The following is a 94,282-nucleotide window of genomic DNA, read 5'->3' as shown; positions in this document are numbered from 1 at the left end:
GGGGGGACTCCGGACCCCCGCGGCCGCCCCGCGGGGCCGCGCCCGCCCCCCCCCCCCCCCCCCCCCCCCCCCCCCCCCCCCCCCCCCCCCCACCGCTCAGCTCCCGGCGCAGCGCCACCGCCCGGGCAGGGTGGTTGGTCGTCACCAGCCACGCCCGGCCGCCGGACACCCAGGCGCGCAGCTCGCCCGGGTCGTCGACGGTCCACACCAGCAGCGGCAGGCCGTGCCGCCGGGCCCAGCGGGCGCCCCACAGCCGGGCCAGGGTGCGGGGGCAGACGGCGAGGTTCGCGCCGGTCGCGCGCAGCCGCCGGCCGGGCAGCACCTGCGACCAGCGCCCGGTGAGCAGCCGCACCAGCCCGCGCAGACCGGCGTCCCGGTGCAGCGCGAGACCGACCAGCAGGTCCGGCTCCTCCTCGCGGGACCACGCACGCACCGCCGCCACCGCCGCGTCGTCCAGCCCGGTGACCACGACGTCGGCGGCGGACCCCACCGTCTGCACCACGTGCCGGACGAGGGCGACCTCGGCGCGCGGTGGCAGGCCCACCCCGTCGGCGGGGTCGGCGACCTCCTTGAGGTCCAGGTGCACCCGCGTGCGCCCGCGCAGCGCCGCGAGGGCGTCGTCCAGCAGCAGGTGGGGGCCGGCGGCGCGGGCGAACTCCGCGTAGGGCAGGGCGGCGACGGGCACCCGCCGGCCGGCGACCCGCACGGCCCGGTCGTGGTGCACGACGTGGACGCCGTCCGCGCAGCGCTGCACGTCGAACTCGACGAACTCGCAGTCGAGGGCCGCCGCCGCGCGCAGCGCCTCGGCGGTGTTCTCCCGCGCCCGGTCGCGCCCCACCCCGCCGCGGTGCGCCGACAGCAGCGCCGTCACCGCGACGGCGGCCGTGCCCGCCGTCGTGCCGTGCCCGGACCGGGCGCGGCGCGCGCGGCTCACGGGTTGAGGCCGAGGGTCCGCATCCGCTCGGTGTGCGCGGTGGTGATCCGCTCGATCAGCCGGCCGACGCCGGTCAGGTCGCCGGTGCCGGCCATGATCAGCTGGGCGAGCTCGTCGCGCTCGGCGATGACGGTCTGCGACTGGGTGATCGCCTCCCCCACCAGGCGGCGCCCCCACAGCGCGAGCCGGCCGGCGACCTTCTGGTCGGTGGCGATGGCGGACCGGACCTCGCGGACGGCGAAGTCCGCGTGCCCGGTGTCGGCCATGACGTCGAGGATGAGGCCGCGGTCGGGCTCGGGCAGGAACGTCGCGATCTCGCGGTAGAAGTCGGCCGCGAGGCCGTCGCCGACGTAGGCCTTGACCAGGCCCTCCAGCCACGTGCGCGGGCGGGTGCTGGCGTGGAAGGCGTCGAGCGCGGCGACGAACGGCGCCATCGCCGCGACCGGGTCGGCGCCGAGGGCCACCAGGCGGTCGGTGAGCTGACCGTGGTGGGTCAGCTCCGCGGCGGCCATCCGGGCCAGCGCCGCGTGGCCGGTCAGCGTCGGGGCCATCCGGGCGTCCTCGGCCAGCCGGTCGAAGGCGGTCAGCTCGGCGTAGGCGAGCGCGCCGAGCAGGTCGACGACGGCGCGGGTCTCGACCGTGGTCACGCGGTCTCCTCGGGTCGGGGGCGAGGTACCGGGGTGCCCCGGCAGGGGGATCCGACACGCTGCGGGAGGGAGGCTATCCGTCTCCCGCGCTAGCATGGGGGTCGGTGGGCCCTCGGCCCACCTGATCCACGTGCGCTGACACGTCTTGGACGACGCCCCGCGAGCCCGCCACCGGGCCGGGGAGGTCTCCCGGGCAGCCGTCGCAGGCGACCCGGTCCGCTGGCCGCGTCGGCGCTGGAGAGAGATCCGCGACCCCCGACCGCGGAGCGGACCGCAGCGACCACGTCGCCGGTGCCCGCTCCCCCAGCAGACCGAGGCGAGACCACTGACGTCCACCGACAGCACCCCCACCACCCCCGAGACCGAGCGCGCCGAGAGCGGCGCCCCCGCGCCCGAGCAGCTCGAGCAGGCCGTCGAGGAGCTCGGCGGCGCCCCCGTCGCCGCCGACAGCCCGCTGTTCAGCGACTTCGACGTGCACCCCGACATCGTCGCCTCGCTGGCCGACGTCGGGATCACCCGCACGTTCGCCATCCAGGAGCTGACCCTCCCCCTCGCGCTCACCGGCAACGACCTGATCGGCCAGGCGCGGACCGGCACCGGCAAGACCCTCGGCTTCGGCGTCCCGCTGCTGCAGCGCGTCGCCCCGCCCGCCGAGGGCGGCGACGGCGTCCCGCAGGCGCTGGTCGTCGTCCCCACCCGCGAGCTGTGCGTCCAGGTGGCGCGCGACCTCGGGGCCGCCGGCACCCGCCGCGGCATCCGCGTGCAGGCGATCTACGGCGGCCGCGCGTTCGAGCCGCAGATCGAGGCGCTGCAGGCCGGCGTCGAGGTCGTCGTGGGCACCCCGGGCCGCCTGCTGGACCTGGCCCAGCGCGGCGACCTGATCCTGGGCAAGGTCCGGGTCCTCGTGCTCGACGAGGCCGACGAGATGCTCGACCTGGGCTTCCTGCCCGACATCGAGCGGATCCTGGCGATGGTCCCCGACCAGCGGCAGACGATGCTGTTCTCGGCCACCATGCCCGGCCCCATCGTGACGCTGTCGCGGTCGTTCATGACGCAGCCGACGCACATCCGGGCGCACGGCAACGACGAGGGCAGCACCGTCCCGCAGACGACCCAGTTCGTCTACCGGGCGCACAACCTGGACAAGCCGGAGCTGCTGGCCCGGGTGCTGCAGGCCCGTGACCGCGGCCTGGCCATGGTGTTCTGCCGCACCAAGCGCACCGCGCAGAAGGTCGCCGACGAGCTGGTCGAGCGCGGGTTCGCCGCCGCCGCCGTGCACGGCGACCTCGGGCAGGGCGCCCGCGAGCAGGCGCTGCGCGCCTTCCGCAGCGGCAAGGTCGACGTCCTGGTCGCCACCGACGTCGCCGCCCGCGGGATCGACGTGACCGGTGTCAGCCACGTCGTGAACTACCAGTGCCCCGAGGACGAGAAGACCTACGTGCACCGCATCGGCCGGACCGGCCGCGCGGGCAGCACCGGCGTCGCCGTCACGCTCGTCGACTGGGACGACATCCCGCGCTGGCAGCTGATCGACAAGGCGCTGGACCTCGGCTTCACGGACCCGCCGGAGACCTACTCCACCTCGCCGTGGGTCCGCACCGACCTCGACGTGCCCGAGGGCGCCACGGGCCGGCTGCCCCGCTCGCAGCGCACCCGCGAGGGGCTGGACGCCGAGACCCTCGAGGACCTCGGCGAGACCGGCAAGCGCAACCGCCCCGCCGGCCGCGGTCCCGGTCGCGAGGGCGCCCCCGCCACGGGCGACACCGACGCCGAGCGTCCCGCCGGCGCCCGCAAGAGCCGGCCCCGCCGCCGCACCCGCGGCGCGGGTGCCGCCGCCGCGGGCGCGGCGGCCGCGATGGGCTCCCCCGACGCGGCGACCGCGACCGCCGAGGCCGGTGCCGAGGCCGGTCCGGGGAGCGCCGGCGGCGAGGGCCCGGCCAAGCCCCGCCGCCGTCGCCGTCGCCGCGGCGGTGCCGGCCGGGCCGGGTCGGGCGCCGCGGACGCCGGCCCCGCCGGCGACGCCGGGTCCGACTCCTAGACCGCCGGCTCCGAGCACCGCCGTCCGGCCGCCGATGCCCCGACTGCGCCGCCCGCCGCTGCGGGTGTGGGTGTGGACCGCGGCCACCGTCGCGCTGGTGGTGGTGGCCGCCCTGCTGTGGCGCGGGTCCGACGCGGCCGCGACCGAGAGCACGACCGCGGCCGCGGCCGACGTCCCCACCGGGAACCCGGCCGCGGCCCTCGCCCCGGCCTGGACCGCCGACGGGGACCCGGTGCCCGGGGCGCTCGTCCAGGCCGGCCGGGTGCTGCTCGGCGAGGAGCACGGGGTCCGGGCCCTCGACGTCGTCACCGGCGAGGAGGCCTGGCACTACACCCGCTCCAACGCGCGGCTGTGCGACGTCACCGCCGTCGACGGCCGCGCGGTCGCGGTGTTCGCCACCGCCGGGCGCTGCGACGAGGCCGTCGCCCTCGACGCGGGCACCGGCGTGCGGCAGTGGACGCGCAACCTCAGCCTGCGCCCCGACATCGCGCTGACCAGCTCCCCCGGCCTCGTGCTGGCCACCGCTCCCACCGGCGTCGTGGCGATCGACCCGGGCAGCGACACCGTCCGCTGGCGCGCCGACGCCGCCGAGGGGTGCCGCATCGAGGCCGGCACGCCGGGCAGCTCCGCGGTCGTGCTGCTGGAGTCCTGCGACGGGACGCCGCGGCTGCGGGCGCTGGACCGTGGCGCCGGCGGCGAGACCTGGACCCGGGACCTGACCGGGGGGACGCCCGTGGTCGCCGGGGTCGGCCGCCTCGTCGCGGTCGTCAGCGGCGACCAGCTGCAGCTGTTCGCCGGGGCCGACGGCACGCCGCGGCCCCCGGTCCCCCTCCCCGCGGCCGGGCCGGACGACGCCCCGCCCGCCGTCACCGAGAGCCCGGCCGGCCTGCTCGTGTGGGCCCGGGGCACCACGGTCGCGGTCGAGGGGTCCGGCGGGCGGCTGCTGTGGTCGGTGCCGTCGCGCGGCCTGCCCGCCGTCCCGGGCGACAAGGCGTTCCTCGTCGCGCCGTCCCCGGTGCTGGTGCCCGAGGACGGCGCGCTCGTCGGCCGGGACGTCCGCACGGGCGCCGAGACCGGACGCTGCACCCTCACCGGCGACGTGCCCGCCGGCGGGCGCGTGACGGTGGTCGGGCCGGTCGTCGTCTACGCGGTGGGCGACCGGGTGCTGGCCTTCCGCTGACCACCGGGTGCCCGCGAGGGGCCGGACCGGCAGCGGGGACCCCGGCGCGGTTCACTGGGGCCATGGTCCTGCCCGGCGGCTCCGCGGAGCACATCCCCCTCTCCATCGCCCCCGACGACCTGCGGCAGCTGGCCGACCACGACGCCGCGCCCCGGACGTTCGCCGGCGGAGCCGGCCCGCTGGCCGCCCTGGACACCGGGGGGACCGGCGAGCGCGGCACCGTGCTGATGGTCGCCGGCTACACCGGCAGCAAGGAGGACTTCGCCCCGCTGCTGTCCCCGCTGGCGGCCGCCGGCCTGCGGGTGGTCGCGATCGACCAGCGCGGGCAGTACGAGTCGCCCGGTCCCGACGACCCCGCCCGCTACTCCGTGGCCGAGCTCGGCGACGACCTGCTGGCCGTGGCCCGGGTGCTGGCCGACGAGACGGGTGTCCCGCACCTGCTGGGCCACAGCTTCGGCGGCCTGGTGGCGCGGGCCGCCGTCCTCGCCGACGCGTCCGCGTTCCGCTCGCTCACCCTGCTCGGCTCCGGACCGTCGCGGCTGGTCGGCCCGCGCGCGGAGCTGCTGACCCACCTCCGCCCGCTGCTGGCCGCCGGCGGGGTGCCGCTGGTCAACGAGACGCTCGAGCAGCTGGCGATGACCGATCCGAAGGCGCAGGCGGTGCCCGCGCCGACGCGGGCCTTCTACAGCCGCCGCTTCCTCGCCAACACCGCCGCCGGCCTGCGCGGGATGGCCGACGCGATGACCTCCGAGCCCGACCGCGTGGCGGAGCTGGCCGCCACGGGCGTGCCGGTGCTGGTCGCCCACGGCCTCGCCGACGACGCGTGGGCGCCGGCGGCGCAGGCGGACATGGCGGTGCGGCTGGGTGCCCGGCACGCGGTGATCCCCGGCGCGATCCACTCCCCCGCCGTGGAGAACCCGGCCGAGACGCTGGCGGTGCTGCAGGACTTCTGGGCCTCGGTGTCGGTGTCCGCGGCCGACGAGGACGCCTCGGGGTCCGACGCCGCCGCCGCGGGGCGTGCGTGACGGGCTACCGGACACCCCTGCCGGGGCCCGCCGACTGGACGCCGCAGGAGGACCGCGCCGGCTTCTTCGGCCCCGACAGCGTCACCTGGCGGGTGCACGCCGACCCGAGCTACTCCCCCGGCGGGCTGCGCGCGCTGATGCTGCAGGCGCTGCACCCGGTCGCGATGGACGTCGTCGCGCGCAACTCCGCGGCCTTCCGCCACGAGCCCTGGCAGCGGCTGGCGCGCACCGGCCAGTACGTGGAGACCCTCACCTTCGGCACCCGCACCGAGGCCCGCCGCGTCGTCGCCCGCGTCCGCGGCCTGCACCGCTCCCTGGGCGGCGTCGAGGAGGGCAGCGGCCGCGCCTACCGCGTCGACGACCCGGACCTGCTGCTGTGGGTGCACAACTGCGAGGTGGACTCGCTGCTGTCCACCGCCCGCCGCGCCGGCGTGCCGCTGACCGACCGCGAGGCGGACCGCTACGTCGCCGAGCAGGTCGTCGCCGCGACGCTGGTGGGCGTGCCGGAGGACGCCGTGCCGCGCTCGGTCGCCGCGCTGGCCGACTGGTTCGCCGACGTGCGGCCCGCGCTGGCGGCCACGCCCGCGGCGCGCGACGCCGTCCGCCGGCTGCTGCTGCCGCCGATGCCGGCCTGGGTCCAGCTGCTCACCCCGGCCCGGCCGGCGTGGGGCGGCCTGGCCGCGCTCGGGTTCGCGCTGCTGCCCGCGTGGGCGCGGCAGCTGTTCTCGATGCCGGGTCTCGGGCTGACCGACGCGGCGGCGACGGCGGCGCTGCGGGCGTTCCGGCAGGGCCTGCTCGCCCTGCCGGCCCGGGTCCGGCAGCCGCCGATCGTGCGGGCCGCGGTCGAGCGGACGGCGGTCCCGGTCAGCGCCTGACGGACCAGGATCAGCCCTGCGGGCTGGTGCCTGCCGGCTCCTCCTCGGCCAGGAACGCCCACGTGTCCGGCTGCGGCCCGGCCGCCCGCCCGGGGGCACAGCTGGAGCGGAAGTCGCACCAGCCGCACTGCCGGCCCGGGACCGCGGGGAACGCCGCGTCGGCGTCCTGCCCGGCGCGCAGCGCCTCGGTGGCGCGCTCGATGTCCTCGGCCGTGTCCTCCGCGCGCCGGACGTGGTTGGCCAGCGAGCGGTCGGTGTGCTCGAAGGCCGCCACCGTGCCCGAGGGCAGGTGGTGCAGCTCGACGCGGCTGCACGCCCGGCGCAGGGTGCGGCGGACGCCGAGGACGTAGGCGGCCAGCGCGGCCGAGCCGCGCGCCTCGTCGTCGCTGCTGGGCACGCGGCCGGTCTTGTAGTCGACGACCACGAGTTCGTCGCCGCGCTGGTCGATGCGGTCGACGCGGCCGGACAGCGCCAGCCGCCCGGTGGTGGCCGCGACCTGCCGCTCGGTGCCGACGGGCTCCTGCGCCGGGTCGAGACCGGTCACGTAGTCGGTGATCCACCCCGCGGCCCGCGACCGCCAGCGGGCGGACTGCTCGGCGTCGCGGAACCCGGCCGGGGACCAGACGCCGTACAGCAGCTGCCGGGCGGCCGCCGGCGTCCGCTCGCGCAGCGGCAGCTCCCACCACGACCGCAGGGCCGCGTGCACCGCCGAGCCGACGGAGTTGTGCGCCCACGCCGGCCCCTTCGGCGGGGTCGGCCGGTCCAGGTAGGCGTGCCGGTAGCGCCGCGGGCAGTCGGTGAAGGTGGCGAGCTTGCTCGGCGTCGCCGGGAAGAGGCGCCGGGGCATGCCGGGCATCTCCAGCTGGTCGCTCGCCATGCCCTCCACGCTAACCGGGGACGACGACGTCCCGGCGGCTCAGTCGGTGAACGGCGCGCTGCCCGTCCCGGCGGCCAGCAGCGCCTCGAACTGGTCCGGGGCGGTGGTGCAGGCCCCGAGCGGGGTCGTCTTGTTGCTGCCGTGGTGGTCGCTGGACCCGGTCACGATCAGACCGAGCTCGCCGGCCAGGCCCCGCAGGTGCGCCCGCTCCGCCGGGCCGTGGTCGGGGTGGTCGACCTCCAGGCCCAGCAGTCCCGCAGCGGCCATCGCCGCGATCGCCTCGTCGTCGACGACGCGACCGCGCCGGGTCGCCAGCCCGTGCGCGAACACCGGCACCCCACCGGCCTCGCGGACCAGCCGGATGCCGTCGAGGACCTCGGTGTCGGCCTTGGCCACGTGGAAGGGGCTGCGGTGGTGCAGGAGGTCGGCGAACGCCTCGTCGACGGAGCCGACCACGCCGGCGTCGACCAGCGCCCGCGCCACGTGCGGCCGGCCGACGACGCCGCCGGCCGAGGCCTCGACGACCCGCTCCCACTCGACCGGGTACCCGGCACCGGCCAGCGCCGCCACGATCCGCTCCCCGCGGGTGAGCCGCTCCGCCCGCAGCCGGGCGCGCTCGGCGGCCAGCGCCGGGGCGGCGGGGTCGAACAGGTAGGCCAGCAGGTGCAGGCTGATCGGGGCGCCCGGGCCGCGCGTCCAGCGGCAGGACAGCTCCATCCCCGGGACGACGGTCAGCCCCCGCGGGCGCGCCCGCCGGGCGGCCGCCCAGCCGTCGGTGGTGTCGTGGTCGGTGAGGGCGACGACGTCGAGACCGGCGTCGCGGGCGGCGGCCAGCAGCTCGGCCGGCGTCTGGGTGCCGTCGGACACCACGGAGTGGGTGTGCAGGTCGATCCGCATCGTGGGTCAGCCTGCCCCACGGCGGGAGGCGCGGCTCAGGAGGGCCGGGGTGTGCGCGGGATGGGCTGGGTGTCCCGCCGCCCGGTGCCCTGCTGCCCGGTGGTGGGCTGGTCGCCGGTCTCCGGCGGGGCGTCGTCCTGCTGGGCGACGGGCTCGACGCCGCCCTCCTCGTCGTCCTCCACGCCGTCCTGGCCGAACAGCAGCCGGCTGACCCGCCGGTACAGCACGTCGGCCTGCGGCAGGTAGGTGATCTCCGACAGCGCCTGCTGCTGACCGGCCGACTCGAAACGGAACGTGCCGTAGCCCAGCAGCTGACCGAGCAGGGTCTCCTTCCAGGTGAGGTCGGTGATCCGGCGCAGCGGCAGCAGCGCGACCGTGCGGACGACGATGCCGCTGGTCAGCAGCACCCGGCGGTTGGTGACGATGAAGTGGCGCATCCACCACTCGCCGGCCCGCAGGGCGAGGAACACCAGCGCGGCCAGGACGACCAGCAGACCGGCGGTGCTGGTGAACCGGTTCTCCGGGTCGAGCACCAGCAGCCAGCCGCCGGCGACCAGCACCGGCAGCGCCTTGAGCACCGGCACGATGAGCACCGCCCAGTGCCGCCGGGTGGCGACGACGGGCGGGTGCTCCTCGGGCAGGAGGTACTTGGCCGCGTCCTTGCGCCAGCGCTCGGGGCGGCCACCGGCGGACGGGTGGGGCACGCCGGCCTAGATGAGGGAGCCGACGAAGTCGGCCAGCGAGGACGCGGCGTCCCCCAGGGTCTCCCCCGCGTTCTTGACGATCTCCGCCGACTTCTCCGGTGCCTGGATCACGTAGAAGACGACGAAGGCGATGACCAACCAGGTGAGGACCTTCTTGAGGTTCACCGCACCTCCGCTCAGGGCACCGGCGACGGGGCGCCGCCGGGTGGCCCGGGCGGGCCGGGCACATGGGTAACACGCACCCCAGGCGCCTCCGGCGTGACACGCCGTCGCGGATCCGAGGCGGTGCGGTCCGCTACCGCCCCGGCAGCAGGTGCTCGCTGGGCGGCCCGAGCGGGAGGTCCGGGTAGACCCGCTCGCGGAGGTCGAGCAGCTCCATGCGCTCGGCGAGCAGCCACGCCGCCGACGCCGGCCACATGACCAGCCACAGCCACACGCCGTAGGCCTCGCCGACGAACGCGGCCCGGTCGTCGGTGGTCGGCACCGCCCACAGCGCCGCCCGCTGGCCGGCCGCCTCGACCGCGGCGGAGGAGGGACCGGTGATGACGTCGCCGGGGTCCAGCCCCGGCAGCCCGGCGTAGCCGCAGCCGACGCCGGTGCCCGGCTCCTCGGCGACCAGCACCAGCTCGGCCGACCCGCCCAGCGGGGCGGGGCCGGCGCAGTCCACGACGATCGCCCGGGCGCCCGGCTCGCCACCCCAGGCCATGCCGGTGACCGACCAGCCCGCGGGGACGGGATCGGGCACCCACGCGGGGACCCGGGCGTCGGCGGTGACGGCGGAGATCGCGTCGTGCGCGATGAGCGCCGTGTGGTGCAGCGGGGTCACCGCGCCGTGGACGTGGCACCAGGCCTGCGCGGAGTCCCCCGGGCGGACGGCGAGGCGCTCGCCGCAGCGGGGGCAGACCGGGGAGGCACTCATCGTCGTTACCGTCCTGTGGCCGTGGGGGTTCGTCAAGCGGAGCCCGGGGGCGTCCGCGGGCGTAGCGTCCGCGGCGTGCCTCCCGACGACCCGGCCGGCGGCGGGGACCCGGCCGGGGGTCGGCCCCCGGTGGCCTGCGTGGGTGCGGTGGTGCACGACGCCGCCGGGCGGCTGCTGCTGGTCCGCCGGGGCACCGAGCCCGGGCGGGGACGGTGGTCGGTGCCCGGTGGCCGGGTCGAGCGCGGGGAGTCGCCGACGGCGGCGGTGGAGCGCGAGGTGCTCGAGGAGACCGGGCTGGCGGTGCGGGCGGGCGCGGTGGTCGGGCGGGTGCGGGTCCCGGGGCCGGACGGCGTCGTGTTCGACGTCGTCGACCTGACCTGCACCCTGCTCGACCCGGGCGCGGTGCCGGTCGCGGGCGACGACGCCGACGAGGTGCTGTTCGCCGACGCCGCCGCGCTCGCGACCCTGCCCTGCACCGACGGGCTCCTGGAACACCTGGGCCGCTGGGGCGTGCTGCCCCGCTGAGGCCGGTGCCCGGTCCGGGAGCCCGGACCGCCGGTCAGCGGGCCTTGGGCTCCGGACGGCCCGGCTGCTCGCCGCCGCGGGCGTCGCCGTAGCTGCGCTTGGGCACCATCACCTTGCGCCGGAAGACGCAGACGACCGTCCCGTCCTGCTTGTAGCCGATGGTCTCGACGTGGACGACGCCACGGTCGTCCTTGGACCGGGACTCCGTCTTGTCCAGGACGGTCGTCTCGCCGTAGATGGTGTCGCCGTGGAAGGTCGGCGCGATGTGCCGCAGCGACTCGACCTCCAGGTTGGCGATCGCCTTGCCCGAGACGTCGGCGACGCTCATGCCCAGCAGCAGCGAGTAGACGTAGTTGCCGACGACGACGTTCTTGCCGAAGTCGGTCGTCTCGCCGGCGTAGTGCGCGTCCAGGTGCAGCGGGTGGTGGTTCATCGTGATGAGGCAGAACAGGTGGTCGTCGTACTCGGTGACCGTCTTGCCGGGCCAGTGCTTGTAGACGGCTCCGACCTCGAACTCCTCGTAGTACCGACCGAACTGCATGTGGGCGCTCCCGGCGTCGTTGCTGGAGGGGGCACCGGGATGCGCGGGACAGTCGCCGCGGGCGGTCCGGGCGCGCTGGGCCCACGCACGCGTCGGTGACCCGTCTGGACGGGCGCCGATCCTACGATGCTGGGGTGTCTCAGCTCCTCGCGGCCGAGAGCACCGACGGAACCGACGTCGTCCGCCTCTCCCGCGCCTCGCGGTGGTCCCGGCTGGCCGTCACCGTCGTCGTGCTCGCCGTGGTCATGACGGGGACCGTGTGGGGGAACGACTCGGACTTCCCCTTCGGCCCCTTCCGCATGTACTCCACCCGGGCCGACCCGAACGCGCCGGTCGTGTCCACGCGGGTCGTCGGCGTGACCGCCGCCGGCGAGGAGGTCCGTCTCTCCGGCGGTGAGGTGGGGCTGCGCCGCGCGGAGTTCGAGGGGCAGCTCCCGCGCATGCAGGCCCGTCCGGAGCTGCTCGGGCTCCTGGCCGAGACCTACGCCGAGCGGCACCCCGACGCCGAGCCGCTGGTCGAGGTGCACGTGGTCGCGCGTCGCTTCGACCTCGTCGACGGCCGGCGCACCGGCGGGTACACCGACACCGTCGTGGTCGACCACGACCTGGAGGGGGCACCGTGACGCAGCCCGGCGACACCTCCGCCGCGGCGTCCCCGGCGGCCGCGACGTCCCCGGCTGCCGCGGCGTCCCCGGCGGCTGCGGCGTCCCCGGCGGCCGCGACGGGGAACCCGACCCCCGCCCCGTCACGCCGGTCGCCGGCCGGCTGGTGGTTCCGGCCCGTCCCGCTGACCCGCATCGCGGTCATGCGGACCATCGCCTACCTGTTCATCTGGGTCGACGTCTGGCTCACCACCTCCTGGGTCAAGGCCCACGGGGACGTGCCCACGGAGTGGTACGCGCCGCTCGCCGTCGGCAAGCTGCTCCACCTGCCCACGCCGACGTCCACCGTCGTCACGGTCGTGCAGTGGGCGCTGCTGCTCACGTCGCTCGCGGCCGCGACCGGCCGGGCGCCGCGCCTGCTGGGCACCGCGGTGTTCCTCCTCTACTTCGAGTGGATGGTCATCGCGATGAGCTACGGGAAGGTGGACCACGACCGGATCGCCTTCCTCGTGCTGCTCGCGGTCCTGCCGACCGTGGGGGTCGCCCGCTGGGGCGATCGCCGGCGCTCGGAGGCCGCGGGCTTCGCGATGGCGGCCGTGCTCGTCACCGTCATGCTCACGTACTTCCTCGCCGCCTGGGCGAAGATCCGGTTCGGCGGCTGGGACTGGCCGAGCGGCGCCACCCTCGCCCGCGCCGTCATCCGCCGCGGAACTCCGCTGTCGAACTGGACGCTGGACTTCCCCTGGCTGCTCGTGGCCCTGCAGTGGGCGATGATCGCCGTCGAGGCCCTGGCGCCGCTCATGCTGCTGGTGTGGCGCGACCGCGCCCGGGTGGCCCTGGTCGTCTTCCTCCTCGGCTTCCACCTCATGGTGTTCGCGGGCGTGACCATCGTCTTCCTGCCGCACTGCGTCGCGATCCTGTCGATCCTGCCGTGGGAGCGGGCGCCGGAGCTGCGCGACCGCCTGCGTGCCCGGCGCCGGGCGGGCGGCCCCGCGGTGACCGCCGGCCCCTGAGCGCACGCCCGGGGACGGTCCCCGGGACGGCTGCCCCGGGAGGCGGTCACCGCGGCTGCTCCCGTCAGAGCAGCGCGCCGATCCTCGCCGCCATCTCGGCCTCGTGCTGCTGGTAGGAGTCGGCGACCCCCGACAGCAGCCCGCCCATGCCGGTCAGCGCGTCCGCGACGCCCTGCGCGGCCAGCCGCCACTGCTCGTAGAGCTCGCTGAAGCGCAGGGCAGCCTGGCTGTCGGTCCAGCCGTCCAGCACCGAGGTGTTGACGCTGCTGGAGAGGGTCGCCTGGCGTGCCGTCGTCTCCGCCGCCTCCGCCCTGCACTGCCCCGCCATCGACTGCAGCGTCGCGATGTCGACCTTCACGTGTTCCTCCTCCGCACCCGGGCCGGTCCCGGTGACGGCGGACGGTAGGCGCCTCCGCCCCACGGGCCCGGCCGCCGTCCACAGCCACGTGCTGCGTCCACAACCTCGGGCGGGACCGCCCCGGGTCGGTGCGACGACCGCACCCTCGGGGCGTGAGCGCACCACCGATCCCCGCCCCTGCCCGGACGCGCCGCTGGACCCTCGTGGGCGCGACCGGTGCGCTGGACGTCGAGGTCACCGCGCCCGAGGAGGCCCCGCTGGCCGCGGTCGCCGCGGAACTCGTCGCGGTCGCCGGCCCGGCGGCGCGCGAGCTGTGGGCCGGCCCGGCGCGGGTGGCCGGCGACGCCGAGCTCCGAGCCCCGGCGCTGGCGCACGGCGCCGTGCTGGGCCTCGGCCGACCCGGGCCGGCCCCGGCGGCGCCGGTCCCCGCGACCGCGCTCGCGCTGCACGTCGTCGGCGGCCCCGACGCGGGGCGCTCCGTGCCGCTGGCCGCGGGCCGGCACGTCCTCGGCCGCGGCACCGCGGCCGGTGTCCCCCTCGAGGACCCCGACGTCTCCCGCCGGCACGCGCTCGTGGAGATCGGTGCCGGCCGGGTGACGGTGGCGGACGCCGGGTCGGCCAACGGCAGCCGCGTCGACGACGACGTGCTCGGCACGGAGCCGGCCGAGTGGCCCGAGGACGCGGTGCTGCGCATCGGCTCGTCCGCCCTCGTGGTCCGCGGTCCCGACGGCACCCGGCTGCCGGCCGCCCCCGACCCGGGCGGCCGCACCCGCGTGCAGCCGGTCGGGAGCGCGCGGGCCGTGCCCGCCGAGACCGAGGTCCGCTTCCCCACCGCCCCGGCCGCACCGGTCCGGCGCCGGCTGCCGTGGATCGCCCTCGCCCTGCCCGCCGTCGCGGGCGTCACCGGCGCGTGGCTGCTCGACGCGCCGACCTTCCTGTTCTTCGCGCTGCTGAGCCCCATGGTGGCGGTCGGGTCCTGGCTGGGTGAGCGGTGGGGCGGCCGTGGTGCGCGCAGGCGGGACGCGCTCGCCCACGCCGAGGAGCTGGCGGCGGCGCAGGACCAGCTGGACCAGGCCGTGCTCGCCGACCGCCGGGCGGCGGAGAGCGCCGCGCCGGACCTGGCGCGGTTGGCCGTCGCCGCCCGGCGCCGGTCCACGCCGCTGTGGGGGCGGCGGTCGGACGACGCGGGCGCTCTCGCCGTCCGCCTCGGCCGGGGTCCGGGGACCACGTCCGTCGTCCGGGTGGACGGCGACGGCACCCGGACCCCGCAGAGCTGCGCGGACCTGCCCGTCACCGTGGACCTCGCCGCCGCCGGCGGCCTGGGCGTCGACGGCCCCCGCGCACGCTCGGTCGGCGTCCTGCGGTCGGTGCTGGTGCAGGCGTGCGCGCTGCTCCCACCCACCGATCTGGCGGTCTCGGTGCTCACCACCGGCGACCGGCTCGCCGACTGGCGCTGGACGCGGTGGCTGCCGCACGTCGAGGACTCCCGGGTCCGCGTGTCGGCGGCGGGCGAGGCCGAGCGCGCCGACCTGGCCTGGCTCGGCGCTGTCGTGGCCGCCCGGGCCGGCGCCGCGCCGGGGCGGCCCGGGCCGCAGGGGTCTCCAGCGGCCCGTCCGTGGCTGCTCGTCGTGCTGGACCGTCCCGCCGGCCGCCGCCTGGTCGATGCCCTGCGCGACGCGCGACCGGCGGGCGTGCTGGTCCTCGCCACGGCCGGAAAGGGGGCGGTCGAGACGGGGGCCCACGTCCGGGTCACCGGGGAGACCGGGCAGCGCGCCGTGCTGTCGCAGACCTCGGCCGCACCCCGGGAGTTCGTGGTCGACCACCTGTCGCGCACCGCGGCGGCTGCGGTCGCGCGCGATCTCGCCCCGCTGACGACGCCCGCGTCCGGGTCCGGGCAGCCGGCGACCCACGTCCGGCTGCGCGACGTGCTGGCCGCGGACCCCGTCGAGGACGGCGCGGGCGGCTGGTCGCGGCGGCGTGACACGCTGCATGCCGTGCTCGGCCGCACGGCCGAGGGCGTGGTCTCGGTGGACCTGTGCCGCGACGGGCCGCACGCGCTGGTCGCCGGGACGACCGGGTCGGGCAAGTCCGAGCTGCTGCAGTGCCTCGTCGCGTCGCTGGCGGCGGCCCACCCGCCCGACCGGTGCGCCTTCCTCCTGGTCGACTACAAGGGGGGCGCCGCCTTCGCCGAGGCCGCGGCGCTGCCGCACACCGTGGGCGTGGTGACCGACCTGGACGCGCGCGCCGCCGACCGCGCCCTGCGGTCGCTGGGAGCGGAGCTGACCCGCCGCGAGACGGTCCTCGCGGCAGCCGGGGTTGCCGACCTCGCCGACCTGCCCGAGCACGTGGCGCTCGCGCGGCTGGTCATCGTGGTGGACGAGTTCGCGGGGCTGGCCGAGGAGCAGCCCGACTTCCTGCCGGGACTGGTCGCGATCGCCCAGCGGGGTCGCTCGCTCGGGGTGCACCTCGTGCTCGCGACGCAACGCCCGGCGGGCGTGGTCTCCCCGGAGATCCGGGCCAACTGCAGTCTGCGGATCTGCCTGCGCACCACCGACGAGGCCGACAGCCGGGACGTCCTGGGCACTGCCGCGGCCGCGTTCCTGCCAGCCGCCCGGCCGGGGCGCGCCTATCTGCGCCGCGGACCGGGCACACCCGCGCTCCTGCAGGTCGCCCGCGTCGCCGGTCGCCCGCCGGCCGGGCCCGCGCGCCCCCGGGTCCGCCGCTGGACGTGGCCCGACGACGGCGAGGGCGTCGTGACCTCGCCGGGTACCGGCCCGACCGACCTCGAGCTGCTCGTCGCCGCGCTCACCGCCCGCGCCGGGCGCGAGGGGGTGCGCCGACCGCACCGGCCGTGGTGTCCACCCCTGCCCGACCGGCTGGCCGCCGCCGACCTCGACGCGCCCGGAAGGGCGCCGGCCACCTCCGGCGCCGGCCCCGGGCTCGCGATCGGGCTGCTGGACCGGCCCGACCTGCAGCGGCAGGACGCCCTCACCGTGGACCTCGCCGCCGGCGGCGGCTGGCTCGTCGTGGGCGGGCCGGCCAGCGGCCGCAGCACCGTCCTGCACACCGTGCTGTCGGAGGCCGTCACCGCCTACCGGCCCGACGAGCTGCACCTCCACGTGCTCGACCACGGCGGCGGCCTCCTCTCCCGGGTCGCGGCCGGCCTGCCGCACGCGGGCACCACCGTCGGCGCCGGCGACCCGCTGCGCACCATGCGCCTGGTCGACCGGCTGGCGGCAGAGGTGTCGGCGCGCCGCGCGGCGGGCCGGTCCTCACCGCGGCTGCTGCTGCTGGTCGACGGCGTCGAGTCGCTGTCCGCGCAGCTGGACGAGGCCGATCCGGCCCGCGGTTCGGCGGCGCTGCTGCGGCTGGTCCGCGAGGGCGGCGCCGCCGGGCTGACGTGCGTGCTGACCGCCGACCGCGCGGTGCCCGGGGGCCGCCTGGCCGCCGCGGTCGGCACCCGGCTGGTCCTGCCGCTGCCGGACCGCGCGGACTACGGCGTGGCCGGCGTCCCGGCGCGGGCGGTCCCGGCCCACCGCCCGCCCGGCCGGGCGCTGGTCGGCGAGGCGGCCCACGAGTGCCAGCTGGCCCTCCCCCGGCCGCTGCCGGCCTGCGAGGTCCCGGGTGACCCCGCCGCCCTGCGCATCCCCGAGCTGCCCGCCGACCCGGAGCTGCCCCTGCCGTCCCCGGAGGAGACGGACCCCCTCCCGCTCACCGTCCCGGTCGGTCCCGGCGGCGACGAGGGCCGGGTGCTGACCGTGGACCTGCGCCGCTCCGGCGGGCTCCTGCTGGCGGGGCCGCCGGGGAGCGGCCGGTCGGCCGCCCTCACCGCGTTCACCGCGCACCTCGTCGCGGCGGGTGTCCGGGTGTGCCGCGTCGTCCCGCCGGGTGCCGGGACCGATCCCCTGCCGCCGGGGACCACCGTCGTCGGAGCGGCAGACCTCCCGGCCTGGCAGGACTGGGTGGCCGGCCTCGCGGGCGCCACGGGCGTGGTGACCGTCGACGACCACGCCGGTGTCGCCGAGAGCCCGGTGCTCGCCGCCCTGGCGGCCGACGCACCGGGCGACGTGCTGGCCGTCGTCACCGGCTCCCCCTCGGACCTGGCGACGGTCTTCCGGGGGCCGGTCGCCGCACTGCGGCGGCGCCGCAGCGGGCTGCTGCTCGCGCCCGGTCCCGGCGACGCGGACCTGCTCGGGGTACGCCTGCCCCGTGCGCCGGTACCCGTCCGGCCGGGATCCGGCTGGCTGGTCGACGCCGGGGTGCCCTCCCGGGTCCAGGTGGCGCTGCGGCGCACCGCGACCGCACCGGCACCAGCACCGGCGTGACGCCCCGGCGCCGCAACCCGGCGCCGCGACCCTCAGAGGAGGTCGAGCAGCGGCCCGATCTCCTGCGACGCGTACCAGGCCAGCTCGTGCCCCTCGGCCTGGTCGACGACGAACTGGGCGTCGTCGCTGCCCAGGTCGGCCTCGAGCACCACGGCGACGGCCGCCCGGACGTCGTCCTCGGCCTCGGCGCCGTCGACGTGCACGCTGGCGACGTCGCGCACCGCGACGTCCGCGGCCACCCGGACGGCACCGGCCTCGATGTGCGGCTCGTCCAGCGGGGTCACGGCGTCGTCGGGCACGTCGGCGGCCACGACCGCCCGCCGGCGGGACGCCAGCGGGTCGTTGTCCAGCAGGCGCAAGCTCGCGCGGGCGGCGGCGAGCAGCGCGGCGTACTCGAGCTCCTCGACGTCGGCCTCGGCGTCACTGACCGCGTAGTGCCGGCGCAGCACCTCGGTCACGGCGAAGGCCGTCACCGGCCCCGGGACCCGGCCCTCGTCCACGAGCGTCCGCAGGACCGTCGTCGTCGCCGGCAGGTACACGCGCACCCGGGTCGCTCCCTCCATCGGTGGAGCGACGACGGTATCCCGGCCGCCCGGGTGCGCCGCCGGGCAGGCGCGCCGCCGGCGTCCTCAGCGGGAGTCCTCCACGAGCTGGGCGGTCTCCTGCTCGATCAGGTCGGCGAGCAGGTCCACGTCCCCGACCGTCTCCCGGTCGGCGTTCAGGCAGACGTAGACGCGACCGTCGTAGCTGGTCATGCCGATCGTCAGGCCCTGTCCCCGGACCAGCGGCACGACCGGGAATACCTCGAGCATCCTGGCTCCCGCAGCGAACAGCGGCACCTGCGGACCGGGCACGTTGGTGATGACCAGGTTGAACATCCGCCGGGACAGCCCCCGGGCGGCGCGGGCGCCGAGCGCGTGCAGCGTCGGCGGCGCGAACCCGGTGAGCGCGATCAGCGCGTCGGCGCCGACGGACCGTCCAGAGCTCGCCACCCCGCGCATCGCGTAACCGAGGCGGGCCAACCGCACCCGGGGGTTGGGCTCGCCGACCGGCAGGTCGACCAGGTAGCTGGCCACCCGGCTGCCCGGGGCCTCCTGCTCGTCACCCTGGACCGAGACGGGCACGAGCGCCCGCACGGACGTGGAGGCGACGACCGCCGCGCCGCGGGAGAGCATCCAGTCCCGCAGCGCGCCGGTGACCACGGCGAGCAGGACGTCGTTGACGGTGCCGCCGTACGCGCGCCGGACGGCCTTGAGGTCCTCGAGGTCCGCCCGGGCCACCGCCACGCGGCGCTGCCGGCTGCGCGTCCTGTTCAGCGGGCTGTGCGGCGCGGGGAACACCGCCGACCGGGCGGCCTCGAGGACGCCGGAGGCCGCGCCACCCAGCCGTGCCGCGGTCGCCCGCACGTCGCCGGCCGCCGCGACGAGGCTCTCCACGGCGACCGACGGCCGGCGGACGTACTCGCCCACGGCCGAGCGCAACAGCTGGACCCCGCTGGGGAGCCGCCGTGGCCGCCACGGCTCGGCCTCGGGGACGGGCGCGTCCGGGGAGGGGTCCAGCAGCACCTGCGCGATGTCGACCGCGCCCAGCCCGTCCACCAGCGCCGGATGCGTCTTGGTGATGACGGCGACCCGCCCGCCGGAGAGCCCCTCGACCAGGTACAGCTCCCACAGCGGCCGCTGCCGGTCCAGCGGCCGCGACGTCAGCCGGGAGACCAGGTCCAGCAGCTGCGCCTCCGTACCCGGGCGGGGCAGCGCTGACCGCCGCACGTGGTAGGCGACGTCGAAGTCCGGGTCGTCGGCCCACACGGGATCGGCCAGTCGCCCGGGGACCTCGAGCACCCGCTGGCGGTACCGGGGCACCAGCGGGAGCCGCGCCTCGACGAGCGCCGCGAGCGCCTCGAGCCCGCCCGCCAGGGGTTCCAGCAGGAGCACCCCGGCGACGTGCATCGGTGCGTCGGGTTCCTCGAGGTAGAGGAACGACGCGTCGATCGTGGTCAGGCGCTCCAGCATCCGTCCCCCTCCGTCGGGCCGCCCACGCTACGCAGACCGGCCGCCCCGGCGCGTCCCGTGCCGCGCCCGTGGTCCAGGGCACGCCGAGCGCCGGGCGGGTGGGCGGGGGCCCGCCGACCGCACCCGGCGCCGCGCAGGGCGCCGGGGGCGTCCGCCCGGGCTCACCCGGCCCAGCGCGCCCCCGGCCGGGTCCGGCCCCGCCGGGGCGCCGGCGTCGGCACCCCCGTGAGCCGGGACGCCAGCCCCCGCAGGCCCTCGCGCAGCGGCGACGAGGGCGCCACCTCGGCCAGGGTCCGCCCGGCCGCCAGCGCGGCGTCGGCGGCCCGGCGGTCCGCGGGCAGGAAGGAGTCCACCTCGCGGCCGCCGAAGCGCTGGAGGGCTTCGGCGATCTCCCGGCGCGGCTCGCCGGGCACCGGACCGCGGCGCACCTGGTTCACCACCAGCAGCGGCTCCACGCCCGGCAGCACCTCCCGCAGCTCGCCGAGTCCCCGGATGCAGCGCTGCAGCCCCACCGGGTCGGCACCGGCCACGCACAGCACGACGTCCGCGGACTCCAGCACGGCCAGCGTCGCCCCGTTGCGCCGCGGCGCCGCCGTGTCGAACGAGAGCTCCTCGTCCTCCTCGAGGTTGAACCCGCAGTCGACGACCGTCAGCGCCGCCGCGCGTCGCGCCTCCTCGAGCACCCGCACCACCGCCGACGGCCGCAGCTCCGGCCACCGGTCGGCGCGCGCCAGGCCGGTCAGCACCCCCAGCCCCGGCCGGACCTCCCAGGTCAGCCGGCGGAGCGCGGCCTCGTCCAGGCCGCCGGCAGCCGCGCGGCGGGCCGCGGCGGCCAGGCCCGGCGACTCGTCGAGCAGTCCGAGCAGCTGGGCGACGACCCCGCCGTACACGTCGGCGTCCACCAGCAGGGTGTCGACGCCGAGCCGGGACGCCTCGTCGGCCAGCCCGACCGCCACGGTGGTCCGGCCCGGGGCACCGGTCGGCCCCCACACCGCGACCACCGTGCCGTCGCCGTCGGCCGGCTCGACCTCCCCCGGCGCGACGGCGGGACCGGCCAGCGCGGACCGCGGGTCGGCCACGTCCCGGCCCGGTGCGGGGCTCCCCGCGACGGCCTCGCGCAGCGCCCGCGCGATCTGCTCCGGCGCGGCGTCGGCGGCCAGCACGTGCAGGACGCCCCATCCGTGCAGGCGCGCGGCGGCTCGCTCGTCCCCCGGCTCGACCAGCCCCACCGTGGCGACGCCGGCCGCGGTCAGCCGGGCGACCGCGTCCCCGTCGAGGCGCCGCAGGTCCGCCGACAGCAGCGCCGCGTGCCCGGTGCCGGTCGCCGCGGCGGCCAGCAGCTCGGCGACGTCCACGCAGCGGCGCACCACGGTCACGCCGTGGTCGGCCCGGTCGAGCGCCCCGACGAGCGCCGCCTCCCACGCCGCACCGGTGACCGCGGTGAAGACCTGCAGCGCCATCAGGACGTCGGCGCCGCGGAGCCGGCCGGCGGGACGGCCGGCGTCGCGGTGCCGGCCGGCGGGACGGCCGGCGGCGCGGTGGACGGCGCGGCCCCCGGCGACGGCACCCGCGGCGAGGGCACGACCGCCGACGGTGCCGCCGTGGCGTCGACCGACCCGCGGACGACGACGACCAGCGGGCGGCCGGCGACGGCGGCGAGGACCTCGTCCGCCGAGCCGGCCGCGACGGACACCACGACCTGCACGGTCGTGGCCGCGCTGGACAGCACGCCCTCCGTCCGGCCGGACACCGCCTGCACCGGCGCGGACCCGACGACGAGGGTGACGCTCCCGTCCGCGGTCCCGGTGGCGCCGGCGGCCGGGTCGGCGACGGCGTAGACGTCGACCACCTGGCCGCGGGCGAGCGCGGGCGGGGCGAAACCGGCCTGCACCGGGAGGGCGACCTGCACGAGGTCCGGGACGTCCTCCAGCGCGGACCGCGGGAGCAGCTCCCCGTCGCGCACCGCCCGCGCCAGCGTGCGGCCCTCGGGGCGGGTGCTGGAGGCCAGGTAGCGCCCGGCGGCGTCGTCCAGGCGGACGTCCACGGTGACCAGGTCGCCGGCGGACAGCACGGTGCCGGCCGCCAGGTCCCCGGACGCCGCCCACACCGGCACCGTCGTGTCGGCGGCACCGACCACCCGGGCGCCCAGCAGCACGGACACGAGGACCAGCAGGACGCCCAGCACCAGCCGCAGGTCCAGCCACCGCGGCGCCCGGACACGGCGCGGCACCGGCCCGCGCACCCGCCCGGTCGCCGTCCCCGGGCCGGCCGGCGCCGGTGGCGGGGCCGTCCGCACGTCGGTCACCGCGCCTCCTCCGTCGTCGTCGGCGGCCCTCGCGGCCTGCCGGGACCGGCCCGGACGAGGGCGGTCGGGGGCAGATGATGCGGGACCGTGTCGTTCGCGCGCACCGGTTGTCCACACGTTCGGGTGTGGACGGCCGGGCCGTTCCCTCCGGAGGGCTGACACACTGGCCCGCGACCCCGGATGAGAGACCGCCGATGCCCACACCGCGTTTCCTGACCCTCGCCGACGTGGCGGAGATCCTGAACGTCTCCTGGCGGCAGGTGTACGCGCTCGTGCGCCGCAAGGAGCTGATCGCCATCCAGATCGGCGGCCGCGGGCAGTGGCGCGTCGAGGTCGACGAGCTGGAGCGGTTCATCCAGCAGCGCTACGCCGAGGCCCGCTCCGGCGACGTCCCGGAGATCGAGCCCGACGCCGAGGAGACGCGGGCGGGAGCCGAGGGCTCCTAGTCCAGGCCCGGCGCCAGCCGGCGCACCGCGGCGACGGCGTCGAGCGCGATCGCGCGCACCGCCTGCACGGCCGCGCCCCGCCGCGGCTGGTCCGCCGCGTGCTCGGCGAGCTCCACGAAGTCCGCGCCCACCCGGTCGACGGTCCCGGTCAGCACCGCGGCGTCGTCGAGGAACACCTGCACGGGACTGCGGTCCCGGGCGACCCCGCGCAGCGCCCAGCGCAGGTCCAGCCGCGCGGCGACCGCGCCGCCGGGCGCCACGGCGGTCGACCGGTCCAGCCCCGCCACCGCGCGCACCGCGGGTTCGGCGACGAGCACCTCCCGGCCGGCGACGTCGGTCAGCAGCAGCCAGCCCCAGCCGACCTCCATCAGCCTCCCCCGCACCTCCCCCGCTCCCCGGCAGCGCAGGGCGACCTCGCGGCCGACCGCCCCGCCCAGCCGCTGGGCCAGGTGCACGGCACCGGTCTCCAGGCGTGCCCGTGAGGCGTCCTCCGCCCGCTCCGCCGCGACCTGCGCGGCCTCCCACTCCGCCTGCAGGTCGGCGAACAACCGCTGCCACCGCACGAGCCGGAGCGTACCTCCGTCCACATGGGTTGCATTTCTTGACGTTTGCTTGCTCTAGTGCACGTCGAGAGACGAGGAGGTCCCGATGTCACTGGTTCGACTGGCGGTCACGACCACGGCGATGGCGGTGGTCGTGGCGCTGCTGGCCCTGCTAACGCCGCCGTTCCCCGCCCCATCGGCGTTGGCCGACCCCCAGGCGCTCGTCGACGGCGCCGGTGCCGAGGCCCTCGTGCTGACCCTGGTGGCCGCGCTGGCCTGGCTCGCCTGGGGCTGGGGTGCGCTGGGGCTGCTGCTGGCCGCGCTGTCGGCCGCCCCGGGGCTGGTCGGAGCCGTCGCCCGCGGCCTGGCGCGCGTCCTGCTGCCCGCGAGTGCCCGCCGGGTCGCCGCCGTGGCGCTCGGGATCGGCCTGGGCGTGGGCGGGCCGGCCCTGTCCGCCTGCTCCGCGCCGGTCGATCCGGCCGGAGCCGTGCAGGCCCTCCCCGGCACCGCCCTGGTCCCCGACTGGCCGCCGGCGACAGCGGAGACCGCGGAGGAACCGGCCGCCCCGCCGGCCCCGGCCCCACCCCCGGCGCCACCGTCGTTCCCACCCCCGGCGCCGGCGCCGGCGGGAGGCGAGCACGTCGTCGTGCGCGGGGACACCCTGTGGGCCGTCGCCACCGCGGACCTACGGGCGCGGACCGGCACGGTGCCGGCCGGCGCGGACGTCGCCCGGGCCGTGGACGCGTGGTGGGCGGCGAACGCCGGGGTCATCGGGCCCGATCCCGACCTGCTGCTCCCCGGCCAGGTGCTGGCCGCCCCCACCACCCCCACCGCCCCGGCCAGCCCGACCGCCCCCGCCAGCCCCGCCCTCGCCGCAGGAAACGAGGCCCCGCGATGACCGCCCCGCCGTCCGTCGCCGCCGCACCGCAGACCCCGCGGACGTTCCGGCTGACCCTGGTCCCCACCCCGCAGCCGCCGGCGTGCGAGGAGCCGGTGCTGCCGCTCGTGCGGCACGGGGTCCTGCCGCCGCGGCCGGCGCACGTCCCGGGCCCCCGACCGCGCGAGGCCCACCGGCGGACGATGGACCTCGGTCCGGACTGGAGCTCCCGCACCGACCTGCCGGACCCCGCCGGCGCCGGGCGGCGGCTGTTCGTCACCGCGCTGGAGGGCCTGGCCGGGCTCCGCCCGCTCGCCCAGGTGCAGCGGCTGACGGCGCCCGGGCTGTACCTGGCGCTGACCCGGCGCCCCCGCCCCGGCTGGTGCTCCGGCGGCACCGCACCGGTGCTGCTCGGCAGGGTGCACGTGTGCGAGCCGGTGGACGGTGTCGCGGAGGTGAGCGCCGTGGCCCGCCGCGCGGGACGCGCGCACGCGGTCGCGGCGCGGCTCGAGGGCCTCGACGGCCGGTGGCGCTGCACTGCCCTGCAGATCGGTTGACCGGGGACAGGGCAGGGTCCCGGGCCCGCGAACGGCAGCGCCCCCGCCGGGACGGGGTCCGGCGGGGGCGCGTGTCGGGTGGTACGGCTACTTGGCCGCGCCGTGGCAGAACTTGTACTTCTTGCCCGAGCCGCAGGGGCACGGCGAGTTCCGGGACGGCTCCTTGGAGCCGGTGACCGTGGCGGTCTTCGCCGCCTTGGCCGCGCCGTTCTCCTTCGGGGAGGCGTCCAGGCTGGGGGCCGAGTAGGTCAGGTTCTCGGGCCGGCGCGGCTCGTCGAGGCCCTTGACCGCCAGCTGCGGGCCGGTCCCCGAGACGGGCGGCTCCTCGGCCTCCGCCGACGCGGTCGCCGCCGGAGCGGTCGTCGCCGGCCGGCCGGCGGGCTTCGCCGTCCTCTTGCCGGGGCCGGCACCCGCGCTCCGCCGCGCGGCCGGCGCCGCCTTGGCGGGCGTGGTCGCCGTCGACCTGCCCGGGGCGGTCCCGCCGGCGGGGGCCCCCGCCGGCGCGGTGCCGGCGCCCGACCCGTTGCCACCGGCTGCCGCGGCGGCCGCCTGCTGGCGGGCGAGCACCCGCGCCGTGCCCTCCTGGGCCGCGGCCAGGGCGCGCGCCTCGGCCTCGGCCTGCTTCGCGCGGGCCTCCTCGTCCTGCTGTTCCTTGGTCTTGACCTCGAGGTTGAACAGGAAGCCGACGGACTCCTCCTTGATGCCGTCGAGCATCGCGCTGAACATGTCGTAGCCCTCGCGCTGGTACTCCACGACCGGGTCGCGGTTGGCCATCGCGCGCAAGTGGATGCCGGCCCGCAGGTAGTCCATCTCGTAGAGGTGCTCGCGCCACTTGCGGTCCAGCACGCTGAGCAGCACCCGCCGCTCGAGCTCGCGCATGACCTCGGCACCGAGCGTGGACTCGCGCTCCTCGTAGGCGCGGTGCACGTCGGCGAGCAGCTCGTCCTTCAGCGTCTGGGCCGACAGCGCCGCCTGCTCGCCGTCGGCGACGCGGTCCAGCAGCTCCTGACGGTCCAGGCCCACCGGGTACAGCGCCTTGAGCCCGGTCCACAGCTGCTCGAGGTCCCAGTCCTCGGCGTAGCCGGTCTCCGTCGCGCCGTCGACGTAGGCGGCGATGACGTCGTCGACCATGGCGCGCACCTGCACGTGCAGGTCCTCGCCGTCGAGGACCTTGCGCCGCTCGTCGTAGATGACCGTGCGCTGCCGGTTGAGCACCTCGTCGTACTTGAGGACGTTCTTGCGGATCTCGAAGTTCTGCTGCTCGACCTGCGTCTGCGCCGACAGGATGGCCCGGCTGACCATCTTCGACTCGATCGGCTGGTCGTCGGGCACCCGCAGGGTGTTCATCATCGACTCGAGCATCGGTCCGTTGAACCGGCGCATCAGGTCGTCACCGAGGGAGAGGTAGAAGCGCGACTCCCCCGGGTCGCCCTGCCGGCCCGACCGGCCGCGCAGCTGGTTGTCGATGCGACGGCTCTCGTGCCGCTCGGTGCCCAGCACGTACAGCCCACCGGCCTCGGTGACCTGCTCGTGCTCCTCCTCGACCTGCTTCCGGGCTGCGGCCAGGGCGTCGTCCCAGGCGGCCTCGTACTCCTCCGGGGTCTCCGCCGGGCTCAGCCCCCGGGCGCGCAGGTCCTCGTCGGCGATGAAGTCGGGGCTGCCGCCGAGCTGGATGTCGGTGCCGCGGCCGGCCATGTTGGTGGCCACGGTGACCGCGCCCAGCCGCCCGGCCTGGGCGACGATCGTCGCCTCCCGGGCGTGGTTCTTGGCGTTGAGGACCTCGTGCGGGATGCCCTTGCGCAGCAGGTACTTCGCCAGCAGCTCGGACTTCTCGACGCTGGCCGTGCCGACGAGCACCGGCTGCCCGGCCTCGTGCCGCTCGGCGATGTCCTCCACGACGGCCTCGAGCTTGGCCTTCTCCGTCTTGTAGATGACGTCGGAGCGGTCCAGGCGGACCATCGGCCGGTTCGTCGGGATGGGGACGACGCCCAGGGAGTAGGTCTGGGAGAGCTCGGCCGCCTCGGTCTGGGCGGTGCCGGTCATCCCCGACAGCTTCTCGTAGAGGCGGAAGTAGTTCTGCAGCGTGATCGTGGCGAGGGTCTGGTTCTCGTCCTTGATCTGCACCTTCTCCTTGGCCTCGATGGCCTGGTGCATGCCCTCGTTGTAGCGCCGGCCCGACAGCACGCGGCCGGTGAACTCGTCGACGATGAGCACCTCGCCGTTGCTGACGATGTACTGCTGGTCGCGGTGGTAGAGCTCCTTGGCCTTCAGCGCGTTGTTCAGGTAGCTGATCAGCGGGGAGTTGACCGCCTCGTAGAGGTTCTCGATGCCCAGCTGGTCCTCGACGAACTCCACGCCCTCCTCGGTGACGGCGACCGTGCGCTTGGCCTCCTCCACCTCGTAGTGCTCGTCGCGCCGCATCATCGGCACGATGCGGGCGAACTCCTGGTACCACTTGCCGGCGCTCTCGGCCGGGCCGCTGATGATCAGCGGCGTGCGCGCCTCGTCGATGAGGATCGAGTCGACCTCGTCGACGATCGCGTAGTTGTGCCCGCGCTGGACCAGGTCGGCCTTGCTCCAGGCCATGTTGTCGCGCAGGTAGTCGAAGCCGAACTCGTTGTTCGTCCCGTACGTGATGTCGCAGGCGTACTGCTCGCGGCGGTGCGCCGGCCGCTCGCCGGAGAGGATCGTGCCCACCGACAGCCCGAGGAAGCGGTGCACCCGCCCCATCCACTCGGCGTCGCGCTTGGCCAGGTAGTCGTTGACCGTGATGACGTGCACGCCGTCGCCGGTCAGGGCGTTCAGGTAGGCGGGGAGGACGCCGGTCAGCGTCTTGCCCTCACCGGTGCGCATCTCGGCGATGTTGCCCAGGTGCAGCGCGGCGCCGCCCATGATCTGCACGCGGAAGTGGCGCTGGCCCAGCGTGCGGGTCGCGGCCTCCCGGACGACGGCGAACGCCTCGGGGAGCAGCTGGTCGAGGGTCTCCCCGTCGGCGTGGCGCTCCTTGAACTCGTCCGTCTTCGCGCGCAGCTCCGCGTCGGTGAGGTCGGCGACGTCATCGGCGAGGGACTCCACCGCGTCGGCGATCCGGTTCAGTCGCCGCAGGATCTTGCCCTCGCCGGCACGGAGGATTCGAGAGAACACCACGGGCCCAGGGTAGGCGGCCCGCCTGGATGGACGGGGACGAGCGCGCATACCCTCCGCCGGTGGCTTCCGACCCGCGCACCCTGGGCCCCGACACGCTCACCTTCCTCACCGAGCGGCACCTGGCGACCCTGACCACGCTGCGCGCGGACGGCACCCCGCACGTCGTCCCCGTCGGGGTCACCTTCGACCCGGGGACGGCGACCGCGCGGGTGATCACCTCCGGCGCGTCGGCCAAGGCCCGGCACGTGCGGGAGGGGCAGGCCCGGGTGGCGGTCTGCCAGGTGGACGGCCGGCGCTGGCTCACCCTGGAGGGGACGGCGGTCGTGCGGGACGACGCCGCCGCCGTCGCCGACGCGGTCGGGCGCTACGCGCGCCGGTACAAGCAGCCGCGGGAGAACCCGGCGCGGGTCGTCATCGAGATCTCGGTCGACCGGGTCCTCGGCAACGCCTGACCATGGCCGGGTGATCCCCGACGAGATGGACCTCAGCGGCGTCGACCTGACCACCGAGGTGGTCCGCACCGATCGCCTGGTGCTGCGGCCGCACCGGCCGGACGACGCGGACGCCGTGTTCGCCGCCTGCCAGGACCCCGACATCCAGCACTGGTGGAAGGACCCCCGTGCCCCCCGACCCTCGCAGGCTCGGGCCGGGCCCCTGCACGAGGGCCGGGCGCCCGCCGAGCGGGCCGAGGGCCGCGGGATGCCCGTCGCCGTCGAGACCGGCGGCGTCCTGGTCGGCTCGGCCGGCGTGCACTTCCGCGGCGGCCGGCTGGGCCCGGAGATCGGCTACTGGCTCGCGCCGCAGGCGCGGGGGAACGGCTACGCCGCCGAGGTGGCGCACGCGCTGGCCGAGTGGGCCCTCGGGCTGGGGGCGCCGCGGGTCCACCTGGTGGTCGACGTCGCCAACAGCGCCTCGCAGGTCACCGCGGAGCGGGCCGGGTTCCGGCGGGAGGGCGTGGTGCGCGCGTGCCTCGCGGGCCGCTCCGGTGTCCGGTCGGACGCCGTCCTGTTCGGGCGGGTCCCGGGCGACTGACGCGGGCGGGGTCGCGCCCACCGGCGCGAGCCCGACGACGGCGGGGCCGCCCGGGGACGGGTCACGTCCCCGGGCGACCCCGCCGTGGGATCAGACCGGGGCCGCCACCTTCTCGGCGGGTGCGGAGTCGCGCGCGGCGACACCGTCCAGGGGCACGTCGACCAGCCGGATGAGGCCGTAGTCGTAGGCGTGCCGGCGGTAGACGACCGTCGGCTGCCCGGTGTCGGCGCACTGGAACAGGAAGAAGTCGTGGCCGACCAGTTCCATCTCGTGGAGGGCCTGGTCGACGGTCATCGGCACGGCCGGGTGGTGTTTCTCCCGGACGACGTGCCCGGGCAGGTGCTCGGCGACGTCGGTGACGAGCGGCTCGCCGTCGAACCGAGCGTCCAGCTCCGAGGGGGCCGGCGACGGGCCGGCCAGGGGGGCGAGCGGCTCGCCGGCGCCGCCGGCGACCCGCACGCTGTCGGGGGTGCGCCGGCCGTGGTGCACGCGGCGGCGGTCGGCCGCCCGGCGCAGCCGGTTCTCCAGCTTGGTGCAGGCCAGGTCCAGCGCCCCGTAGAAGTCGGGCGCGCTCGCCTCGGCCCGCACGACGGGGCCCTTGCCGCGGAGGGTGATCTCCACCCGCTGGCAGTTGGCGGACTGGCGTGGGTTCTTCTCGTGGAACAGCTCCACGTCCATGCGGAGCATCTTGAGCTTGCCGTCGAAGCGGTCGAGCGACCCCACCTTGTCCTCGACGTGCTGGCGGTAGTGTTCCGGCACTTCGACGTTCCGGCCACGGACAACGATCTCCATGAGACCTCCCGGTAGTACGGGTGTGTGTCCGGTTGAACGCTAGTCGTCCGTCAGGTGTCCCGACAGTCGATCAGCACGTCCGCGAGGACCTCGCCGACCGGTACCGCGGGGTCCGCGCAGGTGGGCCCGCGACGCCGCCCGCGGGGGGACGTCGGGGCGTCGCGGCCACGACCGCGGCCAGCACCGGCGTGTCGTCCCCGCGTGTCGGCGCCAGCGCGGCAGCGGCCTCGGTGAGCGTGGCGCCGCTGGTCACGACGTCGTCGACCACGACCAGCAGCGTCCCCGCGGGCACCGCCGCCCCGGGCCGGGCGACCACCGTGCCGGCGAGGTTCGCGCGCCGCTGGGCGGCCGACAGGCCCGCCGAGTCCGCGACCCTGCCGGCGCGGCGCAGCAGCCGCCCGGCGGCCGCCGGCACACCGGCGGTCCGCAGCTCGGTGACGGCGGCGCGGGCCAGCTCGGCCACGTGGTCGCGGCCCCGCGCCCGCAGCGCCGCCCGGGACGCCGGCAGCGGCACCAGCAGCACGGGGGTGGCGGGGCCGGCCGCCGGGACACCGGCGCGGACCGCCGCGACCGCCAGCGCGAGCGCCGTCCCGAGCGGGCGGGCGAGCTCCGCGCGGCCGTGCTCCTTGAAGGCGTTCACAGCCGGGCGCACCGGGCCGGTGTAGGCCGCCGCGGCCACCGTCGGCGGGAACCCCGCGGGGAAGCGCCGCGGCTGCGCCAGGTGCGGCCGGGTGAAGCACGCGGCGCACCCCCGGCACAGCAGCACGCCGGGCACCCCGCAGCCCGCGCAGACCCGCGGCAGCACCAGGTCGGCCAGCGCGGCCACCGCGGCGCCGACGACCTCCCCGGTGGCGCGCACGACCCACCCTGCACGGCCGCGGCGCCCGCGGGGTCTCGGCGGGCCGGACTGTGGACGGCCCGGTCAGGCGGGGAAGAAGGGCTCGGTGCCCGGCAGCGGCTGCTGGCCGCGCAGCAGCGTCACCCACGTGCCGCCGGACAGCTGCCACATCGTGCCGCCCGCGCTGACCAGCGGCTGCTGGCCGGGCGCGGCGGCGACCGTGGTCGGCTGCCCCGGCAGCCCCGCCGTCGTCACCGGGTTCAGGCCCCAGCCGTCGACCCCGACCGTGTAGGGGGTGACGCCGTCCTCGGGGCCACCGGCAGCGAGCACCAGCAGCCGGTCCGCGGCGCTCCACGCCACGTCGCTGACGCCGGTCAGCGCCGGCGCGAGCAGACGCAGGTCGCGCAGGGTCACCGGGCTGTCGGGCTGGCGGACGACCGTGCCGACGTACAGCCGGGCCCCCTCGACGACCACCGCCGCGCGCACGCCGTCGGGCGACAGCTGCAGCGCCGACACCCGGCCGACGGTCGCCAGCGTCGGCGCGTTGACGATCTGCGGCGTGGCGTCGGCCGGGACCCGCACCACGGTGCTGCCGTCGCGGACGGTCCAGAACTCGCTGCGGGTGGCCGCCACCGTGGGCACGGTGAGCTGCTCGCCGGTGAGCACCGGGGCCAGGTCACCGCCGTAGCGGCCGGCGAGCAGGGTCGCGCGGGAGTCGCGGACGGCGACGCCGACCATGGAGGCGAGCTCCCCCGTGCGCGGGTCGGCGGAGATCGCGGCGGACTGCAGGCCCAGGGCGGGGTCCCCGGCCGGCCCGGGCGCCGCCGATCCGTCGGTGAGCCGCAGCCCCCCGCCGTCGAGGTAGTGCCCGACCGTGCCCACCGGCGCCGCCTCCGGGTCGAAGGCCGACCAGTCGTCGACGGACTGCCGCGCGGGCACTCCGTCGAGGACGAGGGGCTCGCCGTCGGACAGCAGCTCCACCGACGGCCCGCCGGGCAGCTGGCTCAGCGTCCAGACCAGCTGGGCGCACAGCGCGGACAGCTCGGGCGGGGCGAGGTCCCCGATGCCGGTGAGGTCGACCGTGACCGACTGCCCGGAGACGGTGACCGCCCGCACCAGGTCGGCCCCGGCGAGCAGGTTCCCCACGCCGTCGACCAGCCCCGGGGACGGGCCCGAGATGAGCCGGTCGACCAGCGCCGTCGGCTGGGCCTCGCCCTGGATGAGGTAGCGCGGGTCGGGCACCACGCGCTGCCGTGTCGGGTCGACGAAGTACACCGCCCGCGCGTCGTAGAGCCGGGTGAAGTCCTGCTGCGCCATGAGCAGGCCGTCGGGCGGGTTGGTGATCCGCCACTCGCCGCGGACCAGCTCGAGCGAGAAGTCGACGCCCACCCGCTGGCTGGCGTCGACGGTGAACACCCCGCGCGGGTCGACCGCACCCACCCGGTCGGCGGTGACGGTCACCCCGGCGCTGGTGGTGACGGTGGCGTAGTCGCCGCCGATGACGGTGATGCCGGTGTCGTCCTGCCACGACTCGGCGGCCGCGTCGGCCAGGTACAGGCGGGCAACCGGGTGGTTGCGGGCGGTGCTCGCCGCGGCGTCGATGAAGCCACGGACGACGTCCTCCGGCGTCGCCCCCTCCTCCGGCTCGAGGGGTTCGATGCCGACGATCTCGGGCGCGCGGGCCGGCTCCTGGGTGATCTGCACGGTCGGGGAGCTCGACGGCACCGTCGAGCAGCCGGCCACCGCGAGCAGAAGCGCCGCGGCCACCGCACCGGCGGCGCGGGTCACGGGATGCCCCCGGGGCGGCGGACGATCGCCGGGCGCAGCGGCAGCGGGGAGGCGGTCAGCTCCTCTCCCGCGGTGACCGGCAGGGTGAGGCGGAACTGCGCGCCCAGACCCGGTGACCCCCAGACCTGCAGCCAGCCGCCGTGCAGACGGGCGTCCTCCAGGCTGATGGACAGGCCCAGGCCGCTGCCGCCGACGGTCCGCACCCGCGAGGGGTCGGCCCGCCAGAAGCGGTCGAACACGTGCTGCGCCTCGGCGGGGGTGAGCCCGACGCCGTGGTCGCGGACGGTCAGCGCGACCGCGTGCCGGTTCGCCGCCCAGGTGATGTCGACCGGCCGGCCGCTGCCGTGCTCGACGGCGTTGCCGACGAGGTTGCGCAGGATGCGCTGCACCCGCCGCGCGTCGACCTCGGCGATCACCGGCTGCTGGGGCCCGCTGACCCGCAGCGCGCAGTCGTGCATGGCCGCGAGCGCGGACATGTCGGCCGCGACCCGGCCGATGAGCGCACCGATGTCGGTCGGCTCGCTCTCCAGCACCGCGGCACCGGCGTCGTACCGGCTGATCTCGAGCAGGTCGGTGAGCAGCGACTCGAACCGGTCGAGCTCGGCGTGCAGCAGCTCCGCGGACCTGGCCACGTGCGGCGGGAAGTCGCCGCGGGACTCGTGCAGCACCTCCGCGGCCATCTGCACCGTCGTCAACGGCGTGCGCAGCTCGTGGCTGACGTCGGAGGTGAACCGCTGCTGCAGCTGCGACAGCCCCTCCAGCTGGGTGATCTGCCGCTGCAGGCTGTCGGCCATCGCGTTGAAGCTGGTGGCCAGCCGGGCGAGGTCGTCCTCCCCCCGGACGGCCATGCGCTCCTCCAGCTGCCCCTCGGCCAGCCGCTGGGCGGTGCCCGCGGCCCGCCGCACGGGGTCGACCACGAGCCGGGTGACCAGCACGCCGATCCCCACGACGAAGAGGGTGAGCGCGATCCCGCTGATGACGACGGTGCTGCGGATCCGCGACAGGCTCTCCTCCTCCTGGTCGAGGGGGAACGCGTAGTAGAGCTCGATCCGCTCGTCCCCGGTCGGGTCGACGGATACGGGGGCGCCGATGAGCAGCGTCGGCTGCGGGTCGCCGTCCGGGCCGGGCACCGGTGCGTACTGGGAGAACTGGCCGCCGGAGTCCACCCCGGCCCGCAGCTGCCCGGGCAGCGCGGAGACGACGTCGCGGCGGCCGGCGGGCAGTTCCCGCCCGCCGCTGCGGTGGATCATGACGACGTCGAAGTCCCCCGCCGACCCGGCCCGGCTCTTGAGCCCCTGCACGGTGCGCTCCAGCGTGGCCCGCACGCTGGCCGCGTCACCGGTGGCGATGCCGGCCATCTCGTCGCGGGCGTAGGACACCCCCGCCTGCGCCTGGTCGACGGCGGCGTCGCGCTTGACCGACAGCAGCTGGTCGCGGATCTGGCTGAAGAGCACGAGGCTGACGATCACCACGACGGTGCCGGCCACGACCATCGTGATGGCGCCGATCCGGACGTGCAGCGACGAGCGCCAGGCGGAGGCGGCGGTGGTGGCCAGCCGGTGCGCGGTGCGCCGGGTGCCGGCGGCGCGAACCCGCACCCGGGCCGCCGCGTCCAGGCCGTGCCGGCCGGACGGGTCGGCGCCGCCGGGTGGGACGGCGCCGCCCGGCGGGACAGGACCACCCGGCGGGACAGGGCCGCCCGGCGGGACAGGGCCGCCCGGCGGGACGGACCCGTCGGGACGGGGCGGCTGCCCCGCGGACGGTGCGGGCGCGGCCGGAGCCGCCGCCGGCACGGGCCGCGCGGTCACCGGACCCCGGCCCCACCGGTGCCGTGAGCCGCGGACGGCCCGCCGGGGCCTCCGCCCGCCGGCTGCGCACCGCGGCGGCACCCGGTCACGGCGGGCCGGCCTTGTAGCCCACGCCGCGCACCGTCAGCACGATCTCGGGCCGCTCGGGGTCGCGCTCGATCTTGGCCCGCAGCCGCTGCACGTGGACGTTGACCAGGCGGGTGTCGGCGGCGTGCCGGTAGCCCCACACCTGCTCCAGCAGCAGCTCGCGGGTGAACACCTGCCGCGGCTTGCGGGCCAGCGCCACCAGGAGGTCGAACTCGAGGGGGGTGAGCGCGATCGGCACGCCGTCGCGGGTGACCTGGTGGGCGGGGACGTCGATCGAGATGTCCCCGATGGCGAGGCTCTCGGCCTGGCCGGTCTCCCCGCGGCGCAGCTGCGCCCGGACACGCGCGACGAGCTCCACCGGCTTGAACGGCTTGGTGACGTAGTCGTCGGCGCCGGCCTCCAGCCCCTGGACGACGTCGATCGTGTCGCCCTTGGCGGTCAGCATCACGATCGGGACGCTGGACTGGGTGCGGATGTCCTGGCAGATCTGCAGGCCGTTGCGGCCGGGCAGCATCAGGTCGAGCAGGACGATGTCGGGCCGGGTCTGCTGGAACGCGCCCACCGCCCGGTTCCCGTCGGAGACGAAGGCCGGCTCGTAGCCCTCGCGCCGCAGGACGATGCCGAGCATCTCGGCGAGGGCGGCGTCGTCGTCGACGACGAGGACGCGGCCACGGCTGGGCCCGGTCGAGGGTGCGGTGGATGCCACGGGCCCATTCTGCGCTGTTCACCGCCCCGAACGGCGACACCCGCCCGGGCGACCGCCCGGGCGGGTGTCGCAACGCGCGCCCCAGCCGGGTACGCGCCCAGCCGTCGGGTGTCGCAACGCATCACCCGACCGGGCGCGCACCCGGCCGTCGGCCCCCTCGCAGGGCCCCGCCGCGAGCTCGCGAGTGGCGGGGCCCTGCGAGGGTCCTTCCTCAGTAGCGGTAGTGGTCGCTCTTGTAGGGGCCCTCGACGGGGACGCCGATGTAGTCGGCCTGCACCTTGGTGAGCTCGGTGAGCTTCACGCCGAGCGCGTCCAGGTGCAGCCGGGCCACGTGCTCGTCGAGCTTCTTGGGCAGGACGGTGACGGTCGGCGCCTGGCCCTCGTACGCGGCGCGGTTGTCCCACAGCTCGATCTGGGCGAGCACCTGGTTGGAGAACGACGCGCTCATCACGAAGCTGGGGTGCCCGGTGGCGTTGCCCAGGTTCAGCAGCCGGCCCTCGGAGAGCACGATGATCGTGTGGCCGTCGGCGAACCGCCACTCGTCGACCTGCGGCTTGATCGTCGTCCGCACCACGCCCGGCGTGCGGGCGAGACCGGCCATGTCGATCTCGTTGTCGAAGTGCCCGATGTTACCGATGATCGCCTGGTGCTTGGTGGCGGCCAGCTGCTCGGCCGTGATGATGTCCTTGTTGCCGGTGGCCGTGATGATGATGTCGGCCTTGCCGATGACCTCGTCCAGCGTGGTCACCTCGTAGCCGTGCATCGCCGCCTGCAGGGCGTTGATCGGGTCGATCTCGGTGACGATCACGCGGGCGCCCTGGCCGCGCAGCGACTCCGCGCAGCCCTTGCCGACGTCGCCGTAGCCGCAGACGACGGCGACCTTGCCGCCGATCATCACGTCGGTGGCCCGGTTGATGCCGTCGATCAGCGAGTGCCGGCAGCCGTAGAGGTTGTCGAACTTGCTCTTGGTGACCGAGTCGTTGACGTTGATCGCCGGGAACAGCAGCCGGTCGTCGCGGGCCAGCTCGTAGAGCCGCATGACACCGGTGGTGGTCTCCTCGGTGACGCCCTTGATGCCCTGGCCGATGCGGGTCCAGTAGCCGCCGTCCTCGGCGATCGTGCCGCGCAGGACGTCGAGGATGACGCCGTACTCCTCGGAGTCGGCCCCGGTGGTGTCGGGGACGGCGCCGTCGGCCTCGAAGCGGGTGCCCAGGTGCACCAGCAGGGTGGCGTCGCCGCCGTCGTCGAGCAGCATGTTCGGGCCGACCACCGCGCCGGTCTCGTCGCGGAACTCGAACAGGCGCTGCGTGCACCACCAGTACTCGGGCAGCGTCTCGCCCTTCCAGGCGAAGACGGGCACGCCGGTGGGCGCCTCGGGGGTGCCGTCGCCGACCACGATGGCGGCGGCGGCGTGGTCCTGGGTGGAGAAGATGTTGCAGCTGACCCAGCGCACGTCGGCGCCGAGCGCGACCAGCGTCTCGATGAGGACGGCGGTCTGCACGGTCATGTGCAGCGAGCCGGCGATGCGCGCGCCGGCCAGCGGCTGGGCGTCGCCGTACTCGGCGCGCAGCGCCATCAGGCCGGGCATCTCGTGCTCGGCGAGGGAGATCTCCTTGCGGCCAAAGCCGGCGAGGGCGAGGTCGGCGACCTTGAAGTCACCGTCGGACAGGACAGCGGTGCCGGAAGGGGCAGTCATGTCGCTCCAGGGATGAGGCCCGCGGCGGCCTGCGCGGCGGGTCCAGGTGTGGGGAGAAGCGAGCATGCCGAGGCCTCGGCGGGGCTCGTACCTCGTCGGAGTCTACGCGAGATCCGCCGCCCGCCCGGGGTCCAGGACCCGGATCGCGACCTGCTCGTCCTCCTGGGTGTAGGCCAGGTACTCGGCGCGGGCACCGGTCCGGGCGAGCCACTCCTGCCAGGCGCGGTACTCGTGCTGCTGCCACCCGGGGAAGTTGAAGAACTCGTCGAAGACGACCACCGACCCCGGCCGCAGCCGGGGACCCACGAGGTCCAGGACCGTGACCGCCGAGGAGTAGAGGTCCCCGTCGACGTGCAGGAACGCGACCGGTCCGGGGTGCTCGGCGAGGAAACCGGGCAGCGTCTCGTCGAACCAGCCGACGACGAGCTCGGCGCCCGGGACGTCCGGCAGCCCGTCGACGGCGAACGTGCCCTGCCGCACGTGCGGCCGGTAGTCCTCGGGCAGGCCCGCGAAGGAGTCGAACCCGTACACCTCCTTGCCCGGCCGGCCGTCGGTGATCACCCGCAGGGACCGGCCCTGGAACACCCCGAACTCCAGCGCCATGCCCTCGTCCGGTGCGACCTCCAGGCCGTGGCGCAGGGTCGTCAGGGCGTCGTGGAAGACCCGGGCGGTGGGCATCTCCCGCAGCTGGAACTCGCATGACGACGCCGCCGCCGCCCGCTCCCCGGCGGCCAGGACGTCCCGCCGGGCCCGGAACTCCGCGCCGAGGACCTCGCCGATGACCCGGTCGGCCTCCGCGCGGACGACGTCGGCCATCCGTGCCTCCAGCCGGCTGACCACCGCCCGCGCCACGGGGCGGGCCAGCCGCTGCCACACCGGCAGGCGCGCCCCGGCGCCGGTCTGCTCGCTCATCTGCGCACGCCTCTCCCCGGGCCGCTGCCCGTGCCGGCTACCTGGTCATGAACAGCCGCGCCCAGTTCTCCCTGCTCGTCAGCTCCGGCAGGCGGCGCCGGTACTCCTCCCGGACGGCATGCCCCTCCCTGGCCAGCCGCAGCAGCACCGCGCCGCCGTGGCGAGCCAGCTGGAGCATGAGGTCGCGGTCGCGCCGCCGGACGCGCACGCCCGCCTGCGAGGGGTCGGTCACGACGGCCGTCTCGAACAGCGAGACGTGCCACCAGGCGGCGTCGGCGGTGGGGACGGCGGCCGCGCCGAGGTGCCGGCCACGCAGGTGCCACAGGACGCGCTTGGCGAGGACGGCCCGCGGCATCGACGGCGTCCCGCCCCGGGCCCGGCGCAGCCGGTCGCCGGTGGCCACCCCGGGCACGGCGACGGCCGGGTGGTTGACGGTCTCGGGGTGCTCGCTCCACTGGCGGCGCACGGCCGCCGCCACCTCGGCACCGCCGTCGCGCAGCACGTCGGGGCCCTGCAGGAAGTCCTCGACCGCGCGGATGAGGAGGGCCGCGAGCCCGTAGCGCATCGTCAGGAGGTAGGTCCCCAGCTCGCGGACGAGGTGGTCCAGGATGCGCCGCCGGTCGAACCCGGTGTGCAGGGCGCTGGTGATCAGCGCGTTCCGGAAGCTGAAGTACCGCGACCAGTCGTCCCAGTTCTTCCAGCTGAAGTCCGCGTGCCAGACCCCGGCCCCCGGGAGGGTCACGGTCGGGTACCCCGCCGCGCGGGCGCGCAGCCCGTACTCGATGTCGTCCCACTGGAAGAACAGCGGCAGCGGGTAGCCGACGGCCTCGACGACCTCGGAGGGGATCAGGCAGGTCCACCAGGCGTTGTAGTCGGCGTCGACCCGGATCTCCTGGCGTTCGCTGGTCACGTCGGCGTCGGTGAGCGCGTCCTCGACCGGCTGGCCGGCCCGCAGGATCCCCAGGTCGGCGGTCTCGGCGCCGACGTGCAGGCGGTCGGGGTGCAGCAGGGTCAGCATCTGACCGCCGACCACCACCGGCTCGTCGGCCCGGTCGGCCAGCGCCCGCAGCCGGACGACGGTGTCGGGCTCGAGCCGGATGTCGTCGTCCATCAGCAGCAGGTTGACCCGGTCGGCGGTCTCGTTGCGGATCGCCTCGTAGATGCCCCGCGTGAAGCCGCCGACGCCGCCGAGGTTGGGCTGGCGCACGTAGCGCAGCGCCGGTCCCAGGGAGTCGCGCAGCGGGCCGAAGCCGGGCCGGGAGGCCAGCGTGTCGCTGCCCTGGTCGACGACGTGGACGGCCGTCAGCTCCGACACCACCTCCGCGTCGGCGGCGAGCGTGCTCAACGTTGTGAGGCAGTCGTCGGCGCGGTTGTAGGTGCACAGGACGACCGCCGTGGCCCGCCGGGGGCGGGTGTGGGTCACCGACCAGCGCACCTGCTCCACGGTCAGCGTCCCGGCCCGCGTCTCCAGCTCCAGCCACATCGCCCCGCCGTCGACGAACCGGTCGAGGGGCAGGCCGAGCTCGACCGGCTCGGCGTGCCCGTCGTGCACGGCGTGGCCGGCCACGTGCCGGGTCTGGCCCCGGCTGTCCGAGGCCATCACCCGGACCAGCCCGGTCCCGCTGACGACGGCCCGCAGGTCCACCGTCCGGGCCGACGTCCACCGCTGCCAGTAGGACGCCGGGAACCGGCCGAAGTAGGTGTTGGTCGTCGCGAGGGAGTACGGCAGCACGGTGAGGCGCGGGCGCTCCTGGTCCAGGGCGCCACGCGTCACCTGGCAGTAGAGCTCGTCCGGGGCCTCTGGCGTGGGTCCGGCGAAGAAGGTCCGCTGGGCGAGGATGCGGCCCGGCCCGTCGACCGCCCGGGACACCGGCTCGACCCCGACGTCCGACCGGGTGTGCAGCACCATGAGCGGATCGATCCCCCAATCGCGCGTGTCCCCCACCGGCCGGAGTTGCCGGAACGCTAGTCCCGGCAGGCCCGGCGAACGGGACGGACGCCGTCCGGGGCGGAGATGACCTCGGGTCGCTACCGTGCGCGAGAACGGCGCGACCGCCTGTCGCCGTCCCGGGGCGGGACCGGCGCCTCAGCGCCTCGCCGGGGCGGCCACGGCGAACAGGCTCACCCCGGGCAGCGAGCCCAGCGGCAGCACCCGCTCCAGGGCGACCACCCCGCGGAGCCCCGCGTTGACCGGTCCCGGGAGCGCGGTCAGGTCGCTGCCGGTGCTGTGCCGGCGCCGGAGCACGGCGAGGGGGCGCAGCAGCACGTTCCACGACCACAGGCGCTGGACGTCGAGCCCGGCCCCGGTCAGGAGCGCGTCCAGGCTCTGGGGCGTGTACCGGCGCAGGTGGCCCACGGCGTCGTCGTGGGCGGACCACAGCCGCGGGTCGGCGGGCACCGCGACGACGAGGACCCCGTCCGGGCGCAGCACGCGGCGCAGCTCGGCGGCGGCCCGGGCGTCGTCGGCCAGGTGCTCCAGCACGTCGAGCGCGAGGACGGCCCCCAGCGACCCGGTCCGCACCGGGAGGTCGTGCGCGTCGGCCCGGCTGACCGGCAGGCCCCGCGACCGGGCCAGGTCCGCGCCCGTCCCGGAGTACTCGAGGGCGACCGCGCGCCAGCCGAGCGACTGCAGCACGTGGGTGTTGCCCCCGGCGGCCGCACCGATGTCGGCCGCCCAGCCGCCGGTGCGCCGGTGCCGCAGCACCCGCCGGAGGACGGTCCGCCGCTCCGCGTACCACCAGTGCCGGCGTTCCAGCCGGGCGAGCTTGCCGATCTCAGCCGGGTCCACGGCGGACCTCCTCGTCGTCCGGGCGGGCGTGGCCGGACCGGTGGTCGACCCGGTACAGCGGGCGGTGCTGCACCTCGACGTAGATGCGTCCGACGTAGGCACCGAGCACGCCCAGGCAGAGCAGCTGCACCGCGGCGAGGAACAGGACGGCGACGGAGACCGACGCCCAGCCGGGAACGGTCCGCCCGAGCAGGAAGGCGATGACGACGACGACCGCACCGGACAGCGCGACCACGGCCGCCGACGCGCCGATCGTCGTGGCCAGCTGCAGCGGTGAGGTCGAGAACGAGGACAGGCCGCTCCACGCGAGCCCGACCATCTTGCGCAGCGGGTACTTGGTGGCGCCCGCGGCCCGCGTCTCCCGCCGGTGCTCGACCACGGCGCTGGGGAACCCCAGCCACGGGATCAGCAGGCGGTAGACCCGGTGCCGCTCGGGCAGCATGCGCAGCGCCAGCACCACCCGCCGGGAGAGCAGCCGGAAGTCGCCCACGTTGTCGGGCAGCTCGACGCCGGCGCTGCGGCGCATGACGTCGTAGTAGGCCGCGGCCGTCCAGCGCTTGAAGCGGGAGTCCGTGGTCCGGTCCGAGCGCCGGGCGTAGACGACGTCGACGCCCTCGGACACCGCGCGCTCCAGCAGCACCGGGATGAGCTCGGGCGGGTCCTGCAGGTCGGCGTCCATCGTGACGACGTAGTCGCCGTGGGCGTGGTCCAGCCCGGCGGTGAGCGCCATCTGGTGACCGACGTTGGTCGCCAGCAGGACCGGGCGCAGCTGCGGCCAGGAGGCGGCCATCCGCTGCAGCGCCCGGCCGGTGCCGTCGCGCGAGCCGTCGTCGACCATGACGACCTCGTAGGACTCCCCGAGGCCGTCGAGCACCGGGTGCAGCCGCGCCTCCAGCAGCGGCAGGACCTCGGCCTCGTCGTAGCAGGGCACGACGACCGTGAGGCGCGGACGCGTGCGCGAGCGGGGGCGCGGATGCGGTCGGGGGCGCGGTCCGCCGGCGTCGGGCTGGCGGAGGTCCGACGCCATGCCCGGACTGTAACGCCGCGCAGCGCTCCCCGACCCGTCGTGCGCCGGCCCCGCGCCCGGCCGGCACGGGCGCGGTAGCGTCCGGGCTCGTCCGGTGGCGCTCGCCGGCACCACGACTGCGGGGGACGCATGCCCAGCCCTCCTCGCCCCGTGCGGGACGCCGGGGCGGTGCCGCCCGACGAGCAGGGCGAGCCGTCCGGAGCGCCCCGGGGCCGGAACTGGCCGGCGGTCGTGTGGTCCACGGTCCTGGTGGCCGGCGTCTTCACGCTCCTGTTCCTCCGCAACCACCGCTTCGCCTACATCGACGACCGGCAGGCCGACGGCGTGGCGAAGCTCGTCGACATGGGCCGCGTCCTGGAGTCCGGCGAGTGGCCCTGGCTCAGCACGCAGCTGGTCAACAGCGGCGGGTACGCCGTCGAGTACCAGAACGGCGTCTTCAACCCGGTGAACCTCGCCTTCGGCGTGCTGATGGGGCACCTCGACGACGCCGCGCTGGGCTCGTACCTGCAGCTGCTGTTCCACCTCGCGGTCCTGGCCGCGGCGGCGGCATGGCTGGGCCGGTCGCTCGGCCTGACCACGCCGTGGGCCGTGGCGTTCGCGGTCTCCGTCGGGCTGGGCCCCTACACGCTCTTCTGGAGCGGGGCCTGGTACCAGGTGGTCGTCTCCTTCTCCTGGCTGGTGCTCGCGGTCGCCGCCGCGGTCGCCTTCCACCTAGGCGGGCGGCGGCGGCACGGCTGGTCGCTGCTCGTGGCGACGTACCTGTGCAACCAGAGCGGGTGGCCGCTGGCCCTCGTCGCGCTCGGGCTCTTCGTCGTCGTGCTGGTGGCGGCCCGCCTGCTCACCCGGGCGGACCGGGGGCGGACCGCGTGGCTGGCCGCCTGGTACGGCGGCGGGGTCCTCACCTCGCTGATCGGGCTGTACCCCCTGCTGGTGTCGTTCCGGTTCGCGTCCCGCAGCTCGTCGGTCAGCAACGGCACCAACGCCAACGTGGCGCCGCTGGAGGGCCTGCTGCACGCCGCCGACCCGGCGTACCACGGCTGGTTCGTCAACTTCGACGGCTACGGCCTGCAGGACCTGCCGCACTTCTACGTGGCCTGGTTCGTGCTGCCGGTGCTGGTGTTCTGGCGCCCCGGTCCGGGGCTGCGGCAGCCGCACGTCCGCGCGCTGCTCGTGACCGCCGCGGGCATGCTGGCGGTCACGGCTCTGGCGGCGCTGGGGCCGGAGCGGGTCCTGGTCTTCCGCTTCCCCACCCGCTTCCTGCAGTACTCCGGCTTGTTCCTGCTGATGGTCGTGGCCCTGCTGGTCGGGCACGGCCGGTTCTCCCTCTCCCGCCGGCGGGTGGCCGTGCTCGCCGGGCTGATCGGCGTCCAGGTGCTGACCGCCGTGCAGGCCGACCCGGCGGGCGTGGTCCGCGTCGTCGGGCTGAACGCCGGGGTCGCCGCGCTGTGCCTGGCGATGCTCGTCCCGCTCGTCGCCGACCCGGCCCGCCGGCCCCGGCTCCCCCGCCGGCTCCCCGCGGCCCGGGCCTCGGGTTGCGCGGTGGCCGCGGGGACCGTGCTGGTCATGGTGGTGCTCGCCTGGCAGAACCCGATCGGGCGTGGCTCCGACTGGGGGTTCCCGCACGACCTGACGACGGTCGAGACGCTGAGCCAGCGCGACTACACGCTCTGGTTCGGCGGCTACGCCCCCGTCGCGGACGCCGACGAGCTGCCCTCGCCGGCCGACGCCGTCGCCGGCTACTACGCCGAGTACCACCCCTCCTCGACGGGCCTGCTGGTGGGCGACCGGCAGGTCAACGGCTACAGCCCCCTCGGCCACCGGTACCTGCGCGCCCACCTGCCCATCGACGACCACGGGAACTTCGACGCGGCCGACGGTGCGCGGCTGTTCACCGCGGTGGACCCGGCGACCGGACGGAGCTGGCTCGAGCTCCTGCGCGTCGACCAGGTCGTCGCCCCGCTCGGCGCGTACGACGAGGCCCTGCGGCGCGAGCTCGACGCCTCGTGGCGCCGCGCCGAGGTCGGTCGGTACACCGCCACCTACCGCCGCGTCGAGCCCTACCGGCTGCCCGGTCTCGTGTCGTCCCTGGCGCCGGGGGTGGCGGTGGACCCCGAGGAGAGCTGCCCCCGCCGGCACTCGCGGGAGTGCGTCCCGGTCCGCAACGGCGGGGACGACGCGGGCCGCGTGGTGTTCGCCCGGCTGTGGTTCCCGGGCTACTCGGCGACCCTCGACGGGGAGCCGCTCGACGTGGTGGCCCACGACGGGACGCTGGTCGCCGTCGACCTGCCCCCGGGCGCCGAGGGCGGGCTGGTGCTCTCCTACCGCTCGCCCGGCTTCGTCCCCCTCGCGGCGCTGGCCGTCGCCACGGTCGTCGGCCTGGCGGCCGTCCCCGCGGTGCAGCGCGTGCGCCGGCGCCGCGCCGGGCGCGCGGGGGCCGGCCCGGCGCTCCCGGCCTGAGCACGGGAGGACCCGTCAGCCCCCGGCGTCGGGGGCCCGCACGTGCGCGGTCAGCACCCAGCGGGACAGCAGGAAGGTGACCGGGAGGGCGGCCAGCGCGGCGAGCAGCGGGGCCACCCGGCGGTCGACCCCCGCCCACTCCACGAGGACGACGACGCCCAGCGTGGTCAGGAGGTAGCTGGTCGCGTTGGTGAGCGGGAAGAGCGCGAACTTGCGCCACGTCGGCCGCGTCCGGAAGGTCCAGTAGCAGCTCAGGAAGAACGAGCACACCATCGCGACGGCCAGCGCCAGCACCGTGGCGGCGACGTAGTGCAGGACGGACTGCAGCAGCAGGTAGACGCCGTAGTAGACGCCGGTGTTGACGGCTCCGACGACGACGAACCGTCCGATCGTGCGCCGCATCGGCCGCCGCGCACCCCCCTCGCTCCGACCGGCCGCGCACCGGCCGGCTGCCGCCCAGGGTGCCGCCTCGGGCGGTGGCGTGCAGCAGGCGCCGCTCCCGGCGGCGGTCAGGACTCGCAGCCCACCCCGTCGCCGTCCCCGTCGAACGCCGGGTCGTAGCCGGGCTCCCCGCGCCGGATCGGCGCCGCGCCGGCGGCCCGCACGGCCGCGCAGTCGGCGTAGGAGACGGGCGCGCCGGGCGACGGGGAGGGCGCGCCCGCCGCGGGCAGCGGCTCGTCGGGGCAGCCGGCCAGCACCCCGGTGGCGGCGTCGCGCTCGGCGGCGGTCACCCACAGGTCGTACTCGAGCTTCACCGCGACCTGGCGCGCCACGTAGGCGCAGCGGTAGGAGCGGTCGGGCGGCAGCCAGGTCGCGGCGTCGCCGTCGCCCTTCTGCTGGTTGAGCGGGCCGTCGACGGCGAGCAGGTTCAGCGGGTCGTTGGCGAAGGCGGTGCGGGTGGCGGCGTCCCAGCCCTGGGCGCCCTTCTGCCAGGCGTCCGACAGCGCGACGACGTGGTCGATCTGCACGTCGTCGCTGGTGTCCTGGCCGCGGCGGAAGGCGATGGTGCGTCCCGAGTAGGGGTCGGCGAGGGTGCCGGAGACCACGACGCAGTCGCGGGTGCCGGGCCGGAACGTCACGTCGGCGAGGTCGCGGGCGAGGACGTCGTCGCGGGTGTCGCAGCCGTTGCGGTCGGTGTCGACCCAGCCCGCGCCGAACCGGTCGCGGTCGTAGCCGGTGGTCGGTGCGCGACCGCGGACGTCGAGCTCGCCGAGCGCGGCCAGCGCGGTGTCCGGGCGCGCCCCGGAGATGGCGGCGTCCACGGACCCGGCGCCGTCGGAGGCCAGGGCGTCGCAGCCGGCGAGGACGGTGACCGCCAGCAGGGCGAGCGCGGGGCCCAGCGGCCCCAGGGTGCGCACGGCGCGGACCTCCTGGCGGTGCGGCGGTGCCGGACCGGTCGACGCTACGTCCGCGGGCGTCGCCTCCCGCGCAGACACGCGGGGGCCGGCCCGGGCGGGGTCAGCGGAGCGCGGTGGTGGTCCGGTAGAGGACGGCGGGGCCGCGCGCGGTGACCGGCTCGCCGGCCGGCACGAACGCGGACTGGCCGCGGCGCAGGGCCAGCTCGCCGTCCGCCCCGGCCAGCACGGCCTCGCCCTCGGTGCACAGCAGCACCTGCGGGCCGGCGGTGGTCAGGCTGCCGGCGTGCTCGTCGAGCTGGCAGCGGGTGAGGTCGAAGTCGTCGACCGGCACCGGGTAGCGCAGGCCGCCGGGGCCGAGCACCGGGTGGACCACCGGCACCTTGCCGTCGGTGAAGTCGAGCACCTCGATGAGCGCGGACAGGTCGACGTGCTTGGCGGTCAGGCCGCCGCGCAGCACGTTGTCCGAGCTCGCCATGACCTCCACGCCGGCGCCGCTCAGGTAGGCGTGCAGGTTGCCGGCGGGCAGGAACACCGCCTCGCCGGGGGCCAGCTTGAGGTGGTTGCACAGCAGCGAGATGACGACGCCGGCATCGCCCGGGTAGGCCTCGGCGAGCCGGGTCGCCCAGCGGTAGGTGTTGATGAACTCCGGGTCGGCGGCGGCCACGAAGTCCTGGGCGCGCTGCGCCACGACCTCCACCAGGTGGCTGCGCCGCTTGCCCGACAGGGCGATGAGCTGCGGGATCGCCCCACGCAGGCCGCCGCGGGCCAGCGCCGCGATGGTGGGCATCAGCTCGGGCAGCTGCAGCTTGGCCAGGCAGTGCAGCGACTCCTCGACGGGCCGGAACCCGCAGAGGGCCTCGAACGGCGTCAGGGCCAGCAGCAGCTCCGGCTTGTGCCACGGGTCCCTGAAGGTGCGCGCCGGGTCACCCGCGGGCACCCCCGCGGCCTCCTCCGCCGCGAACCCGACCCGCGCCTGCACCATCGAGGGGTGTGCCTGCAGGGACAGCGGCGCGTCCGCGGCGAGCACCTTCATGAGGAAGGGCAGCCGGTCGCCGAAGTGCGCGCGGACGGTGGGCCCGAGCAGCCGGTCGGGGTCGGCGGCGATGGCCTGGTCCAGCGGCGTGCCGTCGGGCAGGACGCTCGGGTCGTCCGGGTGACCGCCCATCCACAGCTCGGCGTACGGCTGCTCGGCCGGGGTGGGGTGCCCCAGCAGCTCCGGGATGACCGTCCGCGACCCCCAGGGGTAGTGACGCACGGCGTTCGTCATCTGCCACATCGCCGCCGAGGCTACTGATCGGTCGTCGTCCGCGGGAGGGCGCCGGCGTGCCATGGCCGGCGGCCGAGGGGCAGGTCAGACGGCGGCGCGCACGTCCCGGGCTCCCAGCCGCGCGGCGTCGGCGGTGCGGTCGTCGGGCATCCGCTGGGACTCCCGCTCCGCGGCGACCCGCGCCTCGTAGTGGGCCACCTCCCGCGCGGTGCGCTCGGCGTCCCAGCCGAGGACGCCGGCCATGAGCGCGGCCACCGCGGGCGCCGACCCCGTCCCGCGGTGCTCGGTGGTGATCGACACCCGCGTGCGCCGGGTGAGGACGTCGTCCAGGTGCAGCGCGCCCTCGGCGGTGACCGCGTGCACCACCTCCGCGGCCAGGTGCGCGGGCGCGCCGGGCAGCGGCCGGGCGAGCTCGGGGTCGGCCGCGGCCAGGGCCAGCACGGCGCCGACCTGGTCGCCGTGCCGCTGCAGCAGCCGGGCCACCGTGTCCTCGGGCAGGCCGGCCGCGGCGGCGAGGTCCGGGGCGGCGTCGCGCACCGCGGGCCAGCGGCGCGCCCCCACCAGCGGCAGGTGCGCGGTCCGCGACGGCGCCACCCCGGGCAGCCCGGCGGTGGCGGCGTCGACGGCGTCGGCGGCCATGACCCGGTAGGTCGTGTACTTGCCGCCGGCGACGAGCACCAGGCCCGGCGCCGGGGTGACGACCGCGTGCTCGCGGGACAGCCGGCTGGTCTGGTCGGCCTCTCCGGCCAGCAGCGGGCGCAGGCCGGCGTAGACGCCGACGATCCGGTCGGGGGTCAGCGGCCGCGCGAGCACCCGGTTGACCTGGCCGAGCAGGTAGGCGATGTCGGCGCTGCTCGCCGCGGGGTGGTCGCGGTCGAGCCGCCACGGGGTGTCGGTGGTGCCGACGATCCACTGCTCGCCCCACGGGATGACGAACAGCACGCTGGTCGGCGTCCGCAGGACCAGGCCGGGCCGCGTCCCGTCCGCGCCACCCCCGGCGGGGAGCTCGCCGCCGTCGATGGCGTCCCGGGGCACGACCAGGTGGACGCCCTTGCTGGCGCGCACCCGCAGGCTGGGCGCCGAGTCGCCGAGCATCTCCCCCACGTCGTCGCTCCACACGCCGGTGGCGGCGATGACGCTGCGCGCCCGGACGACGAACGACGAGCCGTCCGTCAGGTCCGCCACCCGGGCGCCGACGACCGGCGCGTCGGGCCCGTCGCCGTCGCGCACCAGGCCGGTGACCCGCGCCCCGGAGAGGGCGGCGGCGCCGTAGCCCGCCGCGGTGCGGACGACGGCCAGCGTGTGCCGGGCGTCGTCGACCTGCGCGTCCCAGTACCGGATGGCCCCGCGGATGGCGTCGCCGCGCAGTCCGGGGAACTCCGCGAGCGCGGCGCGGCGCGACAGGTGCCGGTGCCCGGGGATGCCCCGGTCGGCGGTCAGCGCCGCGCCCAGGACGTCGTAGAGCGCGACCCCGGCGCCGTAGTAGGCGCGCTGCCAGACCGGCGCGGTCAGCGGCAGCAGGAACGGCAGCGGCCGGACCAGGTGCGGCGCGATCGTGGAGACCAGCCGCGAGCGTTCCTGCAGCGCCTCGTGCACCAGCGGGAACGCCAGCTGCTCCAGGTAGCGCAGCCCGCCGTGGATGAGCTTGCTGGAGCGGCTGGAGGTGCCGGCGGCCCAGTCGCGGGCCTCCAGCAGCCCGACCGACAGGCCGCGGCTGGCGGCGTCCAGCGCCGCTCCCGCCCCGGTGACGCCACCGCCGACGACCAGGACGTCGACCACGCCCTCGGCCAGCCGGGCGCGGTCGGCCCGTCGCCGCTGCGGCGACAGCAGCGTCCGCCCGTCCGCTCCCCCACCGCGCGCGGGCTCGGTGCGGGCCCCGCCGGGCGAACCGGACTCGGGCGAGGGGGGCATGCGGAGAGTGTCCCCCTCAGTGCGCGGTGTCGTGCGCCGGTCGCCCGCGGTGGCGCAGCCGCTGGACCAGCAGCACGACCGCCACGACCACGGCACCGACCACCAGCCCGACCACGGCGCTGGCCAGGGTGTTGGCCAGCCAGCCGACGACGCCGCCGAGCGCGCCGGTCGCGTCGTGCGCGGCCTCCTCCAGGTGGTGGACGACGTCGTAGAGCGCGTGCCAGCCGAGGTCGTGGGTGCCCACCAGCAGGATGTGCCCGCCGACCCACAGCATCGCGGCGGTCCCGATCACCGCGAGCGCGGTGAGCAGCTTCGGCATGGCCTTGACCAGGCCGCGCCCGAAGCCGGCCACCCCGCCGCTGCCCCGCTCGGCGAGCCGCAGCCCGGCGTCGTCCATCTTCACGATCAGCCCGACGACGCCGTACACCAGCGCGGTGATCGCGATCGCGACGACGATCAGCGTCACGAACCGGGCCACGAACGGCTCGTCGGTCACCTCGTTCAGCGAGATGACCATGATCTCGGCCGAGAGGATGAAGTCGGTGCGCACGGCGCCGGCGACGATCGTGTTCTCGTCGGCCATCTCCGGCTCGTCGCCGCCGTGGCCGTGGCCGTGCCCGCTCACCTTCTCCCAGATCTTCTCGACGCCCTCGAAGCAGAGGTAGGCGCCGCCGACCATGAGCAGCGGGGTGAGCAGGCCGGGCAGGAACTGGCTGAGCAGCATGATCGCCGGGAGGATGAACAGCAGCTTGTTGCGCAACGACCCCTTGGCGATCCGCCAGACGATCGGGATCTCCCGCTCGGCTGCGAGCCCGCGCACGTACTGCGGCGTCACCGCCGTGTCGTCGACCACCACGCCGGCGGCCTTGGCGCTGGCCTTGGCGGCCGCCGCCCCGACGTCGTCGATCGAGGCCGCCGCGGCGCGGGCCAGCGTCGCGACGTCGTCCATCAGGGCTGCCAGTCCACCCGCCACGGGGGGTCCCTCCGCTCGCCCGGCACACGTCCGGGTGTGTCGTTCCTGATCCGTCGATGGTGGCCGGTGCGGGCGGTGCCCGCGACCGGGTGCTCAGCCGCGGAGCGCGCGCTCCTGGTCCAGCGCCAGCGCGAGGTACACGGAGCTGAGGTCGGCGACCGCCAGCTGCCGCGCCAGCCGGCACAGGCGGCCGTGGCGCTCGGGGTCGCCGTGCTCGGCCAGCCCGCTCACCGGGACCCCGGCCGTGGCGGCGGTCCGCAGCACCTCCTGCATGGCCTCCGACGCCGACCGGGGGTCGCGCTCCCCCTGGCCGTCGTGGTCACCGGCGTCGGTGTCCCGGATGGTGATCAGCCGCAGCCGGCGGCCGGTGTCCTCGGCGCGGTCGCGGAAGAAGTCGTCCTCGCCGTCGCGCCGGGCCAGCGGCCCGCCGAGCACCGCCCGGGCGGCGACCCGCTGGTCGGGCAGCCGGAAGGCGGCGACCGGCAGGCCGGCGAGGGTCTGCAGCTGGTCGGCGACCCGGGTCGCCGCGGCGCCGGCCAGCGGGCCCTCGGCGGCGATCACCGGCAGGGCGTCGAGGAGCTCGAGCGCCAGGGTCTTGGCCGGGTTGGCGAACGACTCCCGCGCCGGGCCGCACTCGCGGGCGACCTCGTCCAGGGCGTCGGCGACGGCGTCGAGGTCGGCCAGGTGCGGCGGGAGCAGGCCGAGGTCGGTGGCCAGGCGCAGCAGCGGGGTCAGCAGCGACCACAGCGTCGTGTGCTGGACCCGCGAGCGCGGCAGGGGCACGTACGGCGCCCGCGCGGTGGAGCAGGCCGCGCGCAGCGGGGCGTCGTCGGCGCCGATGCCGACCAGGGTGACGCCGCGCCGGGCGGCCTCGTAGGCCGGCGCCACGGCGTAGCGCCCGGCGCCGGTGCGGGTGGCGACGACGGCGATGTCGCTGGGGCCGGTCCACACGGGCAGGTCCGGCCCGGGGACGACGTCGACCGTGACCGGGCTGGCCGGACCGAGGAGGGCGCGCAGGACCGCCGCGGCGACCGCGCCCTCGCGGCGGGCGACGATGACCAGCCCGCGCGGGCGGCCCCCCTCGGCGGCCCGCGCGACCCCGGCCTCCTCGGTGAGCCGCGCGGTCTCCCGGACTTGCGCGCCGGCGCCGGCGACGGCGGGGAGCAGCCCCCGCGGGTCGCGGGCGCGCAGCACCTCCAGGTCGTCGAGGACCTCCTCGGCCAGCTCAGGCGAGGTCATGCGCCGGCGGTCCCCCGGGTCCGGGCCAGCTCCTCCGGGCCGCGGGTGCGGGCCTCGTCGAGCAGCAGCACCGGGATGCCGTCGCGGACCGGGAAGGCCCGGTCGCACGTGGTGCACAGCAGCTCGCCGGCGGCCTCGTCCACGGTCAGCGGGCTGTGGTGGGTGTCGGGGCAGGCGAGGATCTCCAGCAGCGCGGGGTCCAGGCCCAGCGGTCCCGTAACGGTCATGCGCGCACCATCTCCAGTACTCGGTCCCGTAGCCGTTCCATCGTGGCCGCGTCCGGCGCCTCGACGTTGAGCCGCAGGAGCGGCTCGGTGTTGCTGGCACGCAGGTTGAACCACGACCCGTCGGGCAGGTCGACGGTCAGCCCGTCGAGCTCGTCGATCGTGACCCCGTCGAGCTCCTCGTAGGCGGCGCGCACCTGCGCGGTGCGGGCCGCCGCGTCGTCCACCGTGGAGTTGATCTCCCCGGAGGCGGCGTAGCGGGCGTAGGCGGCGGTCAGCTCCGACAGCGGCCGGCTCTGCTCGCCGAGGGCGGCCAGCACGTGCATGGCGGCCAGCATGCCGGTGTCGGCGCGCCAGAAGTCGCGGAAGTAGTAGTGCGCCGAGTGCTCGCCGCCGAACACCGCGTCGGTCCGGGCCATCTCGGCCTTGATGAAGGAGTGCCCCACCCGGGTGCGCACCGGCTCGCCGCCGTGCTCGCGCACGATCTCCGGCACGGCGCGGGAGGTGATGAGGTTGTGGATGATCGTCGTCCCGTGGCCCTTGGCCAGCTCGCGGACGGCGACCAGCGCTGTGATGGCCGAGGGGCTCACCGGCTCGCCGCGCTCGTCGACGACGAACACCCGGTCGGCGTCGCCGTCGAAGGCCAGCCCGATGTCGGCGCCCTCGCGCACCACGGCGGCCTGCAGGTCGACGAGGTTGGCCGGGTCCAGCGGGTTCGCCTCGTGGTTGGGGAAGCTGCCGTCGAGCTCGAAGTACAGCGGGACGACGTCCAGCGGCAGGCCGTCGAGCACCACGGGGACGGTGTGCCCGCCCATCCCGTTGCCCGCGTCGACCACGACCCGCAGGCGGCGGATGCCGCAGAGGTCGACCAGCGAGCGCAGGTGCGCGGCGTACTCCGCCAGCAGGTCGCGTTGGGCGACCGTGGCCTGCCGGTCCGGCACCCGGTCGTAGCTGTCGCGCTCGGCCCACTCCCGGATGGTCGCCAGCCCCGACTCCTGGCCGATGGGGGCGGCGCCCGCGCGGCACATCTTGATGCCGTTGTACCGCGCCGGGTTGTGGCTGGCGGTGAACATCGCCCCCGGGACGCCGAGGGAGCCGGCGGCGAAGTAGAGGAGGTCGGTCGAGCCGAGGCCGGCCTCGACGACGTCGACCCCGCGGGACAGGGCCCCCTCGGCGAAGGCCCGCGACAGGGGCACCGACGTCTCGCGCATGTCGTGCGCGGTGACCACGGCGGTGGCGCCGCTGTCGGCGTGGACGAACTCGGCGAACGCGGCGCCGATGCGGCGGGCCGTGGCCTCGTCCCACTGGTCGGGCACGACCCCGCGGACGTCGTAGGCCTTGATGATCGAGCTCAGGTCCCTCACGCGCCGACTCGCCCCTCACCGGATCCGTGCGACGGCTCCCCGGCCGGCGCCCGTCGATCCTAGAAGGACCCTCCGGTCCTCCCCCGCCCGCAGGCTCGCGGCGGCCCAGCCGGACGGGCGTCGCCCGGGGCCGCGGCGGTCAGGAGAGGTCGGGGAGGACGCGCAGGTGACCGCGGCGCGTGCCGCGGCCGTCGTCGGCCGGGTCGCGGCGGGGCTCGGGCCGCGCGGCCTCGCGCACCGCGTCGGCCAGGGCGAGCAGGTCGTCGCCGGTGGGGCCGACGTCGTCGACGTCGATCTCGTGCCGGACGACCTCCCAGCCGCGCGGCACGGTCAGCCGCTCGGCGTGGAACTCGCAGAGGTCGTAGCTGTGCGGTTCCGAGAAGGTCGCCAACGGACCGACGACAGCGGTCGACTCGGCGTAGACGTAGGTCAGGGTCGCCGCTGCCGGTTGCGCGCAGCCGCTGCGCGAGCAGCGACGTGACTGCCTCACCACCGGTTCCTCACGGGGCTGAATGTAGACGCGCCGCCCCGGGGATGGGAGCAGGCGCACCGGGTTTTCACGGTGACGGGTGCAGGAGCCACATCCTGCACGATGCGCACCGCGGGCACCGCCCGCCACCGGACGCCGGCGGTCGTGCCCCGCGCGGGCGCGTCCTGCGGCCCGCCGCGTCGTACCCTTCTGCCGCCATGACCCGACCTCCCCGCCGTCCCACCCGGTCGCGCCGCGACCGGCACGGTCGAGGCCTGCGCGGGCGGCTGGTGCCGACCGAGGTGCCGCTGTCGCGCAGCCGCGCCGAGCAGTTCGACGACCTGGTGCTGGACGCCGTCGAGGACCTGGAGCGGCGCTGGGAGCGGGAGCTGGCCGGCGTCGAGTTCGCCGTCGAGGACGTGCCCTGGGTGGACCACACCAGCCCCGACGAGGTGGTGCTGGACGCCGACGTGCTCGAGGACGGCAGCGTGCCGCTGGCCCGGCTGCTGCCCGCCCACCGGGAGCACGGCCGGGAGGTGCCGGCGCGGATCGTCGTCTACCGCCGGCCGCTGGAGATCCGGGCGCACGACCGCGACGACCTGGCCGACCTGGTCCGCGACGTCGTCGTCGACCAGGTGGCGGTGCTGCTGGGGCGCGACCCGGAGGAGATCGACCCCACCTCCTGAGCGCCGGCCGGTCACCCGGCGGCGACCGGGCTGCCCAGCGCGGCGGCGCGTCGGCGGGCCTCGGCGAGGCGCGCCCGGGCGGCGGCGGGGTCGGGGCCCTCGGTCCGCCCGGCGCCGGTGACGCGACCGACGAGCTGCTCCAGCGCGACGGCGTGCCACAGCAGCCCGACGTCGGGGCCCTCCCAGCCGGCGGTGCGCTCCAGGACGACGTCGGCGATCTCGGCGCGGTCCTCCTCGCCGGGGGTGGTGGCCCACAGGGTGAGCAGGTCGCGGTGCCGGGGGGCGGCGCGGACACCGGTCCACTCGAGCACGACCAGCCCGCGGTCGGCGTCGAGGACGGCGTTGGCCGCGCAGAGGTCGCCGTGCGTCACCTCCGACAGCGGCAGCTGCGCGGCGGCCGCGCGGACCGCCCGGAGCTCGCCCAGGCCGATCCCGCCGCGCACCAGCCGCCCGGCGTCCTGCACGCTGCCCCGCAACCGGCGCAGGCCGCGACCGGCGGGCGGCTGCCACGGTTGCCCGGGCGGGGCCGGCAGGGGTGCGATCCGGACCGCGGCGTCGACGGCGGCCTCGGTCCAGCGCGGCCCCCCGGAGGGCACCGGGTGCAGCCGCCGGGACAGCAGCCACCTCCCGTCCTCGGCCGCGGCGAGCACCTCGGGGACGCCGATGCCGCGCTCATCGGCCCACCGCCGGCCGCGCAGCTCGGCGCGCAGCCGCTGCCGGCCGGTCTCGGTGACGGCCAGGTCCAGGACGCGGTCGGGCAGCACCCCGGTGACGGTGCCCAGCCGGACACCGTGATCGGCGACGGCCAGCGCACCGGTGTCGACGCCCAGTTCGGTGAGCAGTGCCGCGAGCCGATCGCGGAGCGCGCCGTCGGTGGCGCCGGACCCGTTCGCGGCCATGCGCGGATCGTCGCAGCCCGGCCGCCCCGCCGCACGCACGCCCGGTGCCGCCGGTCGTGCCTGCGATGCTGGGCGCGATGGACGCCGCCACCGTGCTCTGGGTCGCGCTCGCGGTCGTCCTGCTCGCCGGGGCCGGCCTGCTCGCCGCGCCCGGGGCCCGGCGGCGCCCCCGGCCGGCCGGCCCGCGGGCGGCGGGCCCCACCGGGCCGCCGCGTCCGCGCTTCCCGGACGACGACCTGCCGGGCTTCCGCGCCGCTCCGCCCGGCACGCCGGCCGCGGCGGTGCCGGCCGCGCGCCCCGCACCGGTCCGGTTGGCGCCCGCGGAGCCGGCCGGCGGCCCGTCGGTGCGGCGCGTGCTGACGGCGACGGCGGCCGCGGCGCTGGCGCTGGTGGCCGTGCTGGCGGTGCTCGCCGGCGTCGACCGGGACACCCGCCCCGGCTCGACGGCGTCCGGCCCCGACGCGTCCGGCGACAGCACGTCCGGCACCGCGCCGGCGTCCTGGCCGGTGCCGCCGTTGCCGCCGGTGCCGGGCAGCCCGGCGGCGGGCGAGGCGGGCGCGGGCGGCCTGGCCACGCTGTCGGTGCCGCTGGACGCCGGCGGCTGGGCCGCCCGGCTGGCGTTCGCGCCGCTGGTGCTCGAACCGCGGGCGGTCGGCGCCGTGGTCGCCGGCCCCGCGGTGAGCGTCACCCGCCGGTCCGACGGCACGGCGCTGGCCCACCTGCGGCTGCCCGCCTGGAACTGCCTGGCCGCGGCGGCGCCCGCCGACCCCGCCGCCGCCGGCTGCACGCCCCTGCCGGTGGAGTACGCGGACCTGCCCTCCCCCGCGCTGGGCACCGCGGTGACGGACGGGACCCTGCGCCTGACCGGACGCTTCCCGACCTACACGCGTCCGCGCGGCGGGCCGCCGGTCTACACCGGGCGCGTGTACGAGCTGACCGTGACCGTGGCGGCGAGCGGCCCGGTCCGAGGCGGGGACGAGGCCCCGGCCCGGGGCACGCTCGTCCTCGGCACCGACCGGGCCGAGTCGCTGCCCGACCCGCGGCTCAGCGCGGTGCGACGGGGCGGCTGAGCCAGCCGCCGGCCACCCGCACGGAGGTCGCCGGCGAGCCCATCTCCCCGCCCACGGCCGCGGGGTCCCCGGCGGCCACCCACGGCTGCCGCGCCGGGCCGTCGACCAGGGTCAGCAGCACCGCGCGGACGGCGTCGCCGTCGGCGGCCACCGCGACCTCCACCTGCCCGATGGCCGCGTGCAGCCGGGCGGTGGCGCGCAGGGCGCGGCGGGCGACCGGGTCGGGCAGCGCGGCCAGGACGGCGGGCAGCCGGCGCTCGACGTCCCGGGGGTCCCGGCTGCGGGCGACGGGCACGCCGAGGGCGTCCAGGCGGTCGACCAGCCGGCGGGTGCGGGTGGTGGCGAAGGCGGCGTCGGGCCGCAGCGCGCCGAGGGCCCGCGCGGTCGGGTCTCCCAGGGGCAACCCGGTGAGCGCCAGCGACCAGGGCGCACGCCGGCCGGTGGTCAGGCCGAGCACGCCGGCGGCCAGGGCGGCGGCCACCTCGTCGTCCCGGGCCGGCAGCCGGGACCAGGGGCCGCCGGGTGGGACGACGCCGACGCCGTCCCCCAGCAGCGTCAGCGCCCGGCCCGCGCCGCACCGGCGGGCGGTGAGCAGCGCGAGCCCCGCGGGCCGGGCGGCCGGGTCGTCCTCGACCACGACGGCGACCGGGCGGCCGCTCCCGGTGTTCAGGACGGCGGTGAGCCAGGGGGCGCGGGCGGGGACCGGGACCCGCAGGCGGCCCAGCAGCGGGGCGGCGGCGCGCAGCTCGCGGACGACGCGCTCGCGCCCGCTCACCACCCGCGTCCGCACGGCCCCATACGACCACAGCCGCCGATGCGGATCGCATCGACGGCTGTGTGGTCGGTCCCGGCTCCGGGACCCGGCGCCGGGTCTCACATGGCGCGGCGACGCAGCCGACGGCGCTCCCGCTCCGACAGGCCACCCCAGATGCCGAACCGCTCGTCGTTGGCCAGCGCGTACTCCAGGCACTGCGCCTTGACCTCGCAGCCGGTGCAGATCTTCTTCGCCTCGCGCGTGGAGCCGCCCTTCTCGGGGAAGAACGCCTCCGGGTCGGTCTCGGCGCACAGCGCCTGCTCCTGCCACGACTGGGCGTCGTCCTCGCCCAGCCCGAGGAGGCTGCCGAAGACGGGGGTCGAGGCGACCGTGCCCCGGTCGGCCGACCGCTCCGACGCGCTGACGTAGTCGCTCAACCACGACACCTCTGCCATGACGATGCGTCCCCTCTCGCTCTCGTCCCCGACGCGATCCGCGGGACGTTCCCGGGGCTCAGCGGTCGGTGACACCGCGGGAATTACACGCGTGTCGTTGGGTGACCGTCAACTTCGCATGGTGTAACCAAGTGACCACAGGAGCCCCACCTGTCACAGATCCTTCGTCAGTTCTCGTCCCGCGGCGCGACACGCCGGGCGAACAGTCGACAACTGCCCATGGGGCACGATGACTTTCGTGGAGATCGTCGTTCTCGCCGGCGGCATCGGTGGCGCCCGTTTCCTGACCGGCCTCAAGGACGCCGCGCCCGGCGCCCGGGTCACCGCGGTGGTCAACACCGGGGACGACGTGACCCTGCACGGCATGCGCATCTGCCCCGACCTCGACTCGGTCATGTACACCCTCGGCGGGGCCATCGACCCCGAGCGGGGCTGGGGCCTGGCCGGGGAGAGCTGGCGGGTCAAGGAGGAGCTGGCCGCGTACGGGGCCGAGCCGACCTGGTTCGGCCTGGGCGACCGGGACCTGGCGACCCACCTGATCCGCACCCGGATGCTCGACGCCGGCTACCCGCTCTCCCAGGTGACCGCGGCCCTGGCCGAGCGCTGGCAGCCGGGAGTCGAGCTGCTGCCGATGAGCGACCAGCGGGTGGAGACCCACGTCGTGGTGACCGACCCCGACTCGGGGCGCCCGGCGGCGATCCACTTCCAGGAGTGGTGGGTACGCCACCGCGCGGAGCTGCCCGCCTCGCAGTTCGTGCAGGTCGGGGTGGACGCCGCCCGCCCGGCCCCTGGGGTGACCGAGGCCCTCGCGCGCGCCGACGCGGTCCTGCTGGCCCCGTCCAACCCGGTCGTCTCGATCGGCACCGTGCTCGGCGTCCCCGGGCTCCGCGAGGCGCTGCTGGCCACCCCCGGGAAGGTCGTCGGGGTCTCCCCCATCGTCGGCGGCGGCCCGGTGCGCGGCATGGCCGACCGGTGCCTTCCGGTGCTCGGCGTCGAGGTCAGCGCCGAGGGCGTGGGTTGCCACTACGGCGCGCGGTCCGGCGGCGGGCTGCTCGACGCGTGGCTGGTCGCCCCCGGCGACGCGGCCGACGTGCCCGGTGTCGACGTCCGGCAGGTGCCGCTGCTGATGACCGACCCGGGGGCGACCGCCGCGCTGGCCCGCGCCGCCCTGGACGCCGCCGGTGTCTGAGGAAGAGCCCCGTCCTCCCCACCCCTCGCACGCTCGGGGCCGGCCCCTGGACGGGGCCGCCAGCTCGAGGACCGAGCCACCGTCCGGCTTGTCGGTCCACCCGGTGCCCGGGTTGCCGGAGTTCGCGCCGGGCGACGACCTGGCCGCCGCGATCGCCGCCGCCGCGCCCTGGCTCGCCGACGGCGACGTCCTCGTCGTCACCTCCAAGGTCGTGGCCAAGGTCGAGGGCCGGCTGGTGCCCGTGGCCCCCGGCGAGGACCGCGAGGCGGCCCGGCAGCGCGCGATCGACGGCGAGACCGTGCGGGTGGTCGCCCGCCGCGGCCCGCTGCGGATCGTGGAGACGCGGCACGGCTGGGTCGTCGCCGCCGCCGGCATCGACGCCAGCAACGTGCCCGGCGACTCGCTGGTGCTGCTCCCCGAGGACGCCGACGCCTCGGCCCGCCGGCTGCGGTCGCGGCTGGCGCAGCTCGCCGGCGTCGACGTGGCCGTCGTGGTCAGCGACACCTTCGGGCGCACCTGGCGGGAGGGGCTGACCGACGTCGCCGTGGGTGCGGCCGGCATCGCGGCCCTGACCGACCTGCGCGGCGCCGAGGACGCGCACGGCAACCGGCTGGAGACCACACAGGTGGCCGTCGTCGACGAGCTGGCCGCCGCCGCGGACCTGGTGAAGGGCAAGCTCGCCGGCCTGCCGGTCGCCGTCGTCCGGGGGTGGCCGGCGGACCGGCCGGCCGAGGACACCGGGACCCGCCCCCTGGTGCGGCTGGGCCCCGGGGACCTGTTCCGGTACGGCACCCGCGACGTCGTCGCCACGCGGGCACCCGCCGACGACGTCCTGCCGCGGCCCGGCGAGCTCGACGCCGTCGCCGAGGCGTTCCGGGTCGCGGTCGCCGCGCTGCCGGAGTTCCCCGTGGTCCTGCGCTACGGCGGCGAGGGCGACGGCGTGGTCGACGTCCACCTCCCCGAGCGGGCCACGGTGACCACGGCGCTCAACCTGGGCGCGGTGCTGGGCGCGGTCGTCGTCCAGCTGCACGCCGAGGGCTGGGCCACCCGCTGGGAGCCGGTCGGCACCCCGGGTGGCACCTCACTCGTCGGGAGGTTGTGGGTGGGCGCGGGCCCTCTCTGACCAGCGGGGATGGGTAGCGTGCCCGGCATGCGCGGGATCATCCTGGCTGGGGGGACCGGCAGTCGCCTCTTCCCCATCACCCAGGCCGTCAGCAAGCAGCTGATGCCGGTCTACGACAAGCCGATGGTCTACTACCCGCTCTCGACGCTGATGATGGCCGGCGTCCGCGAGGTGCTGATGATCACGACCGCCGGCGACCAGGCGGCGTTCCGGTCGCTGCTGGGCGACGGGAGCCGCCTGGGGATGCGCATCGAGTACGCCGTCCAGGAGCGGCCCGAGGGGCTGGCGCAGGCCTTCCTCATCGGCGCGGACTTCGTCGGCGACCAGCCGGTCGCCCTCGTCCTGGGCGACAACATCTTCTACGGCGCGGGCCTGGGCACCGCCCTGGGCCGGCTACCCGCCCCCGAGGGCGGCCACGTGTTCGCCTACCACGTCGCCAACCCGCAGGACTACGGCGTCGTGGAGTTCGACGACGCCGGCCGGGTGCTCTCCATCGAGGAGAAGCCGACAGCCCCGAAGAGCTCCTACGCCGTGCCGGGCCTCTACTTCTACGACTCCTCGGTCGTCGAGGTCGCCCGCGGCATCACGCCCAGCGCCCGCGGCGAGCTGGAGATCACCGCCGTCAACGAGCACTACCTGCGCGCGGGCAGCCTGACCGTCACCGTGCTGGACCGCGGCACGGCGTGGCTGGACACCGGCACGTTCGCCTCGCTGCGGCAGGCGACGGAGTTCGTCTCCGTGGTCGAGGAGCGCCAGGGCCTCAAGATCGGCTGCATCGAGGAGGTCGCCTGGCGGCAGGGCTGGCTGACCGACACCGAGCTGCAGGCCATCGCCGAGCCGCTGGCCAAGAGCGGCTACGGCGCGTACCTGATGGGCCTGCTCGCCGGCCCGAGATGAGGGCGTGCAGCGGCCCCCTCGCTGGGGCCCGGCGCGAGCGGAGCGCGTGGCGGGGGGCGAGGAGGTCCTCCGTCAGATCCGGCGGTGGTCGGTCGGGGCGTTGCGCGGACCGAATCGCGGGGCCCGCGCCCGCCCGTTGACCAGCAGCAGGCGCACGACCCGGTGCCGCTGGCCGCGCCAGGGCTCGAGCAGCTCCATCATCGTGTCGTCGTCGGTCCGGGCGGCCCCGGTGAGCGCGAACCCGACCTGGTTCTTCAGGTGGTAGTCGCCGTAGCTGACGGTGTCGGGGCAGCCGAAGACCCGCTGCACCACCTCCGCCGCGGTCCACACCCCGATGCCCGGGACGGTCGTCAGCCGACGGCACAGGTCGGCCGCGTCCCGCGCCTCGGGCGGCTCCATCCGCGCCGCGACCGAGGTGACCGCCCGCAGGGCCCGGCGACGAGCGCCGTCCAGACCGCAGCGGTGCCACTCCCAGTCGGTCACGTCCAGCAGCCGCCGCGGGGACGGCGGCACCCGCATGCCCGCGGGAGCGGGCCCCGGCGCCGGCTCCCCCGCCAGCCGCAGCAGGGCGCGCCACACCCGGTGCGCCTCGATCGTGGTCACCTTCTGCTCCAGCACCGCCGGGACGAGGCAGTCCCAGGTCCGGCCGGTGCGGCCCAGCCGCAGCCAGGGCGTGCTCCGGTGCAGCCGGGACACGAGCGGGTGCCCGCCGCAGTCCAGCGCGGACGGGTCGTCCTCGGCCCCCAGCCAGCCCGGCACCCGGCTGCCCGCCCACTCCGCCCCGGGGCCCCAGGCCGTGATGCGGACCTCGCCGCCGGCCTGGGTGATCCGCACGGTCGCCGGCCCGCACGGGGTCGTGGTGACCCGCCAGGTGCCGTCCTGCTCGAAGCGCAGGGTCGGGTCGCCGGTGCCGCGCAGGTGCACCGCCAGGGTGCGGCGCAGCTCCAGCGGCCAGTCCGGCCGGAACGCGGACTCGAAGGCGGCCGGCGAGGCGGCCAGCGTGGGGGTGCTCAGGGCGTGCTCCGGGGTGCAGGGGAAGCGGTGCTCGCCTCGCCGGGGGTGGCGCGGGAGGTCAGCGGGGCGCCATCCGCAGGGCGCCGTCCATGCGGATGACCTCGCCGTTGAGGTACCCGTGCTCGACGATGGCCAGGGCCAGCCGGGCGAAGTCGTCGGGCCGGCCCAGCCGCTTCGGGAACGGGATGCCGGCCGCCAGCGCCGCCCGGGCCTCCTCGGGGAGGCCGCCCAGCAGCGGCGTGTCGACCAGCCCGGGGGCGATCGTGCAGACCCGGACGCCGACGCTGGCCAGGTCCCGCGCCACCGGCAGGGTCATCCCCACGATCCCACCCTTGGAGGCGGCGTAGGCGGCCTGGCCGATCTGGCCGTCGTAGGCGGCGATCGACGCGGTGTTGACGACGACGCCGCGCTCGCCGTCCTCCCCCGGCTCGGTGCGCGCCATCGCGGCGGCGGCCAGCCGGAGCACGTTGAAGGTGCCGACCAGGTTGACCATCACGGTCCGGGTGAACTGCGGCAGCCCGTGCGGGGAGCCGTCCCGGTTGACGGTGCGCTCGCCCCAGCCGATGCCGGCGCAGTTGACGGCCACGCGCAGCGGGCGGTCCTTGCCGGTGGCCTCGGCGATCGCCGCCTCGACGCTCGCCTCGTCGGTCACGTCCGTGCGGACGAACGTCGTGTGCCCGCCCAGCTCGGCTGCCAGGGCGCGGCCGGCGTCCTCGTTCAGGTCCAGGACCGTCACCGCCGCACCGCGCGCGGCCAGCGCCCTGACGGTGGCGGCACCGAGGCCCGAGGCCCCTCCGGACACGACGGCGGCGACCTCGAAGCTCTGCATGCCCCCGAGGCTATCCACCACTCGGCTGTCGACATGTCGACACGTCGGGGGCGGCTCAGCTGAAGCGGCCCGCGTACCGCGCCTCGACCTCGGCCAGCAGCTGCTTGACCCGCTCGGCATCGCCCACCGGGCACACCATCGTCACGTCGGCGGTGTGCACCACCACGCTGTCGCGGACCCCGACCAGGGCCACCAGGTGGTCCGGGTCGTCGCTGAACACGATGTTGCCCGCCGCGTCGAGGGTGACGGCCAGCCCGCGGACGGCGTTGGCGTCCACGGTCTCCAGCGTCTGCGCCAGGGCCGGCCACGAGCCGACGTCGAGCCAGTCGACGTCGAGGTCGGCGACCAGCACTCGGCCCGGCTCACGCGCGGCGGGCTCGAGGACGGCGTAGTCGACGCTGATCCGCGGCAGGGTCGGGAACACCTCGGCGAGGACGGCGTCGCGCTGCGGGCCGGCGGGCGCGGCCACGACGCGGGCCAGCCCCTCGGCGCTCTCGCTCAGGTGCTCGGCCAGGGCGTCGAGCACCGTGCGCGCCCGCCACACGAACATGCCCGAGTTCCACAGGTACTCGCCGGACGCCAGGTAGCCCTCGGCGGTGGCCCGGTCCGGCTTCTCCACGAAAGCCGCGGCCTCGGCGACGCCGGGCACCTCGGTCGGGCCGCCGCGGCGGACGTAGCCGAACCCGGTGGCCGGCGCGGTGGGCCGGATGCCGAGGGTCACCAGCGAGCGCGGGCGGGCGGCGAGTGCGTCGTAGGCGGTGCCCAGCGCCGCGGCGAACCGCTCCACCGGTCGGATGACGTGATCGGCGCTGACCACGGCCAGCTCCGCGTCGGGGTCGGTGTCGGCGACCAGCGCCGCGGTGAGCCCGACGGCGTTGGCGGTGTCGCGGGCCACCGGCTCGAGGACCAGCCGGTCGGCGCGCAGCCGGGGCAGCGCCGCGCGCACCTGCTCGCCGTAGCGGGCGGCGGTGCACACCCAGATCCGGTCGGCGGGCAGCACCGCCTCCAGCCGGGTGAACGCCTCAGCCAGCAGGCTGTGCGCGCCACCGCCGTCGCCGTCGGCGATGACGTCGAGCAGCTGCTTGGGTCGCTGCGCACGCGACAGCGGCCACAGCCGCGTCCCCGAGCCGCCGGCCATGACGACCGCGTGCCTCACCGGCCCGTCCCACCCCGTCGTGCCAGCTTGGCCGCGCCCGGCACGCGACGGACCACGTCGTCGGCCCGGCGCTGGAACGAGGCGCCGGCGGCGACCCGGTCGCTGACGTAGGACACGAGCATCCGGGCGCCCAGGCCGGCCCGGAACGCCGCCCGCAACGGGGCGTTGCGAGGGCCCGGGTGCTGGTGGGAGAGGTAACGCAGCGCGCTGGTGTGGTGCACCCGGGCCATGCGATGCGGCTCGCGCCCGGTGGCGTGCCCGCCCTCGTGGACGACGACCGCGCTGGGCGCGTAGACGTGCAGCCAACCGCGCCGCCCGAGCCGCTCGGCCAGGTCGACGTCCTCGAAGTACATGAAGTAGCCGGGGTCGAAGCCGCCGATCGAGTGGAAGGCGGCGACGTCCACCAGCAGGCAGGACCCCGACAGCCAGCCGGCCGGGCGCTCGCGCGGCTCCTCCCGCTCCCGCCGGTAGCGCGCCGTCCACGGGTTGGCCGGCCACACCCAGCCCAGGGTGGCGTGACCGATGCCGGTCGACAGCCGGGGCAGGTCGCGGGCGGAGGGGTACAGCTCCCCCTCCGGCGTCCGGATGGCCGGGCCGACCGTCGCCGCGCGCGGCCACCGGGCCGCCACGGCCAGCAACTCGTCCACCGACCCCGGTTCGAACCGGACGTCGGGATTGGCCACCAGGGCCCAGCCGTCGGTCAGGCCGGCCATGCCCGCGTTGACCGCGGCGCCGTACCCGACGTTGCCGCCGGTCCGCAGCAGCCGGACGTTGCCGTGCCGCGCCGCCGCGGCCTCGGGGGCGCCGTCGGTCGACCCGTTGTCCGCGAGCACCACCTCGACCGGCCTGGTGGTGGCGAGTGCCAGCGAGTCGACGAAGCCCTCGAGAGCACCGCCCGGCGAGTAGGTGACGGCGACGACACGCAGGGCCTCGCGGCCGGTCGCGGGAGCCACGGTCGCACTGTAACGAGCCGCGGTCCAGCACTCTCCGGCGGTGCTCGCTGCGACTGCTGGGACGAAAGGGACGGATCCGTCACGCATCCTCGCGGCGCTCCGAGGAGCGCACCGGCGCGCCGGTATCGTCGCCAGGCGTGACCGACACCAAGCCCGACCTCGTCGTCGTGGGCTCCGGCTTCTTCGGCCTCACCGTCGCCGAGCGGGTGGCCAGCCAGCTGGACAGGCGCGTGCTGGTCATCGACCGCCGCGACCACCTCGGGGGCAACGCGTACTCCGAGCCCGAGCCCGAGACCGGCATCGAGATCCACCGGTATGGCGCCCACCTCTTCCACACCTCGAACGAGCGGGTCTGGGCCTACGTCAACCAGTTCACCCGCTTCACCGGGTACCGGCACAAGGTCTTCACCACCTACTCCGGCCAGACCTACTCGTTCCCCATGAACCTGCTCACCCTGTGCCAGTTCTTCGGCCGCAGCTTCACCCCGGACGAGGCCCGCGCGCTGGTCGCGGAGCAGGCCGCCGAGATCGACACCGCGAACGTCGGCAACCTCGAGGAGAAGGCGATCTCGCTGATCGGCCGCCCCCTCTACGAGGCCTTCGTGCGCGGGTACACGAAGAAGCAGTGGCAGACCGACCCCAAGGAACTGCCGGCCGCCGTGATCGCGCGGCTACCCGTGCGGTACACGTTCGACAACGGCTACTTCAACGACACCCACGAGGGTCTGCCCGTCGACGGGTACACCGCCTGGCTGACCCGGATGGCCGACCACCCGAACATCGAGGTGCGGCTGTCCACCGACTACTTCGACGTCCGCGACCAGCTGCCGCGGGACGTGCCGACCGTCTTCACCGGTCCGATCGACAAGTACTTCGGCTACCAGGCCGGTGAGCTGGGCTGGCGCACGCTGGACTTCGAGACCGAGGTCCTGCCCGTCCCCGACTTCCAGGGCACATCGGTGATGAACTACGCCGACGAGGACGTCCCCTACACCCGGATCCACGAGTTCCGGCACTTCCACCCCGAGCGGGACTACCCGACCGACAAGACGGTCGTGGTCCGTGAGTACTCGCGGTTCGCGGAGACCGGCGACGAGCCGTACTACCCGATCAACACCCCCGAGGACCGCGTCAAGCTCGAGCGCTACCGCGAGCTCGCCAGGCAGGAGGCCGCGGAGAGGCGTGTCCTGTTCGGTGGGCGGCTGGGGACCTACAAGTACCTGGACATGCACATGGCCATCGGGTCGGCCCTGAGCATGTTCGACAACCGCATCCGTCCCTTCTTCGAGCAGGGCTCGACACTCGACGGCCGTCTGGAGGACTGATGAGGCGCACCCCCACACCCCCGGCCGCCGTCGTGCCGCTCCCGGAGGGCGGAGCGTGACCAGCACCACTGGCGTGTACGAGCTCCTCGAGAAGGCGGACTGGCACTCCGACCTGTCGCCGCGCGAGTCGCGGCTCCTCGACGGCGCCCTCGCCTACCACACGCTCATCCGTCCCGGTCAGCGCGTACGTCTCACGGTGCTGCGGACCTCGGGCCCGCACCTGCCCTCGCTGACCGACCTGGCGACCAGTCGCATCGAGTGGCCCGAGGACCGCACCGTCGTGGGCGTCGTCGAGGCCCAGGCGAGCAGCACCGCCCCCTCCGCCGCCGGACCGGTGGACGTCGTGGTGGACCTCGGCGGACCGCCGAGCTCGCTGATGCGGCAGGACCGTCCACCGGGTCGTCTGCACGACGCCCGGATCGCCGTCCGCGACCGGCTCCCCGTGGTGTACGACGCCCTCCGGCAGCACCGGACCGATCGGCTGGAGAACCGTCGGCTCTCCCGGCCGGTCCCCCGCGTCCGCCGGTCGCAGCCGCGATCCGCGACGTCGGCGAGCGGGCGACCGAAGGCCGTCCTCTTCGGCCTGCACTGGCTCGAACTCGGTGGCGCGGAGCGCTGGGCGGCCGAGACGATCATGATGGCGCGCGACGCCGGCCTCGTCCCGATCGTGCTGACCGACCGGCCATCGGCGCACCCGGACATCGCGCGCGCCGCGTTCGACGGCGCCCTGGTCATCCCCCTGACGCACCCCATGACCGGAGAGCAGGACTCCCGCCTGCTCAGCGAGCTCTTCACCCGGTACGACGTCCGGGGCGTCCACGTGCACCACTGCGCCTGGCTGTACAACCGGCTGCCGTGGATCCGCGCCCAGTACCCCGACGCCGAGATGGTGGACTCCCTCCACGTGCTGGAGTGGCGGACCGGTGGTTTCGTCGACATCGCGCTGCGGATGTCGGACGTCATGGACGAGCACCACGTCATCTCCCCGCAACTGCGCGACTACCTCGTGGACCGCCAGGGCCTGCCGCGGGAGAAGGTGAGTCTCGCGACCCTGGCCGACCTCACCGTGGACCCGGCCGGCCGGCGGGCGGATCACGCCCCCGAGCGCGACCCGCGCGAGCCGCTCACCGTGGCCTTCGTCGGTCGGTTCGCGCAGCAGAAGCGGCCGTACCTGTTCCTCCGCCTGGCCGCGCGGTTGCGGGAACGGCTGGGAGACCGCGTCCGGTTCGTCATGCACGGCGACGGCGAGCTCGCCGACACGGTCCGCGCCGGGCACGCCCGCCTCGGGCTGTCGGGCGCCGTGGAACTGCGGGGCATCGACCGCCCGGTCTCGCAGACGCTGGCCGAGGCCGACGTGCTCGTGATCAGCTCCGACAACGAGGGCATCACGCTCACCTCCTTCGAGGCCGACGCACACCGCGTCCTCGTGGTGAGCGCCGACGTCGGCTCACAGGCATCCGTCGTGCCGCAGGACCTGCTGCTGCCCCGACCGCCTCTGGCGTTCCTGCGCGAGGCCGAGCGGGTGGTCACCCGACTGTGCGAGGACCCGGCCCTCCACGCACGACAACTCCGCCTCCAGCGAGCGCAGATCGACGCGTTCGCCGCTCTGCCCCGTGCCCGTGACTGGACGGCGGCGCTCTACGAAAGGTGGGCATCATGACGCTCGACGTGGCGGCGGTCATCGTGACGTACAACCGCGCCGACAAGCTCGGCAAGGTCATCGAGCACGTGCTCGCCCAGGACCGGCCTGCCGACCAGGTGATCATCGTCGACAACGCGTCGACCGACGCGACCGCGGAGGTGCTGGCCGCGTACGAGGGCCGGCCCACGGTCCACATCGAACGGCTGCCGCAGAACACCGGCGGTGCCGGTGGGTTCGCCCACGGCATGGGCCTGGCCTATGAACGGGGAGCCGACTTCGTCTGGATCATGGACGACGACTGCTACGCCGACCCCGACGCGCTGCGGACCCTCCTCGACGGCCACCTGGCCGCCGAGGAGAGCATGGGCATCCGGCTGCCCTTCTCCTGCTCGGTCGTGCGCTGGAGCGACGGGGAGATCTGCGAGATGAACAACCCCGAGACGACCTGGGACTGGGGCAGGCTCCTCGTCCGGGGACAGCAGGCGGTCCTGGTGGGGGCCTGCTCGTTCGTCTCCGTGATGTTCCCGCGATGGGCGATCACGCAGTTCGGTCTGCCGCTCAGTGAGTACTTCATCTGGTTCGACGACCAGGAGTACACCCGGCGCATCACGGCGGCAGGACCAGGCGTCCAGGTCCTCAGCAGCACGGTTGTCCACGACCTCGGCGTGAACCGCGGCGTCAACTTCGCGGACGTGAACGACTCCAACATGTGGAAGTTCGAGTACGGGGTACGCAACGAGGCGTCGTACCGCTGGCACCACGAGGACCCGTTCGCCGCCCTGCGTTTCGCGCAACGGGTGTTCGCCGGCCTGCGCATGGGCAGGGTCCCCTGGCGGCTCCGTCGCCGCCTGGCAGCCAAGTGGCTCGAGGGAGTCCGTTTCGACCCGAAGCCGACCTTCCCGCGCACCGTCCTCTGACGGCCGTGCAGTCCCGAGGCGCCGGCACCCGTGCACGGGTGCCGGCGTCTCGGCACCCGTGCACGACGGCGAGGACCGCTGCTGCCACCGCGACGGGCTGATCGCGGTCGATGCTCCGCCCCCCTCCCGCCGGTGACGGCGGTCGCCGGATGCCGGACGACGTCGTCGACCGCCCGCGGCGCCGACGCCTGGTCGACGCCCGGCCGCCGCTCGGTACGACCGCGTCCTCCGCGTCCGCTCCTCGGGGTCCTCAGCGCGTCGGCGGCATCCCGAAACGCTCCCGGCGCCCGGCACGGGTCAGCGACAGCCAGGTCAGCAGTCCCCGGACATCGCGCCGGCTCAGGAAGAAGTAGCCGAACCGCAGCAGCTCGAGGGGGAAGAGCCAGCGCATGCCCGGCTGCGCCATCAGGTACCCGCGGTTGCGGTAGGTGAAGTAGCGCTTCGCCTCGTCCGGCGGGAACTGTGCGGAGAGCCGCCCGCCGAGGATGGGGACGAACTCGTCTCCCCCCTGGGGGTGGAGATACGTGGCGCGCATGGTGGTGCCGAACCGCAGGCCCGACCTGAGGAGCCGCCGATGGATCTCCGTCTCGTCACCACGGATGAAGAGCCGGAGGTCCGGCACTCCGACGGCTCGGAGAGCTCCGGCGCGGAAGAGGGCGCCGTTGAAGAGGCTCGCGTAGGAGGGCAGGAACTCGTCCGGCGCGAAGTCGTCGAGCGACGCGGACCAGTGCAGTCCCCGCCGGAGCGGGAACGCCAGGCGGCGCGCGTCTGCCTCGTCCACGACGGCCGGCGAGACCTCCGCGAGGTCCCTCGCCGACGCCTCGTCCAGGAGCGTCGCCAGGACGCCCTGGTCACCCGGACGACCGTCGTCGTCGGCGCACCAGATCCAGTCGGCCCCCAGGGACAGCGCCGTGAGCAACCCGAGTGCGAACCCTCCAGCACCGCCCAGGTTGGTCGCCGAGGGCAGGTACACGGTGCGGATCGCACAGTCGCGGACCACCGCCTCCGTGGCGGGATCTGCGCCGTTGTCGACGACCACGACGGTGTCGACGGGCCGGGTCTGCGCCTCGACCGCCCGGAGGCTGCGCCTCAGGGTCTCCGTCCTGTGCCGGGTGACGACGACCGCCACGACGAGGCCGTCGCCGGTCGGGGACCCCCTCCTCACGCCGCGCCGAACCCCTCGCCGACCGATGGCTCGGCGGACCGCGTCGTGTCCACCCATGCATCGGGCCCCTTGTAGGCGACGAGCACGTCCCGGAGCGAACCCTGCTGTCGCACGCGACCCTGCTCCATCCAGATCGCGCTCGTGCACAACTGGCGGAGGAACTCGTCCGAGTGCGAGGCGAAGACCAACAGGCCGGCCCGGTCCACCAGGTCGCGCAGCCGGTCACGGGCCTTCTCCAGGAAGGCGGCGTCGACGGCACCGATGCCCTCGTCGAGCAGCAGGATCTCGGGATCGATGCTCGTGACGACTCCCAGTGCCAGGCGCACACGCATACCCGTGGAGTACGTGCGCAGGGGCATGGAGAGGAAGTCACCGAGCTCTGTGAACTCCGCGATGTCGTCGACCCGGGTCTCCATCTCCTTGCGCGACATGCCCAGGAAGAGACCGCGGACGATGATGTTCTCGTAGCCCGACACCTCCGGGTCCATGCCGACCCCGAGGTCGAAGACGGGCGCGACACGGCCCTGCACGGTCGCCGATCCCCGGGTGGGTTCGTAGATCCCGGCCAGCAGTCGGAGGAGGGTCGACTTGCCGGCGCCGTTGTGGCCGACCAACCCGACCCGGGCTCCGTGCGTCAGGTCGAGGGTGACGTCCCGCAGCGCCTGGATGACCGGCACCTTGGTGTCGCTGGAGATGTTCCCTCCGACGAGACCGAGCACCGTCTTCTTCAGCGACCTGCTCTTGGCGTCGAAGATGGGGAAGTCGACCGACGCATCATGCGTCGTGATGCTGACCACGAGATGTGCCTTCCTGTCCGCGATCCGGTCAGACCCAATAGGCCACGCGGGCCCGGTAACGACGCATCACGAGGAGCGCCAGGACCCACCCGACGACGGTGATGACGAGCACCACGACCCAGTGCCGCACCTGCTGGTCCGCTCCGAGCAGTGGCGCCCGGACGATCTCGATGAAGTGGAGGAACGGGTTGAACTCGGCGAGGCGCGCGCGCTCCGCGACCGCGGGGTTCGGGCTGTTCAGCAGGTCGCCGTAGATCCACACGATCGGGGTGAGGAAGAACATCAGCTGGACGACGCTCTGGGTGATCGGCGTCAGGTCCCGGAAACGCGTGCTCACGATACCCGCGAGGAGTGCGACCCAGGCGCCGTTGAGCACGAGCAGGCCGAAGGCAGGCAGGACGTAGACGACCGTCCAGGACATCGGCTGCGGGAAGATGAGCAGCATGATCGCGTACACGATCATGTTGTGCGCGAAGAACAGGATCTGGCGCCAGACGAGCCGGTAGACGTGGACGCTGAGCGGCGAGGGCAGGTGCTTGATCAGGCCCTCGTTGGCGATGAAGACCTCCGCCCCCTCGTTCACACAGCCGGCGATGAAACCCCAGACGATCATGCCGACGAGGACGTACGGGAGCTGCTTCTCGATCGGGTTGCCGAACAGCCCTGAGTACAGGATCCCGAGTGCGACGGCCGTCACGGCCATGCTGATCGTGATCCACAGCGGGCCCAGCAGGGATCGGCGGTACCGCTGGCGGATGTCCTGCCACCCGAGGTGGCCCCACAGCTCTCGTTGACGCCACCCGGACACCAGGTCCGAGAATGTCCTCGCCAAGGACGTGGGGGGAGGCGCGCTAGCCAGACTCACGTCGGGGACGGTACCCGCGAGCCTCCCGACAGCCCGCGAGGCGAGCGAGAAGGGGGGCCGGTCCGTCTCGTCCGGATCCTCCCCCGCCCCAGTGGCCACTCCACGCCCCACGCGGTCGCGCGGTCTCGGACACGACACTCCCTGCAGACCCGACCAGCGTGACGGGGACCCACCGCCTCGGCATGCCCTCGCAGGGCCCAGCGGCGCCCGTCGGGAGGACCCGCAGCGCCGTCGCGCATCCCCCGCCCCAGCCGTCCCACGTCGGCTTGTCGTGGTCCCGGTCGGCCTCCCCGCGCCTAGCCTGGGACCACCGCTCGCCGGCGCGTGGGCGCGCTCCCGCGCCGAGGTGACGGAGGGGTTCCCTCCACTCGAGTCGGCACCGGTGGGACCCAGCACGGAGAGGACGACCGCGTGAGCACGAAGAACCCCGACCCGCCCGGTGGGTCCGGCGACCGGCCGCTTCCGGCCCGCCTGGACCCGCGGCTGGGTCGGCCTGGTTCCGGCCGCACTCCCGGGTCCGAGAGGCCGGCGGCCGAGCGTCCCGCCGACGCCCGCGAAGGTCGCGGGTCCGGGCGCCGCGGCCGGCGGACCACGGTCGCCACCCGCGTCGTCGCCGGCGCTCTGTCGGCCCTGCTCCTCTCGGGGACGGGGTGGAGCTGGTACCTCGGCCAGGTCGCCGAGGCCTCGGTCAACCGCACCGACGCGATCCCCGACAGCGGCAACGGCGACGACGGCGCCGGCGGCGAGGCGATGAACCTGCTGCTGGTCGGCAGCGACAGCCGCGCGGACCTCACCGAGGAGCAGCTGGCCGAGCTCAACGCCGGCACCGACTCCGGCCTGAACACCGACACGATGATCCTGGTCCACGTGCCGGCCGACGGCTCGCGGGCGTCGTTCGTCTCCTTCCCCCGCGACTCCTACGTGCAGATCCCCGGCCACGGCTGGGACAAGCTCAACGCCGCCTACGCCTACGGCTACAACGAGGTGGACGACAGCCAGCCCGAGGCCCAGCGGCAGGCCGGCGGCGCGCAGCTGCTGGTGCAGACGATCCACGACCTGACCGGCCTGCAGATCGACCACTACGCCGAGGTGGACCTGCTCGGCTTCTTCCAGCTGAGCACCGTCGTCGGCGGGGTCGACGTGAACCTGTGCGAGGCCGTGGACGACCGCGCGTTCTCCGGCGCCGTCTTCCCCGCGGGCCCGCAGACCATCTCCGGCGCGGACGCGCTCAAGTTCGTCCGGCAGCGGCACGGCCTGCCCCGCGGCGACTACGACCGGATCGTCCGGCAGCAGGTCTTCATGGCCGGCGTGCTGCGCAAGATGCTGTCCGACGACGTGCTGCTGGACCTGGGCAAGCAGCGTCAGCTCGTCGAGGCCGCCTCGCAGGCGCTGACCGTCGACCAGGACCTGGACCTGTTCGCCCTGGCCCGGCAGATGCAGTCGGTGACCGGCGGCAGCATCGAGTTCCAGACCGTCCCCTACGTCGGCGACGACCGCGACGAGCAGGGCCGCTCGATCATCCGGCTGGAGGACGAGGACACGCTGCACCAGTTCTTCGCGCAGCTGTCGGCCGACCCTGCGCCGCCGGCGGAGGAGGAGACCCCGGCAGCGCCGGAGCCCGTCGACCCGTCCACCGTCTCGGTCGAGGTGCTCAACGGCTCGGGCATCTCGGGTCTGGCCGCCAGCGCGGCCGGCGACCTGGAGACCGCCGGCTTCACCGTCACCGGCACCGGCAACGCCGACTCCAACGACCTCGCCCAGACGACCGTGCGGTACGCGACGGGCGACGAGGCAGCCGCGGCCACCGTCGCCGCCCAGATGCCCGGCGCGGTCCTGCAGGCCGACGACACGGCCACCGCCGGCACGGTGCAGCTCGTGCTCGGCGAGGACTTCAACGGCATCGGCGTGGCCACCACCGCCCAGCCCGCCCCCGACGAGGTGACCGGCGAGGACGTCCGCACCGCCGACGACCAGACCTGCATCAACTGACGCCGGCGGGCCGTCCCGTCCGGCTCACCGGTCCCACCCGCCCCCGGGGTGCGGCGGGTGCCACCGTCGGCGGTCGCGGCCGCCTAGCCTGTCGTGGCTCCGCCGCGAGCCGCCGGGTGGAGGGCGCACGCCGCCGCCCGGAGACGACGACCGACCCCCGGAGGCCACCGTGGAGCGCAGGCCGCACGAGCCCGGCGACCGGCCGCTGCCGGGCCGCCTGGACCCCCGGCTCGGCCGCGGCGGCACCGGCGCCCCGCGGTCGGACCACCGGTCCGCCGCGCCCGTGCGGCCGGGCCGCCCCGGGCCGCGGGCGCGCCGCGCGGGGCGGGCGACCGTCGCAGCACGCGCGGTCGCGGGGCTGCTGTCGGCCGCCCTGCTGCTGGGCACCGGGTGGAGCTGGTACCTCGGGCGGCTGGCCGAGGCCTCGGTCAACCGCACCGACGCGATCCCCGACAGCGGGAACGAGGACGACGGCACCGGCGGCGAGGCGATGAACATGCTGCTGGTCGGGAGCGACAGCCGGGCCGACCTGACCCCGGAGCAGCTCGCCGAGCTGAACGCGGGCGAGGACTCCGGCCTCAACACCGACACGATGATCCTGGTGCACGTGCCGGCCGACGGCTCCGCCGCGTCGTTCGTCTCCTTCCCCCGCGACTCCTACGTCGAGATCCCGGGCCACGGGTGGGGCAAGCTCAACTCCGCCTACGCCGCCGGCTACGGCGACGTCGAGGAGACGCTGCCGGAGAGCGAGAAGCAGGCCCGCGGGGCGCAGCTGCTGGTGCAGACGATCCACGACCTGACCGGCCTGCAGATCGACCACTACGCCGAGGTCGACCTGCTCGGCTTCTTCGAGCTGACCAACGTCGTCGGTGGCGTGGAGGTCAACCTGTGCGAGGCCGTGGACGACCGCCGGTGGTCCGGCGCCTTCTTCCCCGCCGGGGTGCAGACGATCAGCGGCGCCGACGCGCTCAAGTTCGTCCGCCAGCGGCACAACATCGGCAACACCAGCACCGACTTCGACCGGATCAAGCGCCAGCAGGTCTTCATCGCCGGCGTGCTGCGCAACATGCTGTCCGACGACGTGCTGCTCAACCCGGGCAGGCAGCGGGAGCTCGTCGAGGCCGCGTCGCAGGCCCTGACCGTGGACGACGGGCTGGACCTGTTCCAGCTCGCCCGGCAGATGCAGGCGGTCGACCTGGGCAACGTGGTGTTCCAGACGGTGCCCTACGTCGGCAACGAGAGGGTCGACGGGGCCGGTGACGTCGTCCAGCTCGCGGACGAGGACACGCTGCACCAGTTCTTCGCGCAGCTGTCGGCCGACCCTGCGCCGCCGGCGGAGGAGGAGACCCCGGCAGCGCCGGAGCCCGTCGACCCGTCCACCGTCTCGGTCGAGGTGCTCAACGGCTCGGGCATCTCGGGTCTGGCCGCCAGCGCGGCCGGCGACCTGGAGACCGCCGGCTTCACCGTCACCGGCACCGGCAACGCCGACTCCAACGACCTCGCCCAGACGACCGTGCGGTACGCGACGGGCGACGAGGCAGCCGCGGCCACCGTCGCCGCCCAGGTGCCCGGCGCGGTCCTGCAGGCCGACGACACGGCCACCGCCGGCACGGTGCAGCTCGTGCTCGGCGAGGACTTCAACGGCATCGGCGTGGCCACCACCGCGCAACCCGCCCCCGACGAGGGCACCGGCGAGGACGTGCGCACCGCCGACGACCAGAGCTGCATCAACTGACGCGGCCGAGGTCAGACCGGCTTCCCGGTGGCCCGGTAGGCGGCCAACTCCTCCGGCGTCCCGAAGCAGTAGAAGTCGCCGCGCACCAGACCGACTCGTCGACCGGCGGCGATCAGCTCGTTGAAGACGAGCGACACGTAGTACTCGGGCATCGCCGCGTCGATCTGACGAGCCATCAACCGGTCCGCCGCCTCGAGGAAGACCCGGGCCGACGTGAACGAGTAGACGCCCATGAGCGCGTCGGAGGAGATCGCCTGCTTCTCGGCCGTGCGCACGACGAGCCCGTCCGGCCCGACCTCGGCGAAGCTGTAGCGGGGCAGCACGGAGGAGAACGACAGCAGCAGCCCGTCCAGACCGTCTCGCGCCACCGCGTCGGCGAGCACCCGGAAGTACCCGGGGCTGTCGAAGGCGATGTCGCAGTCGATGATCACCAGCGGCTGGTCGGGGTCGAGGGCGTCACGCGCGACCAGGCAGGTCTCCACCGCGCCGCGCGTGTCGTGGTCGAGCAGCACGATGCGGGCGTCCGGCTGGGCGTCCAGCACCTGGTCGGCCAGCCCGTGCTCGGCGTCGTCGTCGGCGCGGACGACGACGGTCACGGTCTTCTCCCCCACCCACGGGTCGAACGAGCGCAGCGCGCGCTGGAACATCGGACCGCCGTCCACCTCGATGAGCGGCTTGGGCGTGCTGATCCCCACCTTGCGGAACCGGGTGCCCAGGCCACCCATCGGCATCAGGACCTGCAGGGTGGCCATCAGCGGACCTCGTCCCACTCGTAGTCGCGATCGGCAGCCGGCTGGGACGTCGGCCGGCCCAGACGCCACAGTGCGAGGTTGCGCAGGGCCGTCCGGAAGATGTTCCAGTTGCGGGCGTTCGACACCTGGTCCTCCTCCCGCCAGGTGATCGGCACGTAGGCGAAGCGGACCCGCCGAGCGACCAGGTCGAGGATCAGCTCGTAGTTGAACGTCAGGTGGTTCGCGAACCGCATGTACCGGGCGGGGTCCAGGTCGCGCAGGGCGAAGAGGTTCAGGCCGGAGCCGAGGTCCTGCAGCAGCCGGAACGTGACGGCGCTGTACACACCGTTGAGGACCCGATTGCCCCAGACCCGCTTGGCGTCGTACCCGTTCAGCCGCGAGCGGCGGCTGAAACGGGACCCGAGCACGGTCTGCGTCCCGGGGTGCGCCCGCACGTGGTCCAGGAGGAGCGCGACCTCGTCGCTGCGGGCCTGGTTGTCGCCGTGCAGGATCGCCACGTGGGTCATCCCGGCGACACGGGCGTGCTCGAAGGCCACCTTGTGTGTGCCGCCCAGGCTGTTGTTCTGCCGGTTGCGGAACACCCGCAGGTTGGGCAGGCGACCGGACCGGCGGTACTCGAGCGCCCGCTCGAGGGTGTCGTCGGTGCTGCGGTTGTCGACGACCCAGATCTCGGCCACCCTGGCCGCCAGCTCGTCGGTGATCTCGTCGAGGACGCGGCCGATCTGCGGGGCGCAGTTGTAGGCCGGGATGGCGATGACCGCCTTCACCGTGAGAAGACCTCCTCCACCCTCGCCTGACCGCCGAGGGACTCCGTCTCCTGCCCGTGCGAGGGCAGGTCGTACTGGTCCAGGAACCGGTTGAGTGCCTGGATGCACACCCCGTAGTACTTCAGCACCGTGCCGGGGTTGATGGCGACCCGGTGGGTGAGCATGCGGCCGTAGAACAGCCCGACGTGGAACAGCACGGCGCGCTGTTCGGCGGGGTGCAGACGACGCGTCATGATCTCGGTGGTCACGAACTCCGCCAGTTCTGCATACCGCGCCGAGCGGGCGTCACGATAGGTGATCTCGCGGACGCCGTCCTGGGCGCCGAGGACGACCGGCTCCTCGTCGTCGTTGAGGAACTCGTAGCCGTAGAGGAGCGACTGCATGTGCCGGGCGAAGTCGATGACCGGTCCACGGATCTGGTTGTCGTCCGACGGATCGATGACGAGGACATCGCGCGACGGCAGGTCGACCAGGACGTTGTCGACCGTCAGGTCGCCGTGGATGGTGGAGCTGGGCTGGAAGCTCGCGAGGTCCGACCAGGCGGCCTCCGTGGTGTGGATCCGGCTCAGCACCCGGTCGAAGTTGTCGTACTCGCGGCCGTTGATCATGATCCGGTCGCCCTTCAGCGCCTCGGCCAGGGCCGGATGGGACTCCGCCGCCGCGCGGACCCGGAGCACGAATCGCTCGGCGACGTAGTCGTCGCGGAGGTCCGGGCGGTGCTCCAGCGGACCGGACGAGTAGACCCGCGCGTACATGTAGTCCCACAGCTCGGCCAACTTGGCCGCGCTCTCGGTGAACGAGTTCTCGTGCACGTACTCGAACAACGGGACGCTGCTGGGGCGGTACTCCAGGTCGATGGCGTAGTGGTCCTCGGCGTGCTGCTCCCGCAACACCGTGACCAGCTGACCGTGATCGGCCCGTTCGGCGAGCCAGTCGTGCTGGTTCTTCAGCCGGTGGGCGTACTCCGGCGGCACCATCTTCTTGACGAACAACTCGCCGGTCCCGTTGGTCGCCAGCAGGGTGACGGCGTTCGATCCGCCCTTGAAGAAGCGGACGAGGCTGACGTTGCCGTCGACCTCGAGGCGGTGCATGACCTGACTGAGGCGCTGTCGCTGGAAGTACGCGTCGAGGAAGTGCGTCATCGACCCCGAGATGTCCTGCTCGCGCCCCAGCTTGTTGACGTACCGGTCGGAGGGCGCCGGCTCGCCGCCCGCCGCGGGTGCGCTGCTGCGAGCCCAGTTGACGAACAGGGCCACCACCGCGACGAGAGCCACCGGCACGTAGGTGACGGCCCACGTCGCCGCCGCGAAGAGCACCACCGTGGGCCCCTCGAGCCCGAGGCTCCCCTCGATGAACCTGCGGATGTCGTCGAGGTAGCCACCCGGGGCACCGTTGCCGAGCCCGGAGCTCACCGCCGCCGAGGGGGCCGTCGCAGCGACGAAGGCATCCCGCCCGCTCAGGTGCGGGAGGACGACGACTGCCACGAGCGCGGCGGCCGCCAGGTAGCACGCCCAGGACGCGAGCGCCAGGAAGCCGTAGCGGACCAGCTGCCTCCGCTGCCGGGAGAAGCGCTGGAAACCGAAGATGACCGACCAGAGCTTGAACCGTGCCCGGTTCTCCAGGTCGGTGTTCAGCCACCCCGTGGCCCGCCAGGCCAGTCGCATCAGGAAGCGGTTCTCCCGCACGAAGGCCGCGAGGACGGCGATCGCCAGCAGGGAGACCACCAGTGCCACTCCGGCCGCGAAGGCCACCACACCCGACACCGGGCCGCCGACCAGGACGAGCAGGACCAGGAACGCGACCGAGACCAGGACCACGTCGATCAGCCGCTCGAAGACGACCGCGAGCAGCGTGTACAGGAAGCTGATCCGCAGCGTCTTCGCGATCAGGTAGGAGCGGACGACCTCGCCGATCCGCAACGGCAGCACGAGGTTGAACAGGTAGCCGATCGACAGGTGGCGGAACTGGCCGGCGAGGCTCCCTCGTCGCACGTTGTCGATGGGCACCTTCGTCCGGGCGGCGCGCAGCAGGTGGCCGAGCAGGTGGACGAGCGCGGCGACGCCGACCACGGCCCAGTCCCCGCCGGTCAGACCGTCGGACAGCCAGGTCCACATGCGACGCAGCGACGGCCAGCACAGGACGACGAACAGCGTGAGGGACGACAGAGCGACGACGATGAGAGCCAGCCGACCGCGGGAGTAACGACGACGAGCCATCAGAAGTGCGGGACCTCGAGGACGGCGATCCCAGCGGCGGCAGCGGCCTGCCGACCCGCCTCCGAGTCCTCGAAGGCGAGGCTGCGGGCGGCATCCGCACCCAGAGCGTCGAGCGCCCGCAGGTACCCCTCCGGATCGGGCTTGCTGCGTCTGACGTCGTCGCCCCAGACGACGACGTCGAAGAGCTCCACGAGCCCGTGCGTCTCGAGGATCTGCCGGCCGTTGACCGACTTCGCGGTGCTGACCAACGCCGTGCGGTGGGTGGGTGCCACGAGTCGCAGGAACGCGATCAGCGCGTCGTTCGCCGTGGTGCGGTCGAGGAGGTCGGCGTAGAACCGGCTCTTGGCTGCCCGGATGGCCTCGACCTCGGCGGTCCCGATGCCCGGAAGCAGGTCCGGGATGAAGTCCCGCGAGTCACGGCCCCACGTGGTGGCGAACTGCTCCGGGGTGAGCGCGTGGCCGGATGCGCCGAAGGCGTCCCGATAGGCCTGGAAGTTCGCAGCGCGGGTGTCCACGAGGGTGCCGTCGAGATCGAAGAGGAGGGCCTCGATCATCCCGCCCGGCGTCGTGCGGGGTGCGGAAGCCCCCATGTCGTTCCTCCCTTGGCTCGTCCTGCCGTCACCGGTCGTCATGCGTGCCCCGAGCTGCGTCCTCGTGCGCGCCGCCGTGCCCGACCCGCACCGGCGAGCGGTGCAGGAGCAACCGGCTGAAGAGGAAGTTGGCCGCGAACGAGGGCGGCAGTGAGACCAACTTACAGAGGAACGGCGCCCAGCCCGTGTGCTCGTGCAGGAGCTCGATCCCCGTCGAGAAGACCGCGATCGAGACGGCGTACCAGGCCACGAAAGCGGCGAAGGACGCTCGCGACCGGCCACCGGAGAACGCGTACCGGGTCACGAACAGGTACACGACGACCACGGCGCAGCCAGCGCTGACGACGTTCGAGGCCCATGGCGGTGCGCCGAGTCGCACCGCGACGGCGAACACCCCCAGGTCCACGAGGAGGCCGAGCCCCGACCCGAGCAGGAAGCGGAGGAACTGGCGCACGAGCCCTCGTGCGCCGCCGGGCAGCGGCTCGTCACCCCGACGGGGCGGTGCGGCGCGCACGCCGACGTCAGTACTCATGGGGATGTGAGGCCTTCTCGATCGTCCGGCGCGGACCGTCCTGCCCGCCGGACCGGAGGCGCGACGGGGCGCGCCGGTGTCCACCGAGACGACTCTATCCCCGCCGATCCGGTCCAGAGCCGAACCGGTCCACCCCGGTGTCACCCTGTCCCCGTGCCTCCCACGAGTCCCACCTCACCCGCCGGCCTGCTGACCGCGGCCGTCCGCCGCGCGCCCGCCGCACCCTTGCTCACCCACTACGACGACGTGGCGGCCTCGCGCGTGGAGCTGTCCGCCCTGACCCTGGCCAACTGGGTCGCCAAGACCGCGAACCTGCTGCAGGAGGAGTTCGACGTCGCCCCGGGCAGCCGGGTCGCCGTGGTCCTGCCGGCGCACTGGCAGACCGCCGCCGTGCTGCTGGGCGCGTGGAGCTGCGGCGCCACCGTGGTCGAGCCGGCCGCCGAGGACGACGGGGCGCTGGCCGGTGCCGACGTCGTCCTCGCCGACCACGGCCGGCTGGGACCGCTGGAGGAGCTGGAGGTCGCCGAGCTGGTCGGCCTGTCCCTGCACCCGCTCGGGCTGGGCATGGCCGGCTACGCCGGACCGGCGCGCGACTTCGCCGTCGAGGTGCGCACCCACGGCGACGTGTTCTCCCCCTGGCAACCGGTCGACCCGGCCGCCGCCGGCCTCGTGGTCGGCGGGCTGGAGCTGAGCCTGGCCGGCCTGGCGGAGGCCGCCGGCGAGCTGGCGCAGCGGCTCGGGCTGGCCGAGGGCGACCGGGTGCTCGTCGACGCCCGGACCGCCGCCGAGGCCGGACCGGTGGCGTGGCTGCTGGCGCCGCTGGCCGCGGGCGCCTCCGTCGTCCTGGTGACCGCACCGGACGCGTCCCGCCTGGCCCGCCGGGCCGCCGACGAGCGCGTCACGGCTACCCTCGGCACCCGGATCGACGGCATCCGCGAGCTGGGCCGCCCCGCCTGACGCGGGGCCGGGCACGCCGCGCGCGACGGACGGTGGTTCCTGCATGGACAAGGTGGTGGCCTCCGCGCGGGAGGCGGTGGCGGGCATCACCGACGGCGCCACGCTGGCGGTCGGCGGGTTCGGCCTGTGCGGCGTCCCGATCAGGCTCATCGACGCGGTGCTGGAGTCCGGCGTCCGCGACCTGACGACCATCACCAACAACTGCGGCGTCGACGACGAGGCCCTGGGCGTGCTGCTGTACGCCGGCCGGATCCGCAAGACCATCAGCTCGTTCGTCGGCGGCAACAAGGAGCTGGCCCGGCTCTACCTGACCGGCCGGCTGGAGGTGGAGCTCACCCCGCAGGGGTCGCTGGCCGAGCGGCTGCGCGCCGGCGGCGTCGGCATCCCCGCCTTCTACACCCCGGCCGGGGTGGGCACGATGGTCGCCGACGGCGGCATCCCCACCCGCTACGACGCCGACGGCACCGTCGTGGCGACGTCGCCGCCCAAGGAGGTGCGGGAGTTCGGCGGCCGCCAGTACGTGCTGGAGACCGCGCTGACCGCCGACTTCGGGCTGGTCCGCGCCGCCGTCGGCGACCGGCACGGCAACCTCGTCTTCCACGAGTCGGCGGCGAACTTCAACCCGCTGGCCGGCATGGCCGGGCGGGTCACCGTCGCCGAGGTCGAGCGACTGGTCGAGCCCGGCGGGATCCGCCCCGAGGAGGTGCACCTGCCCGGCGTCTTCGTCGACCGGGTCGTCGAGGTCGGCCCCGAGGGCAAGCGCATCGAGAAGCGCACCACCCGCCCGCGGGCCTCGGCGGCGGTGCCGGCCGGCGCCGGCGAGGAAGCCACCGAGGAGGACCGCTGACATGACGCTCACCCGCGAGCAGGTGGCCGCCCGCGTGGCCCGGGAGCTGACCGACGGCTCCTACGTGAACCTCGGCATCGGCATGCCGACCCTGGTCCCCAACTTCGTCCCCGAGGGCGTGCACGTGGTGCTGCACTCGGAGAACGGGATCCTGGGCGTGGGCCCCTACCCCGTCGAGGGCGAGGAGGACGCCGACCTGGTCAACGCCGGCAAGGAGACCGTGACGGTCCTGCCGGGCGCGAGCTTCTTCGACTCGGCGACGAGCTTCGGCATGATCCGCGGCCAGCACCTGGACGTCGCCGTGCTCGGCGCGATGCAGGTCAGTGCCCGCGGCGACCTGGCCAACTGGCTCATCCCCGACGCCATGGTCAACGGCATGGGCGGCGCGATGGACCTCGTCCACGGCGCCCGCCACGTGATCATCATGATGGAGCACGTCGCCCGCGACGGGTCGCCCAAGCTCGTCGAGGAGTGCACCCTCCCCCTGACCGGCCGGGCCTGCGTCGACCGGGTGGTCACCGACCTCGCCGTCGTCGACGTCACGCCCGCGGGGCTCCTGCTGCGCGAGACCGCCCCCGGGACCACCGTCGAGGAGGTCGTCGCCGCGACCGGCGCGCCGCTGACGGTCGCCGACGACGTGCGGACCATGTCGCTGCCCGTGACCGCCTGAGCCGCGCCCTGCACCGATGACGTTCTCCGTCCTCGCCCGCGACCACGCCACCGGAGAGCTCGGCGTCGCGGTCTCCTCGTGCATCCTCGCCGTCGGCCGGGCGGTGCCGCGGGCCCGGCCGGGGGTGGGCGTGGTCGCCGTGCAGGCGCGCAGCCCCCGGGGGCTGGGAGGGGTGCTGCTGGCGGGGCTGGCCGAGGGCACTCCCCCGGCCGACCTGGTGCGGCGGGCGGCGCACGCCGCCGAGGACGCCGACCGGCAGGTCGCCGTCCTCTCCGCGACGGGGGCGGTCGCCGCCGACACCGGGCCCGGCGCCTTCCCGGTGAGCGGTCACCTGGTGGCCGAGGCGGTGAGCGTGCAGGGCAACATGCTGGGCTCCGACCGGGTGCTCCCGCGCATGCTGCACGCCTTCACCGTCACCGCGGGCCCGCTCGCCGACCGACTGCTGGCCGCGCTGGCCGCGGGCGAGGAGGCCGGCGGCGACCTGCGGGGCCGCCAGTCCGCCGCGCTGCTGGTCGTCGGCGGGGAGCCCGAGACGGAGGAGGACGACGGGATCCGCGTCGACCTGCGCGTGGACGACTCCGACGACCCCGTCGGCCGGCTGCGCGTGCTGCGCACCCTGCACCGCGCCTTCGAGGAGCGGGACTACGACACCCTGGCGGTCCTCGCCCCGGAGGGGTCCCGGGACCTGTACGCGGCGCTGGCGGCGTCCCGCCGCGGTGACCGCGGAGCCGCCCGCGGGGCACTGGAGGCGATGCGGACCCGCCCGGGGTGGGCGCGGTGGCTCGCGGCCATGTCCGGGGACCAGCGACTGTCCGCCGTCTCCCGCCTGCTGGACTGATCCCGCCGACGGCGCGCCCGTCGCCCCCCGCGTTGCTAGCCTGCCCGAGCCGTCGAGAGGACCCCATCCATGGCCGACGAGACCACTGCCGACGCCCCCGCCGTCGCCACGCGGACGACCGACGTGGTGCGGGAGGCGCTGGTGGAGCACGACGCCCCCCGGCGGATGGTGGCGCAGCGGGTGCTCTTCGACGGCCCCTCGCCGCTGGTGCCCACCGCGCTGTACGTGCAGGTCCCGGAGGGGACCGCCGGGACCAGCCGGCACGGCCTGCGCGTCGCCCCGCACTCGCGGGCCACCACCAACACCTACTTCGGCCGCTTCCCCGCCAGCTACTGGCAGCGGTGGACGGCCGTCGTCGAGGTGGAGGTCACCGCCGCGGTGCGTGGCACGGGCCGCATGACGGTCGTGGCCAGCGACGTGGCGGGGGTGACCCGGACCGTCGCGGTCGCCGACGTGGACGGGGACGGGCCCGTCTCGCTGACCGCCCGCGTGGACCGGTTCCTCGACGGCGGCGCGCTGTGGGCCGAGTGGGAGACCGGCGAGGGTGAGCTGCGGGTCGAGGACGTGCGGTGGACCGTGCCGTCCCCCGCGCGGACGCGACCGGTCGCCGCGGTGATCTGCACGTACAACCGGGCGGACGACTGCATCGAGACCCTGGACGCGATCGCCGGGGACCCGGGCCTGCTCAGCGTGGTCGACGCCGTCTACGTCGTCGACCAGGGCAGCGACCGCGTCGACGGCCGCCCGCGTTTCGCCGACGTCGCCGCGGCGCTGGGCGACCGCCTCGTCTACCTCACCCAGCCGAACCTGGGCGGCGCCGGCGGCTTCACCCGCGGGTTGTTCGAGGTCGCGGGCGTGGCCGGCGCCGAGCACGCCAACGTGATCTTCATGGACGACGACATCCTCTGCGAGCCGGAGACGATCGCGCGCCTCAACGCGTTCGCCAACGTCACGGTCGAGCCGACCATCGTCGGCGCGCAGATGCTCAACCTGCTGCACCCCGAGCAGCTGCACATCGGCGCGGAGACGGCCGCGCTGCACCTGCTGGCCGCCGGCATCCCGTCGCCGAACGCGCTGAAGACCGCGGACGTGACCGAGGAACGGCAGGAGGTCCGGGTCGACGCGGGCTACAACGGCTGGTGGTCCTGCCTGATCCCGGCGGAGGTCGTGGCCGCGGTCGGCTACCCCCTGCCGCTGTTCTTCCAGTGGGACGACATCGAGTACGGGTTCCGGACCCGCGCGGCCGGGTTCGCCACGGTGACCCTGGCCGGCGCCGGCGTCTGGCACGCGGACTTCGGCTGGAAGGACTGGGACGACTGGCACCGGTACTTCAACATCCGCAACGCCCTCGTCACGGCGGCGCTGCACAGCTCCTTCAGCCGGTACGCGCTCGCCCGGGTCCTCATGGCGGGGCTGGGACACGCTCTGGTCTGCATGCAGTACGGGCTGGCGCACACCCTGGTCAAGGCGGTCGAGGACTTCGCGAAGGGGCCGGAGGTGCTGCGTGACGGCGGCGTCGCGGCCGCGGCCGAGATCCGCGCGGAGCGCGCCGCCTACCCCGAGACCGTCCGGCACCCGGCGTCCGCCGTCCCCGGCGTGGGGGCGGGCGAGGCGAGCATCGCCGTGTCCGGCGGCCGGCCCGGGCGGAGGCTGCGGACGCTCGTCTCCCGGGTCACCGGTCAGGTGCGCGGCACCACCGACGCGCACCCGGTCGCGATCCCCTTCGAGGAGTCCCGGTGGTGGCACGTCGCCCGCTACGAGACCGCGGTCATCACCGACGCGTCGCAGGAGGGCGTCCGCGTGCGGCGGCGCGACCCCGAGCGGGCCCGGGAGCTGATGACCCGCGGCGCCCGCGCGTGCGCCGATCTCGTCCGCCGCGCCCCGGAGCTGCGCGAGCAGTACCGCGCGGCCCTGCCGCAGCTGACCAGCCGCGAGAACTGGGCCCGGCTGTTCGACGGGCGCTGAGCCGCCGGGGCGGCGTCGGCGGCGGGGCTTCCCGGAGGACCCTCAGCCGCCGACGACGCCCAGCACGAACACCGCGGCCCACACCAGGCCCAGGCCCAGGAGCACCCGGTCGCGCAGGACGATGTCCTCCGGGCTTCCCGCGGCCCCGCGGTCGACGTCGACGGCGTAGCGGAGCAGGCCCAGCACGAACGGGGCGATGGAGATCGTGGACCAGGGGATGGCGCCGGTCGTCTGACGCAGCTCGAACGCCCACAGGCAGTAGACGGTGCACGTGACCGCCGCCGACAGGCTCCAGACGAACCGCAGGTAGCTGGCGGAATAGCCGCCGAGACTGCGCCGGGTCCCGGCGTCCTCCCCCAACAGCACCAGCTCGGCGTAGCGCTTGCCGGCGACCATGAACAGCGCCCCGAACAGCGCGACGAGGAGGAACCACTGCGACGGCGCGACGCCTGCCGCCGCGCCGCCGGCCACCCCGCGCAGGACGAAACCCGACGCGACGACGGCCAGGTCGATGACCGGCTCGTGCCGGAGGAACAGCGAGTACGCGAGCGAGATCGCGACGTAGGCCCCTAGCACGCCGGCCAGCGCGGGTCGGGTCAGCAGCGCCGAGGCCGTCAGCCCGGTGACGAGCAGCCCGACACCGACCGCGACCGCGAGGCCCACGGGGACCGCCCCGGCGGCGATCGGCCGCAGGCGCTTGCGCGGGTGGCGGCGGTCCTCCTCGACGTCGCGCGCGTCGTTGACCAGGTACACGCCGGCGGACACCACGCAGAACAGGGCGAAGGCGACGGCGGTGTCGCGCAGCACGCCGGGTTCCAGCAGCGTCCCCCCGGCCAGCGGTGCGGCGAGCACGAGGAGGTTCTTCACCCACTGCCGGGGACGCATCGACAGCAGCAGGCCCCGCACCACGCCGGTCGTCGGCCGCCCGGCCGCAGCGGACCCGGCCGGCCCGGCCGACGGCGACGGCACCGGCGAGGGCAGCGGCGAGGGGGACGCGGGCGGTCCCGGCGGCGCGGCGCGCGGCGCACGGTGCTGGTCCGGCTCCGGGGTCACCCCGCTGCCCTCCCACCGTCGGTCCTGGCCCCCGCACGTCCCGGGTCCGGGGGCGTCACTGTACGAGTCGCCGGGGTCGTGGTCGGTTCCCGTCACCCGGGCGGGCCCGCCCAGCCCCAGCGCTGCACCCGTTCGACGTCCAGGTCGTAGCCCCGCGACGGGTACGGCGGGTCGACGAGGTGGACCCGCACGTCGGCGACGGAGGGCGCATCGGGGAACCAGGCCACCAGCCGGGTGATCGACGACGTCCGCGGCACGGGGGCGAACAGACCGCCGCGGTGGACCTGCCAGGTCGCGTCGTCCATGCCCCCGGTGCGGCCGCCCTCGCTCCACAGGACCGCGGCCCGGACCGGCTCGGTGATGCCGTGCCGCACGGCGGGCTGGCGCTGGCAGGGGAAGACGAAGGCGATCTGCCACGCGGTGGCGACCGGCTCGCGGTCGGCCAGGACGTCGGACAGGGTCCGCTGCGGGACGGCGGCCGGCGCGGTCACCGCCAGCCAGCCGCCCGTGGCCGCGGTGCGGACGTCGGCGACCAGCCGCACCACTCCTGCGCCGGCGTCACGGGCCGGCGCGGCGTCCAGGACGAGGGTCCGCCAGACCGGCGAGTCCTCGGGGTCCGTCAGGGTCTGCGTGCTCACGACTCGCGGGTCCCCGGCGCCGGAGCCGTACTCGACCCGCAGCTCGTTGCCGCCGCCGAGCCGGCCGGCGGCGAGGACCGCCAGCGCCTGCCCGTCGGCAGCCGGCGGGAGCGCGAACCAGGGGGTGACCAGGCTCGCGTCGGCCGGTTGCCGGCCGGGGCCGGTGAGGCTCCCCCAGGCCGGGATCGCGGCGCCGGTGTCCGGTGGCGGGGACGCCGCCGGCCAGCCGCCGCCCGCCGTGAAGGACGCCGTCCCGGGGCCCGGCTCGGGCGCCGGCGCCACCACGGCGGCGGGCGCGGCCGCGGCGACGTCGAGCACCTGCATCGCCCCGGCGGCTCCGCAGTCCGAGGCCAGCGGGTCGGTGACCGCGTCGGCCCAGGGCGACCAGCCGTCCCGCGTCTGGACCGCGGCGTAGCCGAAGCTGCCGACCAGGAAGCCGACGGTGGCGAGCAGGAAGAGCAGCACCAGCGGGACCGCGACGCGCTCCGCGCCCGGGCCCGGCCGGCCCCGCCGCCGCCCGAGCAGCCAGGCCGCCGCGACGGCCGCCACGGTCACCGCCGCCCAGACGGTGAGGGTGCCCAGCGGCGCCGGGCCGATCCGCGGGGGCTCGCCGGCGCCCGGCATCCCGGGCAGCCAGGTGTAGGGCCAGGAGTTCGGTCCGCGGAACGCCAGGGCGAAGGTGACGACGCCGCTGCCCAGCAGGACCACCGCGGTGGCCGGTGCCGGCCGCCGGCCCTCGGTGACCTGCGGGACGAGCCCGGGCGCCGCGGCCAGCAGCAGTGCCAGGAACACCGGGCCGATGCCGGCGAGCGCCCCGAAGTGGTGGGTCCACTTGCTCGGCGAGGCCCACAGCAGCAGGAAGGCCAGCGCCAGGGACTGGGCCGACAGCACCAGGGCCGGCGGGAGCCGCACGCCGCGCGCCCGCGCCGCGACGGCGAGCACGAGGAACCAGACCAGGCAGACCAGCGCGAGCAGCACGGCCGCCCGCTTGGCGTAGGACCCCATCGGCCCGTTCCCGAGCAGCGCGCTGTAGCGCTGGTACTCCTCCCACCAGGTGTTCTGCGGGGCGATCGAGAGGAAGACCTGCTGGCCGCGCAGGAAGTCGTGCAGGGAGCCGTCGGCGAAGGCGGCGACCGACGCCACGGCCCCGGGGGCGACGACGAGGACCGCGCGGGTCAGCCGGCGCAGCAGGGTCCGCCCGCTCCCGACCAGCCGCACCAGCGGCGGCAGCGCGGCCAGGAAGGGGGCGAGCGCCACCAGACCCGTCGGGTGGCAGGCCGCCGCCAGCCCGGCGGCCGCGACCGCCAGCCCGACCGGCAGCAGCCGGCCCGTCCGCAGGCCGGTGAGCACCCCGAGCAGCGCCGCGCCGGCGAGCAGCCCCACGACCGCCTCCGGTCGCACGCCCATGCCGAAGGGCAGCCACCAGGCGAGGAACGACGCGGCGAGCAGCAGCAGCACGGCCGGGCGTCCGCGGCGGGCCCGCGCGACCGCCGCCGGTACCGCCCCCGGCGCGGTGACCGCCCGGCGCACCACCAGCCAGGTCGCCAGCCCCACCGCCAGCACCGGCAGCCGCAGGACGACCGGGCTGTCACCGACCTCCTGCCACCAGCCGAGCACCCGGTAGAACCAGGTGAACGGCGTGAAGGTCTGGTTGAGCAGCTGGTAGTAGTTGCCGACGAAGCCCTCGTCGGCGGCGTTGCGCGCCATCGCCGCGTAGTAGCCGTCGTCGTCGGACTGCGGGGCCAGGAACAGCCACAGCACCATGGTCGCCACGACCGCGGCGTCCACCAGCCCGGTGAGCACCCGCGGGCCGCGCGCGGTCGACGCCGCGCCGTCCGCCGCGTCGTCCCCTGCCGCGTCGCCCTCGCTGGCGGCGGCACCACGGCGGGCGCGGCGGTCCTCGCGGGCCAGCGCGACCAGCGCCCCCGCCGCCGCCAGCAGCGTCAGGGCGACCAGCACCCGCTTGAGCGGAGCGGGCGTGGTGTCGAACTGGTCGTCGACGGCCAGCTCCACCCGCAGGTCGTCGGGCCCGGGCAGGGTCGTCAGGTCGGTGGCCAGCACGTCGACGTCGGGGAGGACGTCACCGTCGGCGCCGGGGTCGACGTCCAGCACCGACCCCTCACCGCCCCCGGCGCGAGCCTGCGCCGCCCGCGCGGCGGCGCGGCTCCCGGCGGGGTCGACGACCAGCACCTCGCCGTCTCGGCGCAGGACGAGCTCGGACGGCGTGCCGGTCAGCTCGTACCGGCACGCACCGTCGCGGACGGGTTCGCGCCACAGGTCGCGGCCGCGGTTGACCACCAGGAACTCGCCGTCGCGGGCGGTGAGGACCAACCCGTCGGTGCCGGCGCTCGCAGCGACCGGCACCAGCGTCGAGAGGACGACGCCCTCGCCGGAGCGCGCCGCGGCCCGGACCGCGGCGCAGCTCAGCGAGACGTCCAGGGACGCCGGCTGCTGCCCGGTCAGCTGGAGCATCGTGGACGCGGGACGGGTCGGTTCCACCGGCCAGCTCACCGTCGGGGTGCTCATCTGCACCGGCGCGAGCGGGAGGGCGAGCGCGCACACCACCGCCAGGAGCCCCAGCAGCAGCGGCAGGGGCGCCGCGCGAACGCGCCGCCGCTCCCCCGGGTCCTCGGCCGCGCCCGCCCGGTCCCCCGCGACCACGCGCACGGCACCTCCTCGTCGACGGCGGGCCCGCCCCGCCTGCAGAACCGCTCGAGCACCGCGCCGTGGGAGCCGCACTAGCCTGGCCCGGTGACCCGGCGGCCGGCGTGCTCCCGTGTGCCGGCCGCGGTGGGGTGCTGACCCGTCCGGGCCGGCCCCGGCTGCTGCCGTCACTGACCTGGGTCGCGGGAAGCATAGGCGTCGCCGGGCTGCTCACCGCCGGTCATCTCGCCGTCGTGGCGCGCGCCCTGCCGGCGGTCGAGTACGGCGGCTTCGGCGCGTTCTGGGCGCTGGCCCTCGTCGTGGCCCTCGGGGCGTTCCTGCCCGTGGAGCTGGAGCTGGCCCGCGTGGTCCGGCCGGGGCCGGGCGCGCACCGGCTGCCGCCCGGGACCGCTGCCGCGGTGGCCCTGCTGACGGCGCTGTCGGTCGCGGTCCTGCTCGCCGCGGGACCGCTGCTGGCGCCGGCACTGGGCGGGGGCAGCGGCCTGTGGGCGGCCCTGGTGGCGGTGTGCGTGGCGTCCGGGCCGCAGTTCCTGCTGCGGGGACTGCTGCTGGGGGCCGGGGCCTACGGCTGGTACGGCGCCCTGCTGCTGCTCGACACCGGCGCGCGGCTCGGCCTCGCCGCCGCGCTCGCCACCACCGCGTCGCCCACGGCCGCGCAGTTCGCCTGGACGGTCCCGCTGGCGGTGGCCCTCGCCCACGGGCCGCTGCTGCTGTGGTGGCTGCGTCGCGGCCGGCGCCCCGCGGCGGCGGAGGTCCCGCCCGGGCCGCCCGTGCTGCCGGGCGCGATCGGACACCTGCTGGTGGGCACCCTGTGCGCGCAGGCGCTGCTGAACGCGGCGCCGGTCCTGGTCCCCGCCGCCGCCGGCGCCGGCGCCGGCGAGCAGTTGCTGGCCGCCCAGTTCGTCGCCGGGTTCACCCTGGTGCGCCTCCCCCTCTTCGTCGCGGTGCCGCTGCAGGGCGCGCTGGTCCCACCGCTGGCCGCCCTCGACGCGGGCGGGGACCCGCGATCGGGCCGCCGGCTGCTGACCGGGCTCGTGCTCGGCACCGGCCTGCTCGCCGGCGCCGGTGCGCTGGTGGGACTGCTCGCCGGGCCGTGGCTGGTCTCGACGCTGTTCGGGGACCGGTACGCGCTGCCCGGCCCGGACCTGGCCCTGCTCGCCGCGGGCGCGGGCTGCCACGTCGGGCTGCTGGTCGCCGGCCAGGCCCTCGTCGCCGCCGGCCGCCACCGCGACACCGCGCTGGCCTGGGCGGCCGGGCTCGGCACCGCCGCCGTGGTCGTCGCCGTCGTCCCGGGCCTGGTCGCCCGGGCGAGCCTGGGCTTCACCGTCGGCTCCGCCGCCGGCCTGCTGGCCGCGGTCCTCCTGCTCGCCCGCCGCCGTCCCACCCGTGCCCGGCCGGCCGCGCCCGGCCCGCTCTCCCCGGGAGCCCGACCATGACCCGACCGCTCGACGTCCTGATGGGGCTCGACTACTACGTGCCCTACGTCAGCGGGCTGACCAACGTCGCCCGCGACGTCGCCGAGGGGCTGGCCGCCCGCGGTCACCGGGTGACGGTCGTCGCCGGCCGGCACGACCCGGCCCTCCCGGAGCGGGAGGTCGTGCGCGGCGTGACCGTCGAGCGCGCGCCCGTGCTCGCCCGGGTGGGCAAGGCGGTGCTGAGCCCCGCGCTGGTCACCCGGCTGCGGCGGGCGGCGCGCTCGGCGTCGGTGACGAACCTGCACCTGCCCATGCCGGAGGCGGGGCTGGTGGCCGCCGGCCGGCCGGCCGGCCGGCTGGTCGTGAGCTACCACTGCGACGTGGCCCTCACCGGGGGCCCGCTGGCCCGGGCCCAGGGCGCCGGCGTCGACCTGTCCAGCCGGGCGGCGCTCCGGCGCGCGGACGAGGTGGTGGTCTCCAGCGACGACTACGCGCGGCACAGCCGGCTGTGGCCGGCGATGGCCGGCCGGACGACGGTCGTGCCGCCGCCCTGCCGGCCGCGTCCCGCGGGCCGCCCCCGCTTCCGGGAGGGGGGCGGCCTGCACGTCGGCTTCCTCGGGCGGATCGTCGCCGAGAAGGGGCTGGTGCACCTCGTCCGCGCGTTCCGGAAGCTGGCCGACCCGGACGCCCGGCTGCTCATCGGGGGCGACTTCGCCGCGGTCGCCGGGGGGTCCGTCGTCGCCGACGTCCGGCGGGCCATGGCCGGGGACGACCGCATCCGGCTGCTCGGCTTCCTGCCCGAGGAGCAGATCGCCGACTTCCACGCCTCGATCGACGTGTTCGCGCTGCCCTCGGTGAACTCCTTCGAGGCCTTCGGGATCGTCCAGGCCGAGGCCATGATGGCCGGGGTCCCGGTCCTGGCCAGCGACCTGCCCGGCGTCCGGACGCCGGTGTGGGAGACCGGGTTCGGCGTGGTGGTCGCGCCGGGCGACGACGAGGCGATCCGCCGGGGCCTCCTGCAGCTGGCCGCGCGGGCCCCCGACCCCGCCGAGCACGCCGCCCGGGCCCGGCGGCTGTACTCGGCGGAGACCGTCGTCGACGCCTACGAGGAGCTGTTCACCGCTCTCGCCCACCGGCGGCGGTGACCGGCTCGGCGGCCGGGGAGGCCGGGGTCGCCGCCTGCAGGCCCGCACCCTCGACGTCCAGCTGCGGCAGCCAGCCCAGCCAGCGGGGCAGCCACCAGGCCCGCTCCCCCAGCAGCGCCAGCGCGGCCGGCACCAGGACCATGCGGACGACGAACGCGTCGAACAGGATCCCCATGGCCAGCGCGAAGGCGATCATCTTGATGGTCGCCTCGCCGGCGGGCACGAAGCCGGCGAACACCGAGAACATGATCAGCGCGGCGGCCACGACCACCGGCGCCGCCTGGCGGAACCCGGTGCGGATCGCGCCCAGCGGGTCGGACCCGGAGCGGTGCGCCTCGTGCATCCGCGACACCAGGAAGATCTGGTAGTCCATCGCCAGGCCGAACAGGATGCCGATCACGAGGATCGGCGCCAGGCTGATCAGCGGGCCGGTGCCGTCGAGGTTGACGACGTCGGCCAGCCAGCCCCACTGGAACACCGCGACCGTGGAGCCGAGCGCGGCGCCGACGGTGAGCAGGAAGCCGAGCACGCCGACCAGCGGCACGAGCAGCGAGCGGAACACCAGCACGAGCAGCACCAGCGCGAGCCCGACCACGAGCACCAGGTACACCGGGAGGGCCTCGTCGAGGGCCCGCGCCACGTCCACGCTGACCGCGGTCTGGCCGGTCACCGAGACGTCCACGCCGCCGCCGTCGAGGTCGGCGCGCAGGTCGGCGACCAGCCGCTCGGTCGCCGGGTCCGACGGGCCCGACTCCGGGATGACGGTGACCGTCGCCGCGGTGCCGTCGGGCGTCGACTGGCCGGGGACGACGCGGGCGACGTCGTCGATCCCGCCGATCGTCTCCAGCGACGTCTGGGCCGCCGCGGCGGCGCCGTCCCCCTCGAAGAGGACGACGAGCGGGCCGGTGAAGCCCTCCCCGAAGCCGTCGGCCAGCAGCTGCTGGGCGCGGGCCTCGGTGCTGCCCGACGGCGGGGACTGGACCAGCGTGGTCTGCATGGAGGCGAACGGGATCGCCAGGACGCCGAGGGCCACCACGGTGGCGAGCAGGGACGCCACCCGGCGGCGGGTGACGGTGGCGACCCAGCCGGCGAGCACGCCGCGGTCCCGCGCGGGCCGGCCCGTGGAGGCCGCGTCGCGCTCGGCCCGGGGCAGGGCGCGCCGGCCGACGAAGCCGAGCACCGCGGGCACCAGGGTGAGCGCGACGAGGACGGCGACGACGATCGTGGCGGCCGCCGCGACGCCCATCTGCGTCAGGAACGGGATGCCGACGACCGACAGCCCGGCGAGGGCGATGACGACGGTGAGCCCGGCGGTGACGACCGCCGAGCCCGCGGTCCCGACGGCGGTGGCGACCGCGGTACCGACGTCCGCGCCGCGCCGCAGCTCCTGCCGGTGGCGCGTGATGATGAACAGGGCGTAGTCGATGCCGACCGCCAGGCCGAGCATCGCGGCGAGGATCGGCGTGGTCGAGGAGAGCTCGACGAAGCCGGTGGCGATCGTGACGCCCAGGACGCCGATGCCGACACCGACGAGCGCGGTGAGCAGGTTCATCCCGGCCAGCAGCAGCGAGCCGAAGGTGACCGCGAGCACGACGAGGGCGACGACGACGCCGACCACCTCGCTGGGGCCCCCGACGTGCGGCGGCGCCTGCACGGCCTCACCGCCGACCTCCACGGTGAGCCCGGTGCCGCGGGCGTCCTCGACGGCGGCCAGCAGCGCGTCCTGCTGCGCGGCGGTGACCTCGCCGGGCGCGGCGTCGTAGACGACGGTGCTGTAGCCGATGGTGGGGTCGGCGCCGTTCACCGCGGGGTTCGCCGGGTCCAGCGGGTTTCCGGCCGCGACGACGCCGGGCAGCTCCGCGAGCCCGGCCACGACCCGGCCGATCGCCGTCGCGTTCTCCTGCGACGCCAGCGTGTCCCCCTCGGGGGCGGCGAAGACGACGCGGGCGGTCGCGCCGCCGGCCCCCTGGCCGAACTGCTCCTCGATCCGGTCGAGCGCGATCGTGGACTCCTGGCCCGGGATGGAGAAGCGGCTCGCCGTCTCCCCCGACAGCGTGACGGCACCGACCCCGCCGCCGACCAGGACGACGAGCCACAGCACCACGACGGGCAGCCGGTGCCGGTAGGAGGACGCCCCGAGGCGGGACAGCAGGACAGCCATGCGGATCAGGCCTCTCCGGAGGGGGTGGTGGGGCGGGCCGCGCCGGGGCCGCGGTGGCCGAGCGCGTCGAGACAGGTGGCCACGATGTGCCGGCGCCAGGCGGTGGACCGGTCCTCGGCGTGGGCGGCGAGGGTGAGCACGGCGAGGGCGCCCAGCGCGCCGACGACGCGGACGAGTCGCTCCTCGTCCCCGCCGGGGCCGGGGTCCGCGGGGTCTGCGGCCTCGATCCCGAAGGCCCGCAGCGGCGTCGCCGAGCGGACGGCGGGCGGATCGCCGGGGTCGCGCGCCTGCTGGGCCGCCGGGGAGAGCATCAGCGCGACGACGCCGGGGTGGGCGGCGGCGACGTCCACGAGGAACTCGAGCGCGCGCCGGTCCCGCTCCTCGCCCACCGGGAACCCGGCGACCTCGTCGACGACCCGGGCGGCGACGTCCTCGGCGAGCGCGAGGACGGCGGCGTGCAGCGCCTCCTTGCTGGGGAAGTGGTGCAGCAGCCCGGCCTTGGACAGCCCGACGGCGGCGGCGACGTCCTGCACCGACGTCTTGGTGTACCCGCGCCGGGCGAACAGGCCTGCGGCGTGGTCGAGGATCCCCTCGTCCACCTGCTGCCGGAACGGTCGCGCCACAGTCACCTACGGTAGACGTCAGCCGACCGGTTCGGTCGGTAATCCGCCCGGAACGGTCCGGATCCTCAGTGACGCCGGCGACGATGCAGGAGGTCGGTGGACGGTCGCGAGCGCGGTCCTCCCGTCCTCGCCGATCAACTCCCTCAGGTGGGGGTGACGGTGGTGCGGCCGGTGCTGGTCGAGGAGGTGATGACGCCGTGCTGGAAGGTCTGCCGCGTCCCGCCGGAGATCGCCTGCGGGTCCCCGGTCGGGTAGCCCAGCGGGCCGCCCTCCCAGCCGGTCGCACCCCAGGCGTCACGGATGACCACGGGCATCCACCGGGCACCGGTGGCCGGGGAGTAGTACACCGACCCCCGCTGGAAGTGCGCGAAGAACCCGCCACCGGCCAGCGGCGTCACGTCCGACGTCGGATACCCCAACGCCGAGTTCTCCCAGCCCAGCGCCGCCCACCGGTCCCGCACTGCACCGGTCAGCACCCGCGCACCGGTGGCCGGGGAGTAGTAGACCGACCCGTGCTGGAAGTGCGCGAAGAACCCGCCACCGGCCAACGCCGTCACATCCGACGTCGGATACCCCAGCGGCCCGTTCTCCCAGCCGCCGGCCTGCCACCGGTCCCGCACCGGCCCGCTGACCACCCGGGCACCGGTCGCCGGGGAGTAGTACACCGAGCCCCGCTGGAAGTGCGCGAAGAACCCGCCACCGGCCAGCGCCGTCACGTCCGACGTCGGATACCCCAACGCCGAGTTCTCCCAGCCCAGCGCCGCCCACCGGTCCCGCACTGCACCGGTCAGCACCCGCGCACCGGTGGCCGGGGAGTAGTAGACCGACCCGTGCTGGAAGTGCGCGAACGACCCGCCACCGGCCAACGCCGTCACATCCGACGTCGCCAGACCCAGCTCCCCGCCCG

General features: G+C 75.8%; 85 protein-coding genes. 31 read left to right on the top strand and 54 right to left on the bottom strand.

Annotation, left to right across the window (positions count from 1 at the left end; translation table 11 throughout):
• Nucleotides 1-934: glycerophosphodiester phosphodiesterase (locus ACI781_RS12920; protein WP_456566510.1), on the bottom strand; the 934-nt coding region annotated here is incomplete at its 3' end.
• A complete protein-coding gene (locus tag ACI781_RS12915) occupies nucleotides 931-1,581 on the bottom strand; it encodes a ferritin-like fold-containing protein (RefSeq protein WP_456566509.1) in 651 nt (216 codons plus the stop codon). The genes ACI781_RS12920 and ACI781_RS12915, both read right to left, overlap by 4 nt.
• 145 nt (nucleotides 1,582-1,726) lie before the next feature.
• Between ACI781_RS12915 and ACI781_RS12910 the strand changes: the two genes are divergently transcribed.
• From ACI781_RS12910 to ACI781_RS12895, 4 genes are all read left to right on the top strand, one after another.
• Entirely contained in the window at nucleotides 1,727-3,619 is a 1,893-nt protein-coding gene (locus ACI781_RS12910; protein ID WP_456566508.1) for a DEAD/DEAH box helicase, read from the top strand.
• 34 nt (nucleotides 3,620-3,653) lie between these two features.
• Nucleotides 3,654-4,799 carry an outer membrane protein assembly factor BamB family protein gene (locus tag ACI781_RS12905; RefSeq protein WP_456566507.1) on the top strand — a complete coding sequence of 382 codons (1,146 nt, stop codon included), beginning with the start codon at nucleotides 3,654-3,656 and terminating at the stop codon, nucleotides 4,797-4,799.
• 62 nt (nucleotides 4,800-4,861) lie between these two features.
• Nucleotides 4,862-5,824 (top strand): alpha/beta fold hydrolase, encoded by a 963-nt coding sequence (locus ACI781_RS12900; protein ID WP_456566506.1) that lies wholly within the window; start codon nucleotides 4,862-4,864, stop codon nucleotides 5,822-5,824.
• A complete protein-coding gene (locus ACI781_RS12895; RefSeq protein ID WP_456566505.1) occupies nucleotides 5,821-6,699 on the top strand; it encodes an oxygenase MpaB family protein in 879 nt (292 codons plus the stop codon). The genes ACI781_RS12900 and ACI781_RS12895 overlap by 4 nt, the downstream gene beginning before the upstream one ends.
• A 10-nt stretch (nucleotides 6,700-6,709) precedes the next feature.
• Here the strand turns inward: ACI781_RS12895 and ACI781_RS12890 are convergent, their stop codons facing one another.
• From ACI781_RS12890 to ACI781_RS12870, 5 genes are all read right to left on the bottom strand, one after another.
• Nucleotides 6,710-7,576 (bottom strand): RecB family exonuclease, encoded by an 867-nt coding sequence (locus ACI781_RS12890; protein WP_456566504.1) that lies wholly within the window; start codon nucleotides 7,574-7,576, stop codon nucleotides 6,710-6,712.
• Between the two features lie 39 nt (nucleotides 7,577-7,615).
• A complete protein-coding gene (locus tag ACI781_RS12885) occupies nucleotides 7,616-8,473 on the bottom strand; it encodes a PHP domain-containing protein (protein WP_456566503.1) in 858 nt (285 codons plus the stop codon).
• 35 nt (nucleotides 8,474-8,508) lie between these two features.
• The gene (locus ACI781_RS12880) at nucleotides 8,509-9,177 is read right to left on the bottom strand and encodes a PH domain-containing protein (protein WP_456566502.1); all 669 of its coding nucleotides are present in this window, start codon (nucleotides 9,175-9,177) and stop codon (nucleotides 8,509-8,511) included.
• Nucleotides 9,178-9,183: 6 nt separating this feature from the next.
• Nucleotides 9,184-9,342, bottom strand: coding sequence for a hypothetical protein (locus tag ACI781_RS12875; protein WP_456566501.1), 159 nt, complete (start codon nucleotides 9,340-9,342; stop codon nucleotides 9,184-9,186).
• A 130-nt stretch (nucleotides 9,343-9,472) separates the two neighbouring features.
• Entirely contained in the window at nucleotides 9,473-10,096 is a 624-nt protein-coding gene (locus tag ACI781_RS12870; protein ID WP_456566500.1) for a DUF6758 family protein, read from the bottom strand.
• Between the two features lie 75 nt (nucleotides 10,097-10,171).
• Between ACI781_RS12870 and ACI781_RS12865 the strand changes: the two genes are divergently transcribed.
• Nucleotides 10,172-10,621, top strand: a complete 450-nt coding sequence (locus ACI781_RS12865; RefSeq protein WP_456566499.1) for an NUDIX domain-containing protein — start codon at nucleotides 10,172-10,174, stop codon at nucleotides 10,619-10,621.
• A 34-nt stretch (nucleotides 10,622-10,655) separates the two neighbouring features.
• On the opposite strand, the gene ACI781_RS12860 is transcribed toward ACI781_RS12865, so the two are convergent.
• A complete protein-coding gene (locus ACI781_RS12860; RefSeq protein WP_456566498.1) occupies nucleotides 10,656-11,162 on the bottom strand; it encodes a MaoC family dehydratase in 507 nt (168 codons plus the stop codon).
• Between the two features lie 134 nt (nucleotides 11,163-11,296).
• On the opposite strand from ACI781_RS12860, the gene ACI781_RS12855 reads away from it, so the two are divergent.
• Both ACI781_RS12855 and ACI781_RS12850 read left to right on the top strand, forming a co-directional pair.
• Nucleotides 11,297-11,785, top strand: a complete 489-nt coding sequence (locus ACI781_RS12855; protein ID WP_456566497.1) for a hypothetical protein — start codon at nucleotides 11,297-11,299, stop codon at nucleotides 11,783-11,785.
• Entirely contained in the window at nucleotides 11,782-12,777 is a 996-nt protein-coding gene (locus ACI781_RS12850) for an MFS transporter permease (RefSeq protein WP_456566496.1), read from the top strand. Before ACI781_RS12855 ends, ACI781_RS12850 begins: the two co-directional genes overlap by 4 nt.
• A 64-nt stretch (nucleotides 12,778-12,841) precedes the next feature.
• Here the strand turns inward: ACI781_RS12850 and ACI781_RS12845 are convergent, their stop codons facing one another.
• Complete coding sequence (locus tag ACI781_RS12845; RefSeq protein WP_456566495.1) at nucleotides 12,842-13,135, bottom strand: WXG100 family type VII secretion target; 294 nt, start codon at nucleotides 13,133-13,135, stop codon at nucleotides 12,842-12,844.
• A 152-nt stretch (nucleotides 13,136-13,287) separates the two neighbouring features.
• Between ACI781_RS12845 and ACI781_RS12840 the strand changes: the two genes are divergently transcribed.
• Entirely contained in the window at nucleotides 13,288-17,460 is a 4,173-nt protein-coding gene (locus tag ACI781_RS12840) for an FtsK/SpoIIIE domain-containing protein (protein ID WP_456566494.1), read from the top strand.
• A 32-nt stretch (nucleotides 17,461-17,492) separates the two neighbouring features.
• Here the strand turns inward: ACI781_RS12840 and ACI781_RS12835 are convergent, their stop codons facing one another.
• The 4 genes from ACI781_RS12835 to ACI781_RS12820 all read right to left on the bottom strand — a co-directional run bounded on the left by ACI781_RS12835 (nucleotide 17,493) and on the right by ACI781_RS12820 (nucleotide 21,777).
• Complete coding sequence (locus ACI781_RS12835; protein ID WP_456566493.1) at nucleotides 17,493-18,023, bottom strand: DUF6912 family protein; 531 nt, start codon at nucleotides 18,021-18,023, stop codon at nucleotides 17,493-17,495.
• Between the two features lie 66 nt (nucleotides 18,024-18,089).
• Nucleotides 18,090-19,472, bottom strand: a complete 1,383-nt coding sequence (locus tag ACI781_RS12830) for a WS/DGAT/MGAT family O-acyltransferase (RefSeq protein ID WP_456566492.1) — start codon at nucleotides 19,470-19,472, stop codon at nucleotides 18,090-18,092.
• Between the two features lie 161 nt (nucleotides 19,473-19,633).
• Nucleotides 19,634-20,932, bottom strand: coding sequence for an AAA family ATPase (locus ACI781_RS12825; protein WP_456566491.1), 1,299 nt, complete (start codon nucleotides 20,930-20,932; stop codon nucleotides 19,634-19,636).
• Complete coding sequence (locus ACI781_RS12820) at nucleotides 20,932-21,777, bottom strand: SAF domain-containing protein (protein WP_456566490.1); 846 nt, start codon at nucleotides 21,775-21,777, stop codon at nucleotides 20,932-20,934. Before ACI781_RS12820 ends, ACI781_RS12825 begins: the two co-directional genes overlap by 1 nt.
• A 194-nt stretch (nucleotides 21,778-21,971) precedes the next feature.
• Between ACI781_RS12820 and ACI781_RS12815 the strand changes: the two genes are divergently transcribed.
• Nucleotides 21,972-22,223 (top strand): helix-turn-helix domain-containing protein, encoded by a 252-nt coding sequence (locus ACI781_RS12815; RefSeq protein WP_456566489.1) that lies wholly within the window; start codon nucleotides 21,972-21,974, stop codon nucleotides 22,221-22,223.
• Here the strand turns inward: ACI781_RS12815 and ACI781_RS12810 are convergent.
• Nucleotides 22,220-22,786, bottom strand: a complete 567-nt coding sequence (locus tag ACI781_RS12810; protein ID WP_456566488.1) for a hypothetical protein — start codon at nucleotides 22,784-22,786, stop codon at nucleotides 22,220-22,222. The two genes, ACI781_RS12815 and ACI781_RS12810, sit on opposite strands and share 4 nt — an antisense overlap.
• An 85-nt stretch (nucleotides 22,787-22,871) precedes the next feature.
• Here ACI781_RS12810 and ACI781_RS12805 point away from each other — a divergent pair, with 85 nt between their 5' ends.
• Entirely contained in the window at nucleotides 22,872-23,663 is a 792-nt protein-coding gene (locus tag ACI781_RS12805; RefSeq protein ID WP_456566487.1) for a LysM peptidoglycan-binding domain-containing protein, read from the top strand.
• Nucleotides 23,660-24,199, top strand: coding sequence for an Rv3235 family protein (locus ACI781_RS12800; RefSeq protein WP_456566486.1), 540 nt, complete (start codon nucleotides 23,660-23,662; stop codon nucleotides 24,197-24,199). The genes ACI781_RS12805 and ACI781_RS12800 overlap by 4 nt, the downstream gene beginning before the upstream one ends.
• Nucleotides 24,200-24,286: 87 nt before the next feature.
• Here ACI781_RS12800 and secA read toward each other — a convergent pair whose 3' ends face one another.
• On the bottom strand, nucleotides 24,287-27,346 hold the full coding sequence (secA, locus tag ACI781_RS12795) for a preprotein translocase subunit SecA (RefSeq protein WP_456566485.1): 3,060 nt from the start codon (nucleotides 27,344-27,346) through the stop codon (nucleotides 24,287-24,289).
• A 59-nt stretch (nucleotides 27,347-27,405) separates the two neighbouring features.
• Between secA and ACI781_RS12790 the strand changes: the two genes are divergently transcribed.
• Complete coding sequence (locus tag ACI781_RS12790; RefSeq protein WP_456566484.1) at nucleotides 27,406-27,798, top strand: TIGR03618 family F420-dependent PPOX class oxidoreductase; 393 nt, start codon at nucleotides 27,406-27,408, stop codon at nucleotides 27,796-27,798.
• 10 nt (nucleotides 27,799-27,808) lie between these two features.
• Nucleotides 27,809-28,378 carry a GNAT family N-acetyltransferase gene (locus tag ACI781_RS12785; RefSeq protein ID WP_456566483.1) on the top strand — a complete coding sequence of 190 codons (570 nt, stop codon included), beginning with the start codon at nucleotides 27,809-27,811 and terminating at the stop codon, nucleotides 28,376-28,378.
• Nucleotides 28,379-28,468: 90 nt separating this feature from the next.
• Here the strand turns inward: ACI781_RS12785 and hpf are convergent, their stop codons facing one another.
• The 10 genes from hpf to ACI781_RS12735 all read right to left on the bottom strand — a co-directional run bounded on the left by hpf (nucleotide 28,469) and on the right by ACI781_RS12735 (nucleotide 40,820).
• On the bottom strand, nucleotides 28,469-29,170 hold the full coding sequence (gene hpf, locus ACI781_RS12780; RefSeq protein WP_456566482.1) for a ribosome hibernation-promoting factor, HPF/YfiA family: 702 nt from the start codon (nucleotides 29,168-29,170) through the stop codon (nucleotides 28,469-28,471).
• 70 nt (nucleotides 29,171-29,240) lie between these two features.
• Nucleotides 29,241-30,029: a ComF family protein gene (locus tag ACI781_RS12775; protein WP_456566481.1), complete on the bottom strand. Its 789-nt coding sequence runs from the start codon at nucleotides 30,027-30,029 to the stop codon at nucleotides 29,241-29,243.
• Nucleotides 30,030-30,092: 63 nt separating this feature from the next.
• Nucleotides 30,093-31,796, bottom strand: coding sequence for an LpqB family beta-propeller domain-containing protein (locus ACI781_RS12770; protein WP_456566480.1), 1,704 nt, complete (start codon nucleotides 31,794-31,796; stop codon nucleotides 30,093-30,095).
• Nucleotides 31,793-33,394: an MtrAB system histidine kinase MtrB gene (gene mtrB / locus ACI781_RS12765; protein WP_456566479.1), complete on the bottom strand. Its 1,602-nt coding sequence runs from the start codon at nucleotides 33,392-33,394 to the stop codon at nucleotides 31,793-31,795. The genes ACI781_RS12770 and mtrB overlap by 4 nt, the downstream gene beginning before the upstream one ends.
• Before the next feature lie 295 nt (nucleotides 33,395-33,689).
• Nucleotides 33,690-34,397, bottom strand: a complete 708-nt coding sequence (gene mtrA / locus ACI781_RS12760) for an MtrAB system response regulator MtrA (protein ID WP_456566478.1) — start codon at nucleotides 34,395-34,397, stop codon at nucleotides 33,690-33,692.
• A 211-nt stretch (nucleotides 34,398-34,608) separates the two neighbouring features.
• The gene (gene ahcY / locus ACI781_RS12755; protein WP_456566477.1) at nucleotides 34,609-36,093 is read right to left on the bottom strand and encodes an adenosylhomocysteinase; all 1,485 of its coding nucleotides are present in this window, start codon (nucleotides 36,091-36,093) and stop codon (nucleotides 34,609-34,611) included.
• Nucleotides 36,094-36,195: 102 nt separating this feature from the next.
• Nucleotides 36,196-37,005, bottom strand: coding sequence for a class I SAM-dependent methyltransferase (locus tag ACI781_RS12750; RefSeq protein WP_456566476.1), 810 nt, complete (start codon nucleotides 37,003-37,005; stop codon nucleotides 36,196-36,198).
• 37 nt (nucleotides 37,006-37,042) lie between these two features.
• Nucleotides 37,043-38,914, bottom strand: coding sequence for a glycosyltransferase (locus tag ACI781_RS12745; protein ID WP_456566475.1), 1,872 nt, complete (start codon nucleotides 38,912-38,914; stop codon nucleotides 37,043-37,045).
• 177 nt (nucleotides 38,915-39,091) lie between these two features.
• Nucleotides 39,092-39,793: a class I SAM-dependent methyltransferase gene (locus ACI781_RS12740; RefSeq protein ID WP_456566474.1), complete on the bottom strand. Its 702-nt coding sequence runs from the start codon at nucleotides 39,791-39,793 to the stop codon at nucleotides 39,092-39,094.
• The gene (locus tag ACI781_RS12735; RefSeq protein WP_456566473.1) at nucleotides 39,780-40,820 is read right to left on the bottom strand and encodes a glycosyltransferase family 2 protein; all 1,041 of its coding nucleotides are present in this window, start codon (nucleotides 40,818-40,820) and stop codon (nucleotides 39,780-39,782) included. Before ACI781_RS12735 ends, ACI781_RS12740 begins: the two co-directional genes overlap by 14 nt.
• A gap of 129 nt (nucleotides 40,821-40,949) precedes the next feature.
• Here ACI781_RS12735 and ACI781_RS12730 point away from each other — a divergent pair, with 129 nt between their 5' ends.
• Nucleotides 40,950-43,277 carry a hypothetical protein gene (locus tag ACI781_RS12730; protein ID WP_456566472.1) on the top strand — a complete coding sequence of 776 codons (2,328 nt, stop codon included), beginning with the start codon at nucleotides 40,950-40,952 and terminating at the stop codon, nucleotides 43,275-43,277.
• A 15-nt stretch (nucleotides 43,278-43,292) separates the two neighbouring features.
• Here ACI781_RS12730 and ACI781_RS12725 read toward each other — a convergent pair whose 3' ends face one another.
• The 9 genes from ACI781_RS12725 to ACI781_RS12685 all read right to left on the bottom strand — a co-directional run bounded on the left by ACI781_RS12725 (nucleotide 43,293) and on the right by ACI781_RS12685 (nucleotide 52,103).
• On the bottom strand, nucleotides 43,293-43,679 hold the full coding sequence (locus ACI781_RS12725) for a GtrA family protein (protein ID WP_456566471.1): 387 nt from the start codon (nucleotides 43,677-43,679) through the stop codon (nucleotides 43,293-43,295).
• Between the two features lie 107 nt (nucleotides 43,680-43,786).
• Nucleotides 43,787-44,635 (bottom strand): GmrSD restriction endonuclease domain-containing protein, encoded by an 849-nt coding sequence (locus ACI781_RS12720; RefSeq protein WP_456566470.1) that lies wholly within the window; start codon nucleotides 44,633-44,635, stop codon nucleotides 43,787-43,789.
• 100 nt (nucleotides 44,636-44,735) lie between these two features.
• Complete coding sequence (gene manA / locus ACI781_RS12715; RefSeq protein ID WP_456566469.1) at nucleotides 44,736-45,911, bottom strand: mannose-6-phosphate isomerase, class I; 1,176 nt, start codon at nucleotides 45,909-45,911, stop codon at nucleotides 44,736-44,738.
• Between the two features lie 75 nt (nucleotides 45,912-45,986).
• Nucleotides 45,987-47,813, bottom strand: coding sequence for a glycerol-3-phosphate dehydrogenase/oxidase (locus ACI781_RS12710; RefSeq protein ID WP_456566468.1), 1,827 nt, complete (start codon nucleotides 47,811-47,813; stop codon nucleotides 45,987-45,989).
• Between the two features lie 16 nt (nucleotides 47,814-47,829).
• A complete protein-coding gene (locus ACI781_RS12705; protein WP_456566467.1) occupies nucleotides 47,830-48,786 on the bottom strand; it encodes a DUF808 domain-containing protein in 957 nt (318 codons plus the stop codon).
• Between the two features lie 93 nt (nucleotides 48,787-48,879).
• Nucleotides 48,880-50,025, bottom strand: a complete 1,146-nt coding sequence (locus ACI781_RS12700; RefSeq protein ID WP_456566466.1) for an SIS domain-containing protein — start codon at nucleotides 50,023-50,025, stop codon at nucleotides 48,880-48,882.
• Nucleotides 50,022-50,252: a Trm112 family protein gene (locus ACI781_RS12695; protein WP_456566465.1), complete on the bottom strand. Its 231-nt coding sequence runs from the start codon at nucleotides 50,250-50,252 to the stop codon at nucleotides 50,022-50,024. Before ACI781_RS12695 ends, ACI781_RS12700 begins: the two co-directional genes overlap by 4 nt.
• A complete protein-coding gene (locus ACI781_RS12690) occupies nucleotides 50,249-51,613 on the bottom strand; it encodes a phosphomannomutase/phosphoglucomutase (RefSeq protein WP_456566464.1) in 1,365 nt (454 codons plus the stop codon). The genes ACI781_RS12695 and ACI781_RS12690 overlap by 4 nt, the downstream gene beginning before the upstream one ends.
• Before the next feature lie 139 nt (nucleotides 51,614-51,752).
• Nucleotides 51,753-52,103, bottom strand: a complete 351-nt coding sequence (locus ACI781_RS12685) for a DUF3499 domain-containing protein (RefSeq protein ID WP_456566463.1) — start codon at nucleotides 52,101-52,103, stop codon at nucleotides 51,753-51,755.
• A gap of 197 nt (nucleotides 52,104-52,300) precedes the next feature.
• Here ACI781_RS12685 and ACI781_RS12680 point away from each other — a divergent pair, with 197 nt between their 5' ends.
• Complete coding sequence (locus ACI781_RS12680) at nucleotides 52,301-52,768, top strand: metallopeptidase family protein (protein WP_456566462.1); 468 nt, start codon at nucleotides 52,301-52,303, stop codon at nucleotides 52,766-52,768.
• An 11-nt stretch (nucleotides 52,769-52,779) separates the two neighbouring features.
• Here ACI781_RS12680 and ACI781_RS12675 read toward each other — a convergent pair whose 3' ends face one another.
• The gene (locus tag ACI781_RS12675; RefSeq protein WP_456566461.1) at nucleotides 52,780-53,667 is read right to left on the bottom strand and encodes a hypothetical protein; all 888 of its coding nucleotides are present in this window, start codon (nucleotides 53,665-53,667) and stop codon (nucleotides 52,780-52,782) included.
• Between the two features lie 77 nt (nucleotides 53,668-53,744).
• Here ACI781_RS12675 and ACI781_RS12670 point away from each other — a divergent pair, with 77 nt between their 5' ends.
• The gene (locus tag ACI781_RS12670; protein WP_456566460.1) at nucleotides 53,745-54,737 is read left to right on the top strand and encodes a hypothetical protein; all 993 of its coding nucleotides are present in this window, start codon (nucleotides 53,745-53,747) and stop codon (nucleotides 54,735-54,737) included.
• On the opposite strand, the gene ACI781_RS12665 is transcribed toward ACI781_RS12670, so the two are convergent.
• Both ACI781_RS12665 and ACI781_RS12660 read right to left on the bottom strand, forming a co-directional pair.
• Nucleotides 54,712-55,512, bottom strand: coding sequence for a hypothetical protein (locus tag ACI781_RS12665; RefSeq protein WP_456566459.1), 801 nt, complete (start codon nucleotides 55,510-55,512; stop codon nucleotides 54,712-54,714). The genes ACI781_RS12670 and ACI781_RS12665 overlap by 26 nt on opposite strands.
• Nucleotides 55,513-55,610: 98 nt before the next feature.
• Entirely contained in the window at nucleotides 55,611-55,946 is a 336-nt protein-coding gene (locus tag ACI781_RS12660) for a WhiB family transcriptional regulator (RefSeq protein WP_456566458.1), read from the bottom strand.
• A 238-nt stretch (nucleotides 55,947-56,184) separates the two neighbouring features.
• Here ACI781_RS12660 and cofD point away from each other — a divergent pair, with 238 nt between their 5' ends.
• From cofD to rfbA, 3 genes are read left to right on the top strand one after another with little or no spacing between them, the layout of a single operon-like run.
• Nucleotides 56,185-57,135, top strand: a complete 951-nt coding sequence (gene cofD, locus ACI781_RS12655) for a 2-phospho-L-lactate transferase (protein ID WP_456566457.1) — start codon at nucleotides 56,185-56,187, stop codon at nucleotides 57,133-57,135.
• Between the two features lie 46 nt (nucleotides 57,136-57,181).
• Complete coding sequence (locus ACI781_RS12650; RefSeq protein WP_456566511.1) at nucleotides 57,182-58,258, top strand: coenzyme F420-0:L-glutamate ligase; 1,077 nt, start codon at nucleotides 57,182-57,184, stop codon at nucleotides 58,256-58,258.
• A 27-nt stretch (nucleotides 58,259-58,285) separates the two neighbouring features.
• Nucleotides 58,286-59,155 (top strand): glucose-1-phosphate thymidylyltransferase RfbA, encoded by an 870-nt coding sequence (rfbA, locus tag ACI781_RS12645; RefSeq protein WP_456566456.1) that lies wholly within the window; start codon nucleotides 58,286-58,288, stop codon nucleotides 59,153-59,155.
• Between the two features lie 72 nt (nucleotides 59,156-59,227).
• Here rfbA and ACI781_RS12640 read toward each other — a convergent pair whose 3' ends face one another.
• The 4 genes from ACI781_RS12640 to ACI781_RS12625 all read right to left on the bottom strand — a co-directional run bounded on the left by ACI781_RS12640 (nucleotide 59,228) and on the right by ACI781_RS12625 (nucleotide 63,107).
• Complete coding sequence (locus ACI781_RS12640; protein ID WP_456566455.1) at nucleotides 59,228-60,079, bottom strand: DNA-3-methyladenine glycosylase family protein; 852 nt, start codon at nucleotides 60,077-60,079, stop codon at nucleotides 59,228-59,230.
• 148 nt (nucleotides 60,080-60,227) lie between these two features.
• The gene (locus ACI781_RS12635) at nucleotides 60,228-60,998 is read right to left on the bottom strand and encodes an SDR family NAD(P)-dependent oxidoreductase (protein ID WP_456566454.1); all 771 of its coding nucleotides are present in this window, start codon (nucleotides 60,996-60,998) and stop codon (nucleotides 60,228-60,230) included.
• 55 nt (nucleotides 60,999-61,053) lie between these two features.
• Nucleotides 61,054-62,154, bottom strand: coding sequence for a mannose-1-phosphate guanylyltransferase (locus ACI781_RS12630; RefSeq protein WP_456566453.1), 1,101 nt, complete (start codon nucleotides 62,152-62,154; stop codon nucleotides 61,054-61,056).
• On the bottom strand, nucleotides 62,151-63,107 hold the full coding sequence (locus ACI781_RS12625; protein ID WP_456566452.1) for a glycosyltransferase family 2 protein: 957 nt from the start codon (nucleotides 63,105-63,107) through the stop codon (nucleotides 62,151-62,153). Before ACI781_RS12625 ends, ACI781_RS12630 begins: the two co-directional genes overlap by 4 nt.
• Before the next feature lie 137 nt (nucleotides 63,108-63,244).
• On the opposite strand from ACI781_RS12625, the gene glf reads away from it, so the two are divergent.
• Genes glf through ACI781_RS12610 form a run of 3 tightly spaced genes read left to right on the top strand, consistent with a single transcriptional unit; the run spans nucleotide 63,245 to nucleotide 66,991 of the window.
• Nucleotides 63,245-64,432 carry a UDP-galactopyranose mutase gene (gene glf / locus ACI781_RS12620; protein ID WP_456566451.1) on the top strand — a complete coding sequence of 396 codons (1,188 nt, stop codon included), beginning with the start codon at nucleotides 63,245-63,247 and terminating at the stop codon, nucleotides 64,430-64,432.
• A gap of 55 nt (nucleotides 64,433-64,487) precedes the next feature.
• The gene (locus ACI781_RS12615) at nucleotides 64,488-66,092 is read left to right on the top strand and encodes a glycosyltransferase (RefSeq protein WP_456566450.1); all 1,605 of its coding nucleotides are present in this window, start codon (nucleotides 64,488-64,490) and stop codon (nucleotides 66,090-66,092) included.
• On the top strand, nucleotides 66,089-66,991 hold the full coding sequence (locus ACI781_RS12610) for a glycosyltransferase family 2 protein (RefSeq protein WP_456566449.1): 903 nt from the start codon (nucleotides 66,089-66,091) through the stop codon (nucleotides 66,989-66,991). Before ACI781_RS12615 ends, ACI781_RS12610 begins: the two co-directional genes overlap by 4 nt.
• Nucleotides 66,992-67,241: 250 nt before the next feature.
• On the opposite strand, the gene glfT1 is transcribed toward ACI781_RS12610, so the two are convergent.
• The 3 genes from glfT1 to wzm are packed head-to-tail and all read right to left on the bottom strand — an operon-like array spanning nucleotide 67,242 to nucleotide 69,818.
• A complete protein-coding gene (gene glfT1, locus ACI781_RS12605) occupies nucleotides 67,242-68,156 on the bottom strand; it encodes a galactofuranosyltransferase GlfT1 (protein WP_456566448.1) in 915 nt (304 codons plus the stop codon).
• A complete protein-coding gene (gene wzt, locus ACI781_RS12600) occupies nucleotides 68,153-68,953 on the bottom strand; it encodes a galactan export ABC transporter ATP-binding subunit Wzt/RfbE (protein WP_456566447.1) in 801 nt (266 codons plus the stop codon). Before wzt ends, glfT1 begins: the two co-directional genes overlap by 4 nt.
• Nucleotides 68,954-68,981: 28 nt before the next feature.
• Nucleotides 68,982-69,818, bottom strand: coding sequence for a galactan export ABC transporter permease subunit Wzm/RfbD (gene wzm, locus ACI781_RS12595; RefSeq protein ID WP_456566446.1), 837 nt, complete (start codon nucleotides 69,816-69,818; stop codon nucleotides 68,982-68,984).
• A gap of 411 nt (nucleotides 69,819-70,229) precedes the next feature.
• Between wzm and ACI781_RS12590 the strand changes: the two genes are divergently transcribed.
• Nucleotides 70,230-71,807: an LCP family protein gene (locus ACI781_RS12590; RefSeq protein WP_456566445.1), complete on the top strand. Its 1,578-nt coding sequence runs from the start codon at nucleotides 70,230-70,232 to the stop codon at nucleotides 71,805-71,807.
• 169 nt (nucleotides 71,808-71,976) lie between these two features.
• On the top strand, nucleotides 71,977-73,542 hold the full coding sequence (locus tag ACI781_RS12585; RefSeq protein ID WP_456566444.1) for an LCP family protein: 1,566 nt from the start codon (nucleotides 71,977-71,979) through the stop codon (nucleotides 73,540-73,542).
• A gap of 11 nt (nucleotides 73,543-73,553) precedes the next feature.
• Here the strand turns inward: ACI781_RS12585 and ACI781_RS12580 are convergent, their stop codons facing one another.
• The 5 genes from ACI781_RS12580 to ACI781_RS12560 are packed head-to-tail and all read right to left on the bottom strand — an operon-like array spanning nucleotide 73,554 to nucleotide 78,321.
• The gene (locus ACI781_RS12580) at nucleotides 73,554-74,294 is read right to left on the bottom strand and encodes a glycosyltransferase family 2 protein (protein ID WP_456566443.1); all 741 of its coding nucleotides are present in this window, start codon (nucleotides 74,292-74,294) and stop codon (nucleotides 73,554-73,556) included.
• The gene (locus ACI781_RS12575) at nucleotides 74,294-75,061 is read right to left on the bottom strand and encodes a glycosyltransferase family 2 protein (RefSeq protein WP_456566442.1); all 768 of its coding nucleotides are present in this window, start codon (nucleotides 75,059-75,061) and stop codon (nucleotides 74,294-74,296) included. The genes ACI781_RS12580 and ACI781_RS12575 overlap by 1 nt, the downstream gene beginning before the upstream one ends.
• Nucleotides 75,058-77,277, bottom strand: a complete 2,220-nt coding sequence (locus tag ACI781_RS12570; RefSeq protein ID WP_456566441.1) for a lysylphosphatidylglycerol synthase domain-containing protein — start codon at nucleotides 77,275-77,277, stop codon at nucleotides 75,058-75,060. The genes ACI781_RS12575 and ACI781_RS12570 overlap by 4 nt, the downstream gene beginning before the upstream one ends.
• Complete coding sequence (locus ACI781_RS12565) at nucleotides 77,277-77,867, bottom strand: HAD family hydrolase (protein ID WP_456566440.1); 591 nt, start codon at nucleotides 77,865-77,867, stop codon at nucleotides 77,277-77,279. Before ACI781_RS12565 ends, ACI781_RS12570 begins: the two co-directional genes overlap by 1 nt.
• A gap of 28 nt (nucleotides 77,868-77,895) precedes the next feature.
• The gene (locus ACI781_RS12560; protein WP_456566439.1) at nucleotides 77,896-78,321 is read right to left on the bottom strand and encodes a GtrA family protein; all 426 of its coding nucleotides are present in this window, start codon (nucleotides 78,319-78,321) and stop codon (nucleotides 77,896-77,898) included.
• 231 nt (nucleotides 78,322-78,552) lie between these two features.
• On the opposite strand from ACI781_RS12560, the gene ACI781_RS12555 reads away from it, so the two are divergent.
• The 5 genes from ACI781_RS12555 (at nucleotide 78,553) to ACI781_RS12535 (ending at nucleotide 83,676) form a co-directional block, all read left to right on the top strand.
• Nucleotides 78,553-79,356, top strand: a complete 804-nt coding sequence (locus ACI781_RS12555; RefSeq protein ID WP_456566438.1) for a TIGR03089 family protein — start codon at nucleotides 78,553-78,555, stop codon at nucleotides 79,354-79,356.
• Nucleotides 79,357-79,399: 43 nt separating this feature from the next.
• Nucleotides 79,400-80,203: a CoA transferase subunit A gene (locus ACI781_RS12550; RefSeq protein ID WP_456566437.1), complete on the top strand. Its 804-nt coding sequence runs from the start codon at nucleotides 79,400-79,402 to the stop codon at nucleotides 80,201-80,203.
• A 1-nt stretch (nucleotide 80,204) separates the two neighbouring features.
• Nucleotides 80,205-80,873, top strand: coding sequence for a CoA transferase subunit B (locus tag ACI781_RS12545; RefSeq protein ID WP_456566436.1), 669 nt, complete (start codon nucleotides 80,205-80,207; stop codon nucleotides 80,871-80,873).
• A 16-nt stretch (nucleotides 80,874-80,889) separates the two neighbouring features.
• Entirely contained in the window at nucleotides 80,890-81,711 is an 822-nt protein-coding gene (locus tag ACI781_RS12540; RefSeq protein WP_456566435.1) for a DUF1028 domain-containing protein, read from the top strand.
• A 69-nt stretch (nucleotides 81,712-81,780) separates the two neighbouring features.
• Entirely contained in the window at nucleotides 81,781-83,676 is a 1,896-nt protein-coding gene (locus tag ACI781_RS12535) for a glycosyltransferase (RefSeq protein WP_456566434.1), read from the top strand.
• A 42-nt stretch (nucleotides 83,677-83,718) separates the two neighbouring features.
• Here the strand turns inward: ACI781_RS12535 and ACI781_RS12530 are convergent, their stop codons facing one another.
• Nucleotides 83,719-84,729, bottom strand: a complete 1,011-nt coding sequence (locus ACI781_RS12530; protein ID WP_456566433.1) for a decaprenyl-phosphate phosphoribosyltransferase — start codon at nucleotides 84,727-84,729, stop codon at nucleotides 83,719-83,721.
• Between the two features lie 92 nt (nucleotides 84,730-84,821).
• The gene (locus tag ACI781_RS12525) at nucleotides 84,822-88,034 is read right to left on the bottom strand and encodes an arabinosyltransferase domain-containing protein (RefSeq protein ID WP_456566432.1); all 3,213 of its coding nucleotides are present in this window, start codon (nucleotides 88,032-88,034) and stop codon (nucleotides 84,822-84,824) included.
• A 128-nt stretch (nucleotides 88,035-88,162) separates the two neighbouring features.
• Between ACI781_RS12525 and ACI781_RS12520 the strand changes: the two genes are divergently transcribed.
• Entirely contained in the window at nucleotides 88,163-89,467 is a 1,305-nt protein-coding gene (locus ACI781_RS12520) for a lipopolysaccharide biosynthesis protein (RefSeq protein ID WP_456566431.1), read from the top strand.
• The gene (locus ACI781_RS12515; RefSeq protein ID WP_456566430.1) at nucleotides 89,464-90,591 is read left to right on the top strand and encodes a glycosyltransferase family 4 protein; all 1,128 of its coding nucleotides are present in this window, start codon (nucleotides 89,464-89,466) and stop codon (nucleotides 90,589-90,591) included. Before ACI781_RS12520 ends, ACI781_RS12515 begins: the two co-directional genes overlap by 4 nt.
• On the opposite strand, the gene ACI781_RS12510 is transcribed toward ACI781_RS12515, so the two are convergent.
• From ACI781_RS12510 to ACI781_RS12500, 3 genes are all read right to left on the bottom strand, one after another.
• Entirely contained in the window at nucleotides 90,563-92,752 is a 2,190-nt protein-coding gene (locus ACI781_RS12510; protein ID WP_456566429.1) for an MMPL family transporter, read from the bottom strand. The two genes, ACI781_RS12515 and ACI781_RS12510, sit on opposite strands and share 29 nt — an antisense overlap.
• A 5-nt stretch (nucleotides 92,753-92,757) precedes the next feature.
• Nucleotides 92,758-93,375 (bottom strand): TetR/AcrR family transcriptional regulator, encoded by a 618-nt coding sequence (locus tag ACI781_RS12505; protein WP_456566428.1) that lies wholly within the window; start codon nucleotides 93,373-93,375, stop codon nucleotides 92,758-92,760.
• 143 nt (nucleotides 93,376-93,518) lie between these two features.
• Nucleotides 93,519-94,282, bottom strand: a 764-nt coding sequence (locus ACI781_RS12500; protein WP_456566427.1) for an LGFP repeat-containing protein, incomplete at its 5' end; no start/stop codon positions are given.

Source organism: Blastococcus sp. SYSU D00695 (assembly GCF_054050555.1).
Note: the sequence above shows the minus strand (reverse complement) of the source record. Positions and strands in the feature narration are given on the sequence as shown.

Coding starts and splice junctions, on each gene's coding strand:
- ACI781_RS12905 (WP_456566507.1), top strand. CDS start 3,654: ATGCCCCGACTGCGCCGCCCGCCGCTGCGGGTGTGGGTGTGGACCGCG.
- ACI781_RS12900 (WP_456566506.1), top strand. CDS start 4,862: ATGGTCCTGCCCGGCGGCTCCGCGGAGCACATCCCCCTCTCCATCGCC.
- ACI781_RS12890 (WP_456566504.1), bottom strand. CDS start 7,576: ATGGCGAGCGACCAGCTGGAGATGCCCGGCATGCCCCGGCGCCTCTTC.
- ACI781_RS12885 (WP_456566503.1), bottom strand. CDS start 8,473: ATGCGGATCGACCTGCACACCCACTCCGTGGTGTCCGACGGCACCCAG.
- ACI781_RS12870 (WP_456566500.1), bottom strand. CDS start 10,096: ATGAGTGCCTCCCCGGTCTGCCCCCGCTGCGGCGAGCGCCTCGCCGTC.
- ACI781_RS12860 (WP_456566498.1), bottom strand. CDS start 11,162: ATGCAGTTCGGTCGGTACTACGAGGAGTTCGAGGTCGGAGCCGTCTAC.
- ACI781_RS12835 (WP_456566493.1), bottom strand. CDS start 18,023: ATGGAGGGAGCGACCCGGGTGCGCGTGTACCTGCCGGCGACGACGACG.
- ACI781_RS12830 (WP_456566492.1), bottom strand. CDS start 19,472: ATGCTGGAGCGCCTGACCACGATCGACGCGTCGTTCCTCTACCTCGAG.
- ACI781_RS12825 (WP_456566491.1), bottom strand. CDS start 20,932: ATGGCGCTGCAGGTCTTCACCGCGGTCACCGGTGCGGCGTGGGAGGCG.
- ACI781_RS12815 (WP_456566489.1), top strand. CDS start 21,972: ATGCCCACACCGCGTTTCCTGACCCTCGCCGACGTGGCGGAGATCCTG.
- ACI781_RS12805 (WP_456566487.1), top strand. CDS start 22,872: ATGTCACTGGTTCGACTGGCGGTCACGACCACGGCGATGGCGGTGGTC.
- ACI781_RS12800 (WP_456566486.1), top strand. CDS start 23,660: ATGACCGCCCCGCCGTCCGTCGCCGCCGCACCGCAGACCCCGCGGACG.
- hpf (WP_456566482.1), bottom strand. CDS start 29,170: ATGGAGATCGTTGTCCGTGGCCGGAACGTCGAAGTGCCGGAACACTAC.
- ahcY (WP_456566477.1), bottom strand. CDS start 36,093: ATGACTGCCCCTTCCGGCACCGCTGTCCTGTCCGACGGTGACTTCAAG.
- ACI781_RS12750 (WP_456566476.1), bottom strand. CDS start 37,005: ATGAGCGAGCAGACCGGCGCCGGGGCGCGCCTGCCGGTGTGGCAGCGG.
- ACI781_RS12745 (WP_456566475.1), bottom strand. CDS start 38,914: ATGGTGCTGCACACCCGGTCGGACGTCGGGGTCGAGCCGGTGTCCCGG.
- ACI781_RS12735 (WP_456566473.1), bottom strand. CDS start 40,820: ATGGCGTCGGACCTCCGCCAGCCCGACGCCGGCGGACCGCGCCCCCGA.
- ACI781_RS12730 (WP_456566472.1), top strand. CDS start 40,950: ATGCCCAGCCCTCCTCGCCCCGTGCGGGACGCCGGGGCGGTGCCGCCC.
- ACI781_RS12725 (WP_456566471.1), bottom strand. CDS start 43,679: ATGCGGCGCACGATCGGACGGTTCGTCGTCGTCGGAGCCGTCAACACC.
- manA (WP_456566469.1), bottom strand. CDS start 45,911: ATGTGGCAGATGACGAACGCCGTGCGTCACTACCCCTGGGGGTCGCGG.
- ACI781_RS12710 (WP_456566468.1), bottom strand. CDS start 47,813: ATGCCCCCCTCGCCCGAGTCCGGTTCGCCCGGCGGGGCCCGCACCGAG.
- ACI781_RS12700 (WP_456566466.1), bottom strand. CDS start 50,025: ATGACCTCGCCTGAGCTGGCCGAGGAGGTCCTCGACGACCTGGAGGTG.
- ACI781_RS12695 (WP_456566465.1), bottom strand. CDS start 50,252: ATGACCGTTACGGGACCGCTGGGCCTGGACCCCGCGCTGCTGGAGATC.
- ACI781_RS12680 (WP_456566462.1), top strand. CDS start 52,301: ATGACCCGACCTCCCCGCCGTCCCACCCGGTCGCGCCGCGACCGGCAC.
- ACI781_RS12675 (WP_456566461.1), bottom strand. CDS start 53,667: ATGGCCGCGAACGGGTCCGGCGCCACCGACGGCGCGCTCCGCGATCGG.
- ACI781_RS12670 (WP_456566460.1), top strand. CDS start 53,745: ATGGACGCCGCCACCGTGCTCTGGGTCGCGCTCGCGGTCGTCCTGCTC.
- ACI781_RS12660 (WP_456566458.1), bottom strand. CDS start 55,946: ATGGCAGAGGTGTCGTGGTTGAGCGACTACGTCAGCGCGTCGGAGCGG.
- rfbA (WP_456566456.1), top strand. CDS start 58,286: ATGCGCGGGATCATCCTGGCTGGGGGGACCGGCAGTCGCCTCTTCCCC.
- ACI781_RS12635 (WP_456566454.1), bottom strand. CDS start 60,998: ATGCAGAGCTTCGAGGTCGCCGCCGTCGTGTCCGGAGGGGCCTCGGGC.
- ACI781_RS12610 (WP_456566449.1), top strand. CDS start 66,089: ATGACGCTCGACGTGGCGGCGGTCATCGTGACGTACAACCGCGCCGAC.
- ACI781_RS12580 (WP_456566443.1), bottom strand. CDS start 74,294: ATGGCCACCCTGCAGGTCCTGATGCCGATGGGTGGCCTGGGCACCCGG.
- ACI781_RS12570 (WP_456566441.1), bottom strand. CDS start 77,277: ATGGCTCGTCGTCGTTACTCCCGCGGTCGGCTGGCTCTCATCGTCGTC.
- ACI781_RS12565 (WP_456566440.1), bottom strand. CDS start 77,867: ATGGGGGCTTCCGCACCCCGCACGACGCCGGGCGGGATGATCGAGGCC.
- ACI781_RS12550 (WP_456566437.1), top strand. CDS start 79,400: ATGGACAAGGTGGTGGCCTCCGCGCGGGAGGCGGTGGCGGGCATCACC.
- ACI781_RS12545 (WP_456566436.1), top strand. CDS start 80,205: ATGACGCTCACCCGCGAGCAGGTGGCCGCCCGCGTGGCCCGGGAGCTG.
- ACI781_RS12540 (WP_456566435.1), top strand. CDS start 80,890: ATGACGTTCTCCGTCCTCGCCCGCGACCACGCCACCGGAGAGCTCGGC.
- ACI781_RS12535 (WP_456566434.1), top strand. CDS start 81,781: ATGGCCGACGAGACCACTGCCGACGCCCCCGCCGTCGCCACGCGGACG.
- ACI781_RS12515 (WP_456566430.1), top strand. CDS start 89,464: ATGACCCGACCGCTCGACGTCCTGATGGGGCTCGACTACTACGTGCCC.
- ACI781_RS12510 (WP_456566429.1), bottom strand. CDS start 92,752: ATGGCTGTCCTGCTGTCCCGCCTCGGGGCGTCCTCCTACCGGCACCGG.